At 46.2% G+C, this 115,343-nt stretch carries 92 protein-coding genes, 1 tRNA gene and 1 pseudogene (2 of these 94 running past the window's edge); 49 read left to right on the forward strand and 45 right to left on the reverse strand.

Features of this window, described 5'->3' with window-relative positions:
• A protein-coding gene (scpB, locus tag HGH91_RS13340; protein WP_168738900.1) for an SMC-Scp complex subunit ScpB crosses the window boundary here: on the forward strand, positions 1 to 92 show its end. Its footprint begins 1,201 nt before the window's first position; the window shows 92 of its 1,293 coding nt (coding positions 1,202-1,293); its start codon lies off the left edge, out of view; the stop codon is at positions 90 to 92.
• A gap of 58 nt (positions 93 to 150) precedes the next feature.
• Here scpB and HGH91_RS13345 read toward each other — a convergent pair whose 3' ends face one another.
• The 7 genes from HGH91_RS13345 to pheT form a co-directional block, all read right to left on the reverse strand.
• Positions 151 to 972 (reverse strand): purine-nucleoside phosphorylase, encoded by an 822-nt coding sequence (locus tag HGH91_RS13345; protein ID WP_168738901.1) that lies wholly within the window; start codon positions 970 to 972, stop codon positions 151 to 153.
• Positions 973 to 995: 23 nt separating this feature from the next.
• Entirely contained in the window at positions 996 to 1,784 is a 789-nt protein-coding gene (locus tag HGH91_RS13350) for an SDR family oxidoreductase (protein ID WP_168738902.1), read from the reverse strand.
• An 11-nt stretch (positions 1,785 to 1,795) separates the two neighbouring features.
• The gene (locus tag HGH91_RS13355) at positions 1,796 to 2,410 is read right to left on the reverse strand and encodes a DUF1080 domain-containing protein (protein ID WP_168738903.1); all 615 of its coding nucleotides are present in this window, start codon (positions 2,408 to 2,410) and stop codon (positions 1,796 to 1,798) included.
• A gap of 114 nt (positions 2,411 to 2,524) precedes the next feature.
• Positions 2,525 to 4,090 (reverse strand): ribonuclease Y, encoded by a 1,566-nt coding sequence (gene rny / locus HGH91_RS13360; protein WP_168738904.1) that lies wholly within the window; start codon positions 4,088 to 4,090, stop codon positions 2,525 to 2,527.
• Positions 4,091 to 4,261: 171 nt separating this feature from the next.
• On the reverse strand, positions 4,262 to 4,555 hold the full coding sequence (locus tag HGH91_RS13365; RefSeq protein WP_145664013.1) for a cell division protein ZapA: 294 nt from the start codon (positions 4,553 to 4,555) through the stop codon (positions 4,262 to 4,264).
• Positions 4,556 to 4,568: 13 nt separating this feature from the next.
• Positions 4,569 to 4,877, reverse strand: coding sequence for a hypothetical protein (locus HGH91_RS13370; protein ID WP_168738905.1), 309 nt, complete (start codon positions 4,875 to 4,877; stop codon positions 4,569 to 4,571).
• A 9-nt stretch (positions 4,878 to 4,886) separates the two neighbouring features.
• A complete protein-coding gene (pheT, locus tag HGH91_RS13375; RefSeq protein ID WP_168738906.1) occupies positions 4,887 to 7,316 on the reverse strand; it encodes a phenylalanine--tRNA ligase subunit beta in 2,430 nt (809 codons plus the stop codon).
• A gap of 534 nt (positions 7,317 to 7,850) precedes the next feature.
• Between pheT and dnaB the strand changes: the two genes are divergently transcribed.
• The 3 genes from dnaB to HGH91_RS13390 all read left to right on the forward strand — a co-directional run bounded on the left by dnaB (position 7,851) and on the right by HGH91_RS13390 (position 11,631).
• On the forward strand, positions 7,851 to 9,422 hold the full coding sequence (gene dnaB, locus HGH91_RS13380) for a replicative DNA helicase (RefSeq protein ID WP_168738907.1): 1,572 nt from the start codon (positions 7,851 to 7,853) through the stop codon (positions 9,420 to 9,422).
• Between the two features lie 149 nt (positions 9,423 to 9,571).
• Entirely contained in the window at positions 9,572 to 10,918 is a 1,347-nt protein-coding gene (locus HGH91_RS13385) for an MATE family efflux transporter (RefSeq protein WP_168738908.1), read from the forward strand.
• 8 nt (positions 10,919 to 10,926) lie between these two features.
• Complete coding sequence (locus tag HGH91_RS13390; protein WP_168738909.1) at positions 10,927 to 11,631, forward strand: 16S rRNA (uracil(1498)-N(3))-methyltransferase; 705 nt, start codon at positions 10,927 to 10,929, stop codon at positions 11,629 to 11,631.
• Between the two features lie 58 nt (positions 11,632 to 11,689).
• Here HGH91_RS13390 and HGH91_RS13395 read toward each other — a convergent pair whose 3' ends face one another.
• A complete protein-coding gene (locus tag HGH91_RS13395) occupies positions 11,690 to 12,718 on the reverse strand; it encodes a quinone-dependent dihydroorotate dehydrogenase (protein ID WP_168738910.1) in 1,029 nt (342 codons plus the stop codon).
• A gap of 190 nt (positions 12,719 to 12,908) precedes the next feature.
• Here HGH91_RS13395 and HGH91_RS13400 point away from each other — a divergent pair, with 190 nt between their 5' ends.
• From HGH91_RS13400 to HGH91_RS13465, 14 genes are all read left to right on the forward strand, one after another.
• Complete coding sequence (locus HGH91_RS13400) at positions 12,909 to 13,427, forward strand: RNA polymerase sigma-70 factor (RefSeq protein ID WP_211092279.1); 519 nt, start codon at positions 12,909 to 12,911, stop codon at positions 13,425 to 13,427.
• Positions 13,428 to 13,524: 97 nt separating this feature from the next.
• On the forward strand, positions 13,525 to 14,502 hold the full coding sequence (locus HGH91_RS13405; protein ID WP_168738912.1) for a FecR family protein: 978 nt from the start codon (positions 13,525 to 13,527) through the stop codon (positions 14,500 to 14,502).
• A 57-nt stretch (positions 14,503 to 14,559) separates the two neighbouring features.
• Positions 14,560 to 17,202 carry a TonB-dependent receptor gene (locus tag HGH91_RS13410; RefSeq protein ID WP_168738913.1) on the forward strand — a complete coding sequence of 881 codons (2,643 nt, stop codon included), beginning with the start codon at positions 14,560 to 14,562 and terminating at the stop codon, positions 17,200 to 17,202.
• Between the two features lie 4 nt (positions 17,203 to 17,206).
• Positions 17,207 to 18,067 (forward strand): DUF4249 domain-containing protein, encoded by an 861-nt coding sequence (locus HGH91_RS13415; protein WP_168738914.1) that lies wholly within the window; start codon positions 17,207 to 17,209, stop codon positions 18,065 to 18,067.
• Positions 18,068 to 18,186: 119 nt separating this feature from the next.
• Positions 18,187 to 18,741, forward strand: a complete 555-nt coding sequence (locus HGH91_RS13420; RefSeq protein ID WP_168738915.1) for an RNA polymerase sigma factor — start codon at positions 18,187 to 18,189, stop codon at positions 18,739 to 18,741.
• A gap of 90 nt (positions 18,742 to 18,831) precedes the next feature.
• Positions 18,832 to 19,782 carry a FecR family protein gene (locus HGH91_RS13425; RefSeq protein WP_168738916.1) on the forward strand — a complete coding sequence of 317 codons (951 nt, stop codon included), beginning with the start codon at positions 18,832 to 18,834 and terminating at the stop codon, positions 19,780 to 19,782.
• Positions 19,783 to 19,819: 37 nt separating this feature from the next.
• A complete protein-coding gene (locus HGH91_RS13430) occupies positions 19,820 to 23,035 on the forward strand; it encodes a TonB-dependent receptor (RefSeq protein WP_168738917.1) in 3,216 nt (1,071 codons plus the stop codon).
• A 20-nt stretch (positions 23,036 to 23,055) separates the two neighbouring features.
• Positions 23,056 to 24,648: a RagB/SusD family nutrient uptake outer membrane protein gene (locus tag HGH91_RS13435; RefSeq protein ID WP_168738918.1), complete on the forward strand. Its 1,593-nt coding sequence runs from the start codon at positions 23,056 to 23,058 to the stop codon at positions 24,646 to 24,648.
• Positions 24,649 to 24,946: 298 nt separating this feature from the next.
• On the forward strand, positions 24,947 to 25,273 hold the full coding sequence (locus tag HGH91_RS13440; protein WP_168738919.1) for a DUF6686 family protein: 327 nt from the start codon (positions 24,947 to 24,949) through the stop codon (positions 25,271 to 25,273).
• A gap of 155 nt (positions 25,274 to 25,428) precedes the next feature.
• Positions 25,429 to 26,433, forward strand: coding sequence for a glutaminase A (gene glsA / locus HGH91_RS13445; RefSeq protein ID WP_211092280.1), 1,005 nt, complete (start codon positions 25,429 to 25,431; stop codon positions 26,431 to 26,433).
• Between the two features lie 127 nt (positions 26,434 to 26,560).
• On the forward strand, positions 26,561 to 27,508 hold the full coding sequence (locus HGH91_RS13450) for a DnaJ C-terminal domain-containing protein (RefSeq protein WP_168738920.1): 948 nt from the start codon (positions 26,561 to 26,563) through the stop codon (positions 27,506 to 27,508).
• Positions 27,501 to 27,848 carry a hypothetical protein gene (locus HGH91_RS13455; protein ID WP_145664119.1) on the forward strand — a complete coding sequence of 116 codons (348 nt, stop codon included), beginning with the start codon at positions 27,501 to 27,503 and terminating at the stop codon, positions 27,846 to 27,848. Before HGH91_RS13450 ends, HGH91_RS13455 begins: the two co-directional genes overlap by 8 nt.
• Positions 27,845 to 29,266 carry a DHA2 family efflux MFS transporter permease subunit gene (locus HGH91_RS13460; protein WP_168738921.1) on the forward strand — a complete coding sequence of 474 codons (1,422 nt, stop codon included), beginning with the start codon at positions 27,845 to 27,847 and terminating at the stop codon, positions 29,264 to 29,266. Before HGH91_RS13455 ends, HGH91_RS13460 begins: the two co-directional genes overlap by 4 nt.
• Before the next feature lie 80 nt (positions 29,267 to 29,346).
• The gene (locus HGH91_RS13465; RefSeq protein ID WP_247651744.1) at positions 29,347 to 30,762 is read left to right on the forward strand and encodes a hybrid sensor histidine kinase/response regulator; all 1,416 of its coding nucleotides are present in this window, start codon (positions 29,347 to 29,349) and stop codon (positions 30,760 to 30,762) included.
• Here HGH91_RS13465 and HGH91_RS13470 read toward each other — a convergent pair.
• Positions 30,759 to 31,589 carry a S1 RNA-binding domain-containing protein gene (locus tag HGH91_RS13470; protein WP_168738923.1) on the reverse strand — a complete coding sequence of 277 codons (831 nt, stop codon included), beginning with the start codon at positions 31,587 to 31,589 and terminating at the stop codon, positions 30,759 to 30,761. The genes HGH91_RS13465 and HGH91_RS13470 overlap by 4 nt on opposite strands.
• A 145-nt stretch (positions 31,590 to 31,734) precedes the next feature.
• On the opposite strand from HGH91_RS13470, the gene HGH91_RS13475 reads away from it, so the two are divergent.
• Entirely contained in the window at positions 31,735 to 32,571 is an 837-nt protein-coding gene (locus HGH91_RS13475) for a sulfite exporter TauE/SafE family protein (RefSeq protein ID WP_168738924.1), read from the forward strand.
• Between the two features lie 3 nt (positions 32,572 to 32,574).
• Entirely contained in the window at positions 32,575 to 32,970 is a 396-nt protein-coding gene (locus tag HGH91_RS13480; RefSeq protein ID WP_145664150.1) for a DUF1634 domain-containing protein, read from the forward strand.
• A gap of 2 nt (positions 32,971 to 32,972) precedes the next feature.
• Here HGH91_RS13480 and HGH91_RS13485 read toward each other — a convergent pair whose 3' ends face one another.
• Both HGH91_RS13485 and HGH91_RS13490 read right to left on the reverse strand, forming a co-directional pair.
• Positions 32,973 to 34,334, reverse strand: a complete 1,362-nt coding sequence (locus tag HGH91_RS13485) for an alpha-L-fucosidase (RefSeq protein WP_168738925.1) — start codon at positions 34,332 to 34,334, stop codon at positions 32,973 to 32,975.
• A gap of 200 nt (positions 34,335 to 34,534) precedes the next feature.
• Positions 34,535 to 36,049, reverse strand: coding sequence for a malate:quinone oxidoreductase (locus HGH91_RS13490; RefSeq protein WP_168738926.1), 1,515 nt, complete (start codon positions 36,047 to 36,049; stop codon positions 34,535 to 34,537).
• Positions 36,050 to 36,261: 212 nt separating this feature from the next.
• Between HGH91_RS13490 and HGH91_RS13495 the strand changes: the two genes are divergently transcribed.
• From HGH91_RS13495 to HGH91_RS13515, 5 genes are all read left to right on the forward strand, one after another.
• Positions 36,262 to 37,089 carry a metallophosphoesterase family protein gene (locus HGH91_RS13495; protein ID WP_211092282.1) on the forward strand — a complete coding sequence of 276 codons (828 nt, stop codon included), beginning with the start codon at positions 36,262 to 36,264 and terminating at the stop codon, positions 37,087 to 37,089.
• Positions 37,090 to 37,127: 38 nt separating this feature from the next.
• Positions 37,128 to 37,766, forward strand: coding sequence for an SMI1/KNR4 family protein (locus HGH91_RS13500; RefSeq protein WP_168738927.1), 639 nt, complete (start codon positions 37,128 to 37,130; stop codon positions 37,764 to 37,766).
• Between the two features lie 53 nt (positions 37,767 to 37,819).
• Complete coding sequence (locus tag HGH91_RS13505; RefSeq protein ID WP_168738928.1) at positions 37,820 to 38,431, forward strand: hypothetical protein; 612 nt, start codon at positions 37,820 to 37,822, stop codon at positions 38,429 to 38,431.
• Between the two features lie 687 nt (positions 38,432 to 39,118).
• On the forward strand, positions 39,119 to 39,688 hold the full coding sequence (locus tag HGH91_RS13510; protein ID WP_168738929.1) for a hypothetical protein: 570 nt from the start codon (positions 39,119 to 39,121) through the stop codon (positions 39,686 to 39,688).
• Between the two features lie 42 nt (positions 39,689 to 39,730).
• Complete coding sequence (locus HGH91_RS13515) at positions 39,731 to 40,069, forward strand: hypothetical protein (protein ID WP_168738930.1); 339 nt, start codon at positions 39,731 to 39,733, stop codon at positions 40,067 to 40,069.
• 157 nt (positions 40,070 to 40,226) lie between these two features.
• On the opposite strand, the gene HGH91_RS13520 is transcribed toward HGH91_RS13515, so the two are convergent.
• A complete protein-coding gene (locus HGH91_RS13520; RefSeq protein WP_168738931.1) occupies positions 40,227 to 40,613 on the reverse strand; it encodes an SRPBCC domain-containing protein in 387 nt (128 codons plus the stop codon).
• Positions 40,614 to 40,671: 58 nt separating this feature from the next.
• On the opposite strand from HGH91_RS13520, the gene HGH91_RS13525 reads away from it, so the two are divergent.
• The 5 genes from HGH91_RS13525 (at position 40,672) to HGH91_RS13545 (ending at position 50,731) form a co-directional block, all read left to right on the forward strand.
• On the forward strand, positions 40,672 to 41,040 hold the full coding sequence (locus HGH91_RS13525) for a hypothetical protein (protein WP_168738932.1): 369 nt from the start codon (positions 40,672 to 40,674) through the stop codon (positions 41,038 to 41,040).
• Positions 41,041 to 41,185: 145 nt separating this feature from the next.
• Positions 41,186 to 43,570 (forward strand): ABC transporter permease, encoded by a 2,385-nt coding sequence (locus tag HGH91_RS13530; RefSeq protein WP_168738933.1) that lies wholly within the window; start codon positions 41,186 to 41,188, stop codon positions 43,568 to 43,570.
• A 72-nt stretch (positions 43,571 to 43,642) separates the two neighbouring features.
• Positions 43,643 to 46,114 carry a glycoside hydrolase family 9 protein gene (locus HGH91_RS13535; RefSeq protein ID WP_168738934.1) on the forward strand — a complete coding sequence of 824 codons (2,472 nt, stop codon included), beginning with the start codon at positions 43,643 to 43,645 and terminating at the stop codon, positions 46,112 to 46,114.
• Positions 46,115 to 46,271: 157 nt separating this feature from the next.
• A complete protein-coding gene (locus HGH91_RS13540; protein ID WP_168738935.1) occupies positions 46,272 to 49,403 on the forward strand; it encodes a SusC/RagA family TonB-linked outer membrane protein in 3,132 nt (1,043 codons plus the stop codon).
• A gap of 20 nt (positions 49,404 to 49,423) precedes the next feature.
• Positions 49,424 to 50,731, forward strand: a complete 1,308-nt coding sequence (locus tag HGH91_RS13545; protein WP_168738936.1) for a RagB/SusD family nutrient uptake outer membrane protein — start codon at positions 49,424 to 49,426, stop codon at positions 50,729 to 50,731.
• Between the two features lie 42 nt (positions 50,732 to 50,773).
• Here the strand turns inward: HGH91_RS13545 and HGH91_RS13550 are convergent, their stop codons facing one another.
• Positions 50,774 to 51,151, reverse strand: coding sequence for a hypothetical protein (locus tag HGH91_RS13550; protein WP_168738937.1), 378 nt, complete (start codon positions 51,149 to 51,151; stop codon positions 50,774 to 50,776).
• Between the two features lies 1 nt (position 51,152).
• A complete protein-coding gene (locus tag HGH91_RS13555) occupies positions 51,153 to 51,347 on the reverse strand; it encodes a hypothetical protein (RefSeq protein ID WP_168738938.1) in 195 nt (64 codons plus the stop codon).
• Positions 51,348 to 51,412: 65 nt separating this feature from the next.
• Between HGH91_RS13555 and HGH91_RS13560 the strand changes: the two genes are divergently transcribed.
• On the forward strand, positions 51,413 to 52,027 hold the full coding sequence (locus HGH91_RS13560; RefSeq protein ID WP_168738939.1) for a TetR/AcrR family transcriptional regulator: 615 nt from the start codon (positions 51,413 to 51,415) through the stop codon (positions 52,025 to 52,027).
• Between the two features lie 166 nt (positions 52,028 to 52,193).
• On the opposite strand, the gene HGH91_RS13565 is transcribed toward HGH91_RS13560, so the two are convergent.
• From HGH91_RS13565 to HGH91_RS13575, 3 genes are all read right to left on the reverse strand, one after another.
• Positions 52,194 to 54,401, reverse strand: coding sequence for a hypothetical protein (locus HGH91_RS13565; protein ID WP_168738940.1), 2,208 nt, complete (start codon positions 54,399 to 54,401; stop codon positions 52,194 to 52,196).
• A gap of 35 nt (positions 54,402 to 54,436) precedes the next feature.
• Positions 54,437 to 56,656, reverse strand: a complete 2,220-nt coding sequence (locus HGH91_RS13570) for a glycosyl hydrolase family 95 catalytic domain-containing protein (RefSeq protein ID WP_168738941.1) — start codon at positions 56,654 to 56,656, stop codon at positions 54,437 to 54,439.
• A gap of 188 nt (positions 56,657 to 56,844) precedes the next feature.
• Positions 56,845 to 57,444, reverse strand: a complete 600-nt coding sequence (locus tag HGH91_RS13575) for an RNA polymerase sigma factor (RefSeq protein ID WP_168738942.1) — start codon at positions 57,442 to 57,444, stop codon at positions 56,845 to 56,847.
• 335 nt (positions 57,445 to 57,779) lie between these two features.
• On the opposite strand from HGH91_RS13575, the gene HGH91_RS13580 reads away from it, so the two are divergent.
• The 3 genes from HGH91_RS13580 to HGH91_RS13590 all read left to right on the forward strand — a co-directional run bounded on the left by HGH91_RS13580 (position 57,780) and on the right by HGH91_RS13590 (position 64,125).
• Positions 57,780 to 58,964, forward strand: coding sequence for a FecR family protein (locus HGH91_RS13580; RefSeq protein WP_168738943.1), 1,185 nt, complete (start codon positions 57,780 to 57,782; stop codon positions 58,962 to 58,964).
• Between the two features lie 201 nt (positions 58,965 to 59,165).
• Positions 59,166 to 62,528 carry a TonB-dependent receptor gene (locus HGH91_RS13585; protein WP_168738944.1) on the forward strand — a complete coding sequence of 1,121 codons (3,363 nt, stop codon included), beginning with the start codon at positions 59,166 to 59,168 and terminating at the stop codon, positions 62,526 to 62,528.
• A gap of 19 nt (positions 62,529 to 62,547) precedes the next feature.
• A complete protein-coding gene (locus HGH91_RS13590; RefSeq protein ID WP_168738945.1) occupies positions 62,548 to 64,125 on the forward strand; it encodes a RagB/SusD family nutrient uptake outer membrane protein in 1,578 nt (525 codons plus the stop codon).
• 123 nt (positions 64,126 to 64,248) lie between these two features.
• Here HGH91_RS13590 and HGH91_RS13595 read toward each other — a convergent pair whose 3' ends face one another.
• The 4 genes from HGH91_RS13595 to HGH91_RS13610 form a co-directional block, all read right to left on the reverse strand.
• Positions 64,249 to 64,698, reverse strand: a complete 450-nt coding sequence (locus tag HGH91_RS13595) for a DUF1569 domain-containing protein (protein WP_168738946.1) — start codon at positions 64,696 to 64,698, stop codon at positions 64,249 to 64,251.
• 3 nt (positions 64,699 to 64,701) lie between these two features.
• A complete protein-coding gene (locus HGH91_RS13600; protein ID WP_168738947.1) occupies positions 64,702 to 65,115 on the reverse strand; it encodes a VOC family protein in 414 nt (137 codons plus the stop codon).
• Between the two features lie 53 nt (positions 65,116 to 65,168).
• Positions 65,169 to 65,588 (reverse strand): helix-turn-helix transcriptional regulator, encoded by a 420-nt coding sequence (locus HGH91_RS13605; protein WP_211092283.1) that lies wholly within the window; start codon positions 65,586 to 65,588, stop codon positions 65,169 to 65,171.
• A gap of 164 nt (positions 65,589 to 65,752) precedes the next feature.
• Positions 65,753 to 66,685 carry a ClpXP adapter SpxH family protein gene (locus tag HGH91_RS13610; RefSeq protein ID WP_168738948.1) on the reverse strand — a complete coding sequence of 311 codons (933 nt, stop codon included), beginning with the start codon at positions 66,683 to 66,685 and terminating at the stop codon, positions 65,753 to 65,755.
• Between the two features lie 170 nt (positions 66,686 to 66,855).
• On the opposite strand from HGH91_RS13610, the gene HGH91_RS13615 reads away from it, so the two are divergent.
• Positions 66,856 to 67,167 carry a winged helix-turn-helix transcriptional regulator gene (locus HGH91_RS13615; protein WP_168738949.1) on the forward strand — a complete coding sequence of 104 codons (312 nt, stop codon included), beginning with the start codon at positions 66,856 to 66,858 and terminating at the stop codon, positions 67,165 to 67,167.
• 421 nt (positions 67,168 to 67,588) lie between these two features.
• Here HGH91_RS13615 and tnpA read toward each other — a convergent pair.
• The 5 genes and pseudogenes from tnpA to HGH91_RS13635 form a co-directional block, all read right to left on the reverse strand.
• Positions 67,589 to 67,696, reverse strand: a pseudogene (gene tnpA / locus HGH91_RS31620) (IS66 family insertion sequence element accessory protein TnpA); the annotation flags it as partial.
• Positions 67,697 to 67,718: 22 nt separating this feature from the next.
• Entirely contained in the window at positions 67,719 to 68,627 is a 909-nt protein-coding gene (locus HGH91_RS13620; RefSeq protein ID WP_168738950.1) for a hypothetical protein, read from the reverse strand.
• A gap of 12 nt (positions 68,628 to 68,639) precedes the next feature.
• On the reverse strand, positions 68,640 to 69,758 hold the full coding sequence (locus tag HGH91_RS13625; RefSeq protein WP_168738951.1) for a DUF3696 domain-containing protein: 1,119 nt from the start codon (positions 69,756 to 69,758) through the stop codon (positions 68,640 to 68,642).
• Positions 69,755 to 70,987, reverse strand: coding sequence for a DUF262 domain-containing protein (locus tag HGH91_RS13630; protein WP_168738952.1), 1,233 nt, complete (start codon positions 70,985 to 70,987; stop codon positions 69,755 to 69,757). The genes HGH91_RS13625 and HGH91_RS13630 overlap by 4 nt, the downstream gene beginning before the upstream one ends.
• A gap of 484 nt (positions 70,988 to 71,471) precedes the next feature.
• Positions 71,472 to 71,545: transfer RNA gene (locus tag HGH91_RS13635), tRNA-Lys, on the reverse strand.
• A 162-nt stretch (positions 71,546 to 71,707) separates the two neighbouring features.
• Between HGH91_RS13635 and HGH91_RS13640 the strand changes: the two genes are divergently transcribed.
• Both HGH91_RS13640 and HGH91_RS13645 read left to right on the forward strand, forming a co-directional pair.
• Positions 71,708 to 72,886, forward strand: a complete 1,179-nt coding sequence (locus HGH91_RS13640) for an acetyl-CoA C-acyltransferase (protein ID WP_168738953.1) — start codon at positions 71,708 to 71,710, stop codon at positions 72,884 to 72,886.
• A 433-nt stretch (positions 72,887 to 73,319) separates the two neighbouring features.
• Positions 73,320 to 73,772, forward strand: a complete 453-nt coding sequence (locus HGH91_RS13645) for a hypothetical protein (protein WP_168738954.1) — start codon at positions 73,320 to 73,322, stop codon at positions 73,770 to 73,772.
• Positions 73,773 to 73,795: 23 nt separating this feature from the next.
• Here HGH91_RS13645 and HGH91_RS13650 read toward each other — a convergent pair whose 3' ends face one another.
• From HGH91_RS13650 to HGH91_RS13665, 4 genes are all read right to left on the reverse strand, one after another.
• A complete protein-coding gene (locus HGH91_RS13650) occupies positions 73,796 to 76,246 on the reverse strand; it encodes a TonB-dependent receptor (RefSeq protein WP_168738955.1) in 2,451 nt (816 codons plus the stop codon).
• 115 nt (positions 76,247 to 76,361) lie between these two features.
• The gene (locus HGH91_RS13655; RefSeq protein ID WP_168738956.1) at positions 76,362 to 76,721 is read right to left on the reverse strand and encodes a hypothetical protein; all 360 of its coding nucleotides are present in this window, start codon (positions 76,719 to 76,721) and stop codon (positions 76,362 to 76,364) included.
• A gap of 43 nt (positions 76,722 to 76,764) precedes the next feature.
• Positions 76,765 to 78,345 (reverse strand): DUF1501 domain-containing protein, encoded by a 1,581-nt coding sequence (locus HGH91_RS13660; RefSeq protein WP_168738957.1) that lies wholly within the window; start codon positions 78,343 to 78,345, stop codon positions 76,765 to 76,767.
• Between the two features lie 18 nt (positions 78,346 to 78,363).
• Positions 78,364 to 79,995, reverse strand: coding sequence for a DUF1800 family protein (locus tag HGH91_RS13665; RefSeq protein ID WP_168738958.1), 1,632 nt, complete (start codon positions 79,993 to 79,995; stop codon positions 78,364 to 78,366).
• Positions 79,996 to 80,666: 671 nt separating this feature from the next.
• Here HGH91_RS13665 and HGH91_RS13670 point away from each other — a divergent pair.
• The 6 genes from HGH91_RS13670 (at position 80,667) to HGH91_RS13695 (ending at position 89,627) form a co-directional block, all read left to right on the forward strand.
• Positions 80,667 to 80,921 (forward strand): helix-turn-helix domain-containing protein, encoded by a 255-nt coding sequence (locus HGH91_RS13670; protein WP_168738959.1) that lies wholly within the window; start codon positions 80,667 to 80,669, stop codon positions 80,919 to 80,921.
• Between the two features lie 79 nt (positions 80,922 to 81,000).
• Positions 81,001 to 81,573 (forward strand): RNA polymerase sigma factor, encoded by a 573-nt coding sequence (locus HGH91_RS13675; protein WP_168738960.1) that lies wholly within the window; start codon positions 81,001 to 81,003, stop codon positions 81,571 to 81,573.
• A gap of 166 nt (positions 81,574 to 81,739) precedes the next feature.
• Entirely contained in the window at positions 81,740 to 82,864 is a 1,125-nt protein-coding gene (locus HGH91_RS31510) for a FecR family protein (RefSeq protein WP_168738961.1), read from the forward strand.
• A 307-nt stretch (positions 82,865 to 83,171) separates the two neighbouring features.
• Complete coding sequence (locus HGH91_RS13685) at positions 83,172 to 86,495, forward strand: SusC/RagA family TonB-linked outer membrane protein (RefSeq protein ID WP_168738962.1); 3,324 nt, start codon at positions 83,172 to 83,174, stop codon at positions 86,493 to 86,495.
• Between the two features lie 11 nt (positions 86,496 to 86,506).
• The gene (locus tag HGH91_RS13690; RefSeq protein ID WP_168738963.1) at positions 86,507 to 88,081 is read left to right on the forward strand and encodes a RagB/SusD family nutrient uptake outer membrane protein; all 1,575 of its coding nucleotides are present in this window, start codon (positions 86,507 to 86,509) and stop codon (positions 88,079 to 88,081) included.
• A 37-nt stretch (positions 88,082 to 88,118) separates the two neighbouring features.
• Complete coding sequence (locus HGH91_RS13695) at positions 88,119 to 89,627, forward strand: TlpA disulfide reductase family protein (RefSeq protein WP_168738964.1); 1,509 nt, start codon at positions 88,119 to 88,121, stop codon at positions 89,625 to 89,627.
• A gap of 61 nt (positions 89,628 to 89,688) precedes the next feature.
• Here the strand turns inward: HGH91_RS13695 and HGH91_RS13700 are convergent, their stop codons facing one another.
• Entirely contained in the window at positions 89,689 to 90,150 is a 462-nt protein-coding gene (locus tag HGH91_RS13700; protein WP_168738965.1) for a DUF983 domain-containing protein, read from the reverse strand.
• Between the two features lie 30 nt (positions 90,151 to 90,180).
• Positions 90,181 to 91,959 (reverse strand): ABC transporter ATP-binding protein, encoded by a 1,779-nt coding sequence (locus HGH91_RS13705; protein WP_168738966.1) that lies wholly within the window; start codon positions 91,957 to 91,959, stop codon positions 90,181 to 90,183.
• A gap of 150 nt (positions 91,960 to 92,109) precedes the next feature.
• On the opposite strand from HGH91_RS13705, the gene HGH91_RS13710 reads away from it, so the two are divergent.
• Positions 92,110 to 94,236 (forward strand): elongation factor G, encoded by a 2,127-nt coding sequence (locus HGH91_RS13710; RefSeq protein WP_168738967.1) that lies wholly within the window; start codon positions 92,110 to 92,112, stop codon positions 94,234 to 94,236.
• A gap of 5 nt (positions 94,237 to 94,241) precedes the next feature.
• On the opposite strand, the gene HGH91_RS13715 is transcribed toward HGH91_RS13710, so the two are convergent.
• From HGH91_RS13715 to ubiE, 5 genes are all read right to left on the reverse strand, one after another.
• Positions 94,242 to 95,780 (reverse strand): YifB family Mg chelatase-like AAA ATPase, encoded by a 1,539-nt coding sequence (locus tag HGH91_RS13715; RefSeq protein ID WP_168738968.1) that lies wholly within the window; start codon positions 95,778 to 95,780, stop codon positions 94,242 to 94,244.
• A 55-nt stretch (positions 95,781 to 95,835) separates the two neighbouring features.
• Entirely contained in the window at positions 95,836 to 97,164 is a 1,329-nt protein-coding gene (locus tag HGH91_RS13720) for a MutS-related protein (protein WP_168738969.1), read from the reverse strand.
• A gap of 186 nt (positions 97,165 to 97,350) precedes the next feature.
• Positions 97,351 to 98,694, reverse strand: a complete 1,344-nt coding sequence (locus HGH91_RS13725) for a dihydroorotase (RefSeq protein WP_168738970.1) — start codon at positions 98,692 to 98,694, stop codon at positions 97,351 to 97,353.
• An 18-nt stretch (positions 98,695 to 98,712) separates the two neighbouring features.
• Positions 98,713 to 99,417, reverse strand: a complete 705-nt coding sequence (locus tag HGH91_RS13730; RefSeq protein ID WP_247651721.1) for an outer membrane beta-barrel protein — start codon at positions 99,415 to 99,417, stop codon at positions 98,713 to 98,715.
• Complete coding sequence (gene ubiE, locus HGH91_RS13735) at positions 99,390 to 100,136, reverse strand: bifunctional demethylmenaquinone methyltransferase/2-methoxy-6-polyprenyl-1,4-benzoquinol methylase UbiE (RefSeq protein ID WP_168738971.1); 747 nt, start codon at positions 100,134 to 100,136, stop codon at positions 99,390 to 99,392. The genes HGH91_RS13730 and ubiE overlap by 28 nt, the downstream gene beginning before the upstream one ends.
• An 89-nt stretch (positions 100,137 to 100,225) precedes the next feature.
• Between ubiE and yihA the strand changes: the two genes are divergently transcribed.
• From yihA to HGH91_RS13760, 5 genes are all read left to right on the forward strand, one after another.
• Positions 100,226 to 100,837 (forward strand): ribosome biogenesis GTP-binding protein YihA/YsxC, encoded by a 612-nt coding sequence (yihA, locus tag HGH91_RS13740; protein WP_145664360.1) that lies wholly within the window; start codon positions 100,226 to 100,228, stop codon positions 100,835 to 100,837.
• A 90-nt stretch (positions 100,838 to 100,927) separates the two neighbouring features.
• Positions 100,928 to 101,521 carry an RNA polymerase sigma-70 factor gene (locus tag HGH91_RS13745; protein WP_168738972.1) on the forward strand — a complete coding sequence of 198 codons (594 nt, stop codon included), beginning with the start codon at positions 100,928 to 100,930 and terminating at the stop codon, positions 101,519 to 101,521.
• Positions 101,522 to 101,592: 71 nt separating this feature from the next.
• The gene (locus tag HGH91_RS13750) at positions 101,593 to 102,579 is read left to right on the forward strand and encodes a FecR family protein (RefSeq protein ID WP_168738973.1); all 987 of its coding nucleotides are present in this window, start codon (positions 101,593 to 101,595) and stop codon (positions 102,577 to 102,579) included.
• A 30-nt stretch (positions 102,580 to 102,609) separates the two neighbouring features.
• Entirely contained in the window at positions 102,610 to 105,951 is a 3,342-nt protein-coding gene (locus HGH91_RS13755) for a SusC/RagA family TonB-linked outer membrane protein (RefSeq protein ID WP_211092284.1), read from the forward strand.
• Positions 105,952 to 105,975: 24 nt separating this feature from the next.
• A complete protein-coding gene (locus HGH91_RS13760; protein WP_168738975.1) occupies positions 105,976 to 107,538 on the forward strand; it encodes a SusD/RagB family nutrient-binding outer membrane lipoprotein in 1,563 nt (520 codons plus the stop codon).
• 465 nt (positions 107,539 to 108,003) lie between these two features.
• Here the strand turns inward: HGH91_RS13760 and HGH91_RS13765 are convergent, their stop codons facing one another.
• From HGH91_RS13765 to HGH91_RS13800, 8 genes are all read right to left on the reverse strand, one after another.
• Positions 108,004 to 108,477: a ribonuclease H-like YkuK family protein gene (locus HGH91_RS13765; RefSeq protein WP_145664379.1), complete on the reverse strand. Its 474-nt coding sequence runs from the start codon at positions 108,475 to 108,477 to the stop codon at positions 108,004 to 108,006.
• Positions 108,478 to 108,681: 204 nt separating this feature from the next.
• Positions 108,682 to 109,059 (reverse strand): CoA-binding protein, encoded by a 378-nt coding sequence (locus tag HGH91_RS13770; RefSeq protein ID WP_168738976.1) that lies wholly within the window; start codon positions 109,057 to 109,059, stop codon positions 108,682 to 108,684.
• 18 nt (positions 109,060 to 109,077) lie between these two features.
• Positions 109,078 to 110,025, reverse strand: coding sequence for a TIGR01777 family oxidoreductase (locus HGH91_RS13775; protein WP_168738977.1), 948 nt, complete (start codon positions 110,023 to 110,025; stop codon positions 109,078 to 109,080).
• A 5-nt stretch (positions 110,026 to 110,030) separates the two neighbouring features.
• The gene (locus HGH91_RS13780; RefSeq protein ID WP_168738978.1) at positions 110,031 to 110,423 is read right to left on the reverse strand and encodes a hypothetical protein; all 393 of its coding nucleotides are present in this window, start codon (positions 110,421 to 110,423) and stop codon (positions 110,031 to 110,033) included.
• A 61-nt stretch (positions 110,424 to 110,484) separates the two neighbouring features.
• Positions 110,485 to 110,991 carry a GbsR/MarR family transcriptional regulator gene (locus tag HGH91_RS13785; RefSeq protein WP_145664385.1) on the reverse strand — a complete coding sequence of 169 codons (507 nt, stop codon included), beginning with the start codon at positions 110,989 to 110,991 and terminating at the stop codon, positions 110,485 to 110,487.
• Positions 110,992 to 111,154: 163 nt separating this feature from the next.
• Positions 111,155 to 112,783: a pyruvate dehydrogenase complex dihydrolipoamide acetyltransferase gene (locus tag HGH91_RS13790; RefSeq protein WP_168738979.1), complete on the reverse strand. Its 1,629-nt coding sequence runs from the start codon at positions 112,781 to 112,783 to the stop codon at positions 111,155 to 111,157.
• A 118-nt stretch (positions 112,784 to 112,901) separates the two neighbouring features.
• Complete coding sequence (locus HGH91_RS13795; protein ID WP_168738980.1) at positions 112,902 to 114,836, reverse strand: DNA polymerase III subunit gamma/tau; 1,935 nt, start codon at positions 114,834 to 114,836, stop codon at positions 112,902 to 112,904.
• A gap of 88 nt (positions 114,837 to 114,924) precedes the next feature.
• Positions 114,925 to 115,343 carry the 3' end of a M48 family metallopeptidase gene (locus HGH91_RS13800; RefSeq protein WP_168738981.1) on the reverse strand. The gene runs 1,699 nt beyond the window's last position, so only the last 419 of its 2,118 coding nucleotides appear in the window; the start codon falls outside the window, past its right edge — the gene reads right to left on this strand; it ends in the stop codon at positions 114,925 to 114,927.

Genomic DNA, 115,343 nt, shown 5'->3' on the forward strand with positions numbered 1-115,343 from the left:
ATGATGAAGATGATGAGGAGGACGACAGTGATGAGGAAGATGACGACAACGACGATGATGAAAGTACAGATCCCGGCGACAGAAGAAAATAAGTGTAAATCATAGCAACGGCCACACCACGGAGGTGTGGCCGTTGTGTTATAGCGAAGTTTATAACCCGGCAATCACCGTAGCAAAAATCTGGCTTAGCAGTTTATCTGCTTTACCGGCTACTGCGATAATTTCTTCAATAGAAACGGGGTGCAGGTTGTCTGGATCGCATTCATCTGTAACCACCGACACTGCGGCGCAAGGCAATTGCAGCTGGTTGGCTACTATTACCTCCGGCACCGTGCTCATTCCTACCAGGTCGGCGCCGATCATGCGTAAAAAGCGATATTCCGCCCTTGTTTCAAGGTTAGGTCCCATCACGGAAACGTATACCCCTTTTTTCAGGGTAGCGCCCTGTGAAGCGGCGGCAGTCTGTATCTGGGCGCCCAGTCCCGGATGATAAGGACAGCTCATATCCGGGAAGCGGGGACCATATGCGGCGGCATTGAGGCCGCGGAGCGGGTTTTCCGGCTGCATATTGATATGGTCGTCCAGCAAAATAAGATCTCCTTTTTTAAAGACGGGATTCATGCCGCCGGCTGCATTGCTGAGCAACAGGTGCTGAACACCCAATGCTTTCATGACACGCACCGGGAAGGTGATTTGCTGCATCGTATAGCCTTCATAGTAATGAAAACGTCCCTGCATGGCAATAACGGGCGTATCGTTGATATGACCGAGTATCAGGTGTCCTTTATGTGATTCTACCGTGGATTCCGGGAAATGCGGAATTTGCTGGTAGGGAATGGAATGTGCTATTTTGATATGATTTACCAGTTCACCCAGTCCTGTTCCCAGTACTACGCCCACGCGGGGTTGCTCAAAGGAAAAGGATTGCAGATAGGCAGTAGCTGCCGCTATTTGTTGCAGTAACAAGTCCATACGTCATTAAAATTTGTTGCAAATTAATTCCCTTTACGGGCAATCATGTAAAACAAGGGTGGAAAATATCTTTTGCACCAGAGCAGTATTCTTTCTTCGCGGGCAATGAGCACTACTTTTTTCTTCCGGCGTATGGCGGTCAATATGCGCCGGGCGCATTGTTGCACAGAAATACCTTTGGCCGTAGTGGGATCCATTTTTCCATAAGGGCTGCCATCGGCGGTAATAGCGGAATAGGTAATGGGGGTGTGAATGCGTCCGGGGCAAATAATGGTGGTATATAATCCGGGGATAGGCTGTTCTGTTTGCAGGGTTTCGAAATACCCTTGCAGGGCGTGTTTGGCGGCGTTGTACCCCGAGCGCCAGGGATATCCCATCAATCCAGCCATACTGCTGATCACAATAATCTGTCCGCCGCCCTGTGCTTTGAAATGAGGCAACAAGGCTTGTGTGAGCATCACTGCGCCGAAGAAATTCACTTCCATTAATTGCCGGACGGCGGCCACGGAAGTATCTATCAGCTTGGAGCGCTGAGTAACGCCGGCATTGTTCACCAGGATATCTATTTTCCCAAAAAAGGTGAGTGTGGTTTGGGCGCCGGCTATTACTTGGGCTTCGTCTGTTACATCCATCAGGAGGATTTCACAATGGGGCGTATATACCAGGCATTCGTTCCTTACCGCTTCCAGGGCGGCCTGGTTGCGGGCGGCGAGGATAAGCCGGGCCTTTTCCCTGGCCAGCAGTAATGCCAGCTCGTGGCCTATACCCGAGCTGGCACCTGTGATCAGTATTACTTTATTGGTAAAATACATGTGAGCCGTTATCAGGATTTCAACGGAACGATCTTAATGTTTTTCCATCTCACCTTAATACCACCACCAGAGTGGATCTGTAAGGCTATCTGTCCATTGGCGGCGCCAATTTTTTCATCTTTCAGGGTAATCATTTCATGACCATTGAGCCAGGTAGTCACATTATCGCCCTGTACCCTAACTTTCATGGTATTCCATTCGCCCATTTTCAGGTATTGTTCTTTTTCCTTGTCGGGTTGTATCAGCCATCCACGGCCATAAGATTCGTAGATACCGCCTGTATGTAAGCCGGGAGGGGCTACTTCAGCCTGCCAGCCGGTAATTTTGGTGCCTTCCAGGGAGGAGTGGAAGAATACGCCGCTGTTGCCATTGGCCTCCTGTTTAAACTGTACGGTAAGCTCAAAATCTTTATATTGACCATCGGTACCCAGGTAGCCATATTCTTTATCAGGGCCGCTTTCACAGATGAGTTCTCCTTTTTCCACATACCATTTTTCAGTACCATATATTTTCCATCCGTCCAGGTTTTTTCCGTTGAATAAAGACTGTGCTTTTTGCGCAGAGGCACTACCGGCGCCCAACAGGAGGGCGGCTCCCAGTACGAATTTCAGGCAATTTTTTTTCATAACACTGTTTGAGTTTAGTGATTTAGAGGGTGAGGATGATAAAAAAAGTCCCCCCCGCTGTAGCGGGGAGGACTCCAATATAAGGTCAATTTCCTGTATTTCTATACCAGAAAATTATCTTGCTATATTCACTGCCCTTTTTTCACGGATCACCGTTACTTTAATCTGCCCTGGATACTGCATTTCTGTCTGTATCTTATTAGCAATTTCGAACGATAAACGGTCGGCATCGCCATCGGATACTTTTTCACTTTCTACAATGATACGCAGTTCTCTACCTGCCTGGATAGCATAAGCTTTTTCCACGCCATCGTGTGCGAGGGCCAGGTTTTCCAGGTCTTTGATACGTTGCAGGTAGCTCTGCATAATTTCCCGGCGTGCGCCCGGGCGTGCACCGCTGATGGCATCGCAGGCCTGAACGATCGGGGAAATCACGTATTGCATTTCCATTTCGTCGTGGTGGGCGCCGATAGCATTTACCACAGCGGCATGTTCGCCATATTTTTCAGCGAGCTTGGCGCCGAGGAGGGCGTGGCTCAGTTCTGTTTCTTCGTCAGGCACTTTACCAATATCGTGCAGTAAGCCGGCACGTTTGGCCAGTTTCGGGTTTAAGCCCAGTTCTGCTGCCATTACGGCGCAGAGGTTAGCTGTTTCCTTAGAGTGCATGAGCAGGTTTTGTCCGTAGGAAGAGCGGAAACGCATCTTACCTACCAAACGTACCAGTTCTTTATGGAGGCCATGGATACCCAGTTCTATCACGGTTCTTTCACCGATATCCATTACCTGTTCTTCCAGTTGTTTCTTGGTTTTTTCCACTACTTCCTCAATACGGGCAGGGTGAATACGTCCATCCTGTACGAGGCGTTGCAGGGACAAGCGCGCTATTTCGCGGCGGAGTGGGTCGAAAGACGACAGTACAATCGCTTCCGGGGTATCGTCTACGATCAGGTCAACACCGGTAGCCGCTTCGATGGCGCGGATGTTACGACCTTCACGGCCAATGATCTGGCCTTTGATTTCATCGCTTTCCAGGGTAAATACGGTGATGGTATTTTCGATGGTTTGCTCAGCAGCGGTACGCTGAATAGACTGTATAATGATTTTCTTGGCTTCCTTGTTGGCTTTCAGCTTGGCATCTTCAATGATTTCCTGGATATGGGACAGGGCCTGTGAACGGGCTTCTTCCTTCAGGCTTTCTACCAGCTGGTGTTTCGCCTCTTCTGCAGTTAAGCCGGCTACTTTTTCGAGGCGGCGGATATGCTCTTCCTGGTGTTTTTCGAGTTCGGTGCGCTTAATAGTTACCAGTTCCATCTGGCGGTTCAGGGTTTCCTTGATAGCGTCGTTCTCGTTGATTTGTTTCTGAACCTGCTCGTTTTTCTGGTTGAGTTGTAGTTCTTTCTGTTTGATACGATTTTCTGACTCGGCCAGTTTCTGGTTACGTTGCAGTACGTCCTTGTCGTACTCGCTCTTAAGTTGCAGGTATTTTTCTTTCGCTTCCAGTAAGCGATCTTTTTTCAGATTTTCGGCACTGACCTGTGCGTCTGCAATGATTTTTTTAGCCTGTTGCTCCGCTTCATCTATTTTATGCTGCGTATTTTTGGCAAAAATCACCTTACCCAGCGCAATCCCAATGACCAATGCCACTACTGCAGTTATTGTCGTGATAAGTGTAACATCCATATGAATTATTTATACTTGATTTATGTAGTATTCTCATACCCAACTTGCTGCTAAAACACAACAGGGGCGAGAACTGACCCGCGAAAATACAAAAAAATAGCAGTTAAAGCGTCTTTGATACGTGATAATTAGCTAATTAGCTAATTCGTTGTAAAGCAATGGGTAACGTGGTCATCCCAAGGCCTGGTTGATAATTTCTTCCAGCTTTTCCAGCTTCTCCTGTAAAAAAGGAGCCGTGCTTGCCTGGGCTTTACCGCCGCTGGTTACAGGGTGTGTAGCGTACATAATGAGGGCCATAGCAATATAGTCCTGTAGGTCTTTTCCCGCATAGGACGTCTTAAAATCGACAATTTTCTCATTCACTTCTTTCATAATACGACGTACCTCTTCCTCCTCTTCCGGCTTTATTTTAATTCGGTAAGAGCGGTCGGATACGACAATGTTTATGGGAATGAGTGTTTCCATGTATGATTTTTTATCAGCTGTTCAGTAAAGCGATACAGCGGTCAATTTCTTTGATATAATCGTTGATCTTGCCCCGGATTTCCTTTCTGAAAGCGTCATCTTCGGCTGCTATGGTGGTACCTCCCTGGGCAGTAGACGCAATTTTCATCAGTTGCAGTCTTTCTTCCAGGCTTTGTAGCGACTGTTGCTGCTGTTGCAGCGCCTGTTGCTGTACGTGAACTTCTTCTTTCAGCAATACATTCTCCGCCTGCACCTGTTGCAGTTTCTTTACCAGCAGGTGCAGCTTCTCTTCTACGCGTTGAATGTATTGCTCCAGAACCATCCGTATTACTTATTTTCTGATTTCCGCTTGTAACTGTGTTTCAAATGTTTTGATGAGTTTCTCCATTACACTGTCAATCTCTTTGTCAGTCAGCGTTTTCTGGGGGTCCAGGAAGGTAAAGCTTACGGCGTAAGACTTCTTATTGGCTCCCAGTTTTTCGCTCTCAAATACGTCGAATAGATTCACTTGTTGTAACAACCCGGACTTCACGCTACGGGCGGCCGTTTCAACGGCGGCAAATTGTACCTGTTTATCAAGCACAAGCGCCAGGTCTCTTCTGACTGCCGGGAAGCGTGGTATTTCCTTGTAAAAGTTATCACTTTTTTGCAAGAGTCCCAGTATTTTATCCCAATTGAAGGTAGCATACCATACCGGCTGGCGGATATCGAACTGCTTCAACTTCGCTGTGGCAACGCCTCCGAGGGTAACTACCACCTGGTTTTTTATCTTGATTTCCCAGGATGGTTGCATGCCTGGTTCGGCGCTTTCAGCCCAGGTAAGTTGTTTATAACCCAGTTGTTGCAGGATATTGATCACAAAACCCTTCAGGAAGTAGAAATCTACCGGGCTGGATTTGTGCATCCAGGTTTCAGCCGTCTTTTTACCGGTCAGGTACAGGACCAGGTGATTGTTTTCGCCGTAGCCTTTATCGAGTACCCGGTAAGTTTTACCGAATTCGAAGAACAACAGGTCTTCGTTTTTGCGGTTCAGGTTATGGGCAATACTTTCCAGGCCAGTTTCCAGCATAGAAGGGCGCATGATGTCCAGCTCTATAGTGAGACTGTTCATCATTTTTACCGTATGCTCCAGTACTTCCGGCGTATAGTACTTACTGTTGGTAATGGAGTTGGTGAAGATTTCGTTGAAACCGTTACCAGCGAGGTAATCGGCTATTTTTTCCTTCACCTGTTCTGCATCCGGTTGGGCGGATAAGGCGGGGGAGATGGATATTTTAGACGGAATTTCAATATTATCGAGTCCATCAATACGCATTACCTCTTCCACCAGGTCGGCCGGCAGGCTGATGTCTGGTTTGCTGAAAGGTACGGCTACCCGAAGTCCTTCTGCCGATTCGGAGAGGATATCGAAGCCCAGGCTGCGGAGGATATTTTTGATTTTATCTGCCGGGTAGTTGCTGCCACTCAGTTTGCGGATATAGCTATAAGTGGTTTCTACCTGTGTTTTTACTTTCACGGAAGGATATACATCCACGATACCGGAAGCTGCTTTACCGCCGGCCAGCTCACAAATGAGGGCTGCGGCGCGTTGCAGGGCCAATACCACATTGGAGATATCCACCCCTTTTTCAAAGCGGGAGGCTGCGTCGGTACGTAGTCCATGGCGGAAGGAAGTAGTCCGGATACCGCCGGCACTAAAAAAGGCGCTTTCCAGGAAAATGCTTTGTGTGGTATCGGATACGCCGGAATGCAGGCCGCCGAATACACCCGCAATGCACATGCCTTCACCGGCGCCATTGCAGATCATCAGGTCGGAAGCATCCAGTTTCCTTTCTTTTTCGTCCAGGGTCACGAATGGTGTGCCGGCCGGGAGGTTTTTCACCACTACCGCATTGCCTTTGATGGCAGTAGCATCGAAGGCATGCAGTGGCTGACCGGTTTCGTGCAGCACGAAGTTGGTGATATCCACAATATTGTTGATCGGGCGAACACCGATGGTACTGAGCCTGGTTTTGAGCCATTCTGGAGAAGGGCCTACCTGCACACCGGTGATGGAAATGCCGCTATAACGGGGGCACGCATCGGTATTGTCGATGGTAACGCTGATGGATAAAGGTGTTGCTGCTTCTGGCAGCGCTTTTATTTCCGGCAGCTGTACCTGGTATTTGTGGGTATGTTCTATATTATTGAGAAAGGCGCACACGTCTTTTGCCACGCCGATATGGCTCATAGCGTCCATACGGTTGGGCGTAAGGCCTATTTCATAGATGTAATCCTGTGCTGGTTTAAACACTTCGCTGGCGGGGATACCGGGTTGCAGGCCGGCGTCCAGCACCATAATGCCATCGTGACTGGTGCCCAGTCCTATTTCATCTTCGGCGCAAATCATTCCCTGGCTTTCCTCTCCACGGATTTTTGCTTTTTTCATGGTGAGGGGTTCGCCGCCAATGGGGTAAATGGTAGTGCCAATGGGGGCTACCACTACTTTTTGTCCCACCGCTACGTTGGGGGCGCCGCAAACGATGTGCAGGGGTTCCCCGTTACCGGTGTTCACGGTGGTGAGTCGCAGTTTATCCGCATTCGGGTGTTTTTCTGCGGTCAGCACTTCCCCGATCACCAATCCAGCCAGACTACCCTTTACAGCTTCGAATTTTTCCAGGCTTTCTACTTCCAGCCCTATCCTGGTTAAAATAGTAGACAGTTCCTCCGGTGTAGGCTTTACCGGTAAGTAATCACATAGCCAGTTGTATGAAATCGTCATTTATCTGCTCGGTTTATATAAGTGGCGTAAAGTTAACAACTAATGAGCAGAAAGCTGAAGGCAGAACGCAAAAAGCTATTACCGGAGAGAATTTAACGGAAATATGGGAAGGAATTGCAGCGTGCGTGGCTGGTGTAACAGCCACGCACTGTTTTTTATTACCTCTAAAACGGCCACAGCATTGAGTCTTGCCCCATGTGGAAAATCTTTTTACACAATGTGTGTGAATAATCGGACCTTCGCTTGGGAATTTCCTGTGTTTTGGTGGATAACCCAGGTGATGTCAGTGGATAACTGACATTTTGCTTGTGGATAACCTGTGTATGTGACTTAATAAATTTAATAACGAAAGGGGGGTATTATTAAAAAAAATGCCTTTACCTTAGTTCGTATGGCTGAAAAAATTTACAATTTCTTAAAGTAGCTGGAAACCCTAATGAATGCGGGAGTAATGCAGATATCAATTGTAAAAACAACAGGAAAGGCCCATTGACAGTAACCTTTTATTAACTTTTTTTAATACACTAACCATAAATGGATCTCAATCTTAAGAAGGACCGCAATGTGCGCAGAAAACCGTCCATTGATGTGTCATCCTTGGTGTATGGCAAGATACCACCACAGGCTAAAGAATTGGAAGAAGCTGTTTTGGGAGCCGTAATGCTTGAAAAGGGTGCTTTTGATACCGTTATCGAGATATTGAAAGGAGAGTGTTTTTACGTAGAAGCACACCAGATCATTTTTAGTGCGATGACCCGGCTGGCCGGTAAATCAATGCCGGTAGATATCCTCACGGTAACGGAGGAACTAAAATCAATGGGGCAGCTGGAACAGATCGGAGGACCCTTTACCGTCATGAAACTGACGAACATGGTGGTATCTTCCGCCAATATTGAGGCCCATGCCCGTATTATCCTCCAGAAATTCATTCAACGGGAACTGATCCGTATTTCCGGGGAAATCCTGACCGAGTCTTATGAAGATACGGCCGATGTATTTGACTTGTTGGACAGCGCGGAATCCAAGCTGTTTGAAGTAACCAATAACCACCTCCGTAAGAATTACGATTCCATCGACCGCGTACTGGTAAATACCATGAAGCGTATCGAGGATTTGCGTAATAAAGGAGATGATATCACCGGGGTGCCTTCAGGTTTCCCTTCACTGGACAAGGTGACGTATGGCTGGCAGTCTACGGATCTGATCATCATCGCCGCCCGTCCTTCTGTGGGTAAAACCGCCTTCGCGCTGAACCTTGCGCGTAATGCGGCTCTTCACCCCCGCTTCCCGAAAGGAGCAGCGGTATTCTCATTGGAAATGTCCTCCGGCCAGATTGTACAACGTATTCTCTCGGCCGAATCAGAAATAAAGCTGGAAAAGATTTCCCGTGGTAAACTGGAAGAATATGAGATGAAGAAGCTGATGACCCATGGTATTGAACGCCTGGCTAAAGCGCCCATCTTTATCGATGATACCCCGGCCCTCAACATCTTCGAGCTGCGCGCCAAATGCCGCAGGCTGGTACACAACCACGGCGTAGGCGTTATCATCATCGACTACCTGCAGCTGATGAGTGGTAGTGCCGATGGAAAAGGCAATAACCGTGAGCAGGAGATCAGTAAAATTTCCCGCGACCTGAAAGGGCTGGCAAAAGAACTCCAGGTACCGGTGATCGCCCTGTCGCAGTTGAGCCGTGATGTGGAAAAACGTAAAGACGGTAACAAAATGCCCCAGTTGAGTGACCTCCGTGAATCGGGAGCCATTGAACAGGATGCCGACATGGTAATGTTCCTGTACCGTCCTGAATATTATGAAATCAATACCAATGAAATGGGCGAATCCAACAAAGGAGAAACCCACGTTCGTATAGCCAAGCACCGTAATGGTCAGCTCGATACCATCAAACTGAGAGCCGTACTGGAGTTTCAGCGATTCGAAGATGATGGTAGCCTGGAAAACCCCGGCGGTGGCGGCAATCCTTTCACAGGCATCTCCCGACCCCAGCAAGGTGGCGGCGGTAACGATGAAGCGAAGCTGTACATACAGAAAGGATCCAAGATGAACGATATGGATTTTGATGAAGGATTTGAAGATGCACCCTTCTAGCAAGGAAAAGATATTGCTAAAAAGCCGGCATCTATTCGATGGCCGGCTTTTTAGCTTTTAGCCCTTAACTGCCGCAAAAGAAACATATCCCGCAGCAGGGAGTAATTGTTTGTGCACGTTAAATAATTAAAGAATAATAAGATTAACCAATGAAACAGCTGTACTTAAAATACAAAGGTCATTACAAAGACAATTTCAGTTTAGCCTATCCTGTTGTTATCTCCCAGTTAGGACATACCCTGGTAGCATTATCTGATAGTATCATTATTGGTCATACCGGCAAAGTGCCGCTGGCAGCGGTGTCGCTGGGTAATGGCCTGTTCAGCGTTTTTATGGTAGCCGGTATCGGTATGTCCTACGGACTAACGCCCCTGATAGCCCAGGAAAATGGCCGGGGCAACAAGAATGCCATCGGCCACCTGTTGAGCCATAGCCTGATCATCAATATGGTGGTGGGTGTGCTGTTATCGGCCCTTATTTACTTTGGCAGCGGCTATTTATCGCTGTTGCACCAGGAAGGCGATGTAGCAGAACAAGCCCGTCCCTTCCTACGTTTCCTGGGATTTTCCTTTATTCCGCTGATGCTGTTCCTGTCGTTTAAGCAGTTTGCAGAGGGACTTGGATTTACCCGGCAGGCGATGAACATCAGCATCATCGGTAACGTGATTAATATCCTCATTGGTATTACGCTGGTATACGGCTTGTTTGGGATGCCCCGTATGGGCGTGATAGGCGTGGGGATTGCCACTTTTACCGATCGCCTTATCATGGGAATTACCATGTCGATTTACGTACTAAGATCACCCCGGTTTAAGCCTTACCTAAAATCTTTTGGGTTTAAAAACCTGCAGGCTACTGCTATTAAGAAGATCCTGGGCATTGGTACGCCGGTAGCCCTGCAATATCTTTTTGAGGTAAGTGCCTTCAGTGGCGCCGCTGTGATGGTAGGCTGGATGGGTGCGGCTGAACTGGCTGCGCACCAGATTGCGTTGAGCCTGGCCGCTATGACTTACATGATGGCCAGCGGTATTTCTGCGGCAGCAGGGATTAAGAGTGGTAACAACTTCGGAAAGAAAGATTTCCATGAGCTCCGTTTATCGGCCATCGCCAGCTACCATATGGTGTTGGTGCTGATGGGAGCCGCCGCCTTATTGTTTACCGTAGGCAATCACCTGTTACCGTCTTTTTACATACAGGATCCGCAGGTGATCCAGATTGCCGCCAGACTGCTGATCATTGCTGCCTTCTTCCAGTTGTTTGATGGCATGCAGGTAGTGGGATTGGGTATTTTGCGGGGACTGGGCGACGTACGCATCCCTACCGTGATTACGCTGCTGGCTTACTGGGTATTGGGTATTCCGCTGGGCTACCTGTTGGGTATACACCTGGGATATGGTGTAGAAGGTGTGTGGTGGGCGCTGCTGCTGGGATTACTGGTGGCTTCTGTATTACTGTTTGCCCGCTTTCATACTAAAACGAAAAAACTTTCTGCTTAACTTCGCTTATGGATTTGCCCGTTTTTTATGCGCCGGACATACAGCCCGCCGATGCAATATATACAATGAATGAGGATACCTCTAAATACTGTATCCAGGTACTTCGCCATGAAAACGGCGATCGTGTGTTGCTGGCAGATGGCCGTGGACACAAGTTTACCGCTGAAATCACGGATGATAACCGTAAAAAGTGCGTAGTGAAAATAGTGGATCGTACCCTGGTGCCAGCCCCTGAAAGAGCACTACGTATAGCCATCTCCTTTACTAAAAATACTTCCCGGATAGAGTGGTTCCTGGAAAAGGCAACAGAAATTGGTATCCAGACAATCATTCCGTTGGTAAGTCAGCGTACGGAGAAAGAAAAAATAAAAGCGGAGCGCTTGCAGAATATCCTGGTATCGGCAATGCTGCAATCGCAACAGTTTTACTTGCCCGATTTGCAGGAGCCACAGGCATTTGACAAGGTGGTGAAACAGTATACCGATCCTCAAAGACTAATTGCGCACTGCCTGCCGGAACAAAAACAGGCGATGCAGGATATTATGCAGCCGGGTAAAGATACCCTGGTACTGATAGGGCCGGAGGGCGATTTTACACCGGATGAAATCAAGCTGGCGCTGGAAGAGGGGTTTGTGCCGGTGTCGTTGGGGAATACCCGTTTACGCACGGAAACGGCGGGGATGGTAGCGGTAACGATCATGAACCTGGCATAAAGGCCGGTAGGAAGATAGTGACGGCAGATGAAGGCATGGCCTTCATCTGCCGTTATATTTATTGTGGACGTAGTCCAGCGCAGATCTTTTTAACGATGGCAGGCCCTTCATAAACGAAGCCTGTATATACCTGCACCAGGGAGGCGCCTGCATCCAGCTTTTCCTGGGCATCTTCTGCCGTGAAAATACCGCCTACGGCGATAATAGGAATGCGGCCTTGGCTATGGGTGTGGATATAGCGGATCACTTCTGTGGCCTTGCGTTTTACCGGCAAACCGCTGAGTCCCCCGGCGCCGATGTCTTTGATTTCGGCATCTGGTGTTTTTAGTCCCGCCCGGCTGATGGTGGTGTTGGTAGCCACGATACCAGCCAGTTTCGTTTCCGTCACAATTTCGATGATATCATCCAGTTGTTCGGTAGTCAGATCAGGCGCTATTTTCAGTAAAATTGGTTTCTGCCTGGGCTTTTGTGCATTCAAAACCTGCAGGTGATACAGCAACTGTTTTAAGGGTTCTTTCTCCTGTAAGGCCCGTAGGTTGGGGGTGTTGGGAGAGCTTACGTTTACTACGAAGTAGTCGACCACTTCATAGAGGGCATGAAAGCATTTTTCATAGTCGCTGACAGCCTCTTCATTCGGAGTCACTTTATTTTTCCCGATGTTGCCACCTACGATGATATTAGATTTTTTGCGTTGCAGTCTTTTTGCAGCAGCAGCGGCGCCTTCGTTATTGAAGCCCATGCGGTTGATCAGCGCTTTATCTTCCGGCAGGCGGAATAAGCGGGGCTGTTCGTTGCCGGGTTGGGCGAGCGGTGTAACGGTCCCTATTTCTACGAATCCGAATCCGAGGCAGGCCAGCTCGTCAATGTATTTTGCATCTTTATCAAATCCGGCTGCCAGCCCTACGGGGTTGGAAAATTTCAGTCCGAACAATTCCCGTTCCAGGCCTTTGGTTTTAACGCCGCAGCAGGCATTCAATACGGTTTTGCCCAGTGGCAGGGAATATACTGTCTTAAGACCACGCATAACGCTGTGGTGAATACTTTCCGGCGGATAGCGGAAAAGGAATTTTTTGATCAGGTTGTACATTGCCGGGCAAAGATAAACAGGTTTGGGGGATTTTTACGAATTGGGAGACGCATAAAACAGCTTTTCCCCCTATGACGATCGGTTATCAAGTGGTTACCAGTGGCCATTTTACGTATTTCTACGGAAAGATATAAGAGATAGCAGGAATTAATTTAAATCAGGTAAATCATGCCTATATTTGCGGCTTATCATGCTGGAGCTGCATACATTTGAAGCATTATTTAGAGAAAACCATGCTCATTGCCTGGCCTTTGCCACTCATTATACGGGTGATCCCCATGTAGGAGAGGAAATTGTGCAACAGGTTTTCCTGCGTTTGTGGGAAAAACGGGATGCGATCACGATCACTGGCCCTGTAAAAGCATATTTGTTTTCTGCTATTCGTAATACCGCCATCAGTCAATGGCGGAAGGACGTAGTGCGTTCAGAAAAGGAGGCCGGTTATGGCCAGCAGAAAGATACCACCATGGCGGCCGGAGAGGAGGTAAAAGAGTTGGAGCGATTGTACCGCCAGGCATTGGAGCGACTGCCGGAGCGATGCAGGGAGGTATTTGTACTAAGCCGCCAGCAACATATGAAATACGCCGAGATAGCGGTGGCAATGAATATTTCAGTAAAGACAGTGGAAAACCAGATGGGAAAAGCGCTGAAAATCCTGCACCAGGAACTGAAAGAATACCTGCCGCTATTGACAGGCTTCTTATTTTAAAAATAATTGCGGACGCATAGGGGCATTGGTATTTTCCATGCGTCTTATTTTAGATAACTGCCCACGGGGGCGCTGACTGTAAAACTTACAACAACTGATGACACCATCTTATCCAGATGAGGCAATGCCTGATGAGGCGCTGTATACTTTGCTCTGCAAGTATCTGCTGCATGAAGCAGATGCGGAGGAGCGCGCCTGGGTGGAAGCATGGGTAACGGAGGATCCGGGGAATGTGGCATTACTGGGCTCTTTGAGAAAGGTGCTGGATACCGCTACATCCAATGAGCGGTTGGTGGAAGCCAAAACCAATGATGCCTGGTTGCAGCTCAGTGGCAAAATTGAAGAAAAACCGGTGCTGATAGCCGTTAAACCTGCTGCCCGTTTTACCTGGCTGAAAATAGCTGCCGTGCTATTGATAGCCCTGGGCGCTGGTTGGTGGTTCTTAATCGGTAAGCGTCCACAACAGGTATATGCAGGACCCACCAACGCTACGCTGGCAGATGGCAGTAATATCCGGTTGTCGGCTTCTTCCAGGCTGGAAGTAGCCAGGGGCTTTAACCAGCGCAACAGGAAGGTAAGTCTTACCGGTACCGCTACCTTCGACGTAAGCGGCAGCGCTGAAAATCCCTTTGTGATTACATTGGGGCATACAGATGTGAAGGTATTGGGTACCCATTTTATGATCAATTATGAACCGGGTACGGCAGTACTGAAAGTACATGTTACTACCGGTAAGGTGATGGTAATAGATCATGATAAGGCAGATAGTGTGGTATTAACAGATGGCATGTTATTGCAGAAAGATAATGCCCGCCCTGCTTTTCGTATAGCGGCCCATGTTACAGATATGACTAAAAAATCCCTGTCATTCAGGGATACACCCCTGGAAGAAGTATTACACACGATCACGGAGGTATATGATATCAAAGTGGAAGTGGTAAATATGGACCTCCTGAAATTACCTGTTCGTGCTGACTTTACCGGCGAATCAGCCGATGATGTAATCAGATCACTGGCGCTCATGTTGAGTGCCGACTATGAGAAAATAAATGATCGGCAATACAAATTAAAATAGCTCGTGTCGGCAAGCGCACAGCTTTAACTGTCTTTCACACTTTCAATTTAGCTATCTATGTCGTTAGCCGGAAAACTGCTGACGGGGATATTGATATTATTGTATGTCCCACTGAACGTTTTTGGGTGGGACTGGCAAACAAGAGTAACGGTAATTGTGAGGAACCAGCCCATTGAGGCGGTGTGTAACATACTGGAAAAAGAATATGGTATTCATTTTTCCTATAGCAGAGAACTTGTCAACTTGTCCCGGAAAGTTACGTTAACAGCCCAGCACCAGCGTCTGAAGAAGTTGCTGGAAGATTTATTTGCTCCCGATGATATACGTTTTACCCGTGTGGGTGAACAGGTAGTGCTGGTGCCTGCACAACGTACTACCCGCACCATCAGCGGCTATATCAGGGACGCCGTTAGCGGTGAAAGTCTCATTGGCGCCACCGTATATGCCCCTGCACTTAAACAGGGGACTACTACCAATCAATATGGCTTTTTTAGCTTAACCACCGTAAAGGATACCAACAGCCTTTTTATTTCTTATATCGGCTATGGGCCGCATTTACAGGCCGTAACGGCCAAAGGTGATCTGTGGCTGAATATCAGCTTACAGCCAACCGGCAGCCTGAAGGAAGTAGTGGTCAGTGCCCGGGAAAACAAGCTGCAGGAGCAAACACAAATGAGTAAAGTAAAGCTCTCTACTACCGAGCTGGATGCGATGCCCCGTTTCCTGGGGGAAGTGGATGTGATGCGCACGCTGCAGCTATTGCCAGGTGTAGGTGGAGGAATGGATGGCGCCGGTGGTTTGTATGTGCGTGGTGGCGGGCCAGATCAGAACCTGGTACTGCTGGATGGCGCACCGATATTTAACTTCTCTCATTTCTTCGGGGTTTATTCCCTCATGGATGCCAATGTGGTGAAATCTACCGACTTGTATAAAGGAGCGTTTCCCGCCCGTTACGGCGGACGTTTATCTTCCGTGGTGGATATTGCCACCAAAGAAGGCAATATGAAAGCCATACATGGCAACGCGTCTATTGGATTAATTGCCGCCAAGTTTGATATAGAAGGACCTATTGTAAAAGATAAAACGTCTTTCCTCTTATCGGCCCGCCGCTCTTATCCCGATCTGTTGCTGAATGCAGCCATACAATCGGATAATACCCTGGGGCCCAATGGCGATTTCAAGGCTTTCTTCTATGATATCAACGCCAAAGTGAATCATATCTTTTCGCGGAAAGACCGGGTATTTCTCAGTTTTTACAAAGGAGAAGACAACCTGGGGTTACAGCAAACTACCAGCGATACTTCAGCTATTTCCGGACTGCACACTTATAACGGTGTAACATCGCGCTTTAAAATGTCGTGGGGCAATACTATTGCAGCATTGCGGTGGAATCATATTTATGGGCCACGCCTGTTTTCCAATATCACGCTCAATTATTCCAGTTATACCTTTGCTACCCAATATGGGCACCGTTATGTAATGCCGGCGCTGGGAGAAACAACAGACCTGTTTGGGAAATACAGTTCCCGTATGGAAAACAGCGGAGGCCGGGTAGATTTCGACTATCGTCCCAATCCGCGTCATGCCATACGTTTCGGAGCTATTACTACCATGCATTATTTTAAGCCCGGCAATTCCTCTTTCGAAAATAAAGGCACACCGGTGCAGCCGCTGGATACGCTGAATAATTCCCTGCGGGTGGTGGGTGGCGAATTATCGCTCTATGCAGAAGATGACTGGCAGCTGAATCCCAACCTGTACGCCAACCTGGGAGTACATGCTTCTGCCTTCCTGGTAGAAGGCCGGGTTTATTCTTCCGTACAACCCCGCCTGGGGCTCCGCTATGTGCTGCCGCGCAACTGGGCCATAAAGGCGGCTTATACACATATGAACCAGTATATCCATTTATTGTCGAGCAATGGCACCACATTGCCTACCGATATCTGGGTGCCGTCTACCCAGCGGGTAGCGCCTATGTTTTCCAAGCAGGTGGCAATAGGCGTCGCTAAAACGTCGTCCAACCTGAAATATGAATTTTCACTGGAAGGCTATTTCAAATCGATGCATAATATGATTGAAAATGCGGAAAACAATAACATTACCAATACCGGCGCCACCCGCTGGGATGAAAATGTGATTGTGGGCAAGGGCTGGAGTTATGGATCGGAATTGATGTTACAAAAGAAAAAGGGGAGCACTACCGGCTGGATCGGGTACACACTTTCCTGGTCTATGCGCCGTTTTCCGGGTATTAATTACGGAGAAATTTTCCCTTTTAAATATGATCGCCGGCATGATATCGAAGTGGTGTTGATGCAGCAATTGGGTGAGCATTGGGAGTTTTCGGCCTCCTGGCACTACAATTCCGGTACGCCTATCACTGTTCCGGTATCCAGCTATGCAGGTACCGGCAACGCTTCTCCGTGGGATCCGGGTACCGGCCAGCCCGTCATAGATCGCTATGATAACTGGAACAACTATCGTGGGGCGGATGTACACCGCCTGGACGTAGGGATTACCTATAGCAAACAGAAAAAACACTGGCGTAAAAGCTGGAACCTGAGCGTATTTAATGTATACAATCGTAAGAACCCGGTTTTTTACTATATGGAGAGTGATCCGGTTACCAAGCAGCGCTACCTGACCCGGGTAACGTTGTTGCCAATACTTCCCAGTATTACTTATGCGGTTAAATTTTAAAGAGATGAATAAAGTATATTTTTTCGTAGGTGCGATACTGTTAGCTGGCTTCCTGCAAGCCTGCGAAAAGCGGGAGAACGTGACATTACTTTATGAAGGAAATAAAATAGTGGTGAATACGTTGATACAACCCGACAGCGTGATCTATACCCGTATTACACGCAGTGTTCCCAGCAATGTATTGATCGATGGTAACAATACGGATGTAAGCGGGGCCCATGTGCAGCTGTTGGAAGATGGCGTGCCGCTTGCATCGCCGGAGGTACAAATCATAAAGGGAACACCCTATTATGTATCGGGGAGCAAAGCAGTGCTGGGCAAACGGTACGAGGTACGGGTAGCGGTTCCCGGTATGCAGGCTGTAACGGCCATGGATACCCTGCCGGCGGCGCCGTTGGCAAGTGCAGCGGCAGCACAGGTCAACAGTAATCGTATCCGGTTTACCCTGAAGGATTGCCCTACCGCCAATAACTATTACCGCATAAGAATATATATTTCCAACCCTGACGGCAGCGATGGCAGTTTTGCGCAATTCCGCCTGGACCCGGCATTCAATAATAACCTGGTAGACTTTTTTACACAAGGAGCTTCCAGCAGCCTCATTATGAGCGATGAACGATTCAACGGGAAAGAAGTCAATTTTGTACTGCAAACCAATAACCCGATTGCTGCTACTACGCAGATCACTTTAGAAGTAAGTGCGCTTACTTATAATACCTACCAGTACCTGAATACGCTGACCACACAATTGAGATCAGGGGAAGCGGTAATATCCCAGCCGGTACGCGTATTTACCAACGTGGCCAATGGTTACGGTATCGTAGGTGGTATCAATACCAAAAAGATGGTATTTAAAGCAGAATAAGGAAAATTAAATTAATTAAACCCGCCGAAAGACCCTCCTATATTAATACTTCGCTATTTTTTTTCTTCCCCGTTTGTTCTTTTAAAAACCTGCTCTATTTTTAGCCCATATACTGTTATATGCCAGAAATAATGCCTGACGACCTGACTGATCGGCTACGGACAGATGATTTTAAACTGTTTGAGCTGATTTTCAATACTTACTGGGAGGAATTATACACCTATGCAGCCCGGGTAACAGGAAGTGATGCAGACGCACAGGATATTATACAAGACCTGTTTACCAGTATCTGGGAACGCCGGCACCAGCTGGAGTTGCATACCCATATCCGTTATTACCTCTTTAGCGCCGTTAGAAAACATATCCTGCGCAAATTCCGGGATGATGGGTTGAAAGAAAAACATCTCGAAAAATTTATTACCCATAGTGAGCTCCGTACGGAGCTGACACTCAATACTATTATCCACAAAGACATCATCACCCAGTTGCAGCAGGACCTGCAGCATTTGCCCGAAAAGGAACGCCAGGTATTTGAATGGTATCATTTTGATGAGCTCAGCATCCGGGAGATTGCTCTTATGCATGGCACGGCAGAACAAACGGTGCGTAACCAGCTGGGCAACGCCTATAGAAAAGCCCGCCCATTGCTGAACCGCTTGCTGATGTTCCTCTGATATCCCCCTCCATGTTACCTTAATGTTAATCCCGCTTTCCCGATAGTTAAAAAAGGACGGTTGTGCAACTTAGCTTTTAAACGCCGTACCTTGATCCGATCTAAAATAAGAGCCATCATAGATAAGTACCTGGATAACAGGGCTACACCAGCCGAAGAGCAGTTGCTCACACACTGGCTGGATGTAATATCCGCAGAGGAGACTCCATCGGACGCCCTGACACCAGGAGACAAGGAACAGCTCCGGCGTAAAATGCTGCAAACCATCCGGCAACGCACCGGGCAACCCGCACGCACCTATCCTATATGGAAACGCATGGTTGCCGCCGCCGCTATACTCCTGGTAGCTGCAATTGCCAGCTGGTGGATCATTCAACAACGTACCTCCCGACCCGTAGCCTGGCTGGAACTAAGCACGGGTATTGGCGAAATGAAAAAGCTGGTGCTGCCCGACAGCAGTACGGTATGGCTGGAAGGCAACAGCCGGTTGAAATATCCCGGGCATTTCAGGGATAAACGGGACATTGAGCTATTATATGGAGATGCTTTTTTTGATGTTTCTCCCTATCCCCAAGCACCTTTTACGGTATATGTAGATAGCCTGCAGGTGCGGGTGCTGGGCACTTTCTTTCATGTAAGAGCTTACCAGCAGCTGCCTATGGAAATAACTGTTAATAGCGGTAAGGTAAGTGTTAGCAAGCATGACCAGCTTATGGGACTGCTCACTGCCAACCAGGCTATGCGTATTAACTGGAACGACTATACGTTTTCAAGAATGGAAGTAAGCCCATTGAACATCAGCGACTGGATGCGGCGGGAAATCGTTTTTGACAACATGCCTTTAAAGTCGGTGCTACACCTGCTGGAAAATTATTACCGCGTAAAGTTTGAAATTGAGAGCGTGCCCGATATGCAGATTACAGGCTCTATGCCTGCAACGTTACAGCCGTACCAGGTATTTCATATCCTGGAAGAGCTAACAGATCACCAGGTGATAGTACAAGCCCGTGGAGGAAATAAAGTTACTGTAAGACATAAATAAATATTCCCTGAATTGATTTAATTAAAAAATCGCGGTTATGAATGTACGTAGTACTCATCTGCGTACAAGCGTATTTGGCAAACAAATATGTCTTGTACTGCTCTTGCTATCCCTATACGGAAGCATTTCAGCCCAACAAAAGTCTGCAGTAGTGCAGGAATTACATGTAAGCGCCGGACCACTGACAAGCGCCCTGGGGCTATTGCGACAACAAAGCGGCGCCAATATTATGTATGACGCTAACTTGTTGAAACTCCTGACCGTAAAGGCGCAGGACTTCCGCGGCCAGTCTGTGGAAGAAGTGTTGCGCCACCTGCTGAAAGGAAGTGGATTTTCCTTTTCCACCACAGAAGGCGTATTTATTATTAAGAAAGAGAAAGCCACCGTTCCCGTAACCGGCACTGTAACGGACGAAGAAACCGGCGCCCGCCTGCCAGGGGTAAGCGTATTGGTAAAAGGTAATACACAAGGCAGCATTACCAATGGCGATGGAGCCTTTACGCTGCAGGCCGACCCTCATGGCGATACCCTGTTATTCAGCTCCCTGGGCTACAAAGCCGGCCGCCAGGTACTCAATGGACAACAGCAGGTGACCATACGCCTGAAATCTGACGCCAGTATGCTCAACAGCGTAGTGGTAGTAGGTTATGGCCAAACCACCAAAGGTGATCTTACCGGCGCGGTATCGCATGTATCATCTGAAAACTTTAACACGGGTGTATTCAGTTCACCGGAGCAGCTGCTGCAAGGCAAGGTCCCTGGCCTGAATGTTACCCGCAGCGGCGATCCCAACGCCACGCCGGCGGTGATCCTGAGAGGCCCCTCCACTTTCCGGGAAGGCGAAGCACAGCAACCTTTTTATGTGATTGATGGCGTACCCGGCGCTAATATACAGCTGGTATCTCCCGCAGATATCCTGTCGATGGATGTATTGAAAGATGCCGCGTCTACCGCGATCTACGGCGCCCGCGCGGCCAATGGCGTAATTATGATTACCACCCGCCGCGCCAAGCAGGGACAAAGCTGGATCAGTTACAATGCCTATGCCGCATCTGAACGCATTTCCAATAAGATAGATATGCTGTCGGCCAATGAGCTGCGCCAATACCTGAAGGATAATAACAAAAGCCTCACACCGGCCTATGAAGATAATGCCAACACCGACTGGCAGAAAGAAGTAACCCGCAACGGCATGTCGCAAAGCCACAACCTTTCTTTCGGTGGCGGTAATGAAAAAACCTTGTTTGATGGAAGTATCAACTACCTGCAGAATAATGGTATTATTAAAACATCGTCACTGGAACGGCTAAACGTTAGAGCCAACCTGGAACAACGCGCTTTTAATGACGTATTGAAAATAAACCTGTCTATCAGCAATAGCTTAAGCACGCAGAACCGGGCGCCAGAACAGGTTTACCTCAACATGTTGAACTATATACCAACGGTAAATATTTTTAATCCCGATGGTACTTATAAAGAAGACCTGAGCCGCTCCCGCGGTTACCTCAATCCTGTTTCCCTGATCGATAATAACAGCGATCGTACCAAAGAAAAAATTATGCTGGGTAATGCGCGCGCTGAGTTAAAATTGTTGCCGGAGCTGCGTTATACCATGAGCCTCTCTCTGCAGGATCAGCAAATTAACCGGGATATTTATAATAACCGGGCTTCCAGTCTATCGCCCAATACGAACGGACAGGCCACCCGTAGCGCTTTTACCAATTCACGTAAAGTGCTGGAAAGCTATTTTAATTACGATAAAACGTTTGGTAAGCACGACCTGCGGCTGCTGGCGGGATATTCCTGGCAGGAAGACCGTACCGGCGACGGATTCCAGACCTCGCAACAAGGGTTTGTATCGGATGTTACCGGCGGAAATAACCTGAACCTGGGAGGCGCCAAAGATGGATATCTCCCTAACTATGGTACTACCCGGATACAAACGTTACGTTTTATTTCCTTCTATGGCAGGGTAAATTATTTATATGAAGATAAATACCTGTTGCAGGTATCTGTTAGACGGGATGGGTCTTCGGCCTTTGGTATCAACAACCGCTGGGGTACCTTCCCGGCAGTATCCGGCGCCTGGAAGATCAGCAAGGAAAAATTCATGGACAATGTACGCTGGATCGAAGAACTGAAACTACGTGCAGGCTATGGCGTTACCGGTAACTCGCTGGGCTTTGATCCGCTCATCGCCAAATTCCGTAACGATATTTTCGGTAAGTTCTATTCCGATGGCCGGATCATCAGCTCTATAGGACCGGTACAAAATGATAACCCTAACCTCAAATGGGAGCGTACCGGTATGGCTAATATAGGTATAGATCTGACCGTATGGAAAGGACGCCTGAGTGTTACCGCCGACTACTATGACAAGCGCACTACCGACCTGATTTACTCTTATGAAGTGCCTTCTCCTCCTTACTTCGTACCTAATATGTTGGCCAATGTGGGCGCTATGAGCAACAAGGGTATTGAGTTACAGGTAAACGTAGTGCCCGTGAAAACGGCTAATTTTACCTGGAACACTTCTGCCAATATCGCGCACAACAAGAACCGGGTAGTATCGCTTTCCAACGATATGTTTTCCGTGAAATATATTGAAACAGCAGACCTGGGCGGTAAAGGACAATCCGGGAATAAGTCGCAGCTGATACAGGCTGGTTACGCATTAGGCGCATTTTACCTGTGGCAGTATGAAGGGAAAGACAAAGATGGCAACTCCACTTTCCGCTCCGCCAACGGAGGTATTACCAAAGAACCCAGCTCCACCGACCGCTACTATAGCGGCGATGCACAGCCGGCTATCATTTACGGCTGGAGCAACAGTTTTACTTTCCGCCAGTTCGATGCCAGCATCTTTATACGTGGCGTGTCCGGCAATAAAATACTGAATGCTACGCTCGCCAATCTCAATAACCCTGCGGAAGCCACCGGCTATGATATGCCCCGGATAACCCTGGGAGAGGCAGTTACAGACGCCAAAGCGCCTTATATTTCTACCCGCTACCTGGAAAACGGTTCTTATCTGCGCCTCGACAACGTGACCATCGGATATACCATCCCAGTACCCGGCAAGTATGTACGCAAACTGCGTGTATACGCTACCGGTAATAACCTGGCGCTGATCACGAAGTATAAGGGTATAGACCCCGAAATCAATATGGGCGGGCTTACACCAGGTATAGATAATAATAACTTCTATCCTAAAACCCGTTCCTTCCTCTTTGGTTTGAACGCAACTTTTTAACAACGGTAAATCTGCATAACATGAAAAATATTATTATAACGGGAATGGCTATCTGTTTTACCTGCCTCACTGCTTGTACCAAGCTGGATGTAAAGGTAGAATCAGAATATACCAGCGATAACTTTCCCACTACCGCAGATGGTTTTATTGCCGCCTCCGGGCCTATGTATACGCAACTGAGTTCAAAATATGCGGTAGATTACTGGCGCCTGCAGGAGCTGTCGACCGATGAGGCTATTATCCCGGCCCGTGATGGTAACTATGAGGATGGCGGACAATACCGTTTCCTGCATAAGCATACGTGGACAAAAGATCATCCCACCGTTAAAAACGTGTGGCAGTGGGCTTTCAGCGGGGTAACTACCTGTAACCGTATCCTTACCCTTTTCCAGAAAGCGCCGGAAAGTAAAAGCAAGCAAACCAGCCTGGCGGAGGTAAGAACTATGCGGGCCTTGTATTACTTCTTCCTCATGGATCTTTTTGGTAAGGTGCCGATTATAACCTCATTCGACAATACTTCCCTGCCGGAACAATCTTCCCGGGAGGCGGTATTTACCTTTATAGAAAAGGAGTTGAAGGAATCGCTGCCATTGCTCAATACCAAGACCGGGCAGGTCACCTATTCCAAACCGGTGAAGTGGTTTGCTTTTGCGCTGCTGGAAAAAATGTACCTGAATGCGGTAGTGTATACTGGTCGTCCTATGTATACGGAAGCAGTAGCCATGGCAGACAGCGTGCTGGTGGGCGGTGCCTATACGCTGGATGATAATTTTATCAACATATTTACGCCGGATAACGGGCCACAGGTGAAAGAAACCATTTTTGCCATTCCTTATGATACCTACCAGATTAAGGGTAACCAATTCTCCCGGTTTGGATTGCATCCCGGCCTGGTAGATAAGTACTCTCTGCTTTTCCGTCCCAGTATTGCCATGAGCACTATTGCTTCTTTTTATGAGAAGTTTAATTTAACGGGAGATATCCGTAACAATACCTGGCTCGAAGGAAAGCAATTCAATAGTGATGGATCTCCCATTATGATCAGTACTACCAACAAAGGATTGGATAATAATTATGCAGGTCCTGATCCGGGAGCTAAGATCAGCTGGCAGTTGAGCTTTTCCAAAGAACTGAAACTGCGGGTAGATTCTTCTATGGACCTGGGCAACGATGAACTGGCCAAGGCTTCGGGTGTACGTGGTATTAAATTTTATCCGGATAAAAATACGGAGCCGCAGGATCGTAACTCCAATAATGATGTGCCGGTGATGCGGCTGGCAGATGTGATGCTGATGAAAGCAGAGGCGATCCTTCGCGGCGCCGCGCCCACTGCGGTAAAAGGCGAATTACAAACAGCCGATGTACTGGTGAATAAAATACGGGCCAGGGCGCATGCGCCGTTGATATCCGGTATTACCCTGGATGGTATGCTGGATGAACGTGCCCGGGAAATGGCCTGGGAAGCCTGGCGCAGGAATGACCTGATCCGTTTTAATAAGTTTGAAAGTGCCTGGGGCTTTAAAACAGATGGTAATACCTTCCACCGGGTATATCCTGTTCCTGCCAGCGAGTTGACCCTCAATCCAAAACTGGTGCAGAATACGGGCTATTAATACAATAGTTAAGTAATATATTCAGCGGCGTGTTGATATAGTTTTAGTTAAAACTATGTGAACACGCCGCTGCTGTATGCATACTTTTCCCTTTTGCGTAACTGGTTTTCCTGATCCGATCATTACGGCGGATATTCCATTCTTATTTTTGTGACATGTCAATAATACCCCGGTGTATTTAGCCATATATATAAACAGATCTATTGTTTGCGCCACCAGATCTCAGATAGTAAAGAATGATGAATGAAGTCCTGACAGCGGCCGGCTCCCGGCCGCTGAAGGCACAAACCATACGCCCATGTGTAATTACCAGACATTGTATCACGGCGCGGCGGGATATGTGATCCGCTGCCCTCATTGTAAAGGAATCCAGCTTGCTTTTGGTACTACCGCTGTTAACCTGGACACCGCAGAATTTAGTTGCTTTAAAAAGATGGTGACCCGGTTGGCGGATGATCACCATGACGCCACACTGCATGAAAAATCAATTTGTTTGCCCCTGCCGGCCGATCATGTGATGATGCTGGTTACCCCTGCTGAAATAGGCGATTTGTCGCGTATGGTGGTGGAAGTACAGGCGTTGCTGGATACCTATGAAATATTGGAAATTTCTTCTGCAGATTAAGTCAGTGTGGGTGCCGGCCTGTTCATCCATCTTTTAACCCAGGTTCCGTTTTTTATTGTTAGTATACGAGCGGGTGATGTTCGTTAAGTATGAACGCTACATTATATTTGCGTGCGCATACGTGCATGCGATCAATAGTATAAAAACGCCATCATATGAAAACGACAGTTGCATTACTCCTGGTAATGGTGTTGGGAATTACAAGTGGTTATTCCCAGAAAAGCGCTAAACCGGTTGACTACAATGTGATCATTAACGAAGCATTCCAGCTTTTCAAAAATGAAAAGGGGGGCAAAAATGCAAACTATATCCCTTTCCTCGACAAGGTAGATCCCGATATGTATGGTATTGTGCTGGTAACGAAAGAGGGACAGGTATACCAGGTGGGAGAAACCCGGTATGAATTCGGGATTGAATCGATAGAAAAAGTATTTACCCTTTGCATGGCGATGGAAATATTTGGTGATTCGGCCATCCTGGAGAAAGTAGGTGCAGCGCAAACGGGATTGCCTTTTAATTCGGTTCCTGCTATTGAGCAGGGCGGCCAGAAGCCTTCCAATCCGCTGGTAAATGCCGGCGCTATGGCTACCACCAGCTTATTGACCAGCCATTTCGGGCATGCCGAAGCCTGGGATAAAGTGAATGCTTACTTCGGCAGGTTTGCCGGAAGGCCCCTTACCGTGCTGGATGAGCTGTATAAGTCGGAAGCCACCACCAATGAGCATAACCAGGCCATTGCCATGTTGCTGAAATCGTATGGATACATGTATGATGATCCGTTATATGCCTGTGATTTTTATACCAAACAGTGTTCTTATGGTGTTACCACCCGCGACCTGGGCATTATGGCCGGTACGCTGGCCAATGGTGGTGTAAATCCTATTACCAAAGAGCGGTTGCTGAAGGAAGCGTATGTACCACGGGTGCTGGCCATTATGGGCACTACCGGGTTGTATGAAACCACCGGCGACTGGATGTATAAGGTAGGATTACCCAGCAAGAGTGGTGTTGGAGGTGGTATAATTTCGGTGGCGCCTGGCCGTTTTGCCATTGCTGTTTTTTCGCCCCGGTTGGATAAGGCGGGTAACAGTGTGCGGGCACAGGAAGCCATTAAATATATTTCGGAGAAACTGGCCGCTAATGTGTATTTAGGGAAATAGTTGTGGTAGGATAACCACTGATTGGTGAACGGTACCGGAAATTTTCCGGAGGCCGTTCACCAATTTTTTTTCGGGGTTAATTCGTAAATTCATAAAACAAGTTATCACATTAACCTGTTTTAGTGCTATGGACGTAAAGGATTACTATAAGATACTGGGCGTAGAGAAAGCGGCAACAGCTGAGCAGATAAAGAAGGCTTACCGGAGACTGGCAGTGAAATATCACCCGGATAAAAATCCGGACGATAAGGCGGCGGAAGAAAAGTTCAAAGAAATCAACGAGGCTTATGAAGTGTTGAGTGATGCAGAGAAGCGTAAAAAATATGATCAGTTCGGGGAGAACTATAAATATTACGAGCAACATGGTGGCCGGCCCGAAGATTATGACTGGTCGCAATTTGGCGGCCGCGGCCGTGGCCAGACCTACAGCAGCGGGAATATGGAAGACATATTTGGAGGGGCTGGCGGAGAGGGCTTTTCAGATTTCTTTGAGCAGCTCTTTGGCAGCAGGTTTGCGGGCGGAAGACGGGGGCAAACTTCGCAGGGACCCGGTAGGGGCCGCGATGTGCAGGCAACGATGGAGGTAACGCTGGAAGATGCTTATACAGGGGCTACCCGGCAGGTAGAGGTAAACGGCAGCCGGCTCAATATTAAACTGAAACCTGGTTTGTATGAAGGACAGGTAATCCGGCTGAAAGGCAAGGGGAGCCCGGGGCGTAAGGGGGGAGAGAACGGTGATTTACTGATCAGCATACAATTGGCGCCACATACACATTATGAACTGAAGGGACAGGATATCTATACCGATCTGGCTTTACCCTTGTACACCGCCATATTGGGAGGAAAAGTAGCTGTGAATACGCCTGGCGCAGCATTGCACATGAATATACCGGCAGGAACGGACAGTGGAAAAGTATTCCGGCTAAAAGGAAAGGGAATGCCTGCCTACGATAATAAAGGTACCGCGGGTGATTTATACATCAAAGCAATTATACATATACCAACAAATCTTTCCGACAAGGAAAAAGAACTGTTTCAGCAACTTTCACAATTAAATGAGAATGGCCATGCTTAAACTTTTTGATTACCTGGAAGAAGTGATTTCCACAGAAAGAATTTCACAGCTCAACAATCCCAAGTTGTTGTATACCGCCAGTGAAATTATGCAGGAGCTGGGCTACGGCCAGTCCGGTATGGAACAGGAACCGCTGGACAGAGCCATGCATGCGTGTGCGGCGCTGAATATCCCGGTGGACTTCAACTTCAAGAAAGTATATTGTTTTAAAGACGGTGAACTTACTACCGATTGGCAATTGTCTGAACTGGCTACCTACCTGTTTATGATTAATTGTAACCCACTGAATCCTTATGTTGCTAAAGCGCAGCTGATCTTTATGATGAAAGACCGGGTATGAGAGATATTAACCGTACCGGTATCCTGATTGTAGTGATTATGGGAACGACCATGGCCGGGATAGATTCGAGTATCGTTAATATATCCCTTCCCGTAATGAGTAAGCAGTTTAACTGTACGCTCGATGAAATTGAATGGGTGATTACGGCATACATGCTCAGCTTTTCAGTATTAATGCCATTGACCAACTGGCTGAAGAACAGGATCGGTTTTTTTAATCTTTATGTGGGGGCCGTTTCCCTTTTTACATTAGGCTCACTGATGTGTGCATTGTCAACCAGCCTCGATTCATTGCTGGTAGGCAGGGTAGTACAGGCATTGGGTGGCGGGGCTATGGCGCCCACCTCGATGGCCATTATTTCGTATATATTTCCCGCCCGGGTGCGGGGTGCCGTACTGGGCTGGTGGGGGCTCGGCAACCTGATAGGGCCCGCCATGGGACCTACCCTTGGAGGTATATTAACAGAAAAATTCGGTTGGCCTTCTATCTTCTATATTAACCTGCCCATTGGTATCATCACTGTGGCGCTGGCATACAAATACCTGGATGTATTGCGCAAGCAACCCAAATTAAGGCTTCCCTTCGATCTTACCGGCTTTGTTGCCCTTACCATCTTCCTGGTATGTTTGCAGTACGGCATTGCCAGGGCGGAAGTGGTGGGCATTACTTCTCCTGAAATACTGCTGACCCTGGGGGTGGCACTGCTGGCATTTATTTGTTTTATATGGATAGACCGGCGTAAGCGGGAGCCTATTATGGACCTGACCCTTTTCAATAACTATGCATTTGTGAGTTGTATCCTTGTCACCATTTCCCGGGCGGCGGCATTGTATGGCGGGCTGTTTTTGATGCCTTTCCTGTTGCAGGAACAAATGGGTTTTTCGGAAGGTATTTCGGGATTGCTGATATTGCCTAACTCCGTTTTTATGGCCGTGTTGATGCCTTTTGCCGGCCGTTGGTCCGATAAACATGGATCAAGGGAAATTTCCCTGCTGGGCATTTTACTATTGGCCGTATCCATGTATTTATTTGCAGAACTCGACAGGGGCAGTCATTTAACCGCAGTAATTGTTACCATGACGGTACGGGGTATCGGTATGGGGCTGCTGTTGGCGCCTTTGAACGCAGCCACACTGAGTGCCGTAAAGCCCAGTGAAGTAACCATGGCATCCTCCATCAGCACGCTGATGCAACAGGTAGGTGGGGCCATTGGCATAGCGGTGCTGGCTATTGTTACCCAGGCAGCCTACAACCGGCACGTGCTGGAAGGGTTAACAAACATGAGGGCACATCACCTGGCTTTGCGGGAGGGCTTTTATATTTCACTGATCATCTTAGCAGCCACCCTGGTACCCGCCTGGTTCCTGCCAAGGCGAAATGTGGTGCTGAAGGATACCAGTACTCATATAGATACCTGACTTTTTAGTGCATGATTATTGGTTAACATTAGAAGAACTTTTTCGGAACTATGATAACAAATGGTAAGCAGCACATTTTGATGATAGATGATGACGAAGATGACTTTTTCCTGGTAAATGCGCTACTACAGGACATCTCCCCGGATCAATATGTGCTGCAATGGGTATCATCTTATAAAGAAGCACTACTAGCCATCGAAACACGTACCCACGACCTGTACCTGGTAGACTACCGGTTGGGTGCCCATACGGGTATTGATGTGTTGCATCATTTCCGCAACCTGGGATATAAAGCCCCCGTTATCCTGTTTACCGGTAAAGGCGATTATAAAATCGATAAAGAAGCGATGCAGGCCGGTGCTTCCGACTACCTGGTAAAGAGCGAAATTACCGCAGCTTTGCTGGAGCGTGCTATCCGTTATACATTAGACAAGTTCAATCATTTGCTGGCGATTGAGAAAAGCGAAAAACGTTATTTCAGCATCTTCGAAAAATCAAACGACCTGATTATCCTGGCTGACTGCGAGCACAGGATAGTGGCCGCTAATCCCGCGGCGCTCCGGGTACTGAAATATGAAGAAGGTGAATTATATAGCAGCCGCTTACATAGCCTGTTTGCCGATGAAGGGGAGATAAAGGGTTTCCTGGACCAGCTTTGCTCCGATGATGGCGTGGTGCAGCGGGAGTACATTTTCCGCAGCAAGAACGGGCAGCAGCTTGATGTAATGATCAATGCCTCCCTGCTGGATGAAAAGAAACAGCTGTATTTATGCATCATCCAGGATATTACCGCGCGTAAACGCAAGGAGCGGGAAAAGCAGCAGCAGGAAAAATTTGCCATTACCGGCCGTATTGCCCGCCTGGTGGCCCATGAGGTGCGCAACCCGCTTACCAATATACTGCTGGCGGTTTCACAGCTGAAAACAGAACCTATTGCCGAGTCAGAAGATACACAGTTGTACCTGGATATCATGGAGCGCAACTGCCACCGGATCAATCAGCTGATCACAGAGCTGTTGCAGTCTACCCGCATGTCGGAGCTGAATATGTTGCCCATAGGGCTGAACCTACTGTTGGAAAAGGCATTGCAACTGGCCGCCGACCGCTTACAGCTGAACAATATTACGGTAGAAAAAAGTCTCTGCCAGCCGGATCATAGGATATTGGCAGATGAGGACAAAATACTTATTGCATTGCTGAATATTGTTATCAATGGTATTGAAGCGATGAAAAACGGGGAAGGGCGTTTAGGTATTCAATCCTGGGAGGATAACGACCGGATGTTTATTCGTATATCCGATAACGGTAGTGGTATTTCAGAGCAGAACCTGGCCAAGTTATTTGAGCCGTTTTTTACCAGTAAAACCAAGGGAACGGGGTTAGGGCTTACGGCAACGCAGAATATCATACTCCAGCACCAGGGTACTATTTCGGTAGACAGCACCCTGGGCGAAGGCACCCGCTTTGTGATCAGTTTCCCGATCCATCATGGTTAGTCTTCAGCTGTTTTAAAACCTGTTTGCGTAAAAACAATTTTCCGTTGTTTATACAGGTTACCGACCGTCATTTTGAATGTTTTTTTACTCATACCGAAAAAATCCTGGATCTCTTCCGGGGCCGACTTATCATGATAAGGCAGGTAACCATCATTTTCGCGGAGCAGGCGTAATATCTTTTCCCCTTCATCTTCTACTTTGCTGAACCCTGGTTTACCTACGATCACATCTATTTTATCGTCTTTTATCTGGCGTATGAAACCGGTCATTTTATCGCCGATTTCAATAGGACGGAAAATTTCGCTGTGGTGGAGGATACCGGTATGCTGGTTGTTGATGATCATCACATAGCCGATGTCGGTACGACGATAGGCGACCAGGTTTACCAGGTCTTTTTCTTTGACGGTGAGGTTTTCGTTGCTGAGAAAGCGGTCAATTTTTTCCGTAGCAGCGAGGCGACCAGTTAGTTCATCGATATATATTTTTACCAGGTATTCCTGTCCAGGTACCATGTGGGTAAGCTGCTGGGATTGGGCTACAAACAGGTCTTTCATGAGTCCCCAGTCGAGGAAGGCGCCTTGTTTGGTGGCGCTAACGGCTTTCAGGAGTACAATATCGCCGGCAACGCCGTAGGGGCGTTGGGTGGTGGCAATGAGGCGGTTTTCTGAGTCGTGGTAGAGAAACACTTCCAGTTCATCGCCGATTTTTGTTTCCCGGGGTACAAACCTGCTGGGGAGCAGGATTTCCTGGTCTATGCCCTCCAGGTATACACCAAAATCAGCTTCTTTTTTTACCCTCAGGAGATTGTATTCGCCCACCTTTATCATATAATTCGATTAATTGTCCAGGCTGCAAGTTACTTATAGATTGCCGGATTGCGAGAATCATATTCTGCTTACTTTTGTAAGTAACGGCTACTCAATAATAACTGTAATTCCATAAAAGCTGTTTCAAAAACCAACCGACCATCTTATGACGATTTTATTTTTTACCCTGATCCTGCTGTGCGGGGCCTTTTCGGCTGGCCTGCTGGGGTCGCTTACCGGTTTAGGAGGCGGCGTTGTCATTATTCCATTGCTGACGCTGGGATTCCATGTCGACATCCGTTATGCTATTGGTACCGCCCTGGTGGCCTCTATTGCCACTTCTTCCGGGTCTGCCTCTGCCTATGTGAAAGAAGGCATTACCAATATCCGGCTGGGGATGTTCCTGGAAATAGCCACTACTACCGGTGCGGTGGTGGGCGCGCTCATTGCGGTGTACATGCCTACGAATGTGGTAGCAATTATTTTCGGGCTGGTACTTATTTTTTCCTCCCTGATGTCGTTCCGTAAGAAAACGCTGTATACGGAAGACAGTGCCAAAAGCAAGCTGGCGGCCCAGTTGCGGCTCAACAATAGTTATCCTACTGCCGAAGGAGCTGTTAACTACCAGGTACATCATGTGCCCGGGGGCTATTTTATGATGACCTTTGCCGGCGTGATGTCGGGCCTGCTGGGTATTGGTTCCGGCGCCCTGAAAGTGTTGGCGATGGACAATATCATGCGTATCCCATTTAAGGTGTCTACTACCACCAGCAATTTTATGATTGGCGTAACCGCTGCCGCCAGTGCAGTCGTATACCTGCAACGGGGTTATATTTCCCCTGGCTTGTGTATGCCGGTTGTATTGGGTGTGTTGGCCGGTGCCTTTGCCGGTTCCAGGTTGCTTACCCGTGCCAATGTAAAATGGCTGCGCATCGTATTCAGCGTAGTCATTGGCTTCCTCGCTGTGCAGATGATCTATAATGGTATCACCGGAAAACTATAACATATGAAAAAATTATTTTCTACTTATTTCCGGGACAAAGATATTCAGCAGCTCATTGGCAAGCAGCTACGTCTGGGCGTGATACTCTCCAGCGCGATTGTGCTGGTGGGAGGTATTATTTACCTGGTACGGCATGGGCATGAGCAGCCCTCCTACGGCAGCTTTACCGGCGTGCGTGAAGGGCTGGACAATTTGCCCGGCATCTGGCAGGGCGTGCTGGAAAACAAGGGAATGAATATTATCCAGCTGGGAGTGGTACTGCTCATTGCTACGCCCATTATTCGTATAGCCTTTTCTGTTATCGCTTTCCTGTTAGAGAGAGATTATCTCTATGTAGTACTCACCTTAGTGGTGCTGGGCGTAATTATGTTCAGCATGAGCGGTGGCCTGGCCGGTTAGGACTATAGGCTTACCGCTACTACGGTAGTTATTTTATCGGGCGCCTGTGCAGGGAGATCAATGATGAGCTCATCTGCGCCGGCGCTGGTGGAGAGCGTTTGTCCGCCTGCCAGCAGCCTGGCATTGCGCACTTTCTCTTTAATACCGGGTACATGTAGTTTGCCGTTGGCCGGCCAGTCGAATATATGGAGATAGAGGGTGGTGCTGTTATCTTTCTTTTTCTGCGTACAGCGGCCCCAGGGCAAAGGGGGTAGCGGGCTGCCCTGTGTGCCGTAGATGGCTTCTCCGTTTACCTTCATCCACTGGCCTATGCCTTTCAATGCGGTCAGGCTTCCTTCGGGGAAGGCGCCGGTAGCATCGGGACCTACATTCAGCAGGTAGTTCCCATCTTTAGAAGCGATATCTACCAGGTTACGTATAAGCGTTTCCGTGCTTTTCCATTTGTGGTCGTAGCTTTTATAACCCCAGGTACCGTTCATGGTCATGCAGGTTTCCCAGTCGCGCCCATCCAGTTCGGCGGCAGTTGGGATTTTTTGTTCCGGTGTTTTATAGTCGCCCGGAAAATTGGGGCGTTTGAGGCGGTCGTTTGTAATGATATTAGGTTGCAGGGCTAATACCGCCTGCAGTTTTTCTGCATATTCATCCGTCATGTTGGTAGGCGTATCCCACCAGAGTACGGCAACCTCGCCATAGTTGGTGAGTAGTTCTTTTACCTGTGGCACGGCTACTTTATCGATGTAGTCCGACATGGAAGCGGTGGTTTGGGCCGGATCCCAGTGGCCGCTGTGTTCCAGCGTATAGGCGTCTATGCGGGTGGAGTCGGGATTGGGCCAGCCTTCTGTGGCTATTTTGCGGGCGGCGGCGCCACCGGGGTTGTTCCAGTCCTGCGCCTGTGAGTAATAGAAGCCGAGTTTGAGGCCATACTTCTTACAGGCGGCGGCCAGTGGTTTCAGTACATCTTTTCCGTATGGCGTGGCATCTACGATGTTCCATTTGCTGGCGTTGGATTTAAACATCGCAAATCCGTCGTGGTGTTTGGCGGTGATTACGATGTATTTCATGCCGGCGTCTTTGGCGGCTTTCACCCAGGTGTCTGCATCATACTTAGTGGGATTGAACTGGCGGGCGTATTGCTGGTAGGTAGCTACAGGGATTTTCGCGCGGTTCATAATCCATTCTCCGCCGCGGCCTACCTGTTGACCGTTGTATACTCCGCCGGGTACGGCATAGTCGCCCCAATGGATGAACATGCCGAAGCGGGCATCGCGCCACCATTGCATACGCTGATCGCGCGATGGCGTGGTTTGGGCAAATAGCTGGGTGGTGACGAATAATACGATGAATAAGTGGAATACTTTTCTCATAACTTTTGTGGATATTACTAATAATGCAAACGTTTGCATTAAACGGGTGAAAAATAAGCGCATGGCGCTTTTATCTCTCTGTAATACTAATATCCGCAAAAAAGGAAAAGAAAGCTGGATGGATTTTGCCGGAAGGTTATACTTTTTTAACAGGAGCGCCTGTCCAGCTACAGAAATGGCTGAACAGGCGCTTAGTTATATTAAGCCATTTCCATTTCGCGCAGTTCCAGCACCTGGGTGGTCCATGCCCGGAGTTCATCTACCATGGCAGGATTATTCAGGAGGGATTGACCGTAGGACGGGATCATTTTCTTCAGTTTCACCTGCCATGCTTCAGTTTCCACATCTTCCTTGAAGCAGCGTTTCAGGAGATTGAGCATGATAGATACGGCGGTAGAAGCGCCTGGGGAAGCACCCAGCAGTGCGGCGATAGAGCCATCGGCAGCACTTACCACTTCAGTACCAAATTCGAGGATGCCGCCATGTTCAGGATCTTTTTTAATCACCTGTACACGCTGACCGGCAATTTCCAGCTCCCAGTCTTCCATTTTAGCTTCGGGGAAGTATTCGCGCAGGGCTTCCAGCCTGTCTTCCGGCTTTTGTCGTACCTGGGCAATGAGGTATTTGGTGAGCGGAATATTGTCCAGGCCTGCAGATACCATCGGGCGGATATTATTGGCCTTGATGGATAATGGCAGGTCCATGAAGGAACCGTTTTTCAGGAATTTAGTGGTGAACCCGGCGTAGGGGCCAAACAGCAATGCTTTTTGTCCGTCTATCATACGGGTGTCCAGGTGGGGCACCGACATAGGAGGCGCTCCTACAGAGGCTTTCCCATATACTTTGGCACGGTGTTGTTCAATTATTTCAGGATTGTTGCAGCGCAGCCATTGTCCGCTTACCGGGAAACCGCCGAAACCTTTTCCTTCCGGGATGTCTGATTTTTCCAGTAATGGGAGGGAGCCGCCGCCGGCGCCAATAAATACGAATTTTGTTTGAATGGTTTGTTTGTCGCGGGTTTCACGGTTTTTTACCTTGATCACCCAGGAGCCATCGTCTGCTTTTTTGAGGTCGCGTACATCGTGGTTGAAGTGCATGGTAACGCCTTCGAGTTTTTCGAGGTGGTTAAACAATGCACGGCTCAATGCGCCGAAGTTAACGTCGGTACCCATTTCCATGCGGGTAGCGGCCACTTTCTGGGAGGCATCGCGGCCTTCCATTACCAGCGGGATCCAGGATTTTAGCTTTTCCTGGTCTTCCGTATATTCCATGCTTTTAAAAAGATGGCATTGCTGCAGGGCTTTGAAGCGCTTTTTGAGGTAATCCACATTGTCTTCTCCCCAAACAAAGCTCATATGGGGAATACTCTGAATAAAGTTGTGTGGATTGGAAATGATGTTGTTTTCTACGAGATAAGACCAGAACTGGCGGGATACTTCAAACTGCTCTGCAATGTTCACCGCTTTTTTAATGTCTACCGATCCATCTTGCTTTTGCGGCGTGTAATTCAACTCGCAAAATGCAGAGTGGCCTGTGCCTGCATTGTTCCATGCATCGGAACTTTCAGCTGCCGCCACATCCAGTCGTTCAAAAATTGCAATGGTTAACTCGGGTTCGAGCTCTTTGAGGAGCATTCCAAGTGTAGCGCTCATGATGCCCGCGCCGATTAAAACCACATCCGGACCTGTTCCAGCTGTACTCTTGCTTCTAAACATAACCCCATTTTTATTCGAGGTGCAAAGTTACAATCAAAACATTTATGCAGGGGGACAATTTTGGTTCTTTTAAGACACTTTAACAATTTTATTACAATTCTTTCTGAATGGATTGAAAGATTTGAATTTATTAAAGAGATATATAATTTTATCTTTTGGTTAAGCATCTGGCCGTGAAGTAATTGACTACCCGTAAATATTACTTTTATTTTATGATGAACAGACGTGCATTTCTAAAAGGCGCTTCCGCCGCCATCGTAATTTCTGCCTGCGGAAAAATAGTAAGCGCCGCCACTTCCCGGCATTTCGACAGTAAAACCGTTTTCCGCTTTGCCGTAGGCTCCGACTGGCACTATGGAGAACCGAAAACCCAGTACGACCAGTACTTCCAGGATCTGCAATCGGCCTTTAACCAATACCAGCAGGCATTTCCCTGTGAATTTTTCGTATTGAACGGCGACATTATCCACAATAACCCGGATCTGTTATTACCTGCCGCTGCCAAATTGAAAACCCTGCACCCGAAACTCTTTGTTACCCATGGTAATCACGACATGGTGTCGGCCGAAGCCTGGCAACAGGCCTGGGGGCATCCGCTCAATCACGATATCGTGATTGGCAAACAAGTGATCCTGCTGGGAGATACCGCCGATGATAAAGGCAAATACCTTTGTCCCGATGTGGAATGGTTTGCCCGTAAACTGGAACAATATAAAGCAGCTCCCAATGTTTTCATCTTCCTGCATATTACCCCGGTAAAATGGACAGACAACGGGCTGGATTGTACAGAATTTCAATCTCTGATAAAAAAATATCCTAATATAAGAGCCGTGTTCAACGGGCACGATCACGACCAGGACAGCGTAAAGATGCTGGACGGTTCCAAAATACCTTTCCTCTTCGATGGTCATGTGGGAGGTAGCTGGGGCGTAGGTTATCATGGCTTCCGTGTGGTAGAGCTGAAGAAAGATGGTAGCTTGCTTTCCTTCATCATGAACCCGTTGAAAAGACAGGACGAAAGAGTTTTTCCGAAAGTTTAGCTATTTTGCCGGTACATTCGACCGATAAACGAATAACTATGCTGGAGGAACTGGAAAAGGACTATGGGTTTACCTATCCAACGCTTTACAAACAATTATATAAAGATGGGATGCTGGACTGGGGTGAGTTTGGAGAAGGCTGGCTGGATAAGGTATATCCTTCCATCAAAACCGCGCCGCCACTGTTGCTGTATGCCAACGACCTGGAAATAATGCCGCTGACCACAGTAGATGAAGAAATGGATGGTGGCCTCCTGTTTGCCGATCCTATACACCGGTTTGTGCCATTTGCTGTCAGTGGCGCCGGCGACTGGTTTGCGTTTTATTTTAATTTACAGCAAGGCGACGACGTGCCTATCGTACAGGTATTTCACGATGCCAACGAAGCTTGTATTCTCGCTAAAAATTTACAGGACTTCATATTTCTACAAATGCTGGAAGCTGTAACAGACCTCGTTCCGGAGTATCCGTCGTTGATCGAGCACGGCAACATGAAAGAGAACTGCCACAACTTCCTGCGTACACACGCTCCCTATCTGACCCCGAAGCAGGCGAAGATTATTGCCGCCGTATACGAAACCGGCAGCTTAACCAATACCGCCCTGCATGAAATTGTAGAAACAGAAATGAGCTTTGAATGGTTGGACAGCAGCTTTCCTTACCAGGTAAGAGAATAAATTTTTTGAGAGGCTGACAATTAGTTAGCCTCTTTTTATATGAACCGATACCTATGAAAACACACCTCATTTATTTGCTCGTTGCCCTATGTGGCCTGCTGGGCAGTTGCCACACTAAATCACCTGTGAACACAGTCGCTCCCACACTCAGCGAAGGCGTAATTACACTGAAGCCAGATACTATCAGAACATTCCGGTTGCTAAATGAAGATGGCAGCCTATGGAAACAAATCGTTTTTAACGATGGCTTCTCCGATAGCCTGCTCATACCCTATGCATCAAAACCTGAAAACTGGCTGCTTGTTTTCAGATGTATCCGTAAAGAACATAACCGGTATAAAGTAATCGTGAACGAAGAAACCGGTAGTACGAAATATATCAGCAGCAACGACTCCAACTTCGTTGCCCAAAGCTGGGAGGAGAATATGCTCCAGTCTACGTTTATAGGCTTCGATATAAAGACGAACCCACTGAAGGAATCGCCCCAGGTATCGGCGGCTAACGTGCCTTATGCGCCGGATGAAGAAGAAGATGTTTTCTTTAAAGCGGTGAAGATAGAAGGCGATTGGGTGCAGGTGAAGAGTAATGACGACCAGGTGATAGGATGGATAAGATGGAAGAATGAGAAAGGGGAGATGATAGTGGATGTTTTTTATGATGCGTGAGGTGGTAACGGTAAAGCGTATAACGTCGAATAAAATCAGCTATAGAATTTCGATATTTATTTGGAGGTTGAGTTAAACTCTATTGGACAGTGGATTAAATGGCGAAGTTTAAAACAGTAAAAATAAGAGATACAAAAAAAAGAGTTGAGGCAACATTCTCAACATCGCATAGTGCAGCAAGTCGATGTTGCATCTAAAAATAAAGAGAATGATAATAAGGAATAAATTAACAATATTGGTGTGGGTAGGCTTCTTGTTATTGTTTTTGGTTTGCCCCCTTTATACATTACTTCGTATTAAGTATATTTTTCGACACAATAGTAGTCTTACTACGGGGCTTATAACAGGAACTGAAAATGGTTATAGAGGAGGACTAAAGTTTAACTATAAGTTTAGGGTAGAAGGAGTAACCTATCACGGGGAAGCTGCAGGAATTTATCTATTTTCTAATGCACGGCAAGATTTTGTCGGAAGAAACTTTCCTGTAATTTATGATCGATCAAATCCAACGACTAGCATGATGCTGATTTCTCCGCATGATTTTAAATACTGTGATATTGCTTATCCAGATAGTTTAAATTGGGTATTACCGTATATTAAGTGAATAAGTGATCTTCTTGGAGTGAAATCAAGATACTGAAGTTTTTAATTCAGCATCTTAAATCCATCACGTAGAGAATAATTATTATGAACATTCAGTTTGTTATACAAACGGTTGGCTACATGGTTGCCATTTTTAGTTTAGATGGAAAAAATATTAAAATTGGGCATAGTTCGGCATATGGAGACAATTTTCAGGAACTCCTAAATGAACTATTCCAGCTTTATAAAGCTAACAAAGAAATGGATGCAGCTATTTTTCCCTTTGAGTTTGAGGTTAAATGGTACGATGACAGGGTGAATTATTCCTGGAGGATTACATCCACGGGGTTGGGTAATGACATTGTGATAAGAATCTTAGAGTTGTCACCTGTAGATCCTGGCTATCAGCGGGAATTAATACTTCAAGCGATTGAGTTTGGCTCCCTGTTCAATAATATTTACGACTCGTTGGATTATATGTTAAAACGATTCGGGCTTATTGGATATAAGAATAGCTGGGAAGTTGGGAACTTTCCAATTAGTGAGTATTTGTTATTAAAGGCGGATATCTATTGTATAGATGTATTGAGAGCGTCTTTGGGAAGCGAAGATTGGATAAAGAAGATACCTTTCCGGAATGAATTGAATATTTTTTTATCAGATGGTATACAATAGAGAAAAGCAGACCTCTTAAATAAGTAACAATAATTTATCGCCATGGGCTCATTTAATACTTTGAAACTGAAAAATTGCGCCTGCCCGAGTTGTGGTCATCTCCAAAACTGGACTATTCAGTTTAAGTATGGTGATTGTTGGCAGCATGAATATTGCCTATTTGATGAGCTGAAATGGAACGGTAATGACATTGGAGTTCAAGCAGCATCGATTGTCTTGATTGAGGGAATTAATGAGAATACTTGTCAGAATTGTTTGATCGAAGAAGTATATGCACGTATTTTTGTTGACGATAACAAAATAGTAGCGGTATCTCTTGTGGAGAAAAATATTTTATTCCCGATGAATAGTGATGGTGACTATGTAGTAATAAATGGATGATTCTTAATTCAAATATCGATATGGATTTTCCTTTTTGCACTGTTCCTAGGATCTACTGACTTCTAATCAGTAGGTCCTGGGTTCGAGCCCCAGGGGGACAATAAAGGTCTTAGAAAATAAGCCCCGCACTGCAGGGCCTTAATATCTCCACAAAAACTCAATCCTTATAAAACTCAATCAACGACCCAAAATACTGCTCATTCCACCCCGCTACCATATCTTCATACGCTTCATCCGGAATATTCGTATGCCTCAATTCCACGTCAGTTCCTTTAGTCGACGGATGTAATTTAATCGTAACAATCGACGGGTTCTCGTCTTCCTCTTCGCCGAAATACCATTGCTGCACTATTTTCTTCCCTTCTTCAAATTCTAGGTTGCGGCCTACGATGCTTTCCTCCCAGAGTGAAAATTCGGACCCTGGTTCGGTCGACATTTCCGCTACTTCTCCGCTCCATAGCTGGATGGTGGCGGGGTTGGTGAGGGCCGCATATACTTCTTCCGGCGGGGCGGCGAGAATAAAATGTTTTTTGTAATCTTTCATACCTTCAAAGCTACTGATTTGGAGAATTATTATTTACTTTTCTGTAAAATTTGGGTGTATGCAATTTACCAAACTGATCCCGACTATTTTTTACTCCGATATGAGCGTGGGCTTACAGCTTTTTGTAGATATCCTGGGTTTTGAGCTGGCATACCGGGATGATACGGGCGATCAGCCTTTTGGTATCATCAAGCGCGATACCCTGGTGATCCACCTGGTGGAAAACAGGGAATGGGCCCAGAAAGACCGTCCACAGGTCAGGCTGGAAACAGATGATATTGAGGCGGTGTATCAGCAGGTAAAGGAGCGCCACCCGGAATGGTTGCATCCTAATGCTGATGAGGTAAGGTTACAGCCCTGGGGCGCCCTGGAATTTGCGTTGAGAGATGCGGAGGATGTGTGCGTAATTATACAGCAACCGGCGTAACGGATGTCCGTTTACGGCCATGGGTTGTTCGCTTCCGGACAAATACCCCTTAGCTTTTTACCCCAAAAATCTTTATTGTAGCTGCTTTGCAACTATGGCCGCCTTCTTGTGTCTTTAAGGCGTCAACCATCAAAATCCAGTTGCCATGGTGAAGAATTACCTGAAAATAGCTATCAGAAACCTGTTGAAAAACAAGAGTATTTCGTTTATCAATATTTTCGGTTTATCGGCCGGTATGGCGGTCACCATGCTGATTGGACTGTGGATATGGAATGAACTTTCTTTCAATAAATACCACCAACATTACGACCATATTGCCGATGTATGGCAACGCCAAACGGTCGGCGGCAATAGCGGCGCTTTTAACTCCATGCCTATCCCACTGGCAGCGGAGCTGAGAAATAGCTACCCTGGCGATTTTAAGAATGTTGCCCTGGCCTCCCATGGCACTCATACCCTGAGCGCCGGCAACCAGAAATTCACCAGCCGGGGCGTGTTCATCGAAAAAGGCGGCCCGGAACTGTTTACATTGAATATGCTGAAAGGTAATCGCAATGGGTTAAAGGAGCCTGGCTCTATATTGCTTTCGGCTTCGTTTGCCCGCTCCCTGTTCGGCGACAAAGATCCCATAGACCAGCTGGTGAAAATCGATAATAACAATAAGCTGCTTGTAAAGGTAACCGGGGTATACGAAGACTTCCCCGAAAATACGATGCTGTACGAAACAACCTACATGGTGCCCTGGGAGCTGTTTATCAATACCTGGGACTGGGTGAAGAATGCGAAGGACGACTGGGGTTTTAACGCGATGCACATCTACGTGCAGCTGTCCGACCAGGCTGATATAGACAAGGTATCTGCAAAAATCAGGGATATTAAAACCTTGCATGCCGAGAAGGAGCCGGGCGTAACCACGGAAGTCTTCCTGCACCCCATGAAGAAATGGCACCTGTATTCCGCTTTTGAAAACGGGGTAAATGTAGGCGGACAAATCCGCTACGTGAAACTCTTCGGTCTTATCGGTCTGTTTGTATTGCTGCTGGCCTGTATCAACTTCATGAACCTGAGCACTGCCCGCTCTGAAAAAAGGGCCAAGGAAGTAGGTATCCGCAAAGCCATCGGCTCTATGCGTAAGCAGCTGGTCTGGCAATTTCTCAGCGAGTCTTTGCTGGTGGCAATGCTCTCATTTGTGATTTCCTTAATGATCGTGTTGGTGGTGCTGCCCTGGTTTAACCAGGTAGCCGATAAACATATTCATATATTGTGGGATAAGCCCGGCTTCTGGCTCGTCGGTATCGGGTTTAGCCTGTTCACCGGCTTACTGGCAGGCAGCTATCCGGCGCTTTACCTCTCTTCTTTCCAACCGCTGAAAGTCTTAAAAGGCACTTTCCGGGTAGGACGTTTTGCCACAGTGCCCCGCAAGGCGCTGATCGTAGTGCAGTTTACCGTGTCGGTATTCCTGATCATCGCTACAGTAGTGGTATACAGGCAAATACAATATGCCAAGAATTTACCCGTAGGATATACCCGCGACGGCTTATTATCTATCCAGATGACCACCCCGGAAATTTACCAGAATTACCAGGTTATCCGCGATGAGTTGATGCGCTCCGGCGCTATTACAGAGCTCACTCAATCCCAGGGGCCTGTTACCGATATCTGGACAAGCTCGGGAGGCTTTGACTGGAAGGGGCGAAGGCCCGATCAGCAGCAGGGATTTGCTACCATCGGCGCCAAATTTGGCTACGGCAAAACGGTAGGATGGCAGCTCACCCAGGGGCGCGATTTCTCCCCCGATTTTCCTTCCGATTCTATGGGTATGATCCTCAATGAAGCCGCGGTCAAATATATGGGACTGGAACATCCCGTAGGTGAAATTATCCGGAAGGAGGGCAAAGAATTTCATGTGCTGGGCGTAGTGAAAAATATGATTATGACTTCTCCCTATGACCCTGTGGAACCTTCACTTTATTATTTCCTGATGGAAGGTGGAAATTTTATCAATATCCGGATTAATCCCAACATGAATGCCAGTAAGGCGTTGGCCACCATACAAGACGTGATGCAGCGTTATAATCCCGCTGCTCCCTTTGCCTATACTTTTGCCGACCAGGAATACGGCAAAAAATTCAGCGAAGAGGAAAGGATTGGGAAGCTATCTACGTTCTTCGCGTTGCTCGCCATCATGATCAGTTGCCTCGGACTATTTGGACTAGCCGCTTTCGTAGCCGAACAACGTACCAAAGAAATTGGTATCCGCAAAGTGATGGGCGCCTCCATATTCCAGCTGTGGCAGCTGTTGTCGAAAGATTTTGCGCTGCTGGTGGCCATCTCCTGTTTGATCGCCATTCCCGTGGCCTGGTATTGCCTGAACAACTGGCTCCAGCAATACCGTAATCATACCACTATCGTTTGGGAGATCTTCGCATTTACCGGCCTCGGCGCTTTAATGATAGCATTGCTGACTGTCAGTTATCAATCGGCCAAAGCGGCCATGGCTAACCCTGTAAAGAGTTTGAAGGCAGAGTAGCCGGAAATTATTTCTTCCGGTTGTCAGTTGAAAAAGGTATTTTTATTAATACCTTTTTCAACCACAATCCATATGAAGTATACCCGCCCATTTGTTTTATACCTGTTATGCTGGCTACTCTCATACAGCGATAGTCATGCGCAGTCGTGGGTACGCATCAATCAGCTGGGCTACCTGCCCGGTGGCATAAAGGTAGCGGTATGGGGAACGAAAGCCGACCAGGCCCCTCCGCAATTTCAACTCAGGGAAGCTACCACCCATAAAATTGTTTTTACCGGGAATGCCAGTGGGCCGTTTGGCGCCTATGGCCCTTTTACACAAACGTGCCGGTTGGATTTTAGCGTTTTTAAACGCCCCGGTATCTATTATCTCGAAGCTGGTACCGCCGTTTCTCCCGTTTTTCGTATAGCCGATAATGTATATGCCGGTACGGCCGATTTCCTGTTGCGTTATATGCGGCAGCAACGAAGCGGCTTCAATCCTTTCCTGAAGGACTCCTGTCATACCCACGATGGCTATACGATGTACGGCCCTATGCCGGACAGTACCCATATAGATGTGGTAGGCGGCTGGCATGATGCCAGCGACTACCTCCAGTATGTAACTACTTCGGCTAATGCCACCTATCACCTGTTGATGGCTTACCGCGATTTTCCACAGGTATTTGGAGATAAATACGCAGCCAATGGCCTCCCCGGAGCGAATCACGTGAAAGATGTGCTGGACGAGGCCCGGTGGGGACTCGACTGGCTCCTGAAAATGCATCCGCAGCAAAATTATATGTTTAACCAGGTGGCCGATGACCGTGATCACCACGGTATGCGCCTGCCTGCCGAAGATGATTTCTACGGAAAAGGCTTTGAGCGGCCGGTATATTTTTGTTCGGGAAAACCCCAGGGGCTGGGCAAATACAAGAACAAGACAACAGGCGTCGCTTCTACCGCAGGTAAGTTTTCCAGTGCCTTTTCGCTGGGATATGACCTCTTGAAAGATGCCGACCCCACCTATACCCAATTGTTGAAAACAAGGGCGTTGTCGGCCTGGCAAATGGGGCGGCAACAACCGGGAGTCTGTCAAACGGCTTCCGTGCTTTCTCCTTACATCTATGCGGAAGATAACTGGACCGACGACATGGAACTGGCGGCAGCAACCTTATACAACATCACCAGCGATACCGCCTATCAGCACGTGGCCTGGGATTATGCCCAACAGGAAAAAGTAACGCCCTGGCTGGGAGCCGATACGGCTAATCACTACCAATGGTACCCGTTTATTAACCTCGGGCATTATGCACTGGCTACTCATAGTAAAGGATCTTCCCGGCAACAGCTGATTCAATATTATAAAACCGGTATCGAAAGCGTGTGGAAACGCGCCAGGCAAAATGCTTTCTACCGGGGCATTCCATTTATCTGGTGCAGCAATAATCTTACTACCGCTTTTGCTATCCAATGCTACTGGTACCGGCAGCTCTCCGGTGATGCCGCTTTTTCAGCCCTGGAGCAGGCCAATACCGACTGGCTGCTGGGATGTAATCCCTGGGGAACCAGCATGATAGGAGGACTACCGGCCGGTGGCGATACGCCGGAAGACCCGCACTCGTCTTTTTCGGTAGTCGGTCATTACCGGGTAGATGGCGGTCTTGTGGATGGGCCTGTTTATACCAATATCTACAAAAACCTGATCGGTATCAAGCTATCGAAACCAGATGAATATGCGGCCTTCCAGAGCGACCTGGCCGTATACCACGATGATGCCGGCGATTATAGCACCAACGAACCTACTATGGACGGCACCGCTTCCCTGGTGTACCTCCTGGCCGCCAAAGCCAGCGAAGGCGCCGGAAAGCGGCAATATGACCACGGCGGCATTATACGGGGCGATAGCTCCCGGAAACAACTGGTACTCGTGTTTACCGGCGACGAATTTGCCGACGGAGGAACGGCTATACGCAACACCTTGCGCCAGCACAAAGTGCCGGGCGCTTTTTTCTTCACCGGCAAATTTTACCGGAATCCATCTACACAAATACTTATTCAACAGCTGAAAGCTGATGGACACTACCTCGGTGGTCATGGCGATCAACACCTGTTGTACTGCGACTGGCAACAACGGGATAGCTTATTGGTGACGAAAACACAGTTTGGCGACGATCTTTCCGCCAATTACGCTGCCATGAAAAAGGCAGGGATAACCAATGCTCCCTGGTTCCTGCCAGCCTTCGAATGGTATAACGATAGTATCGCCACCTGGACCTCCGAAGCGGGTTTGCAGCTGGTCAATTTTACTCCCGGTACCGGGTCTAACGCGGATTATACTTATCCAGAGATGGGGAAAAAATATCGCTCTTCTGAAGAAATTTACAAGTCGGTGTTACAGTATGAAAGTAGCCATACTGGAGGGTTAAACGGTTTTTTATTATTACTGCATATAGGGACTGATCCGCGACGGTCTGATAAATTTTACAACAAACTTCCTGCTCTCATTGTTGCATTGAAAAGCAAGGGCTATCATTTTGCCACCCTTGCTGAGGTGTTAAAATAATGACGGGGAGAAACATTGCCAGCCAGCATATTATCAACCGCGGCTAAGGTAAAGATCACTTGTTACGGAAATTGTCTTCACATCGCATCCAATTGCTTGTTATGCCCGCAATCCTGTTGTGTATATCAACCATTCATAAATCTGCTAAAACTTCTCTATGAACACGTTTCTATTGATGAAAGTGGCGAAAGGCCGGTTCCTGTTGCTGTTCCTCGCTATTAATTTCCTGGCCACTGCCGCATGGGGGCAGGTAAAAATTTCCGGCCAGGTAACAGACGATCAGCATACCCCGCTACCCGGTATCACGGTAGTAGTGAAAAATACCCAGCAGGGAGCCCAAACAAACCCTGATGGCCGGTATACCATAAATGCCAACCTGAAACCAGGTAATTACACGCTGGCGTTTTCCGGTATAGGGTTTACGCCCCGCGAAAGCGTGTTGGTCGTTGTAGAGGGCACTACGACCTATACGCAAAACATGCAGCTGGCTACTTCTGTATCCAAACTGGACGAAGTAGTAGTAACTGGTACATCTGAAGGTACTACCCGCCGCCAGTTAGGTAACTACATCAGCACGGTGAAAGCGGACGAAATCAACAAAGGTGGAACTGGAAATGTGCTGGCCGCATTACAGGGTAAAACCGCTGGCGCACAGATCTCGCAAAACTCCGGTGACCCTTCGGGAGGCATCTCTGTAAAACTACGTGGTATCAGTACCATATCAGGATCTACAGAACCACTCTACATCGTGGATGGGGTGATTATCGACAACTCTACTACCCGCGTTACCAACTCCGATCCAAACTACGGTGTTGGTTCTACAGGCGATAACTTCGTAGGTAGCGTAGGACAAAACCGTATGGCGGATATCAACCCCGCCGATATAGAAAGGATAGAAGTGCTGAACGGCGCCGCTGCAGCAGCCATCTACGGTTCCCGTGCCAATGCCGGCGTAGTGCAGATATTTACCAAAAGAGGAAGTGCCGGCGTGCCGGTGATAAATTTTTCTACCACTTTTTCCGTTAACCAGCTCCGGAAGAAACTGGATGTAAACCAGGCGCCCACTAAGTTTGGCGGATCGCCCAACGATTCTACACAGAATATCCTCACGCCGGCCGTAGTCAGCACCACGCCGGTACAACGCTACGACTACCAGGACTTTATTTTCCGCACCGGCGTAGGAACGGATAATAACATTTCTGTGGCCGGTGGTAAAGACAAAACAAAATATTATACGTCTGCCAGTTATCTCTATAACCAGGGTATTATCAGGAATACAGATTTCAGCCGGTACAGCTTCCGCGTTAATCTCGACCAGGAGATCAATGACTGGATCAGCTTCAACGCCAGCCTGAACTATGTATACAGTAAATCGAATGAAAAGCCCGATGGGAATACGTTCTATTCACCCATGAACTCTGTTACCATCATCGGCAACTACTACGATATACAAAAGCGGGATGCATTTGGTCACCTGTTGAAAGTAGGAGAAAGAGGACGGGTAAACCCTGTTTCTGTTATTGAAGATTTCAAGCAACAGCAACATGTGGGCAGGGTCATTGCCGGTGCTGGTATTAAGCTGCGGCCCATTAAGAACCTCACGGTCGACTATCGTATGGGTATCGACAACTATAACCAGGAAGGTACTACGTTTATGCCAGCCTTTGCCTACAATGTAAGCCCCGCATTCTATGGTGGAGGGCCTACGCTCGATCCGAGCCAGAATGGTTATGCCAGCGCAGGTAACAACAATTCCTTCATGATTAACCATGATGTAAATGCTACCTATAACTGGGATATCAGCGATAAACTCACCTCTGTGACCCAGCTGGGATATTCACTCCAATACCAGCGTATGCACTATACCCTGGAACAGGGAAGAGGGTTGCCTCCTTTTGTACAAACATCTGACAGGGCCACTACTATTATCCCCGGTGCAGATCAACGAACAGAGGTATCTATCTCCGGTGAGTTTATCCAGCAAAACTTTAAATACCGCAACCAGCTGTTTCTTACCGGTGCGCTCCGTTTAGATGGCTCTTCTGTTTTTGGTGTTAATGAAAGAAACCAGCTCTACTCCAAACTGAGTGGTAGCTACGTGTTGTCGGGCACCGATTATTGGGGAAAATCAGGTCTCAGTAAATGGTGGACGCTCTTTAAACTGCGTGCTGCCTATGGTGAATCCGGCAACCTGACCGGTATTCCTGCCTATGGCCGCTACAATACCTACCAGGCTACGGCGTTCATTGGTGCGTCTGCATTCCAGTCGCCCGCTACCTACACCAACCCGGATGTAAAACCTGAGCGGCAGAAGGAATTGGAATTCGGTACGGATCTGTCATTTTTAAACGATCGTATATCCTTATCCGTTAACTACTATCGTAAGAAAGTGGAAGACCTGCTGATCAGTCGTGCTATTGCACCTACCAAGGGATATTCCTTTTACCTGAGTAATGTGGGCACCCTGCAGAACAATGGGTTAGAAGTAGTATTGAACCTGGTGCCGGTAAAAGTGAAAGACTTTACCTGGAACCTGACTGCTATCTATAACCATAACCGCAATAAAGCGGTGAATATTGGCCAATCGCTGATCCTGTATAATACCGTGGGTGGTGCGCCGGTAGGCATTGCCAATGGTGAGCCTATCGGGTTTTTCTACGGTACCTTCTTTGCCCGGGATGCCAATGGCAATATCCTGAAAAATCCGGCCGGCATTCCTGTCACCGAAGCGGGTGTTCAAAATACGCCGCTAACGTATACGACCCAACGTGATCCGGCTACCGGCTTGCCTCCTGCCACGGCGGCGGCACTGAATACAAAAATTGGAGATCCTAACCCGAAGTACACAGGTACTATTACCAGCGATTTCCAGTATAAGAAATTGGGATTGCATGTACAGGTAGATGCCGTACAAGGGGTAAACGTATTTAATGCCGACTGGAGAACCCGGCAAGGGGTGGATAATGGTAAGATTGCCGAAATGGAAGACCGGGGCCAGCTGCCACGTGGCTTCATTGTCGGCAACTACAATATCCAGGAATGGAGAATAGATGATGGATCGTTCGTAAAACTGCGTGAGCTGTCATTGAGTTATAGCGTGGGCAAACTGAAAGGTATCAGCGACCTGACAGTAAGCCTGGGCGGCAGAAATTTAATCTCCTGGGATCATTACAAAGGATACGATCCGGAATTGAACGCCGCAGGACAAAGTTCTGTACTGCGTGGCATCGATTTCGGTGCGGTGCCTATTCCCCGGAGTTATAACCTGTCTGTTCGCCTTAAATTATAAATCACTTTAAAAGATCCATCATGAAACGATATGTCAAACAATGCTTGCTGGGTGTGGTAGCCATTAGTTGTATCACTGCCTGTAAGAAAGATTACCAGGACCCGTCAGGACCATCGTCAGAACAGGCTTACAGTACGCCTAACGCCTTAGCCAATGCAGCTGTAGGGCTGCAGGCCTGGTACGAAAAAGACCGGATTGGGATATTATATACCAGCGTGGCTTCCGGTAGTTTACTCACCGGGGAAACCTTTGTCACCAACCCGGGTAATACCGATGAAGCGCAAATAGGCGCCGGCGGAGTAAAGATTCTTAATACCAATGCAATTGTTACCGGGTTATGGTCGGTGAGCAATAAGATCCGTTATGAAGCCGATAGTATTATGCGCCGTACCAATGCTATCGTTTCCGATAAAGGGTATGCCAGCGGTATCATTGCTTACGCTTCTATCTTTAAAGCGCTGGCAATTGGCGTACAGGCCAGCTTTTGGGAGCAGGTGCCGGCGGGTAACAGTACACCCGGATCTACTACCAATAATGTGAACTTTATTGCCGGGCAGCAAGGCTTTGCACTGGCAGCATCTACACTGGATAATGCTATTGCTACGGTAACGGCAACGCCTATAGGTAGTAATTTCCAGGTAAATGTACCTGCCAGTGTGGATATTGTAAATACGTTGTATGCCTTGAAGGCCAGGTATGCTTTATATGCCGGCGATTATGCCGGCGCCCTAGCAGCAGCGAATAAAGTAGACCTTACGGTAAAGTCAGTATTGGGATTTAATCCCCAGGTTACCAATCCGATTTATACCCTGGTGACTGCCACCAATAATATCTACAATGTGGTAGACTCCACTATGGGGTTGCCGGTAGGCTTGCAGCCTGACCTGGCGGATAAGCGCGTACCGTTTTATATTGCTACCAGGACGATAAAACCACATTTTAATATCAATGGTTTTTTTCTGACCAATGTCACCGCGGTACCTATTTATTTGCCGGGAGAAATATTGTTGATAAAAGCAGAATGTTATGCCCGCCAGCACGACGTACTCAACGGATTGTTGCAGTTGAACAAAGTGGTGACCAAAACGCCTGCTGCCGATCCTTTTGGCGTAGGTGCTGCCCTGCCGCCAGCTGTAGCCGCTTCAGAACAAGACCTGCTCACCTTGATTTTTCAGCATCGCCGGATAGAATTGTTTATGGGCGCGCAGGAGTTGGAGGATAGCCGCCGCTTCGGCAGGCCCGTAGCTGAAAGAAAGAGGAATTACTTCCCGTATCCGTTTGTAGAGCGGAATGATAACCCCAATACCCCGCAGGATCCTGCATTTTAATAATTGTACAATGGTTGCTGCCAGCAGGCGGCAACCATTGTTTTATACTGGTTTCTTAAATAGAGGAAGATATGGATTCCCGTGGAAGTAATAGTAGAAGAAGCTACCCCCAAAATAGGCGGCCACGTCCCACCAGTCGCCGGTATAACGAGAAGAAAAATGCGGCATGATCCACTCAAACACCACCGCCGTATAACCAGCCATGAACAACAAATAGCCCAACGGATAAGTATAGTTGGCATTGCATACAATAAACCGGCGGATGAAATGAAGCGATAAGTGCGCCATGACAGGTACTGCTACCAGGTCGGTCAGATGATCATTCAATACCGGGATGGGTTGGTGCAAATGCCTGCACAGGTGAATAATACACCACGTTACCCCGTACGTGATAAATAAGGGGTCAAATAATTTTTTCATCTCACAAAACAAACATAATGGCTCCCCCCAGCAGTAATGTAACAACAAGTACCATTACGGTGAACAGGTAGAATCCACTTGTCTTCAATATTTTTACCGGTGCGCTATCGCCGGGAGCGATAGGAAATATGCTGCCTCTCAACCTTTTAAGTAAAGGCATTTCATCCTGTACCGGTTCGTTTGATTCGTTTTGCATATCTTTAAATTTAGAACAAATGTACTAATTATTTTTAAAATCAGATCAAACATCTAAATTTGGATATGGATACTAAGGAGCGCATTCTGAAAACGGCTTTGGAGTTATATAATAGCCAGGGAGTTAACACTATTACCAGCAGGCATATTGCCGCTAAAATGGGGATCAGCCCCGGCAATTTGCACTATCACTTTAAGCATACCGACGAAATTATTAAAACGCTTTACGACCGCCTGTCGGCCGATTTTGACCGGATAGTAGCCAGTGTGGAAGCGCTGGAGGAAGTAGACCTACACATGATCCGTAGTTCCGTTACTACTTCCCTGGAGCTGGGATATAAATACCGGTTTATATTTTTACATTTTGTGGAGATAGGATTGCGTATACCCGCGGTAAAGAAGGACTATGCGGCGTTGACACAAAGACGGGAGAAGGAATTCCTGTCTGTTTTTGAGAAATTGAAAGCCAATGGCGTATTCAGGGCCGATTTACCAGAAGAAGTATTGAAAGCATTTGTTACCCAGATTTTTATTGTGGGCGACTTCTGGTTATCCAACAACGAACTGACATTAAAACTAAAAGGCAGTAAAGCTATTGCGCATTACAGCGATATATTTTCCAGTATGTTTTACCCTTATTTAACGCCGGCGGCTATGCAGCTGGCAAAAGGGAACCAATAGTGGCACAGGCCACGGGCTGTTTCACGGGACCTGTACCACTATGGCGGTTATGCCAGCTATTATCTGCCTCGCCCCGCGTTCCGGGAGCAAGGGCCGGCCTTATTTTTTGGGTAATTAGCGAATTTTCTGGCGGAACATAATTGAACTACTAAGTAATCTTGGCGTACTATTTTATTTCAATCCCATCCTCACCGGTTTGCAATGAAATATTTTTATGGTGACAATTTACATTTTGTAATACTCCCTTAAAAGGACGTTTAAGAGCTGGGTCAACCAGGATCTTTGTGCCAGATATATTGGGATCGAATCCAAAGAAAGTTTGTATAACTACTTCAGCGAAAGTACCGCCCCCTGAGGTTTCCCGCATATTGCCCCAGGCTTCGGATATTCGTACCGGTGCATCCTTCCGATTATAGGTAGGTCCGTAAAATTCATGCGCCTGCGTAAATGACCCTTCCAGCGTTACCGCCGAAATGCGTCTGTAAAAGTCAAAAGCTGAACTGGCATCGCCTAATTGCCACATGGTATGCATGGTTAACGGCAACCAAACATCGTACGAACCATATGGGCCATGGTCGGCACGGTAAGTATAGGCAGCGGCACTATCGCGTAGGCTCATGGCACGCATCCAGTTATCGGTCATCAATTCTGACTTTACAAAGTTATTCATCTCCTGCTTCTGTTTTCTGGATAAGTCATTTACCAGGGCATCGCCGGCATAAGCATAATCCATACAATGCCGGATTTCAACCTTATTCCCTTTTTCGTCATATGAAAGCCAGATACCTTCTCCTTCTTTGTACAATTGCATCACGATGGGTAGTAATTTGTTAGCCTGGATTTCCATTTTTCCCGCACTGACAGGATTTCCCTTAAACCTTAGCCATCCCGCCATTTTTCGGAGCATATAAATTACTTGTGCATTCATGGCGGCTACATAGTGTGTGTAGTTCGGATCGCACTCCAGCAGGCACTCATTCCCTCCGAAATCTGTTAGCCCTGTTTTGTTTTTTGGTAATGTTTCCCAATCAACAGCAATCCGGTTTAAATGCTGAAAAACAGTTCTTCCGTCTTCCAGGGCTTCATCCAAAAAGGCGGTATCCTGTGTAACTCTTAAATAAGTGTCTGCAGTTTTAAAAAAAAGGCAGGCATTAAAGGCATAGCCAAACATCCTGTTATAATGAGTGGTATCATACCCTGAGGTTTGACGAATATCCAGCCATGCGCCATTTCGGAGATTTTGTACCAGCCAGCGTCTGAGCGTCGCTTTCATTCCCTTGGGTTCCAGTAAAGACCAGAGCGTTGGTAATACTGCCAAATCTCCGTAAAACTGTGTGCCATCATCCCTTTCCCCGTTAGTGATAAAGGATACAGGATATATTGGAAATTGTGAACGTTCAACCGATAGCAAAGTAAAAATCCCCATATAGTAATTCCTTTGCAGGGCAGCATCAGTTGTTTTCAGTACAGGTGCATGCCCGGAGTAATGTGAATTGTTGACGGTAAAGGCATCAGCCCAACGGTTTGCCCATTGAAACTTACAGTCCTCGAAGGCAGCATTAAATGCTTTCGCCCACATGTTCACGCAGCTGTCGATGTAGTGCCCTTTCGCATGATTGATATCACCCTGGATAAAACCATCGGTAGTCGTCAACTGCGTATCTTCATCTCCTGCTACAAAGCCTATAGTATAGGTTTCTCCTGGTTTTAAATCTATATGCCAATTCCAGAGTGCCACGATATATGCATCGATATCTATTTTATCGGGAGGAGACGTTGGGCGAACAACTGTAATGACACCTTTTCGCTGGAATTCGTTGGCTACTCCAATCCCATCGGGCTGTATGCTGCCAGGCACCTTCATCGTTAGTTTGAACCTCTTTGCTGTTAAAGTGGTATTGGTACATTTGACGGTTAAAAGAACACCCCTTTTCTGATGCATTAACCTGGTATCAGTTTCTACCGATAATCCATTACAATGTTCATTCCTGCGGAGGACCCGATAATTGCCCTGTTTTAATTCTTCCGATTGGTATTCGATGCCGTCAATTAGTAATTTCAACGCCGGATGCCCACGTTTCCATATACTTGGTTCACGGGGATCCGCATAGGCTGCCAGGTTGTACAACCAACCTCCCGGGTTAAAAAAATAGGACGTCAGATCTTTATCCACAATCAGCATATTATGACAATTATGCAATGAAGGTGGATTGACCGCCAATTCTTGTGGAATCCATGTTCCCGCCAGTTCATCCAATGTGGGAATCCCCAAATCATGTGCCCGCTGATCTGCCGACACACTTTGTGACTTGATTTGCAGGCTGCTCAAGACGATCGCAAGTAAACATGAAATGAAGAAAAGTGTTTTTTTCATTATATCCGGTTCATATGATGAATGATAACAGCCGTTTATTCCGGCATTATTTTTATTTTTTCGCCGGCCTCCGTTGATATGGTAAACCTGGTTCCGTTGAGCAGTTCGGCAGGTTTACCTGCCCTGAGCAACTTCACCTGTTTACTGCCCCAGGGATTCACAATAGTTAAATGCCGTCCTCTCTCACTAATGATCTCCACGTCGGAAATGTTGCCGGCTTTTCTTTTTGCTGAAACTAAAAATGCGCCATTGGCCCTCAGATTATTAAACGAGGCATCAATTTGTGGAGGAAGAGAAGGGAATAGCCGGATAACGTTGCCTACACTCATACAGAGCATTTCATCGACGGCATTGGTTACTACGCAGGAGTTTTCTACACCGTGTACATTATTGTTGATAAAGCCATTGGGGCGTGTATTGGCTACAAAATCGTGCAGCTTGCTATATATAGTGTCCGGATTATAACCAACCCGGATGGCTGCCATAAAGAAGCTACTGCTGGTATTATAATCTTTCCAACGTTTCATTTCATCGATAGTATTCCTGGATATAGACAGCAGCGCAGTGTCGCTATCCAGTGTAATGGCATTGGCCGGATAGATATGTTGGATACCTAATCCATTGTCGGGGTGCCAATCCTTACCTTTCTCTGTATAGCGAAAAACGGTTCTCCCATTCCTGGTTTGCAACGGAAATTGACTGATATGGCTCAAAATGCTTTCCCATTTTACCATTTCTTTTTCGTTGACATGTAGATAGTGGCTCAGGTCAATCATTAAATTAAAAACAGATCGAACTAAACCTAAAGACAATATGGGATTGATGTCGTGACCGGACCCCTCATGTATTGCATCGTTGTAAATTACATAACGGCCTTCTTCAAACTTTAGATAATCTTCCCAGAACTCAGCCACAGACCGTGCATAGGGATAAATTTTTTTGGCATAGCTGGTATCATAAGTACTATACCAGTATTGCCCTAAGTTAAGTAATGCGTAAGCGGCATTTGACCGTTGCTGCCAAAACATTCCGCCCTTTTCAATGCCTTCGGGATGAAGATGGGTATAAAATGTATCTACCTGCCTGGTAACTTCTACACCCAATGGCCCAATACCTACAGGATACAATATACCTCTTGTGTGTGTTACATGCTCCGCATACCATTTACCTCTTGGCATGAAGGCAAGAATGGGAGCGTCGTAGGGTAAAGCCTGCTCTAACCGGTTAGCTGCGTATAACGCGTAGAATGGCGCTTCGAAGTTGTAATTCAGGTGGTAGTCGTTGTTCCAGGCGGGAGCATCACTGGAAATCCATCCGAAAATACCAGGAGGAAAATTTACATCTCTGCTGCAGGCGCCCATTGTATACAAGCCTTGATAATAGCTCTTCATGAGTACTGAGTCGTTCAGCAATACATTGGATTGCTGCCAATATCGTTTCCACCACGCATTATGCTGTTGGAGGAACGGGGGAATGCTTTTTTGTGTAAAACCGGATATACTGTTTTTAACATACTCCAATGGGTTCTTTTGCTTGAAGTTACTCTCAACAGCTATCGCGAGGAATAGTGGCTGCCCCTTTTTTATGAGTAGCTGAGATGGTGTATCATAATTAATTGTCTTCATCGCAATAGATGCAGAAGCAGGAATATCGACATGGTCATCGAAGGAACGTGTTTGCCAAATGATGCTTTTTGACTGTCCATCGGAAAGTTTTGCCGTTTCATTTTCGGGTGCCCCAAGCTTAACTGACACCGTTCCGTTTTGTTTCAATGCATCCACTTTTATGAAAATCAGGTTTTTCGTAGCACAAACCCAGGAAGTGACTGATATGTTTTGACCAATGCGAGCAGAGGTTTCACCATTCCAGATATCCTGACTGGCTGAAAATGACTGATCACCCGTCTGCGGGCCTTTTCCGGTATTGTGAAAAATAATGTCCAGGTAGGCTACCAATCTGCTACCTGCCACATCGGCTTCTTTCTTCCCGTGTCCATATCTGGACTCCCATCTGCCAAAATCAGTTTTTGAAATATAGAATCTTAGACTGTCGTGCTGATATCCTAATGTAGCCAATAGGTCACCATTGCCCATCAGCGGTGCATCGGTTGAAAATTGCGTCGGAATATTTCGGGGAGCGCTTGTCCATATATTCTTATATGGAGGAATAAAGATCGCTTGAGAAAAGAGCTGAATAGGAAATAGAAAGCAAATAAATGCGATAACCAGCCTTTTTTGAATTAAAATTCGATTCATTTTTTCAATTTTAAAGAACAGTCAATAGGATGACCACATTTATTGTCCGCTTGGGTATGGGTAGGGGGTATAGGTTTGGATATTTTTCTTCTGATGGGATTATGTCATGAGGAGGAGCCTCGTTAAATGACAGATTTACGGCTATGGGTGGCAAAAGCGTCCACTGGTAGTGATTTTTTAGTGTAAATTCACCGGGAAAGAAAAATGTAATGAATCAGTATTGGTAAAGTGAAACGATGATATCTTAGCGCTGATTTAATAAGCCGTAACGCATACTGGATTTGTTTTTTTACCGTTTCTTCAGATATATTAAGTATTTGTGCTATTTGTCTGTGAGTCAGGTGTTCATGGCGACTCAAGTTATAGATTTCCCGCATTCTGGGAGGCATTTTTTCAATGGCGTCTACGACAGTTTGCTGTACTTCTTTAAACTGTATTTGCAATTCTCCGGCAGCGCAAATATCACTGGCCGTACTATGAACGAGCTTGCTAAGATAGTCACGTCGGGTGATATTCTTTTCAATGTAATGAATCGCCTTATAACGCGCACTGGTTTGCAGATAAGCGGCCAGCGAGCCTTCAATTTTCAGTTCTTTTCTACGATTCCATAATGAAAGAAAAACTTCCTGCACTACGTCTGCTGCTTCATCTTTCCCACGTAATGCCCTGGCAGCCGTAACAAATAATCCCTGCCAATAGCGACGATAAATCGTGCTGAATGCGTCTTCATTGTCACTGCTCATTAATTCGAGAAGCTTTTCATCAGTATACAAAGTTATTGCCGGCATAACGAGTTGTAGTAAATCATAACGTGATTTTGGATGAATAATGCGAATATAGAAAATAAATTGTCCCGTTAAGAGTAAATAAACTCATTATTTTCTTTCTGCAATGTTCATGATAAGGGATATGCTGATTTTCTTTCTGATTCATCATTCACGCAACCAGGAATCCATACAGTGCTACTTTGCATTGTTTGGTAATAGGATGAATAGTTTGATTGCATATTTTATTGATTATCTGTTGTATAAATCTTTTCTTCGCCAGGCAAAAAAAAAGCTAAGATTCCTTACCCCCTACACCTGTGCCAGCGGACAATTAAGGTATATCAATATACCAGATCATGGATATAAGACAGGCAAAAGCCATTTTGGAAAAGTATCGTACCGGGAATTGTTCTACTGAGGAAAAAGAGATGGTAGAAAAATGGTATGCCCGGCTTGTTGATACTGGAGAATGGGAATGGAGCGATGGAGAAGCAGAACAATTGGAACAGGCGATGGAAGAAAAGCTGTTGTTACAAATCAAACCAACAGAACAGCATCACTCCCGCAAATACTTTATTCAAAGGGCCTCCCGGTGGTGGGCCGCCGCTGCTATCCTGCTATTGCTGGCCGCAGTGACTCTTTTTTTCTTCTACGGCGCCAGGCATAACAATCAGCATTCCCTTTCCCAGGTGCAACGATTCAAAAACGATATTTTGCCTGCCACGCAACAGGTGGTCCTTACATTATCTGATGGAACTCAACAGGCGTTGGACGATGTTTCGAATGGTACGGTGACACACCAGGGACTGGCAGAAGCAGTAAAGAAAGACAGTTCCATGATATATAATTCCCCTGGCAATACCTCCGAGGAAGCGGTTGTTTATAATACGATTGCTACCGGGAAGGGCAGAACCTTCCATTTGCAGTTGTCAGATGGAAGTGAGGTTTGGTTGGATGCACTTTCATCTATTCGTTTTCCTACGTCATTCCCCGGCGGTGAGCGAATAGTGGAAATAACAGGTCAGGTTTATTTCGAGGTAGCTCACAACGCAAAAAAATCATTTAAAGTAAAAAGCGGGAAACAAGTGACCGAAGTACTGGGTACACATTTTAACATTAATTCATTTAATGGCGAAAAAATCCAGACTACCTTATTGGAAGGCCGCCTGAGGGTACAATCATTAGCCAGTGCCAATAGCGGGATGATGGACCCGCATGCTGTTATTATCAGCCCCGGACAGCAATCAATATTCAGTCCTGCAAACGCGCAACTTACAACACTGGAACTACAGGATACCGATGAAGTAATGGCCTGGAAGGATGGTCGATTTCGATTTGACGGCAGCAGCGTTAAAGAAATTACAGATCAATTGTCAAGATGGTACAACATTGATGTTGTATACAAGGATACAATAACTGAAACATTCGTGGCAGATATTAAAAGAGATGTCCCTATATCCAAAATGCTGAAACTTCTTGAAATGACAAAGCAAATAAAATTTGTAATTGAAGGTAATAAAGTGATCGTTATGAAATATTAATGGTTGTTGAACAAAAATGCCAGGAGTGTTGGAACCACCCCTGGCAGGTCTAATTAAATAAAACGCTTAACCGATTTATTAACCAAACACTTCAAAAGTATGCAATTAACTGCCATTTTGAGCAGAGCAAAGCATTTTTTGCTCCAGTACCCCTATACTCCAATACGAGGAACCAGGAGGGGCGCTAAAATTCAACGAATTATGAAACTAACTGCCATGTGTATTCTTGCTGCATGTCTCCACGCAGCCGCCCGTACAGAAGGCCAAACAATTACCTTATCCGTAAGAAACAAGCCGCTGGATAAAGTACTGACTGAAATTAAAAGACAAAGCAAGTTCAGTTTTGTCTACGGAAAGGAATTGGTAAGAGGGGCAGAGCCTGTAACAATTAATGTAAAAGATAATGCATTGGTGAATGTACTCGACCAGATATTTCAACATCAGAGATTGACATATAAGGTTTTCGACGATTACATTGTTCTTAGTCCAAAACCTATTGAACCCACGCCGGAATCAACAGGTACTATTCCAAATTTACCCCCACCAATAGATATCTCCGGAAAGGTGACGGATGAAAACGGGACTCCCCTGATCGGCGCTACTGTGATGATAAAAGGCACACACAACATGACTGCAACAAATGTTGACGGTACTTATGCATTGAAAAATGTCGGTGAAGACGCTACACTTGTTGTTTCATATATTGGAATGGAAACGCAGGAAATAAAGGTAAAAGGAAAAGAGCCTGTCAGCATTGTAATGAAGCAGGCAATAACACAAGGGCGGGATGTAGTAGTGGTTGGATATGGCACGCAGAAGAAGGTAAACTTGACAGGAGCGGTATCGCAGGTAACTGGATCTGTATTGAACAAGCGACCGGTAACAGATGTCTCTTCCATGCTGCAAGGTGTGCTTCCTGGTGTACAGGTGGTGCAAACAAATGGCCGTCCTTCGGACGGAAATTCATCTATTACGATTCGCGGGCTTGGCACCTTTAGCGGAGCCGGGGCCAATCCTCTTGTACTGATAGATGGCGTAGCAGGCTCCTTGTCAAATATCGACCCGAACTCAATTGAAAGTGTTTCTGTATTAAAGGATGCTGCTTCCGCTTCAATATATGGTTCAAGAGCAGCCAATGGCGTAATCCTGGTAACTACAAAGACCGGCAAAAATTCAGATGGAAAGCTACGGCTTGAGTATGCATATAATTACGGCATACATACTCCCACTAAAATGCTTGACCCGGTGACGAATTCAGCTGACTATATGAAAGCGTGGAATACAAGAATCACGAATAGCAATTATGGGGTTCCAATTCCCGGCAAACAATATACCCAGGCCGACATAGATGCCTATACCAATCCGACAGATAAAAATCTGTATCCAAGTTTCAATTGGCTGGATTTCCTGATAAAACCAGCGCCTACCCAAATGCACAACTTGTCGCTGAGTGGTGGTAAGCAAACATACTTCAATTTATCCTTAAATGCGGTGGATGAACAAGGTACATTGGCTCCCTACAGCTATAAAAAATACAGTGCCCAATTGAGCCTGGTTTCTGAAATTAGCAAGAAGTTAAAGCTGGGTGCGAATACCATTCTCAAGAACGGCAACTCCTACGGCGTAGCTAACTGGAATTCCAGCAACCTGGACCCCACCAACTATTTCTTATGCATATTGGCCCAACCTCCCACGCTTAAGCCAACAGTCGCAGATGGCAGCGGCCTTTACTCCTGGAGAGCTTACCCGTTCGAGGAAAATAACTGGAACCCTTACTTTACCTGGAAAGAAGTACCAGGCAGCAATATTAACTATGTAGCCAACCAGCAGATCTGGGCAGACTTTGAAATCATAGATGGACTGCACTGGTATACAAAATTTGCTGCAAATTATTCTATTGAAAAAGACAAGGGCTTCGTTGCATTTCAGGATCAATATGAACACCTGTATCGTGACGTGTCTGTTTTGGGTTATGGTAATAATTCCTTTTTGCAACAAGATACCTATGACGAATTATACAAAAATTTCTTCACGTATCTAACTTATGAAAAGGCGATTAAATCGCATCGCTTTAATCTCATGTTGGGCTATAGTAATGAGAACGACCAGGTCTCCAATATGTCAGCATACCGGGGCGAGTACAAAACGAATTTAACGCCTGAGTTAAATGCCGGTGCTGAAGGAGGACAAACAAATGGCGGTACCAGCGCCCAATGGGCCATACAATCTGTTTTTGGGAGATTGAACTACAGGTTGAAAGACAAGTATCTGCTGGAGCTAAATGTACGTGCCGACGGAACTTCCAGGTTGGCTGCCGGAAATCGGTGGGGAGTATTCCCGTCTGTATCAGCTGGCTGGGTTTTCACTAATGAAGCATTTATTGCGAATGCAATACCATGGCTATCCAGCGGTAAAGTTAGAGGCTCCTGGGGAGTACTTGGCAATCAGAATATAGGCAACTACCCCTACCAGGCATTATTGTCATTCACAGGTACATACCCTTTTGATAACGCCAGTCTATCGCAAGGGGTAGCGCAAACGGCTTTAAATAATCCAAACATTAAGTGGGAAACCACTACAAGCTCCAATATTGGAGCAGATCTTTTATTATTCAATAAACTGGCGTTAACCGTAGAAGTGTACAAGAAATATACTACAGACATTTTACGTACCGCACAGGTAAACGACCTGGTTGGGCTAACTGCTCCTGTGGTTAACAGCGGCGCGATGCAGAACACGGGCGTCGAATTCGACCTAAAGTACAATGACAATATAAAATCCGGAATCTTAAATGGACTGAAATGGGGCGCCGGTCTGAATTTCACACATAACAACAATAAGCTGGTGAAATTCGGGGCCGATCAGATTAACTCAAGAACCATCTACAGAGAAGGACTTCCATGGAACACATTCTATTTGCTGCAGGCTGATGGGATCTTTCAATCCAAAGAAGAAATAGCTGCATCACCTAAACAATTTGGTGAAAATACGCAACCAGGTACGTTAAAGTATAAAGATGTGAGCGGACCTAACGGAAAGCCAGACGGCGTGATAGATAACTATGACAGGATACCTATGACAAAAGGCGTATTCCCAGCTTTGATTTATGGATTCAATTTAAATGCGGAATGGAAAGGATTCGACCTGTTTGGATTTTTCCAGGGTGTTGCCGGATCAAAGGTATATGTAACCGGTTGGGGAGTACAGCCGTTTGTGCAGGGAAGTGCCCCGACCAAGAAGCAGTATACCGAAGCCTGGACACCGGAAAACCACTCTACTACCATGGTACAACTGGGTGATCCTATTTCATATAACCACCCGTCCACTTATCTTTTGAGAGATAATTCCTACCTGCGACTGAAAACATTACAGGTTGGATATAGCTTGCCATACGCAACGATTAAGCAATTGTATCTCAAAAATCTAAGGGTATACTTTGCCGGAGATAATTTGATAACTTTTACCAAGTATGAGGGACTTGACCCCGAACGGTCAGGCAACGGCAGTTTCGTTAATTATCCTCAGAGTAAGGTCTTTTCATTCGGTGTTAAGGCTACCTTCTAATGTATAAAATCTATTAGTTATGAAATCCGCTTTTCACAATATCAATATATTATTAATGGCATTGGTGCTTTTAACTGCCTGTTCCAAAGGGTTTTTAGAAAGGAACCCTACAGATATGTTAAATGCAACCACCTATTATACCTCCAAATCTTCCGTTGATGCTGCATTGACCAGCTGTTATGCAACATTGCAGAATCCCATGTTTACTGCTTCCAGTCCTTACTATGATTGTATGGCGGACAACGGCTATAACTATAACAACACCTACGGTACCACCACCCTGTCGAGAGGCCCGATTGTTCCAACGTCGGGAGGCTATATTGACAACGTGTATTCCACATCATATGCCAGTATCGCACGGTATAACATCTTCCTGAAAACCTTATCAGGCTATTCATTCAAAGATCTTTCTGCTGCCGATAAATTAAAGTATGAAGCAGAGGCAAGGCTGATGAGGGCCATGAAATATTTTGATCTATATAGATTTTATGGAGAAGTACCGTTAGTACTGGAACCACTTTCAGTGGAAAATCAGCATCAATCCAAATCAACTGCTGTAGCGGTACAAACACAGATAATTGTTGATATTGATTTCGCAATATCAAACTTGCCCAATGTATCTTACGCCGCCAATAAAGGCCATCTTGCGAAGGCTGCAGCGCAGGTATTGAAATCGAGGGTACTATTATTTGATGCCTATAATGCAGATGGAACTTCCAGGAAGGATATAATGGCAAACGTAAAAACAATTACAGGGGACATTATGGCCTCGTCATTCTATTCTATCTCCCCGAGTTTCAGGGGATTGTTTTGCGAGGATATCGGAAAGCAGGAAGGTAATACTGAGTTTATTTTTTCTGTGAAATTTTTAGCGCCTAATAATCCTACTGCTACTCAATTTATAGGTGTTGCGGCAGAATACATTTTTGATGCAAGCTCGCCGGGAGGAGCATTACTTCCACTGAAAAATTTCGCAAATGAATTTGAATTTAAGGATGGAAGCAGTTTTTCTACCAGCAACCCCCTGTATAATCCGAATAATGTTTATCAGAATAGGGACCCAAGAATGTCGAAGACATTGTTCTCCGATTCTGTAACATTTGAAAATGGGTTTACTGCCCGTATTCTTCCTTCGCCAACAGGATATAGTTATTACAAGCATGTGGAAGGAACAGACGCCCAGAATATATATGCAAATAAAAATGGCAGTGACTGGCCGGCTATGCGCTATGCAGAAGTGTTGTTGATGTATGCGGAGGCCACAAACGAGGTAGACGGACCGAGTGCAGGTGTTTATGGTGCGGTTAACCAAATTAGGACCCGGGCGGATATTAATATGCCACCTTTACCGGCCGGGCTTACTCAAGCCCAAATGAGAGACAGAATCCGGCATGAGAGAAGAATTGAACTAGCCTTTGAGGGTTTCAGGTATGACGATATTAAACGTTGGAAACTGGGCGTACAGTTGTTAAACATACCTGCTTCGGAAGCTATTATTAATAAAACATTTGTACAGAAAAATTACCGCTTGCCTCTGCCGCAGAGCCAGATAGATATTGATAAAGGCGTGCTCGTTCAGAACCCAGATTATCAATAGGCTGGCCTTGATCTATTGAGTAGATAATTATTTGAAATAACCCCAATTTTTCAATGATGCCTTTTCCGATGATGACAATTAAATTGTTGAAATCGGGAAGGCATCATTGTTCCTGCTTTCTGTTCACGCAACAAATTGTTTTAAATGATAGTCGCAATGTTTGTAAATAAATTGCCCTAGCTGTTCTCTTGTCAATTTACCAAAAAACCAATGTGTAAATTCCGTTCTATTAAATGTATCATAGCGTTCAATCAACAATTTCCATTTTAATTTTTCACCCTCCAGATCGGTGATGTTTTCAGTTACCTTAAACGGCGGAGGAGTGGGCGAATTTTTTCTGATGTTGGAATGTTCATCTTTTAAAATTGCTTTAATGGCTATTTTGCCAAAAATGCGTCCCATCAATGACCGGCTGATTTTTATATTGCCATAATAATATTCTTCACAGCGGGCGCAATGTCTTACCATTTGAGCAACGGTCATTTTGCCCCACAGCGGGGTGTTGTTTTTGGTAAGGGAATCAATTCTCCGGACTACCTCCAGTCTTGTTTCCTTGTCAAATATTGATTTCATACACTAGGAATTTATTTGTGCCAGTGAAAACCAGTTTCCGGAATCATCTAAGAAGAGTGCCTCATAGCCGTAAAATTCTTTTGTAGGGGGCTTTTTGAAAACAACGCCTTTACTTTTTAACTCTTCGTAAGTAGCTAGGAGATCTTTACAGGTAAATACAGCTGCGCCGAAGGTACCTTTCCTGATAAGCGAAGTCATCGTTTGCACAGTCTCTTTGTCGAACATGGACCCTTCGATGATAAGAAAAAGTGTAATTTCTAACTCTGGTTGCTCGGGTGGCGTTACGGTCAGCCATCTTGCATCCTTGCCCATGGGGACATCCGTATGCACTTTAAATCCAAGCTTATTTACATAGAAATCATATGCACTGTCCTGGTTGAGAACATAGACGCTGGTGTGCGTAATTCTTGTAATCATATTTTTTTATGTAAAAATGCTAAATCTGGATCCTTTCCACCTCTTCAAAATTGCTATTCTTTCCAGCCGTGAGTTTCGGCAAAACAATTTGGAATAAACCGCAATGGATACTTATTCATCTCATTTTTCCTGGTTGTTTCGCTTTTCTGAAAATGGGAAGGTGACTGCCCGGTTATCTTTTTAAACATACCGGCAAATGAGGTAGGACTCTCCAGGCCCACCATTAGTCCTGTTGCTAAAACGGAGTGTCCTTCTCTTAGTAATTCTTTTGCTTTTTCGATTCGCAGATGAATCAGATAGTTTTTGGGGGTCAGGCTGTAAATAGATTTGAACAGCCTGATAAAATGAAATTTTGAAAAATTTGCCTGGTCGGCAATATCATCAAGGTCGATGCTGTCAGCGTAAAACTTATCGATAAAAAGTTTAGCGCTTACAATCCGCTTGTATAAATATATCTTTTCATACTGCTCCAAGATAGACTGTTTAGGGGGTGATGGCTACCTGGCGATAGTGCTGTAGCATACGCAGTTACTAAATTAAGAAAAAGGAGCATATAAATAGCTGGCAAAAAAGGCAGACAAGCCAGTAACGACTTGTCTGCTTTTTAGGTGAGTTTATTAGTATAGAACGCTGAATATCAGCGATTCATATCTTTCACGCTCTTCACTTTCCAAAGTGAGCCATTTTTGGTTGTACACTTCTCCAACATTCCTTCCGCACTTAAGTTATTCAAAACCTGCTCGCTTTCGCTTCTTGGTGTTCCTGTTAGCTCCGAAAACTCCTTTGCTGTTAACGTATGATATATTGTGAACAAGGCAGACCAATTTTTGTCGTAGTTGTTTTTTGTGATGCTTGGGGAAAGTTTTAAAACAGCAGCCTCAAAGGTAATATAGGGCTTAGCTCCATAAACAAACTCAGACCTGCCTGTTGTGTCGGCAAAAAACATGGTAGGGAAGCCGCGGACCCCTAATTTCTTGGCTAAACTCAAATCTTCGTTAAAAAGTTCCCTGGCTTTACCATCGTAATCCTGTTTGAATTGCAGGATATCCAATCCCACATTTGCAGCAGCAGATTCCAGATGTTCCCATTTAGTAATGTTCTTTTTTTGCAGGAAAACCATCTCTCTTATTTCACGAAGAAATAGGATGGCTTTTTCTTTATCCTGCATTTGAGCTGCTTTAAAAGCAATAGAGGGCGGGTAGGAAGAAGCCAATGGGTCTTCCAGCCAAACATCGCCATCAATAGGCATATCGTAATGTGCGCTCACTTCATCCCAGTGGTGAGCTACGTCGGAAGGCTTACTGATTCCACCGCTGTTATAACTCCAGTCGGGCAACAAGCCACCCATTCGGTATTCTATTTCAATGCTACCACCATATTCCAGCTTCAGCTTCCGCAATTGTGGTTCAATACCCCAGCAGGAAGAGCAAATTGGATCAGTATAGTAAATAATAGTGATGGGCTTTTTGCCTGACTTTATATTGTTCGTGTCTGCCGGATTTCCCTGGTTCATCGGCATTTCGCAAATGCCACTTTCCGGATTGCATAATAAAGGATTGTTATTTTCCATTTTATTTTTTGTTTGGGCCTGGCAATCAGCGCTGCCAGGTAGTATGATTAATAGTATGACAGAGAAGATTGACCTCATTTTCTAAATAGTTGTAACGGGAATGCCGTGATAGATTTATTTTTACACAAATTTCGACCGATTGATTTTCTCCTGCAATAAGTCAGTTTTTTATGACCACTAAGAAAAATGTAAAGGATAATGAAACCTGCCCTGCCCAGGTGCTTTTGAAGCAATTGTCGGGTAAATGGAAACCGGAAATATTTCGTTTAGCAATGGACGGGGCTTTGCGGTTTAACAGTTTGCTTCGGCAAATGGAGGGGGCTAACAAGCAAACGTTATCTATGGCATTGAGAGAACTAGAGGAAGCCGGCCTGTTACAAAAAGTTGTTATCAAAGAAAAGCCGCTGCATATAGAATACTATCTTACCGAAAATGGAAAATCATTAATTCCCATTTTAAAACAAATGGAAAATTTGGGATAGGAATGAGTTAATGATAGGGCAGAAAATAGGAAAAGCCTTTTTCAAATGCCCACCAGCTGGGTATCATGTGACTGGGTTGGCGGCAAGCGTGGGTATCCGCGTTTTGTCATGCATTGCCGTCTATTGTCATATTTCCTCAAGAATACGAAAAACGTAGCAGATCATCCCATTAATAAAATGCAAGACCTGCTCCCTCGCAGATTTTAAAAATAGCTTCCTTCGAACTTTACAAATATTACTTCGTTCCGTCGAGACGTACTTCGCCGGAGGGATACGACTGCAGAGGATAATGAAAGTATGTCTATAATAATGATTTCACCTTTGATTGATAAAGGATAAAATTCCAAGAGCCTTAGCATGGTCCCATTTGGATCCAAGATTTCCAAATGTACTACTGCCGGACTCACAGCAGGGAGAACAATTAGAGTGAAACCTGCAATGTATCTTTGGGACCTGCTATTCTGTCAATCCAGTAGGGAAACGAATGATAGCCTATACTAGCCTGATCACAATACCGCTTTTTACTGACCTTACTTTGCTGCTATCCAGTCTTAATTTTTCATTCTATATTCTAATATAGATATTATTCTCAGGGGTATTTCATTTTCAGCAATGGTATCCCGCGTATGGGGTCTGACTCCTGGTTGAACTAAGTGGTAACCATGATATTGACATTGAAAACCTTCGTCTTCATATCTGATGTAAGCTGAATTTGCCGGGTCAAAATTAATTAAGTAACGGTGCTTGTGTTGATCTCCGATTGCGCTTTGTAATAGACTTTCGGCATTTATTTTTCCAATGTTCCCTCCAATTAATGGTGATTTCCCCGGTATATATCTGGCATGGCCTTCTATATGACGATTGTCATTATGATTATATATCCTTTTTATCCTTTGGGTTTCAAAGTAGATTTCCAATTCTTTAAAATTCGTAACAACACTGATGTTTATTAGGTCCGTTTTAATATCCTTTGAAACTCGAATTACAGGAATAGGATTACGGCTGGTGGAACCAAGAATATCCAAAAACAAGCATCTTTCGGATACTGGGTCAATAATTGCAACTGTTTTCTCTGTGATTTCTTTCAGAACTGGAGCTGGGCTTTCTTCGAAGTTCCTGCTATGGGGATTGAATTCTTTATAATAAGGCCATTTTTCTTCATTTTGCTCGTGGAGAGGGCCATCCTCCCAGTTTTTTGCATTAGCTTCAAAAAGTAGATATTGAATAGCTTCCTTCATCTCATAGGCCCCAGTGTAGCACACGAGGTCGAGAATTGTTTCAAGGCAATTTAAAAAATCTTGTTTATTTGACTCCTCAAAATATAGCTTAACTCCATGTTCACAATCAGCCCGATCAAGGATGATTTGCAACATCAATGTAAATTCTCTACCTTCTTGTGGACTGGCAATATGTCTCTCTAAATCAATCGGGAATTTAATGTAAATGTGGAATCTTCTCATCACGATAAGTTACTAAATTAAGGCCCTTATGTCTTTACCTATCTGATCAAAAAAGCTGGAAGGACGATTTTGTAATTTGCCTCCTGCATCAACTATTACTTCTGTGGATACCGTTGCATGTTCAGTTTCATCACGATCAAAAGAGTAAATTTTTAGATTTTTTTTATCAATTCCGAATTGGCTTTTCTCATATTTCTTGCATTGAACGAGAATGCCATTTATTATATGGTCCGAATGAGTTTCAACAATAATCTGAACGCCAGCTTGCCCGGCGAGACACATAAGTTCTGCTAATTTGGACTGCCCATAAGGATGAAGATGTGCTTCTGGATTTTCAATTAATAAAAGTGAGCCAGGTGTGGCGGAAAGAATTGCTACAATTATAGGAAGTGAATAGGATAATCCAAATCCAACATTTTCAGAGGAGAATTCTTCAGTCTCACCAAAATTTGAATTAATAAAGCTGTACTTTATTTCGTATCCTCCTCCAACATCTTTAGGTTTAATATTAACGCCTTTACTAATTTCTCTTTCCCATGCAGTTGTCTGACTTAGTAAGTAAGTATCAGGTTCTGATGGATGTAATAAGTTATCATTTACTTTTGTTACTTTTCCAAAAGTATATAAATATTGCGCTGTTAATTCTCCCTTACCTTTCTTAATAGATAATTGTCGCTGTATCTGTACTTCATAATCATCATTTTCATAATCAGCGGATCGCGCGGCACTAATATATTGAAAGTCATTGGTGAAAAGCGATAGCGTATTATAGCCGTCACTATCATTTATATCATTCAACCGCGTCAAAAAAGACGAGTCTTTAGATGTATCAAAAGCCCACGAGTATTCCTGGTCATTATCTCCCAGAATAATTGATATTTCATCTCCTCTTACTTTATCTACATATAAATATAAGGCATCTTTGGTTTTGCCAATAAAACATAGAGGTGAATTGAGGTCTAGGATCTCGTTGAGTTTATTCTTTAAATTCGTTTGCCTTAATAGCAAAAGAGCTTGTATTAGTGAAGATTTTCCAACACCATTTTGCCCACAAAGAACGGTTAGATGTCCCAATGCAATGGAAGTATCTTTGTGGGACTTGAAATTTTTAATTCGCAGTTTCTCTATCATGGATATAGTGTTTCTTTAACTATTCGTTCAATATCTTTAAAGCGTTGTTCAACATTTTCCTTTTGTGCAGTGCCTTGGGTAATTGAACGCCAGAATTTCCCATCAGCCTCATTCTGCAGTTTTATTAGCTTGTCTTTAAAAATTTCCTTTCTTTGAATTAATAAGGATGCTTCCGATATTGAAACTTTGGCCAAACTTACACTTAATACCTCAAATAGGGCTTTATTTATCGGCTTTCTATCATCATCTTTGTTTAATCTTTTTCGAAAGGCATCATTACCAAATATACTGTAGGCAGTATTCATTGCCCGCGCAAAATCTTCCTTAACCTTTAAAATATCATCATTGGATAAACTCTTCGACTTAGCCATTCCACTATTTAAGAATGTGTCTAAATCTGGTTGATATGACTTGTAATCTATCAGGTAAAAAGCAAGGAAACGAGTAGCGAAATCCCGATCTTCCATTCTGTCAGACTTTATTCGTTTGTCTGTCGCAAAAGCAAATGCAAGCCCCTCTTCAGTGGCTCTTAGTATCGTCATTGTGTCATCATGATTCTTACGCTGTTTATAGCCGCCATCCGGCATTTTTACGTCTTGCCATCTTACCAGGTCCGCGACCAGTTCAGCAGGTCTTCCTTGATTTATTGCATGCCTTATTTCCTGTGGAGTGAGTACTAACCCTCCCTGGTTAATTCTTTTGAAAATGTTGTATTTTACCTGATGTGGTGTACCCTTCTCTATTAAATAAACTGTTATAGGGAACGTTCTTATACGTCGTTGTAAAGTCAGAGGTAATTCATCATATTTACAACTATTAAACTCCTTTAAAAATTCTAAATCTATAAGCTCAAACTTCTTCTCAAGAACAAACTCTTTTACAGTGCTAATACGCTGCAGACCATCAACAACCTCTAAATCATTCTCTTCTTTCTCATAAAAATAAAATGATGGAATAGGCAATTTTAGTAAAAGTGATTCTATAAATCTGCTTTTCTTCTTAGTATCCCATAACCCTGGCAGCCTTTGGAATTCGGTATCTAGGTCAATAATGTTTTCTAAGATGTCATCCAATATTTGCCCAATGGTAAAAGGTCTCGAATTTACTTTTATTGTATTAGGGTCAAAGGGAACTTTAATAGTCACTTCATCATTGCCTATTTCCTGCTCAACTTCATTACTTCCATTCTCAAATCGATTACTACTAAATAAATCATCTGCTTGAGCCATATATAATCTTTTAAATAGACTAGTTCTAATAAAATAAGTGCAACGAAAATTTAATATTCAATACAAATCTAGGATTTTCTGAAAAAAGGTATTCCAGGATATCCCAACTCTGTGTGGTAAAGCGCTTCAAAACCAGTTAATCGAATATACATTTAAAACCATACTATATCTAATTTAATAAAAGGCATGAAAATCATTTATTTAAGTAGGTTATACTAAGTTATTGCGCATGAAATATTTGAAGGAAGATGAAGAGGTTTTACTGACATGGAATGTTACTGATCCATAGACGTCTTCTGTGAGAGATTGGATTGAGGATCTGTGCAAAGGCAGGTGTTACAAATTAACCAGCGACGTAATAAATTGTCCCCAAAGCGCATTTTCAATGAGCATAAATATGATATCAATTTATAAATCGATATCGTTATGATTAATACATTTAAACAGTAAAGCCCGCGACTAGCGCGAGCTTCATTGTTTCCTGTGACCCCCCTGGGGCTCGAACCCAGGACCTACTGATTAAGAGTCAGTAGCTCTAACCAACTGAGCTAGGGAGTCAGCTTTCCCGTTCTTTTGTTAAAAACGAGAGTGCAAATTTAACGCATCTTTTCTGAATATTCATGTACTTAATTTAATTAAATTTGGTAAAAAGGCTGAAATGTGGATAAATACCCATTATGTTGATAATCTAACCGTTAGCTCATTATAAAATTATTTTTCATGCAGGAAGCGTACATAGTAGCCGGATACCGCACCGCGGTGGGCAAATCTAAAAGAGGGGGTTTTCGTTTTTACAGACCGGATGATCTGGCGGTTGACGTAATTACCGGGTTGCTGAAATCCTTGCCACAACTGGATCCCAAGCGGGTCGACGACCTGATTGTAGGTAATGCGGTACCGGAAGCGGAGCAGGGATTGCAGATCGGGCGCATGATTTCAGTAAGAGCGTTAGGCATTGATGTGCCAGGCATGACAGTGAATCGCTATTGTGCTTCCGGCCTGGAAACAATCGCAATTGCTACCGCTAAAATACAGTCCGGTATGGCCGATTGTATCATTGCCGGCGGCACAGAGAGTATGAGCCTGGTGCCCGTAGCCGGTTGGAAAACTGTACCTAACTATACCGTGGCCAGTACTAACCCTGATTATTATATTGGCATGGGACTCACCGCTGAAGCAGTGGCTTCTGAGTTTAAAGTAAGCCGCCAGGACCAGGATGAGTTCTCATTTAAATCACATCAGAAAGCATTAAACGCTATTCAGAACGGCTATTTCAAGCCAGGAATTTTACCTATTGCTGTAGAAGAAGTATATGTGGATGAGAAAGGAAAAAAACAAAAACGCACTTATACAGTAGATACCGATGAAGGCCCTCGCGCCGATACTTCTATGGATGCACTGGGTAAGTTGAAGCCCGTATTTGCTGCCGGAGGCTCTGTTACCGCTGGTAACTCGTCGCAAACGTCCGACGGCGCTGCCTTCGTAGTGGTGATGAGCGAACGCATGGTCAACGAGTTGGGATTAAAGCCTATTGGCCGTTTGGTAGGATGTGTGTCTGCCGGCGTACACCCACGTATTATGGGCATCGGCCCTGTGGCTGCTATTCCTAAGGTATTGCAGCGTACAGGAAAAACTTTACAGGATATCGACCTGGTAGAACTCAACGAGGCATTCGCTTCTCAGTCTATCGCCGTTATCCGGGAACTGGGCCTCAATCCCGACATCGTGAATATCAATGGAGGCGCTATTGCACTGGGGCATCCCCTGGGTTGTACCGGCGCTAAACTCACGGTACAGCTGCTCGGCGACCTGAAGCGACTGAATAAAAAATACGGTATTGTGACTGCCTGCGTAGGCGGTGGACAAGGCATTGCCGGTATCATCGAAAATATTAGCTAATTATAAAGGTCAACCTGGCGTTAAAAAGTATGGGGCTGTGAAAACAGCCCCTTTCTTTTTCAACCAAAATCTGAACCAATGGTGGTCAGAAAAATTTTAAAACAAAAACCAAATTTTTTTGAAAACTGAGGGAAACTGTTTTTCCTCCGGGCAGGACGCTTGCTTCACACTTACATAACGAGGCCTCTAAACTACAAAATCTCTTATTATTTCAACTAAATATTTATATCAGTGGTAAATAGATATTGCAAAAACGATTTTATTTATCAAGCCCGCCTGGCCTGACTCGCACCTGGTTTGCCTTTCTTCTTATGTATTTTATTATATTGTAATATTATTTAAATAAACAATATATAAATAGCCGGTATATTAAGCTGCCTATACCCATAGATCCATAAAAAATCAATAGCTTTATCTTTTCAAATAATTAATTGTGCAAAGATCCTTACTACTGATACCTATTTTCTTATTCGCCTGCCGGCAAATAGCTACCAAGGAAGAGGCCACTACTGGTCAACAACCGGCAACTACTGCCCAAACAACACCCAAACCGGTGGCTTTTAAACTGATAAGCGGAAACACCAACAGCGATACCGCGGTATTTGAACAGGCTGGCATCACCGCCGGGATTACCAATACAGGCAACGGGATGCAAACCATACATATTACACAACAAGGAAAACGACTCATCAACTATATGCGGGCCATCGACTCCGCTACTACAGCGTTGCCAACACCCATGCTCGTTATAACGGGAACGGATACCCTGGTCACCTTTAATATGCAACAAGACAATAGCTTCTCTTTCAAAATAAAAAATAACAGGGGAGTCTATATGAAATCAACTCACCAGGCCGACAGCATAAAAAAAGCCCCCCGCTTTTAGCGGGGAGCTTTCTAAAAAACAGCTTATTTAAAATTGATTGGGATAGCCAGCTTCACACTGTAATTCCTCCCTACATTAAATACCCCCGCTCTACCGGTAACTTCATTTACAGGTGCATATTTCAACCTGCTCAAATGGCTCTGGTAGGCCACATCCGTAATGTTGTTCACCGCAAAGTGAAGGGAGAATAATGTTCTATTTTTCTTATTCACAAAATCAGATCCCAAACCAGCATTAAACAACGTATAACCTGAAGTGGGCGTTTCTGTTGCATAAGCGGTAAACACATCGTTCTGTGCAAAATTCAAATCCATCTGTACACCTACATAAGCGTTCTGCAACGGACTCTTACCTACTTTCTTAAACTTGCCCTTTAACTCAGATAACCAACGCGCCGGTGGAATATTGGGCAGATATTTCGTAGAGTCGGTGCTGTTAGCGGTAGTAGCCCGCACATAAGAAAACGTATTTTCAAAATGCAGCCAGTCAATCGGATGCGGATGTATGTCCAGCATAATTTCACCGCCATACAGGTTGGCATTGGTTTGCTGGTATTGGAACGCCGCAAAGCCCTCCTCGTTATCATGCACCGGGATAGAATCGGTACCCGCCGCATTAAACAGTTTACGGGAGAAAATAAAGTTATTGATATGATTATAAAATACGCTCGCCGTTAAAGACAAATGCTGGGTATTGAAATCGATGCCCGCATCCACCTGCGTGCTTACCTCCGGTTTCAGCTGCTGATTGCCATATTCGTATTTGATAGTGCCCTCATGTACGCCATTAGCCGACAACTCCGCAATATTCGGCGCCCGGAAACCACGTGCTGCATTCAGTTTCAACACCACGCGATCGCTGGCTTCATAACTCAGCCCCACACTACCAGACACATTGGAGAAATTACGATTGAATGCATCAAATTTACTATCTCCACTGGAAGCCGGTTTGCCGTCTGTTCCCAGGAACAGGGCTTTGGCGTTAATGGAGCGGTTATCAAACCGTAGCCCGCCACTCAGCGTCAGTTTGTTGAATGTTTTGCTGGTAACAGCAAACGCACCAATGTCAAACAGGTCGTACGCCGGTATCAGGAACTCTTCTCCTTTGTTCTTGTTGGTTTGCTGCATACCATTTACTCCTACTGTGGTTTGCCACCCGTTCATCTCCGGTAGATAATACTTAGCGCCATAGTTGAAGGTTTGCAGGTACAGGTAAAGGCCCGGCGTATTCGGTTGCAGTATATCGCCATATTCGCGGCGCTGGTTCAGCTGGTAACCCAATGTCAGCCCCAAACGGCCACCATTATTAAGATACAGGTTGTTGTCCCATACTATTTTCTGGTGGTTGATTTGCTGCTTGGGCACTGTCATACTATACGACCGGTGATCGTTGTCCGTAACAGGTCCTTCTTCGGCGGAACCGTTAATATTTACAGGTTTCACAAAACTACCGGTGCTGTCGCGATCTCCCTCTACCAGCCCCAGGTGCTGATTGAAGGAAGAAAAAGTCAGATGGGAGTATCCCCACTGCTTATTAATTCCCAGCGTAGCGCCATAGTTGGTATTGTTGAAGCGGGAGTTGAATACATACCCGTCATATTTATTCTGGTAGTCGTGCGCCTGCTTTTGCGTAATATAAGCGCCCCAGCTAATGCCGTTGTTATTACCGGCTATATCGGCGTGGTAGGCCATCAGGCCATTGTTGGTCTGATAGTTGGCTTCCAGGTTGCCTCTTATCTGCCCTAATGGTAACGGCGCCGGGGGAACGATGTTGACGACCCCTGCCAACGCATCTGAGCCATATACCAGCGAAGCAGGACCTTTCAACACTTCTATCCGGCTCACATTGTAATCATCAATCTCAATTCCATGCTCATCGCCCCATTGCTGGCCCTCCTGGCGGATACCATCGCCCACTACTACCACCCGGTTGTAACCTAACCCACGAATAAAAGGTTTGGATATAGCCGGACCGGTAGACAATTGCGTTACCCCAGGTACCTTAGCAATGGCATCAATAATATTGGTGGAGATGTTGTCATCGAGGTAGTCCCGGCGGATCACACTGATAGGCGTAGGTGTTTTCTTCGCTGAAGTAGCAAGGTTGGCCCCTGTGACCACAATCTCATTCTTTTCTATCAAGGTTTCTGTCAGCACAAAATCTTTGTTGGTAGCGCCGGAAATGGCCACCAGTTCTGTATAAGCGGCATAGCCGACGTAATGTACATCCACTACATATTTTCCTTTAGGAAGATTTTTGATCACATAATTACCCTGGGCATCCGCAGCCGCACCCACACGCAGGTCGGGCAGGTAAACAGTGGCTCCCGGCAAGGGCGTATGGGTTAACTTATCCACCACTTTACCGGCTAAAGAATTAGAATATCCTTCTTCAGGGTTTACACCGGCATAGGCAGCTGGCAACGCCAGCACTATACCCAGGAGTCCGAGTATAAATACACGCAAATAATGCATAGTTGAAAAATATAGAGCTGATTGCTAATAAGAAATAACTAACGCAGCACAATGGTGCACGTTATCATGACATTTATGCTGTTTAAAGCATGCCTAAAGTGTGTTTAAAGCATGTTTAAAGCATAGCAACGGCCGGAGGCGCCCTGGGAGTGAGATTGTAATAGGTAGCATGCGTGGTTTCCGGTATTGAAAGCGGGTAAAAAATCCAGTTTACCTGCCACACCGGCGCTATATAATAAGTAACAAACGGCTCGTACGGTTCTATACCTATCTGCAGAAAATCACAGTGACGGTGCTGCTCCGAAATGGTAAGCCCGTCATGCTGATGTACAGCGTCTACCGTGTCGTGGTGACCGGTAAATTCATGTATAAACTCCCGGGGGATAGTATTTAAAGTAAATACTCCCAGGAGAAGGATCGCTAGTATTTTATGTAGATAGCGCTTGTACACGAAGGCAAAGGTAGCAAAAACCATTTATTTGCAACGCTGTTGCACGATTATTAATCTAATTATAAGGTCAGTTTACCTTCAGCATAGGCCGTACCTGCTGTACAGGGCCGTTTTGGAACCGGGCATAATAAATGCCGCTGGGCAGGGACTGGGCATCAAAAGTAAACGTGTAAGTACCCGGTGTATGCACTTTATTCACAGGTACACTGATCAGCCGGCCTGTAGTATCAAATACCTGGATCATAGTGTTGCCACTGCCGGTGATATAGGTAATGGTGGTAAAATTATTAAAAGGGTTGGGTGAATTGGTGATCAGCTTCTTATCGGTATTCAGATCTGGTAAGCCGGTAATGGTACCACAGGCTACCCCGCTGATCAGTGGCAGGCGCTGGTAATCCTTTTGCAGGATGTTCTGCAAGGTGGTTTGATCCACGCAGAACCACTGCTCCAGGATAGAGGCGTAGATAGACCTGAAGTCATACTGCATGGGGATATTGTCAATCACCGTAGTGGTATCTGGTAAAGCCGGCGAATTACCCAGCACGCCCTGGTTAACATAATCTCCGAAAATAATCATAGGCGCAGCAGCACCGTGATCGGTACCCATACTGTAGTTGGATTTAATACGGCGTCCAAATTCAGAAAAGGTCATGCCCACTACGCGGCGGGAAGCATGCAGGCCTTTCAGGTCGTCCATAAAGGCTTTAATGGCATCCGACAAGCCGCCCAACAGGTTCGCATGGCCTCCCTTGCTGGTATCGCCGCCTTCTGTTTGGTTGGCATGGGTGTCAAAGCCGCCAATGCTCACCATATACAGCCTGGTTTTCAGTCCGCCGGCAATCAGCCGGGCAACGATCTTCAGCTGTTCTGCCAGGCCATTATTGGCCGGATAAGCGCCCTGGGTGGTCACTTTCTTGGCTGCAGCCAGAATTGATTGCTCATAGCTGTTGGTTTGCTTCGCAATCAGGCGGATATATTGCAATTCCTTTCCCCACTTGGTATTGGGAACGGGATCTGTGACACCGTCTATCAGGTTGTAGAAGTCGGTAGCACTGGTAATGGCAATACCCATACTGGCGCCGGCGCCCTGGAAAGCGGGCGACACGATAGAACCAATTTGTATGGCCAGCGGATCGGGGTTATCTGCGTTGGGATAACCATCCGGGAAACCAGGATACTGTGTATCGAGATAGCGGCCACCCCAGCCGGTAGTCAATATCTCATTGGAATCGGAACCGGTTAACCATATATCAGTAGCACGGAAATGGGAATAGTTGGGAGAAGGATAACCCACACTTTGCACAATGCTTACCTTTCCTTCATTGTACAGTTGTTGAATGCCGGTCATTGCCGGGTGCAGGCCGGATTTCAGGTAACTGTCCAGGCGAAGCACCTTACCTTCCTGGATGGCGATATTAGTACGCGCCGCCTGGTATTTGCCATACACGTCGAGCGGAATGACCATATTCAAACCATCGTTGCCACCGGTCATCTGGATCATTACCAGTACGTGATCGTTATCTTTTGCACCTGTACTCAATGCGGTGAGCATAGGAGATGAGGCAAAGGCTTTAATGGAAAAACCATTGATCAGGGTAGGCAGGATAGCAGCTGGCGCTGTATATTTGAGGAAGTCTCTTCTTTTCATAAAAAGGTTTTTCAGCTATCAGGATAATTGATATTCCGACAGGTCCATAATGTATTTATACAGCGCCTGGAGGCGTCCTTGCACGTTGTCTTTTGCGGTAGCATCTCCGGGGTTGGCGATATAGGCGTTCCATGCCTGGGTCCAGTAATAGTTACTGTCCGGGCTTTGACCAAAGAGTAGTATCGTATTCTTCAAAAAATCTTTCACTTTATCGGAAACGCCTACACGATACAGCAGGTCCAGCGAGTCGCTGATCAGGGCCACCGGATCCTCCGGATGCGGCAGCCTCGCGGCAAAGGCCAGGGTATCTATGCGTAATCCGCCCACGCCGCCACTGCTCACTAATCCATCGCTCAGGCGGTTGCGTTTGGGCAAGGTATCAGTATTGATCCAGAGTTCATGAAAGGCTGGCTCCTGGTAGTAAGCTTCCCATCCGGCTACCAGCGGGGGATCTCCAAAGTTTTGCAGCATAGCGGCAGCCCTGTCGTGTATAAAGGCCCAGGCCTTGTATTGCGACGTATAGTCGCTCGGGATAGCAATCCCATATTCCCGGCAAATGCCTGCACAGAAATCGGCCGGACTCTTAATAAGGCAGGCCATATTAGCCGGATCAAAGAAATGCTCACTGGTAAAGAGTGCATTCAGCGTTACTTTGATATCGTAAAGACTGCTGCGGAGGATATCTGCCAATGGCGCAATCACATTGGTTTCTGTGGCCTGATCTATATCGTAGTATACAAAGAACCGGTAAAGCTTGCGGCAAATAAATTTCGCTACTTCCGGTTGCAAAAAAATAATGTTGAGTAAATCATCCACCTCTGTAGCGCCATCAGGGCCTGTTTTTCCGGAGATGACTTTATTGGAATAAAAGCTGGAAAACTGTTTATTGGTGATATCGTGTTGGGTGGTATCAAACAGGCTCACAATATTGGTTCTATCTACCCGGAACCCGGTGAGTACGCGGGCAGTCGCTCTCACATCATCTTCCGTATAATGAGAATCCGGACCTTTACCTACCGTGAAAAGCTCATGTAATTCCCGGGCATAGTTTTCATCGGCGGCGCCTTTTGAATTGAGATACCCGTTGAGATATACCAGCATGGCCGGATCCAGGGTAATAGCTTTGGTAAGCGCTTTAAAATTACCTAATCCATGTTTGCGTAACGTGAGATTGTATTGGTAAGTAAAGCGGCTATCATTCACCATGCTTGTTTCCGTTACAAAATGATTATGCCAGAACAGCACCATCTTTTCGTGTATGCTGGCGGGTTGGTTAATCATCTGACCTGTCCACCACGCTTTATAGGAAGCTATTCTTTTCCTTTCCAGCATTTCATCTCCCATGGCGGCTCTTACCCAGGTAGCGCCGGGTGCTACACCGGTATCGTCTACCCCATAGTTATTCACCGGAGGGGCAGGATCTGCCTGTGGGGTAAGCAACGTATCAACGGCCTGCTGCATAGACAGGTTTTTGAAAGTGTTGATATTGTCGGGGGAAACGCCGAAGAGGGTACGTTTCAATAAATGTATCTGCTGTAAAGGTCCCCAGGCGCCAGTATAAGGCGCAAGGCCAGTTCTGGTACGGGCAAATGAGGTAACGTTCCGCACAGCGCGGTCAGGAGATAAGGTTAGGAATTGTCTGCGATCCATAAAACGATATGGTTGATGGCCAGGCGACCGATTATGGATCCAAATTAGTAAAAAGTTTAATCTAATTAAAGAGAATGCAGGATTATATTATTCGTAATTCTCATTTTGATAGTTTATGAAAAGAAATGATACTTGGGTTATCATTTTGTTTAAATCGTATATTGTTAATATACAACTATTTACGAAAAGATTTTTTGGCTTCGCAATGAAAAAATACCTACATTTGAAAATGTCTGCGGGTAGTCGTACCCGTAGACAAAAAACACCAGGTAGGCTGCCGCCACTTTCCACAGATAGGCAGCCCCTGGTTTATTTGAATCTTAACAGAAACAAATGAGATATAATAATTTGTCGGCCCCAATGCCGTCCACGAACCTTCGCAAGTATATTTCAGGCAGTCAACTTTATCTGCCTGATCATAATTGTTACCTTTCTCATAGTCCATAGTATATCAACCGTGATACGTAAAAGGTCATGTTGATCTTCCACCTCTCAATATTTTACCGGTATCTCACCGGTACAGGAAATCTATTTTTATCTCGATAATCCTGTTTACAAAAATCTATCTCGGTAATCAATTTGAATATGTATAACTAATTGATTGTTAACATGTAAATATACTACAAAATTAATAACGTTATACATTTTTGTAAATTTTTAACCCACAAAAAATGCATACATCAGAAATCCTGGAAATAATCAGAACAACACACGAATTATCAAAACAAGAAATGAGTAATCTGCTGGGCATTCCGGGTAAACGATATGCCCGCTACGAAAGCGGAGTATTAATACCCGACGACTTTTTTTATGAACGAATGGAAACACTATATGGTATCGACATGCGGCAATCCAACATTGTTTTCACGCACCCCGAAAAGCTGAAACCTGCTGTATATGAGCAATTGCGCCAGTTGTTATTGTAACGCAGGCACGCAAAAAAATGAGGCCGGTAGCTTTTACCGGCCTTATTTTTTAAATTAGCAGCAGACTAACGGAGGAATATTGGACAGCAACAGGTTTCATATTGACACAGCAACACTTGTTAATATAGCAGAAGGCAGCGAAGAAGCATTCAGGCACTTGTTCTTTGCGGTGCTTCCATGGCTGAATCCCTATGTGAGGAAAGTAATAAGGGACCCCGATAGCGTAGAGGAAGTGATACAGGAAACATTCATCCGTATCTGGATCAGCCGGGATAAATTACCTGGTATCGAAAACCTACGGGCCTGGATCCTGCGCGTGGCCAGCAACGAGTGCTTTACCTGGTTTCATAAACAGGCCACCGCCCGTATGACAACAGCTCTCCCTGAGTCTTTCCCAGAAGCTACTGTTAACGAGGTAGAAGAATTAGTAGCCAGCAGGGAAACGCTTCATCTCATCAAAAAAGCAGTAGACCAGCTGCCTCCCCAGCGCCGCAAAATATACCTCATGAGCCGGGAACAGGGCCTCAAAACGCAGGAAATAGCAGATCAATTACAGCTATCACAGAGCTATGTGAAAAATACACTGAGTGCAGCCCTCAGTAATATCAGGGAGTTTCTGCTGGCTGCCGGCAAGTCGATCCCATTCCTGTAATCGTAGTCGTTAAAAAAAATTTTTGCCCGGATAGGTACCATTTTCCTTTTTTCCATTCTTACTTATATAGCGCTGCCTGCAGCGTACCTGTAATGCTAACGACTACGTTTGAAAACCATATATGCAAGAGCGAATATTCTTTTTGATAAAAAAGAGTCAGGATACTGTGCTCACAGCGGACGAAGAGAAAGAACTGCATGCGTTCTTTTTAAATGAAGCCAACCGTGAAGCCTTTAACCAGGAAATGCAGAAAAATGCGGATGCCTTAACCGGGGAATGGGTGGATAAGGAACAGTGGGAACCGGTATTACAACAGGTATTGAATGCCGATGGTCGCACCACCGGCAAAGTAATACCCCTGGATCCTGCCCGGAGAAAGCATGTCCGCAATTGGTGGAAGTATGCGGCCGCTGCAGCGGTAGTGGCAGTTGCAGCAGGCGTGTGGCTGAACAAACATCCGTCAACACCGCCAGTAAAGCCTGTTGTGGCCTCGGCCACTGCGCCTGCCGCCAACAAATCCATCCTGCGCATGGGCAATGGAAAAACAATCGTGCTTTCCGATGCCGGCAACGGAGTAGTATCCCAACACGGCAACATGAGCATTGTGAAGCTGGATAGCGGGCTGCTGGCCTTCAGAGGAACAGAAAATAGCGGGGAAGCTACCCTCAATACATTGGTCACACCAAAAGGGGGACAATACAGCATTATTCTCCCCGATGGAAGTAAGGTATGGATAAACGCCGCAAGCGAATTGACTTTCCCCTCTTCCTTCAACAGCCGGGAAAGAACAGTAACGCTTTCTGGTGAAGCCTATTTTGAGGTAACAGGTACGGCCGATCATCCATTTGTTGTAAACACCAGGAATCAGCGGGTACAGGTATTGGGCACCAGCTTCAACATTAGCGGCTATGCAGATGAACCGATGATCAGTACCACACTGATTACGGGAAAAGTGAAAGTAAGTGCGGGTAATAAATCAGCTGTACTGCTGCCAGGTCAGCAATTGCAGCATAACAGCAACAGCTGGCAGGTACTGCAAAATGCCGATACCGACGCAGCCATGGCCTGGAAGAACGGTTACTTCTCCTTTAATAAAGCAGATATCAGCACCGTCATGAGGGAGCTTGAAAGATGGTATGATATAAATACGATCAATGAAATAAAAACCAATTCACATCAGTTCGTAGGAGAAATACCGAAGAGCGTAACGCTGAAGGAAGCTATGGAGATTTTAAAACGCAGTGGAATAAACTACACCATCAAGGGCAGAACAGTAATTATCACAGACTAGGGAAATTACCAGCCAATACACAACGATACTGTTACAACCAATGCTAAATCGTACACCAGCCATAATAAATCAACCAAAAACCAACCATTCAGTATCATGAAAAAAAACAGCACTTAAACAACAACGCAACACCTAAAACGCAAAAACAGAAGCGGTTGCAACGCTTCTGTTTGTTTATTCGGGTTCGTCGATAACCATCCGACCAAGAACGCTTATCTCTTCACCCTAACAAGACAAATTTATGCAATTAACAAATTGCTACCGGCATTTTTTTGCCCGTTCCCTACTTAAAAAAACGATGCTCATTATGAAGATCAATTTCTTCCTGATCCTGGTAATGTGTTTGCATGTGAGCGCTAAAAGTCTGTCACAGGATATTTCCATATCCGCTAAAGAGGCACCCCTGGAACAGGTGCTCGCCAACATCAAAAAGCAAAGCAATTACCATTTCTTTTACGATGCACAACAGCTGAAAGCCGCACTGCCGGTAACTTCCAGGTTGCAGAAAACATCACTGAAAAAAGCGATGGAATCCGTAATGGAAGGACAGCCACTTACCTGGTATATCGATGATGAACACAAATTGGTGACTATCGGGTATCCACCCGCCAACACCGTTTTTGCAGTGCCTCTTGTAAATGGTGGCATCAACGGGGTGGTAACAGATGAAAAGGGGAAACCCGTACCTGGGGCTACTGTTAGCATTAAGCCTTTCAATAAAGGGATGGCTACCAATGAAGAAGGCAAATTCAGCTTTCAGAACCTGCCATCCGGAGAGTACCAGGTAACGGTCACCTTTATAGGTTATGGTACTTATCAACACAACGTGCGTGTTAGCAATCGTGTGGAAACAATCAGCGTGTCGTTGAAGCCAGCCCTTACAGAACTTAACGCCTCTGTTATCATTGGCTATGGTACTACCACGCAGCGGGTGAAAACAGAATCCATGGCCACGCTGAAGTCGGACGAACTCACGCAGAACCATGCCAGTGCATCCGTTTCAGATATGCTGGTGGGCCGTTTGCCAGGTCTCTATTCTCTGAAATCCGGCGGTGCCCCTGGCTCCGGTAGCAACCTGTTTGTACGTGGACTTAGCACCTTTAATAACTCTACGCCCCTGATCGTGATTGATGGCATACCGGACAGAAGATTGGACGATTTGAATGCAAATGACATCGAAACCATCTCCGTGCTGAAAGATGCATCTGCCATATCGGTATATGGAGCACGCGCAGCAAATGGCGTAATATTGGTTACCACCAAAAAAGGGAGCCTGGGTAAATCAACGATCACATTCACTGCCAATGCCATCAACCAGCGCCCCACCCAGTATTACAAACAAATGAATTCGTATGATTATGCCAACCTGTATAATGAGGCACTGAAGAATGAAAATGTTTTTAATCCTGGCCAGGGGATGGGATTCTCTGATGAGATGCTGCAGAAGTATAAGGATGGAACTGATCCCGATCAATATCCAAATACAAACTGGGTAGATGAGATTCTGGCAAAGTCCCTCTGGCAGCAGAACTACAACCTGGCTATCTCCGGAGGCGCTGAAAAGATCCGCTATTATCTCTCTGGAGGCTATACAAAAAATAATGGCCTGGTGAACGTAGAAGGTTACAAACGCTACAATCTGCGCAGCAACCTGGATGCAAACATCACACGCGATCTGAAGGTATCCCTGAACGTCAGTGGTTCATTCAGTAATACCGATGGAGAGGCGGTGTATAGTACGGAGTATGTTATTGATAATCTTTATGGTACGCCACCCACCCGCGTAAACAGGTATTCCAACGGCTTATATGCTTATGTACCGGAGCAACGCGGCAATGCCTACCTGCAATCAATCGGGCAATCGGGCTATTGGTTTACCAATACCAATATCTTCAACTCCGTGGTTACACTACAGTACGACCTGCCTTTTATCAAAGGACTATCCCTGAAAGGAAATGCGGCTTATGATAAACTGTATACTTTCGGTAAACGTTTTGCCACACCATTTGATATGTACGCTATCAGTTCCTCCGGCAGCTATACCAAGGTAGCAGCTTATCCAACAGAACCTTACCTAAGAGAGTACTTCACACAAACCCAGGGCGTTACGCTGGAAGGTGGCTTGCAGTACGATAACAGGTTCGGCAAGCATAATGTATCGGGTACGCTGTTGTATACCCAAACAAATGGGAAGTCTGATAACTTCAATACCCAGCGGAATGGATTTGTTTCTTCCAGTTTGTCAGAACTGAATCTCGGCGACCCCACAAGGGTAAGCAATGCTGGTTCTGCTACACAGAATGCCAGGAGAGGCCTGGTAGGAAGGGTGAATTATAATTTCGATTCCCGCTACCTGTTTCAATTCAACTTCCGCTACGATGGCTCTGATATCTTTCCTCCGGATCATCGCTTCGGATTCTTCCCCTCTTTTTCCGCCGGCTGGGTAATGTCGGATGAACCATTTATGCAGGGAATTGCCGACAAGATCGATTTTCTTAAACTACGCGCTTCATGGGGCCAACTGGGTAATGACCGGGTAAGTCCATATCAATTCCTCACTACCTATAACCTGGGAAATATGCCTGGTTATTCGCTGGGAGGGGCTTCTCCGGTATATTATCAGACACTCAGCCCCAGTGTATTGCCCAACCCGGTATTTACCTGGGAACGCGCCAATATTTCCAATGTAGGCCTGGAAATGCATATTAAGCGCGACCTGCTGACCATAGAAGCGGATTACTTCTACAAACGCACCAAAGATATCCTTGCGCCACCCGCAGCACAGGTGCCCTCCGTAATCGGTATCGGTCTACCCTCCACCAACGATGGTATTGTAGACACCAGGGGAATAGAGCTAAACCTGACGCACACGATGCATTTCGGCAAATTCAGCTACTATGTATCACCAAACATAACATTCGCAAAAAACAGAGTTATCCACTATCCTGAATCACAAAGTATTCCCGACTGGCAAAAGGTAAGTGGAAAATCTATCGGCTATTTCTATAATACGGTAGGCCAGAATAACCTGGGATATTTGTCCGACGGACTTTACCAATCGAACGATGAAGTAACTAAAGGACCTACGCCACTATACCCGGATACAAAGGCGGGAGATATACGCTACAAGGATGTGGATGGTGATGGTAAGATCACGGCGGCCGACCAGGTGCTGATCGGCGCCGGGCTTTTCCCGAAAATTCAGTACGGTATTCGTTTCGGCGCAAAGTATAGTGGACTGGAACTAAATGTACTCCTTCAGGGAGCAGGGGATGTGAAAGGATATGCCTATATCAGTTTGCCCGCTACAACAGCCAAACTTGACAGATGGACGCCTGAAAATCCAGGTGCATCCTGGCCCCGCTTGTGGTATAACAACCAGAACAACCAGGAAACTTCTGATTACTGGCTGCGCAATACGGCATATCTGCGCGTAAAGAATATAGAATTAGCTTATTCACTGCCACAAAGTATGCTGAAGCCTGTTCACGCCAATGCGCTAAGAATCTTCCTGACAGCCAACAACGTATACACCTTCACCCACTTCAAACTATTTGATCCGGAAAGTGCAGGACAGGTACGGGATCCACTGATGAAGTCATATACAGCGGGTATTTCTTTGCAATTCTAATCTGAACCGACATGAAAAAAATTATTGCCTATATAACGGGAACGCTTATACTGGGATCTGTTGCCTGCAACAAAGATGCTTTGAACAAAGGGCCACTAAATCTCTATAGCGATAGTAACATCTGGAAAGACAGTGCCCTCATCAGCCGGGTAGTGCTGGAATCATATGATGGTATTCATAGTATTTACGACGACGCCGGAAACTGGATGCCCATGGACATTACAGACGAAGGCAAGTCGGCCAGGTCCTTCCTGCAGTCCAACCTTATCAACACAGGGCAATACTCCCCGTCTACAGGTATTTATACCGATGTGTGGAGTAATACTTATGCAATGATAAGGAATTGTAATAACGTGCTGGCACACCTGCCAGACATGCCGCTCAGCGAAGCTGGTAAACAACAGATCAAAGGCGAAATGCTTTTCCTGCGTGCCTTGCACTATATGGATCTCTACTCCATTTTTGGCCGCTTTCCAATGGTGACCAAAGTATTGTCACTGAATGATGATCTTACTGCGCCGAGAGGTACGGATGATGATTGCGTAAAGCTGATGCTGGACGATCTGGATCAGGCAGCGGCATTATTACCTGCTGCTTACCCCAAAACAGCAGCAGGCCGCGCCACAAAATACGCCGCATTGGGAATGAAATGCCGGCTGCTGCTGAATAGAAAGGACTACCAGGCCGCTGCTGCCGCAGCAAAAGAGGTGATAGATAAAGGCGGTTACACACTGTTCCCCGATTATGAAGCGATGTTTTACCCGGAAAATGACGATAACCAGGAGGTGATCTTCAACAAGGAATTTGCCGGTGATTTGAGTGGACAGGTACATGCACTGGACTTGTACGACAACTCGGCTTTCTTTACAGGGTTTAGCAGCCTGGTGGATTGTCCCACCCAGAATATGGTAGATCAGTACCTGATGAAAGATGGCTTGCCCTGGAATCAGTCGCCTAAATTTGATCCTGCACACCCGTATGCTAATAGGGACCCTCGCTTTCATGCCAGCATCATTTACGATGGTACCGACTGGATCAATCAAACCATGGACCTGAAACTGGGATCAAAGTATAACCCTTCTACTTATAGCACAGCCATTACTGGTTATATGTTGCGGAAATTTCTTAATCCGAAGTACATCTTCAATGGTACCAACGGTAATTACCAAAATTGCATTATGCTGCGTTTAGGAGAAATATATCTCAACTACGCCGAATGTCAACTAAAACTCGGTAACGCGGAAGAAGCCCGTACATATATCAATCTGCTGCGTCAGCGTGCAGGCATGCCCGTGGTACCAGCCGGACAGCTCAATTGGGATACCTACGTACGTGAACGTACGGTGGAACTGGCTTTTGAAGGTCAGCGTTTTAACGACATCCGCCGCTGGGGCACAGGCGCTACTATGATAGGCGCAGCTATTACGGCGGTACAGATCAGCGAAACGAATGGCGTAAGAAGCTATAAAACAGTTCCCCTGGAACAACGCTACTGGCACGACAAAATGTATTATTTCCCGATCCCGCAAGCCCAGCTGCAAAAATACCCGGCTGGTAAAGTGCCCGAACAAAACCCGGGCTGGTAATCGGCTTTAAAAAATATTCATCCTAAAAAAATCAATCATGAAACTTTATTCCAGAAATACTGCTATGGCCATGGCATGGATGGCTATTCCATGCATCGCTGCCGCACAGCAGATTAACCAAAAGAAAGTGGATAGCCTCGTAGCAGTAATCAGTAAACAGCCTGATAATATTGCTGCAATAGATGAATTTAATACCTCACTGGGTCGTGATACCACTATCCGGCTGAGTCATTATAAAACCTGGATGAAAAAGTATCCTAAGTCCGCTGGCATCTACTACGGTATTGGTACGTTATACACCCACCAGGAAAGCCCGGCTGCACGTCCCTATTTGTTAAAGGCAGTATCCATCAATCCTAAATTATCAGCCGCTTATGCTGAACTGGCCATTGATGCAGAAAGATGGGGAGAGTTCGATCAATCAGCCGAATTTCAGCGGAAAGCTTATGAAACCAGCCCGGATAGCCCGGATTACCTGTTTAGCTACATGTACAATTTTGAAACTAAGGATCCGGCCAAGTATGAGGCGCTGTTGAAAGAATTGAGAACCAAATTCCCTGAGAGTGACCGGGGGGCACAGGCGCTTTACTGGAAAGCTTTACGCACGGTAAATCGTGATCAAAAGCTGGCCATCTACGAAGATATGCGGCAGCATTATCCGATCGGTAAGTCATCCTGGGGAACCTACGGCATGAATGACTACTTTGATGCCCTGCTGGCAGATGACCCGGGAAAAGCGGCGGTGCTGGCGGGAGAGCTGGCTGCCACACCCGGCATTGAAGCATCCACAAAGGAAGAATTTATAAAGAATAAATTAATGGCTGAACAGCTGATGAAGGTCGACGAATTGCTGAAAGCTGGCAATACTGAAGCAGCAACAACGCTACTAAAGGATGTAAAAGCCAAACGCTGGGGAGTAACCATCAGTATTGTAGCATTAGCCAAAGCCAGGGTAGCGGCGGCTGTAAGTCCGCAGCAAGGGTATGATACGCTGATGAAGTACTACCTCAAAGAACCTGCGCGTGCCATGAAAGAGCCTTTGTACAGCTACGGGCGCCAGGCTGGCAAAACGAACGAAGCTATCGAAAATGACATCAAATCCAGGTTGCTGAATAGCTCCAAACCTGCTATTTTCTCCTTCGATGCCTATATGGAACCGGGTAAGAAAACCATGCAGAGTTATAAAGGTAAAGTGGTGCTGCTTACCTTCTGGTTCCCGGGTTGCGGACCATGCCGGGGCGAATTTCCACACTTCGAAGAGGTACTGAAACATTTCGATAGGAACAATGTTAACTATGTAGGGGTAAATATCATGGCAGAACAGGATGAATATGTCATTCCGTTTGTAAAATCCAGCAAGTACACTTTTACACCGTTGAAAGACAAGGAGGCCAATCGTACGAATCTGCCGGTAAGAGGGGCGCCCAGCAACTTCTTAATAGATCAGGAAGGAAGGATTATATTCTCCGGTTTTATGATTCAAACCCCGGAAGCACAGCTGATGCTGCAGGATATGATTAACCTGTTATTAGATAAAAAAGCATAAGTAGTCATCAACAAACGAAAAATAAAAAAGGAGCCAACGTCAATTGGCTCCTTTTGATATTTTAATGATGATGGTGATCAGCATGATCGTGATGATGGTCATCCGGCTTTAACTGCGCCGTGCTGTCATCATAATATACAAAGAAGTATAAATAAATGGCCCTCGATAATCGCATCAGCCAGGGCTGGATAAGCACCAGCAATACGCCATTTACACCCAGCCAGATAAAAATACTGTTATCCCTCCAGGTAAGACCGAAGAAAAGCCAAAACCAGATTAAGTTAAACACGCTGAATGCCACCGATAATGCGTAGCTCACATAGCCTGTACCAAACCAGAAACCTGTTTCCAACTCATACTTCTGTCCACATACCGGGCAGTTATCGTACATGTTAAAGATCTTCGAAAACTTAAAGTGAAAGGGATTCTGATCTCTGAACATATGTCCTTTCCTGCATCTGGGGCACTTCATGGTCAGCATGCTGACAAAATAGTTGGGCCGCCCGGGCTGTTGTGTACTCATACCGCAAAAATAACCATTTATTTTAAACTGTTATACTGCAGCGGTTTTACGTTCGCCGATCTGTTGCCTCCACATGGCGTAATACAGGCCCTTTTCTGCTACCAGGTCCTCATGCTTACCCGATTCTACGATCTGGCCTTTTTCCAGTACATAAATGCGGTCCGCATGCATGATGGTACTCAAACGGTGCGCAATCATCACTGTTATATGTTGTTTGCTGGCGGTGATCTCCCTCACCGTAGTCGTAATTTCTTCTTCTGTAATGGAATCCAGCGCGGAGGTAGCCTCGTCAAATACCATCAGCCGCGGGTTGCGCAGCAACGCCCTGGCAATGGATAAACGCTGTTTCTCTCCACCGGAAATTTTAATACCACCTTCCCCGATCACTGTTTCCAGGCCCTTGTCGGCCCTTGCCAGCAACGAATAACAGGAAGCCTTGTCCAGTGCTTCCATCACTGCCGCATCGCTGGCTCCCGGGTTTACAAATAACAGGTTTTCTTTGATGGTGCCGGCAAATAACTGCGTATCCTGGGTTACAAACCCTACCTGGTGACGCAGGTCTTCCATGTCCACCTCATTGGCATCTATGCCATTGTAGTAAATATGTCCTTCATTAGGTTTGTACAACCCTACCAACAGCTTTACCAGCGTGGTTTTACCCGATCCGGAAGGCCCTACAAAGGCAATGGTTTCCCCTACTTTTACAGAGAAATTTACATGATCCAACGCTTTGGAAGCAGCGGTAAGATGTTTAAACCCTACCTGCTTAAAGTGCAGTTCATCAATACCATTCACGGTAATCGGATTGGCAGGCATTTCTTCTACCGGCGTATTTAAAATACTTTCAAAGTTCAGCAGCGATACCTGCGCCTCCCGGTAGTTGAGAATGATATTGCCCAACTCCTGTAATGGCCCGAAAATAAAGAAGGAATAAAGCTGCAAGGTCATCAGCTGACCAATACTTACGGTGTCGCGGTAAATGTAAAACAACAGCAAAAACAAAATGGAGGAACGCATCAGGTTCACAAAAGTACCCTGTACAAAGCTGATACTGCGAATACTCCGCACTTTTTTTAATTCCAGCATCAGGATTTTCAGGGTAGTAGAATTTAAACGCCTGATTTCCTGCTGGGTGAGTCCCAAACTCTTTACCAGCTCTATATTACGGAGCGATTCAGTAGTAGAACCCGCCAGTGCGGTAGTTTCTTTTACAATGGTTTTCTGGATCACCTTAATTTTCCTGCTCAATACACTCATCAACACGGTCAGTAAAATACAGCCGGTGAGGTATACAAAGGGGAGCGTCCAGTGCACCGCTGTAGCATACACCATCACAAACAGAACACCAATCAGCGATACAAAGAGCACGTTTACAAAAGCAGTGATAAACTTTTCGCAGTCTATCCGTACTTTTTGCAAAATAGCCAGTGTTTCCCCGCTGCGCTGGTCTTCAAATTGCTGGTACGGCAACCGGAGTGAGTGCCTCAACCCGTCGGTATATACCTGCGCACCAAATTTTTGCACAATTACATTCACAAAATAATCCTGGAATGCTTTGGCAATCCTGGATACCATGGCTACGCCAATGGCTGCTGATACCAGGAGTAATACGCCCCATAAATAGTCGTTTTCAGGCCTGAAAATACTTCCTCCCTTTACGGTTACCTTGGGATGAGAAGCAAACCTGTCGATAATCCACCCAAAAATCATGGGGTCCATCAGTGAGAAAAGTTGGTTAATACTGGCTAAAGCCATGGCTAATACGACCAACCATTTATATCTCTTTAAATAATGCAATAATAGTTTCATATGTCCAATTTCCTGAGCTGCAAAGGTACTGCATGTTGTCACATATGTGCGGAAAGTTGTGTGCGTTTTTGGTCAAAAAATGTTAACTTAATAGTAAGTTCTTTTCTACAGGCATTGGCGGTTATTTTTTACCTGAATAAATCTCCACATATGAAAGCGTATGATGAAAAACATATCAAAAACATCGTACTGTTAGGTGCACCCAAAAGCGGCAAAACAACCCTCGCTGAAACCATGTTATTCGAAGCCGGCATCATCAGTAAACGCGGTAGTATTGAAGAAAATAATACTATCTCCGACTACCACGAGATAGAGCATGAACGCGGTAACTCCGTATATGCCACCCTGTTACACACGGAATGGAAAGATTATAAGATCAACATTATGGATACCCCTGGCCTGGAAGACTTCATTGGAGAAGTGATTGCCGCCATCCGGGTATCCGATACCGCCGTGCTGCTGCTCAATGCCCAATATGGCGTGGAAGTAGGTACCGAAATGGTATGGGACTATGTGGATAAGTACCGTAAACCCACGATTATCGCGGTCAACCAGCTCGACGCTGAACTGGCCAATTTTAATAAAGCCGTAGAAGACGCTGTACAGGCATTTGGATCGTCCGTTACCGTTATGCAATACCCGGTAAACCAGGGCCCTGGCTTCAATGCCATTATCGATCTCCTGAAAATGACCATGTACCGCTTTCCCGAAAATGGAGGTAAACCCGAAAAGCTCCCCATCCCCGACAGCGAAAAAGAACGCGCCGAAAAAATGCACAACGAACTGGTGGAAAAAGCAGCGGAAAATGATGATACCCTTATGGAACAATATTTTGAGAAAGGCAATCTGGATGAAGATGAACTTCGCAAAGGCCTCAAAATAGGCATGCTCCGCCACCAGGTGTTTCCCCTGTTTTGCCTGTCGGCAAAGAAAAACATGGGCAGTGGCCGCCTGATGGGCTTCATCGACAATGTAGCCCCCTCCGCCATGGAAATGCCCGACGAGGTGACCACCGATGGCAAAGCCGTTCCCTGCGATCCTGCCCGCCCTACCGCCTTATTCGTATTCAAAACACTTCAGGAGCCTCACATTGGGAGGCTCACTTATTTTAAGGTAATGTCGGGAGAAGTAAAAAGTGGTATGGAGCTGATCAACGAACAAGGCAACACCACAGAGCGTATCAGCCAGCTCTTTATTGCCGACGGTAAAAACCGCAACAATATTGAACGGCTGCAGGCGGGCGACATTGGTTGCACCCTTAAAATGAAAAATACCCTGACCAATCATACCCTGGCGGAAAAGAGTTTCGGGGGCCAGATAGTTCCTATCGACTTCCCAGCGCCTAAGGTACGGGTAGCCATCGAGGCGCAGAATAAAGCCGACGATGAAAAGCTCAGCGAAGTGCTGGCCGAAATTCATATGGAAGACCCCACCCTGGTAGTAGAATTCAACCGGGAACTGAAACAGGTGATCCTTCACGGTCAGGGCGAACTGCACCTGCTCGTTACCAAATGGCGGCTGGAAAACATTTATAAAATGCCGGTAGTTTTCCACGCAGCCAAAATCCCGTACCGCGAAACCATCCAGAAGCCGGCACAGGCCTCCTATCGCCATAAAAAACAATCCGGCGGCGCCGGCCAATTCGGGGAAGTATTCCTTAAAATTGAACCCTGGTACGAAGGAATGCCTCCCTATAAAGAACATTCCGTACGGGAAACGGAAGAAATAGCCCTTTCCTGGGGAGGAAAACTGGTATTCAACAACTGCATCGTAGGAGGCGCCATCGACAGCCGCTTCCTACCCTCCATCCTGAAAGGCGTCATGGAAAAAATGCAGGAAGGACCGCTAACAGGGTCCTATGTTCGCGATATACGGGTAAGCGTATACGATGGTAAAATGCACCCGGTAGACAGCAACGATATTTCCTTCAAAATAGCCGGCATGATGGCCTTCCGCGAAGCCTTCCACCATGCCGCCCCCCAGCTGCTGGAGCCGGTATTTGAACTCGAAGCTACCGCCCCTGATGTAATGATGGGCGATATTATGAGCGAACTGCAAAGCCATCGCAGCATCATAACAGGCATGGATACACTGAATGGATACCAGGTCATTAAAGCCCGTACGCCACAGGCCGAAATAGATAAGCTGTTTGCCGCCCTGCGCAATGTTACACAAGGCAAGGCAAAGCTCCGGTCACACTTCGCAGAATATGCCCCCGTACCGGCTGAATTACAGAAAAAACTGAGCGAAAACTATAAGGAAGAACTGAATATTTAGCCCCGTTAGTTACCCCATCCTTCCCGGTCAAGGCTCCTGAACTGTATCGCTTCCGCCATATGCGCCGGCGTTACACTGTTGCTGCCTTCCAGGTCGGCAATCGTTCTGCTCACTTTCAGTATCCGGTCGTAAGCCCGTGCCGACAGCTTCAGTTGCTGCATAGCCCGCCCCAGCTGCTCCCGGCATTGCTCGCTGATCACACATACATCCGACAGCAACGAACTATGCATCTGGGCATTGCAATACACGCCTTCATAAGCGGCAAATCGCGCTGCCTGGACGGCTCTCGCGGCAATTACACGGTCACGTATATACGTACTTTTCTCTGCCCGGTGCGTGGAACTCAGGTCCGCAAATTTTACCGGCGTTACTTCTACATGCAAATCTATACGATCCAGCAAAGGTCCCGATACCTTATTCAGGTAGTCCTGTACCTGCCCCGATGCGCAACTGCACTCTTTTTCAGGATGATTGAAATAACCGCAGGGGCAGGGATTCATGGAAGCAATCAGCATAAAGCTGGCGGGGAAATCAATGGCAGTACGTGCCCGGGAAATGGTTACCCTTCTTTCTTCCACGGGCTGCCGCAGCACTTCCAGCACTTTGCGCTTAAACTCCGGTAATTCATCCAGGAATAATACGCCGTTATGCGCCAGCGAAATTTCTCCGGGCTGGGGGATGCTGCCCCCGCCTACCAGCGCTGCATCGCTGATGGTATGGTGCGGCGACCGGAACGGGCGATGTATAATAAGCCCCGTATGCGCCGGCAGCTTTCCCGCTACAGAATGGATTTTAGTGGTTTCGAGTGCTTCCTGTAAGGTCAGCGGCGGAAGAATGGTAGGCAATCGTTTGGCCAGCATGGTTTTGCCGGCGCCCGGAGGGCCTATCAATATAGCATTATGCCCGCCGGCAGCGGCTATTTCCAATGCCCGTTTAATAGATTGCTGCCCTTTTACATCGCAGAAATCTACCTCGAAAACATCCTGGCTCCGGTAAAAATCATCTTGCTCAGGTAATACCGGCGATAGGCTTCCAGGTGTGGTGAGTAGCTGTATGGCTTCTGCAATGTGCGAAATACCATATATCTGTAGCCCACGTACCATGGCGGCTTCCCGGGCATTCTGCCGGGGGAGTATGCAGCCCTGGAAACCATCCTGCTGCGCCTGTATCGCCATCGGCAACGCGCCTTTGATAGGCTGGATGGTGCCATCGAGCGATAACTCGCCCATCATCAGGAACCGGTCCAGCTGTTCGGCAGGTAACTGCCCCGAAGCGGCCATAATGCCGGCCGCAATGGGCAAATCGTAGGCGGCGCCGGCCTTGCGGATATCTGCCGGCGCCATATTCACTACCGTGCGGGTACGGGGCATACGTAGCCCCATACACTGAATGGTCGACTCAATACGCCGCTCACTCTCTTTAACGGCATTATCCGGTAGCCCAACGATAAATAATTTATTTCCCTGTGAGGATACATTTACCTCTATGGTAATGGTGATGGCATTCACTCCCTGAATGGCGCTGCCAAAGGTTTTAACAATCATATGGATATTGGGTTAACAATGATTGCGAATATACAACTTTGGCAGCAACGGAAGCTTAACGGATTTGCGTCAGCAGCTCCAGTACTTTCTCTCTCTTCAGAATCAGGTAGCCGATCTTCTCTTTGGCAATACCATCTTTCAGCTGGTAAGTAAAATGCAGGTCATCATCAATAACGGTAGATTCAAAATACTTAAACTGGATACGCTGCTCCGATTGCAGGTCTTCTGCTATTTCGTACAGATGGGTGGATAAAATAAAAAGACAGTTCGTGCTCTGTAATAATCCCCGGATAACGGCCAGGGAACAGTTCCGGGCATCTTCTACGTTGGTGCCTTTAAACATCTCATCAATTAATACCAGCCAGTTCTTTCCGTTGCTGATCTGCAGAATAGTATTTTTGATGCGCTGTACTTCGCTGTAGAAATAGCTCTCGCCCTTGAAAATATTATCTTGTACCTGTATGTTGCTGAAGATGCCGTGGAAGAAACTAAGCTCCATCTGCTGCGCCGGAACGCCCATCCCGATATGCGCCAGGAACACAGCTACCCCTACAGCCTTGATAAACGTGGTTTTACCAGCCATATTGGCGCCCGTCAGGAACATAAAATGCGAGGCTTCATCCAGCTGCACATCATAGGCTACCGGCTCATGTAAAATAATGTGATAGAGCTGCCTGGCTTTGATCACCGGGCGGCTGCTGGCCGAAAAACGGGGGAATTCCAATTTATAGTGCCGGATGGCCTTGGCCATGGCGTAAAAAGCATCGAGTTGCTGGTAGAGGGTCACCAGCTCCAGGATCACTTTTTTATGCCGTTTCCGGATATAATTATCATAACGGAGTATGCCGATAAAATTCAGGGTACCTTCTTCATCTGCTTTCAGGATTTCGTAAAAATCTTTTTTGCTCAACAGGTGCTGCGCCCTGTCCAGCAAGGTTTTTAAGATTTTAGGGGTATCATCGGCATTGAATACATTGATGAAGGAACGGAATCCTTTCAGCAGGTTTACCAGTTGGGTAAATGAAAATTTGATAAAGCCAAAGTCAGGTGCATACAGGGTTTTGTTGATCACCGCCTGTATATATAATCCCAATCCTTCGGTATTGGAAATAGGTTCAATCTGGGCTTCCATATAGTTTTCCACCACTACTACGGTACCATTGGAGATAATGGAAGGCCAGCTATTTTCCTTTTCCAGGATGTATTGCAGTGCCCTTTGCCTGTTTTCAATCGACTGGATGTCTTGTAGTGGGTTGCTGAACAGCTGCCGCAGGTACTCGCGGCCACCGGAAGTAGTGGTAAAATCGAGCCGGTGGAACAGGGAAAATTCTTCGTCGCGATTAAAAATAGACAGGTCGTAATAGGAGGTTTTGTCCAGTTGCATGCAGCATCGTTTTAGTGAATATACGGTGGAAGATGCAAGGATAGAAAAATTCCATAACAAAGAAAAGCAGAAAGCATAAAGCGGAAAGCAAAAAGCTATTGAAGCGGATAATCATGGGTTTTAATACCCGCTGATATCATTCGCTTCAATAGCTTTTTGCTTTCCGCTTTATGCTTTACGCTCTTATCAGCGGCTGAACGCCAGCCGTTGACCCAGTATATTTTCGTTGAAAACACCGTTAGCATAAGCCAGGTGACCGTTTACAAAGGTATGGGTGATCGCAGCCGGGAAGGTATGTCCTTCAAATGGGCTCCAGGCGCATTTGTAGAAGATATTCTCTTTATTAACGCTGGTTTGGCCCTGCAGATCTACGATAACGCAGTCAGCAAAATACCCTTCTCTCAAAAACCCTCTTTCTTTTACCTGGAAGCAGATGGCAGGTGCATGGCTCATTTTCTCCACCACTTTTTCTATGCTGATATCTCCCTGCCGGGCGTGTTCGAGCATGAGCAGCAGGCTGTGTTGTACCAGTGGTACGCCAGAGGGGGCCTGCAGGTAGGGCTGTTGCTTTTCTTCCCAGGTATGCGGGGCGTGGTCGGTGGCAATAATATCCAGCCGGTCGTCCAGGAGTGCCTGCCAGAGCGCGGTTTTATTTTCCGGTGCTTTGATGGCGGGATTGCATTTGATCAGGTTGCCGTATTGGGCGTAATCATCTGCGGTGAAATGGAGGTGATGTACACATACTTCTGCGGTAATCCTCTTTTCGGCCAGGGGCAGCATGTTACCGAATAATTGCAGCTCCCGGGCGGTGGAGATATGCAGAATATGCAGGCGGGCATCGTGTTTCTGTGCAAACTGGATGGCCACGAGCGATGATTCGAAACAGGCCTCCACGTTACGGATCAGCGGGTGGTCGGCAGCCGTGAGCTGGTCGCCTTTTTCCCGCTGGAAAGCTTCCATATTGGCACGGATGATTTTTTCATCTTCGCAGTGGGTAGCAATCAGCAATTCACTGTTGGAAAAAACGGTTTCCAGTGTGAGGTAGTTATCCACCAGCATATTGCCGGTAGAGGATCCCATGAATATTTTGACCCCGCAAACGCTGTCTTTTTTGGCGTTTGTTTTCAGGATTTCTTCTACGTTATCATTGGCAGCCCCCATAAAAAAGGAGTAGTTAGCCAGTGAATGTTGTTGGGCAATGGTGTATTTATCTTCCAGCAGTTCCTGTGTAAGGGCGGCTGGCTTGGTATTGGGCATCTCCATGAAGCTGGTGGTGCCACCGGCTACGGCGGCGCGGGCTTCGGTATAAATGGTGGCTTTTTGTGTTAAGCCGGGTTCACGGAAGTGTACCTGGTCGTCTATAACACCCGGCAACAGGTGTTTTCCTTCTCCGTTAATTTCTGTGTATTGGCCGCTGACGGTGATGTTGGGCGCAATTTTTTCAATGCGGCTGTTCTTGATCCATACATCCTGTACCGTGGTGCGTCCTTCGTTAACCACGGCGATATTCCTGATGAGGTAGTTTTGCATGCCGCAAAGGTAGAAAAATTATCCTTCAAGATGTATGGAAAACACGATCATGCGGGATTGCAGCTTGTCTATTACGTTGGAGTAGCGCAGGTTAGGGTCTTTCACATGTACATTGCCAAAACCATTGCTGATTTTAAATTCAGGGGCAAATATGAAGCTTTCGAAGTAGAACTCAAACCCGGCGCCTACTTCGTAACCGTAGTCGCTTTTCTTCACTTTTACCAGGTCTTCCGCCCGGCGTAAACGGGCATTGGAGGCCAGGTCGTAGTCATATTTAAGGCCGGCAATGGTATATACACGCATATTGCCGATACGGTCGGATTTAAACTTAATTTGTAATGGAAAGCTCAGCAGGATGGATTCTATCTTCTTTTCGGTGTCCTGTGACTTGGGATAGCTTTCGCGGTAGTACAGGTTTTTGGAGGCAAAGATCAGCTGCGGGTTAAAGCGCAGGTCAAAATGCTCACTGAGCCTGGCATTGGCCAACAACCCCAGGTTGAATCCCATTGTTTTCATGGGTTCAGCTACCATGATAGAGTCGGTGGCTAAGAAAGCAGGGGAGTGCTCCAGCTTGTAAGCCGACTGGTTGGCAGCCAGCGTAATGCCAAAGTAATAGGGTTTTGCATCGTGTTCCAACATATTCAGATTGGTTTGCTGCGCTTTTGCAGGCAGCATCCCGATCAGGAAGATGAATATCAGCGCGTAGCGCAGTAGATAGAACATATGCCGAATGTAAGCGTTTTGCATGTAACGGCCTGAAAACGGGTATTGGTTAATATGGTTCGCATTGCTTCACCCTGCGGAAACGCTTTCACAGATTCTGGCAGATAACTGTAAGCCGCCTGGCTCTTGGCTATCCATTTCCCGATCAGGGGAGTAACATAGCGAAAATACGAATTATATAATTGTTTAATGGGAAAAACTGTAGGATTCGAAAATTCCAGGATCACCAATCTACCCCCCGGCTTCAATACACGGTACATTTCCGACAACCCCTTTTCCAGGTGCTCAAAATTACGTACACCGAAAGCCACAGTTATCGCATCAAACGTCTGGTCAGGAAAACTTATTGTCTCACTGTCGCCGCTTTGCAGGGTAATTTTGTCGCTAAGACCCAATTTGTCTATTTTTTCCCGTCCATGTGCCAGCATGCCCTCAGAAATATCAATCCCCACAATTTTTTCCGGATGCAGGTGCTTTTCGGCCATAATGGCAAAGTCGCCGGTACCGGTAGCCACGTCCAGCATCAATTTGGGCTGAATAGCCTTCAGGTAGCGAAGCGCCTTCTTCCGCCAGATAATGTCGATTCCGAGCGACATAAAGTGGTTGAGAAAGTCATAGCGATAAGCAATATCATCAAACATAGTCGCTATCTGCTCCTTCTTGCTTAATTTTGACCCTTCAAAGGGAACGATCTTCTGAACATTTGCATTTTCTGACATAGTGCGCAAAGTTAAAGAAATGTGGTCATGTGACAGTATACAAATACAGAGATCCGGCAATTTTTAATGCAACAAAGCAATTTACCACTATGGTTATTAAGTCAGCAGAATATCTTATCAGCAGCCCCGATTGGGAAAAATGCCCCACTCCAACCTGGCCCGAATACGCATTCATCGGCCGGTCTAATGTTGGTAAGTCTTCTTTGATTAATGTATTGGCCAACAATGAAAAATTAGCCAAAACTTCCGGTACACCCGGTAAAACACAGATGATTAACCATTTTATCATCAATAAATCATGGTACCTGGTGGATCTTCCGGGCTATGGCTTCGCTAAAAGAAGTATGTCGCAACGCCGCCAATGGCAGCAAATGATCGAAAACTACCTGCGCAAACGACCTAACCTGGTCAGCGTTTTCGTACTGATAGACAGCCGCCATGCTCCCCAGAAAATCGATATCGACTTCATCAACCAGCTGGGCGAATGGAATATCCCCTTCAGCCTCGTGTTTACCAAAGCCGATAAAAGCACCCAGGCGGAAGTAAGCCGTAACGTGAAAGCATTCCTCCAGAAAATGAGGGAAACCTGGCAATTCCTCCCTCCCAACTTTGTCACCTCCACGGTGAAGAAAACAGGAAGAGATGCGATCCTTACCTATATCGATGAACTAAATGCCCAGTTCCGGGCCATTGCAGGCTAACAATACATTTTCCCCCTCTCTCCAATATTTATTTATATTTGATCTTGTCTTGCTAATATTGACACTTTATTTATCCAAATACTTGTTGGCATGTCTGATACTACAGATGAAATACTGTGTAAAGGAATACTGGAGAGAGATCAGGAAGCCTTCCGGGCATTGTATGAAAAATACCGGGATACCATTTATAGCTATACCCTCAAACTGTGCGGACTGCCAGAAGTGGCGTCAGATGCCGTACAGGAGGTATTTATGAAGATCTGGATAAAACACGATCACCTGGATCCCGGCTTATCGCTGAAAGCCTACCTTTTTACTACCGCCCGCAATTATATATTCGACTACCTGCGCAAAGCTGTACATGACCAGCATTTCCGGGAACACTTTTTACAACTGTATACGGAAGATACCGGGGGCGCTATGGACGACCTCCTGTACACCCGCCAGCTCGAGGCCATCAAAATGAAAGCCATTTCCTGCCTGCCCACCCAACGCCAGCTGATTTTCAGGATGAGCAAAGTACAGGGACTCACCAACCAGGAAATTGCCGACCAACTGGGCATTTCCATCAACACCGTCAGAGACCAGCTCGTAAAAGCTTCCCGCTTCGTACGGCATTACCTGTACCAGCATGCCGATATCTCTATATTACTGGCCATCTTTTGTCACATCTACCCACACTAAAAAAAAAATTTTTTTACCGGATCGTCTTTGGGGATTTCCCAATCGTATTAATAGCATGTCAACGAGGAACAATGGAGGAGCATAAGGACAGTATTAAATCCCTGTTTAAAAAAATGGTGGAAGGGAAAAGTACGCCAGCAGAGCGTTTGCAATTGCTAACGTGGCTGGAAAACAACCCTTCAGCAGAAGAATTCCCTGCTGTGGAAGACCTGCCGGACGCGGGAAATAAACTGCTGATGCCTGCCAGCGAGGCCGACAGGGTATGGCACAACATCCTGCGGCAAACGGATCCAACACCCGTTGTTCCGCTGTGGAAGCGAAGTGGATTAAAGATAGCCGCAGCCCTGGTGCCCGTGATCGGTATCGCGTCCCTGGTACTGTTTTTTTATAACAGGAGAGACCAGCAACAATATTTTGTCAACAATACACACTACGTACAAACGATTCAACTGAAAGACGGATCTACCATCCAGCTCAAACAACATAGCCGGGTAACAGTAGCTTTCACACACGGCTATGCCGGAAAACGCGAGGTATGGCTGCAGGGAGAAGCCTTTTTCAACGTACAGCAACAGGCCGCGCATCCATTTACCGTACACGCTTCCAATGGAGTAGATATACAAGTACTGGGCACCGCTTTCAACGTAAATACGGAAGAAACCCATACCGCCGTGGTATTGAATGCAGGGAGTGTAAGCGTAAAAGCCGCGAAGGCACACAAACCAGTAGCCCTGCAACTGAAACCCGGCGAAATGGCCAGTTTCGATGCCAACACCCGGGTACTTTCGGCCGAGAAAGTAGATACACTGTTTCACACCTCGTGGAAGTACAACCTGATGGCGTTTAAAAACGAATCACTGAAGCAGGTAATGCATCAATTAGGTGAACAATATGGATACCACGTAGCATTTGAAAACGCTATCCAGGAAAACCTGTTATTTACCGGTTATCTGCCCACAGATAACCTACGGCAGGCCATCCTCACCATTGAACAGTCCTTTAATTTAAAAATCGATTTGCAACAAAAGAGTATTTACATCAAGAACAAAAGCTTTTAAAAAAGACAACCAAAATTAGTTATGAAAAGAATGCGTTCAATCAGTTACCCACTGATAATGGTGACTGCTATGTCGTGCTGCCTGCAATGGTCAACAGCACAGATAGCAAAAGCAGCTGTCCACGACACCACCCCGGCAACCCGGCCACTGATTACTGTAATCAATGAACTGGAAGCAAAATTCGATGTGCGCTTTAGCTACAATGCCACCCTGCTCAGGGATAAAAACGTTGTAATGCAGAGCATTAGCAGCTTTCAGGCCGATAATATTGAAGAAAGCCTGAATAAATATATAGCGCCACTCGGCCTTGTCTGCAAAAAAATAAATGGTAAACTATATGTCCTGAAAGCAGAAGTGGCCGGTGATACCAAAATAATCACTACCGATGTAGCAGACGTAATACAGCAACAGGTAACCAAAGGCACTGTAAGAGATTCGCTCGGCAATGCCTTACCCGGTGTAGCAGTACAAGTGAAGGGAAGCAGTAAAGGAGCCGTCACCGACAAAGAAGGTCGCTTTGCTATCGACAATGTAAAGGAGGGCGATGTACTGGTGTTTAGTCTCATGGGATATACGCCTAAAGAATATATCGTAAGAGGCTCCCAGGCCGTGAACATGGTACTCAACGACCAGGCCATCAACATCGACCAGGTAGTAGTAACGGCCCTCGGTATCAAACGCCAGGAGAAAGCCCTGGGATATGCGGTACAAAAAGTGAAAGGCGATGCTATCCAAACTGTAAAAGGCGTGGATATGGCTACCTCCCTCACCGGGCAGGTATCCGGCCTCGTTATTAAAAACTCTACTGAATTCTTCGCCAAACCAAAGGTGGAACTAAGGGGAGAAGATGCCCTGCTGGTAATAGATGGCGTGCCCTATGCCAACATGACCCTCCGAGATGTGCCCGCCGATGATATCGAAAGCCTCGATGTACTCAAAGGCCCCACTGCCTCTGCATTGTACGGCTCCCGCGCTACCGGCGGCGTACTCCTGATCACTACCAAAAAAGGATCCGGTACCGGGTTAACGGTGAATGTGAACAGTACCACCATGTTGCAAAGCGGCTTCCTGGCCATCCCTAAAACCCAGTCCTCTTATGGCCGCGGTCAGAACGGAAAAATTGATAACGACTATGTATGGGGACCCCGGCTCGACGCGGGTAATACCGCGAGGGACTGGAATCCACAAACCAAACAATTTGAGGACAACCGGCCATTGAATGCCATCGGTAAAAACAACCTGAAGAATTTCATGGAGCTGGGACTCATCACCAACAACAACATCAACGTGGCACAGAGCGGAAAGTACGGTAGCTTCCGCGCTTCCCTCAATCACATCTACAACAAAGGCCAGTTTCCCAACGCCAAAATGAATATGTACAACTTCACCCTCGGCGGTGAACTGAAGGCCACAGAAAAATTTACCCTCGAAGGCCACATGGGCGTAAGTAAACGCATGTCGCCACAAATCTGGGGCTCAGGTTATGGCAACCAGGGATATATTTACCAGCTCACCATGTGGACGGGCGCAGAATACGATATACGCCAGTACCGGGACTACTGGAAGGTGCCTAACAAAACCCAGAACTGGATGTATACCAACTGGTACGACAACCCCTACCTGATTGCCTACGAGAAACTCGATGCTATCCAGCAAAATACCACGAATGCGAGCCTCACAGGTAATTATAAATTTAACTCAGATCTCAGCCTCCTGGTGCGTATCGGCTATGATGTATACAGTAATAAAGAAACAAAAACCAACCCTACTGCCAACATTTATTCTACCCGCGGCGGATGGAATGCAAAAGGATTGTACAACATCAATAATACATGGGGATGGAGTATCAACAACGATGCGATATTGAGCTACAGCAAAAAACTGGGCGACTGGAACGTAGAAGGTATGGCCGGTGGAACAATCTACTACTTTGTAAATGAAGGGTTAATAGCTACCACCAAAAACGGGCTGGTATCACCTACCTATTTTTCACTGAACGGATCTGTAGAAGCACCAACGTTTAGCCCGTCTTACAAAAGCAAACAGGTAAACAGCTTATTTGGCCGGGCTGCCATTAGCTGGAGAAACATTGTGTTCCTGGACGCTACCGGGCGTAACGACTGGAACTCTACCCAGCCAAAAGCAAGCCGCTCCTATTTTTATCCCTCTATTGGTTCCAGCGTAGTGTTGTCTGAAATATTTAAGATGCCCGCCTTCACTGATATGTGGAAGATACGTGGTTCATGGGCTACCTTTAAAACGCCTGCCGATATTTATGATATCAACCGCCTGTATAGCACTACTACAGGCGCCTGGAACGGTGCCAACTCTGCCAGCTATTCCAGCAAATTACAGGGCGCCAGCATACTACCCAGCTCTTTCCGTACCTGGGAAATCGGTACCGCTGCCTACCTGTTTAAGAAACGCCTGAATGTAGACGTAGCCTACTTTAATAAATACTATTATAACCAACAGAAATTTGTCCCTGTTTCCAGCTCATCAGGATTCGACAACACCCTCATCAATACAGGTGAAACATACGTGAGAAAGGGGATAGAGGTAACCCTCAGTGGTACAGTCATCCAGAAAAAAGCCTTCCAATGGGTATCTACTGTTAACTGGTCAAACCAACACCGTTATTATGTAAACCTGGACGATGTATATTCTCCTAAAAAGCCATGGGTAAATAAAAACGCCCGCCTGGATGCATTCACCGATTACTATTGGCTGAGAGATCCGAATGGCAACATTATACATAGCAATGGTATGCCGGTGGAAAGCGATTACGAACAGGTGTTTGGCTATACGGATCCAAAATTCAGCTTCGGTTTTATCAATACTTTCCAGATCCGCCACTTCACCATAGGACTCAATATCGACGGGCGTATCGGCGGCCTGATGTACAACTATGTATACGATAAAATGTGGGACTCCGGTACCAACCCTGAATCTGATAACCAATACCGCTACGATGAAGTAGTAAATGGCTTAACCAATTATGTGGGTAAAGGCGTGAAAGTAGTGTCAGGTACGGTTGCCTACGACAACTTCGGCCATATCACCAGCGATACCCGTCAGTATGCAGAAAACGATACCAAAGTATCTTACCAGGATTATGCGCAGAATTTCAGGGGAGGAGACAGAGGCATCCAGAAGAAATCATTCGTTAAAATCCGTGAGCTGTCTGTAGGATACCGTTTCCCGGCAGCTACCCTGGCCAGAACTGGTATTAAGAATGCGTCTGTATCCTTAATTGCCCAGAACCTGTTCCTCTTTACCAAATTCAAATTCTCAGATCCCGATGTAGATGATGAAAACCTGAACTCGCCTTCACAGCGTATGATAGGTGTCAATTTTAAAGTAGGGTTCTAATCTTTTACTGTCAAAGCAATGCTCATGAAAAATTATTCACTGAAAAATATATTAGCAGTACCCCTGGGAGCAATAACGCTGCTGGCTGGCTGTTCCAAATTCGATAAAATCAATACTGATCCTAACCAAACTTCACAGGTAACTTCGGGCATGCTGGCTACGGGCATGATCCTGAACATTACCCGGAGCAGCATCAGTTCCACCAAGGGATTCATGCAGCCCTATCTGCTGGGCAAATACCTCACCTGGGGAGAAGGCCAGGAGAGTTTCCAATACAATAAATTCGGAAGAGCCAATTTCGATCGCCTCCTGCAACTGCGTAATATCCCGCCCATGCTCGCCTACGCAGAAGACGACGGGCTGAGAAAATCCTACAGTGGCCTGGGACATTTTATCAGGGCCTGGCAGTTTTTCCAAACCACCATGCAGGTAGGGGATATTCCTTATTCCCAGGCAGGGAAGGGCGAATCGTCCAATATTATTCAACCGGCTTATGATACGCAGAAAGAGGTGTTCCTGGGCATATTAAATGAACTGGATAGTGCCAATATCTTATTGGCACAGGGGAAGAAGTTTGCCGGCGATCCCATTTACGCGGGGGAAGTCGACAACTGGCGCCGGCTCGCTAATAGCTTCCAGTTGCATGTGCTCATGAACCTGTATAGGAAAACAAATGATCCGGATTTAAAGGTAATAGCGCGGTTTAACGACATCGTGGCCAACCGGCCGTTAATGCGCTCATACGCCGATAATTTTGCCCTTACCTATACAGCGGCCGCAGGTCAGAACTACCCCTGGTCAGACGTACCCGCCGGTTCTGGTAACTCCTTTGTAAAATCAAATTACACAATGCTTTCTGCTACGTTAATAGATCCGCTGAAAGCCATGAAGGACCGCCGTTTATTCTATTATGCCAAACCTTCCCCGGTAAAAATTGCCGCAGGTAAATTGATGACCGACTGGGATGCGTATGTGGGAGCAGAACCTTCCAACGCCTTCCCGGTGCTGCAAACCATGCGTGTGGGTAAAGACTATTCAGACCTGAACAACCGGTATGTAAACCTGGTGAATGCAGAGCCGGTAAGTCTTTTCAGTTACGCTGAATTGCAGTTTGTGCTGGCAGAAGCTGCGTTGCGCGGCTGGATTTCCACTGCCCCGGCACAAACCTACTATGCAGCTGGCATTACCAGCGCAATGAAATTTACTGCTGCTTATACGCCCGACCTGGAAGATTATCATCATAACATGAAAATAGATGATAATTATATCCAGACTTATATAACAACCGTAGCGCTGACAGGTAGTGGGGATACGCAACTTCAGCAGATTATCCTGCAAAAATACCTGGCCGGCTTCCTCCAGGGAAGTAATTATAATGCCTGGTATGAGCATAGACGCACTGGTTATCCTGTATTTATCCTGAATGCAACTACCAACCTGAATACCCCTACCACCCAGTTCCCGGTAAGGTGGTTATATCCGGCCAACGAGCTGAGTTTCAACAACGCCAATATGGATGCTGCTGTTCAGCGGCAGTTCGGTGGAAGTGATAATGTGAATAGCGTGATGTGGCTGCTGAAAGATTAATAAATGTGCTTTAAAACGCATAAAGGGCCCCGCGTTGTAACGCGGAGCCCTTTATGCGTTTTAAAGAGTATTTGCTTACTCTCTTTTATAAGTCAGTGTCATACCATCCACCATATCATCGGTGAATATGAGTGCTGGTGGTTTTGCTCTCCTCCGGATATACCACCTTCAGCCTTGATAAGCAACCATTTTCCTTTCACGCCTTCCGGCGACGTAGATTTTTTGTTGCAGGCTATGGCAAGAAGACATAGCAGTACGGGGAGGAAGTAATATTTATTTTTTATACAGGGAAATTGACGATAAATAATGGTTGATAGCAACTATTGGATCGTTTGTAAAGCGTGGAAAGGGGCGGAAATGTTACAGCTTTTGGGGAAGGATGTAAGCTGATAGGGGGAGAAAAAGCCACTTGACGTGGTAACACGTCATTCATCATATTTGAGAGAGGTACAAAAACAGGCTGCCTTAGTTCACTATCTTATTGGCGCAGCTGCTGCTGGCAAAGGCTTCCGGTTTTGCTTTAAAAGCGAAGCCCATACCCAGGATATAGCCCATTGCTTCCCGTAAAGCCAGGTTGCTTTTGAACTGAGGATTGGTATTGATATCAGCATGTACTTCCATGTCTACGTCATATTCTGTAAACAGGTCGCACAACTCATACGCAATTTCAATACTCTTGGCTACTTCCACCAGCATGCGTTCTTTGATAGAATAGCGGTCCTTTGTTTTTTCATTGTGGATAAACATAAATCCGCCGTGACCTTCTCTCAGGAAAACGATCACCGTAGCGAATTCTGTATCCAGTCCTTTTACCTGGGAATCAGTACCAATGCACACTTTCAGACGAAACCCCTTGGCAGTTTCGCGAACAATGGCTTGCCTTACTTCTTCCTTGACCGGAAGGTGGATAACCTCTCCATTAAATCTTCTCCATTGCATAAATGTATAGTTAAAGGGTGAACATGCAACTTGGGTAATGCTTATAATGCCTGCCTGATGAAGTAATGCCATGCGCTAATGGGGTCAAACAATATGGGATGCGTTCATTGGGGGGATAAAAGCAGTAGATACGAATATACGAAAAAGCTGTCAGCATTAACTAACAGCCGGTATTAAAAAAAGAAGAAGATTGGGGAGATGAAATTAAAATTGTCCGGTACTTAGTAAGACCAGTGTACACGCTTCCACAGGTTCTATCTGATGTTCCCTGGCAATGTCCGCCAGTTCTGCGTTTTCGGCGCCTGGGTTAAAAATAATGCGCCGGGGATGCAGCTGCAGGATATAATCATAATATTCCCGTTGAATGGTAGGATTCAGGTACAAAGTAACTGTATCTACCTGTTCCAGCGCCGGGTGGGCCGTAATAACCGGGATATCGCCTATCTGGGCAGCGCGGTTCCCGATAGCCACTACCGGGTGCCCCTTGGCAGTAAGCCGGTTAACCGCCATGTTACTATATCTTTCCGGGTTGGGCGAGGCGCCCAGTACTACCGTAAATTTTTTATCATTGTTGGTGTCCATACAGCTAATGTACGTATTTCAGTACAAGTGGTAAGCGCTCCGGGGCAAATGGGCCAGGATATCTTCACAGGCGGATTTTACCTCTGGAAAAGCAAATACAAATCCCTCCTGCAAAGCCCGGCTGGGTAGCACCCACCTGCTTTTGAGTAATAATTCCGTTTCCGTACCTATCAATGCTGCGCCTATTTTCAGCAAAGGAGCTGGCGCCGGTAATCCAAACGGGTGCGAAGCCGCTTCCCGCAATGTTTTCATAAATATCCGGTTGGTAACAGGAAAAGGCGCCGTACCGTTATACACGCCCTCACTATGATCATTTTCGTATAGCCACGCTATCATCCGGCATACATCGGTAATATGGATCCAGGTGTACATCTGCCTGCCGCTGCCCTGGTAGCCACCCAGCCCGAATTTTACCAGCCGGAGATAGGGCTGCATAACGCCGCCGTTTTCCCAGCCCAGGGTAATGCCTATACGAAGAACGATTTTTCGTGTATGCGGCAGCGTAATATCGTTAAACGCCTGTTCCCATTGTTTGCATACCTGTACGGAGAAATCATTCGCTATCTCCCCGTTAAATTCATCCATGGGCCGGTCCTCCGCGTGCCGGTAAATGGTAGCGCTGCTGGCATTGATCCATACGGCAGGAGGATTTTTTAGTGTCCGGATGGCCGCTCCCAGCGCCCGCGTAGCATTTACCCGGCTCTCCAGGATGATGCGTTTATTAGTGGTATTATACCGGCAGTTGACACTTTTTCCTGTGAGATTAATAAGCAGGTCGGCGTTTTCCAGTGCTTCACACCATGTGCCAGGGTTTTTAGCATCCCATTGCACATAACTGATACGGCCAGTTGCCGGGCGTACCCCTCGGGTAAGAATAATAATGTCATTATGTTTTCCAAAACAGGCGGCCAGGCTTTTACCAATGAAGCCAGTACCTGCCGCAATAACAATACGCTTATTTTCCATGATGTTTATTTTAGGGGTAGTTGCTCCGGCACAAATATTCTCCGGATGTTCAGAACAGTTATCAGGGTAATTAACAACGGCACTAGTACTTCGCCGGTGAGCAGGATAAAGAAGATAATGGCATAAAAGAAGCCGGGAAATGCGTCACAATTCATGCCCGCCACTGTTAACAGTAACAAGCAGCTATAGCCAATGAATGCCCAATGGAAAAAGTGCAGGACATAGTTGGTGGGCCATTTTTTTTCATGCACAATGCTGATAACGGCGCTCAATAGCTGCCAGGCAACGAGCGCATAAAGTACCGGCAGGAAAAGATCGGTATCTATGAAAAACAGGCATACCCCCACGGCATAAAGTAAGCCCTGAAGAGTACCATTTATAATAATGAAAGGTTTCATTTTTATTTTTTTTGTTAATTCGGAATTTTCAGAAAAAATTGAAATATTGCCACAAAAAAAATTACTTGATGAGTTTCAACAAGCTGCTGTAGAACCAGCTTTCTTCCGATTTGATAAACGCGCTAATGGTTTTATCGGTTTGCTGGGCAAACTTGGTAATATTGGAGATAGAGTCTTTGAAGGCTTTCATTTCCTTGTCTTTGGGGTCGCCTTCGGCCTGCTGCAGCTGTTGCAGCACTTTCATGATGGGATCCAGCTCGCGTTTCTTTCTTTCGCGGGCAATATAAGTGGCCACTTTCCAGATGTCTTTTTCTGCTACAAAATACTCCTTCCTTTCACCGGGAATAAGGATGCGCTCTACCAGGCCCCAGTTAATCAGCTCCCGGACGTTCATATTGGTATTACCCCTGGAAATATTGAGTTGCTCCATGATATCGTCTGCACTCAACGGATCCGGCATAATCAGTAATAACGCGTGAATCTGCGCCATGGTGCGGTTAATGCCCCATTGTGCGCCTAAAGACCCCCAGGTTTGAATAAACTGCGCTTTTGCTTCCGGTAAGTTCATGAAGGTGTTGTTTTTATAGCGGTTGACAATTTATAAAGCCAAATGTATGTCATGTTTTTGAACTTTCAAAAGATATTGAAACATTTTTACGCGCCAATGACGGGCGAAGGAATAAAAAAGGCGGAGCACATGCTCCGCCTTCCTGTATAGCTTATTATTTCGATTATACCAGCATCGTTACCGGGTTTTCCAGGAAACCTTTCAGGGTAGCCAGGAAACGGGCGCCCACGGCTCCATCCACACTTCTGTGGTCGCAGCTCATGGTCAGCTTCATGATATTGGCAGTTTTGATCTGTCCTTTTTCCACAACAGCAGTTTCCTTGATACCACCTACTGCCAGGATCGCTGAATCCGGCGGATTGATGATCGCAGTGAATTCGTCGATACCCAGCATACCCAGGTTGGAGATGCTGAAAGTATTACCACTGAATTCCTGTGGTTGTAATTTTTTGTTCTTGGCTTTGTCGTACAGGCTCTTTGCCTCGGTAGCAATCTGGCTCAGTGTTTTCTGATCAGCAAAGCGGATTACCGGAACAATCAGACCATCTTCAATCGCTACGGCAGAACCGATGTGAATATGCTGGTTCTGACGGATATAATCACCCATCCAGCTGCTGTTTACATCCGGATGCTGACGCAGTGCCATGGCAGATGCCTTGATCACCATGTCATTGAAGGAAATCTTAACAGGGGAAATTTCGTTGATCGCTTTACGCGCGTCCATGGCTTTATCCATGTTTACGTCTATCTTCAGATAGAAGTGAGGAGCGCTGAACTTGCTCTCGCTGAGGCGTCTGGCAATTACCTGGCGCATTTTGGTCAGCGGAACATCGGTGAAACCTTCCTGGCCGGCAGGTACAAAGGCCGGAGCTGCAGGGGCAGCAGTAGCTTGGGCTGCAGGAGCCGCTTTCGCCGCAGGAACAAAGTTATCCACATCTTTTTTTACAATACGGCCACCATCACCGCTACCAGGTACCTGGTTGATATCGATACCTTTTTCCTCTGCCAGCTTTTTAGCCAGTGGAGAAGCTTTCACACGACCGTCGGTATTATTGGCAGCAACGACAGGAGCAGCCTGTGGTGCAGGTGTCGCGGTGGTACCATTCTGGGCAGCGGGAGCAGCAGCGGCAACCGGAGCGCCACTTTCAGCCGCCAGGATCGCATCCACATTGGTTCCAGCCTTGCCTACAATGGCGATAATGCCGTTAACTTTGGCAGCATCCCCTTCTTTAACACCAATATATAATAAAGTACCGTCGGCATAACCGATAACTTCCATGGTAGCCTTGTCGGTTTCCACTTCTGCCAGTACATCATCACTTTTTACTACATCGCCTACTTTCTTGTTCCAGGCAACTATTTTACCTTCTGTCATGGTATCGCTCAACAGCGGCATACGGATAACAGTGGCATTTTTCAGTGCTTCTTTCAACGCAGCATCATCAGCTGGTGCAGCAGCAGCGGGAGCAGCCTGTGGTGCAGGTGCCGCGGCAGCCGGCGCAGGAGCAGCAGTCGCTTCTTTTTTATCCTCCAGCAGAGAACTATAGTCTTCTCCCGGTTTACCTACAATAGCAATAATTCCGTTAACTTTAGCTGCCTTCCCTTTCTCTACACCAATGTACAGGAGGGTTCCTTCTACATAACCCATCACCTCCATCGTTGCTTTATCCGTTTCCACTTCAGCTATAACATCGTCTGCCTTTACTGTATCGCCCACCTTTTTATGCCATTCCGCAATCACCCCTTCCGTCATCGTATCACTCAAAAGGGGCATTCTGATAACTTCTGCCATAGTGTTTTATTCAAAATTTTGTTCAAACCTACATGTTTTTGCGCAAAAACGCAAAGAAGGAAGTGTAAACTGTTTAAAAATGTCTATCTATCGTTAATATTTAATTATATGCATTTGCCTAGAAATCCAGCTCCATATTAAGTCTGTCTTTTAGCTCTTTTACAATCGGGTATTTTTCAGCCATCTGCTGAAATTGCTCCCGGCTGGAAAGCGGAGCCGGACCAATATCCTGTACCTGCTGGCTCTCGTCCAGCTGCAGGGTAAGCACAATGGCCGGGTTGTTAAATTTCTTTTTCAGGAATTCCGCGATCACCAGCTTCTCCTCTTCCATAAACCTGAACTGCACGATATTCCGGCTTACAATCCCTACTTCCGCAGTACCCAGCAACTTGAGCTGGGCCAGGACCAGGTTACTTACCACCGTCATTTTATTGGCCTGGCGGTATTGATCAATAAATTCTTCCCAGTATACATGGATAGCCCCCATGGTCAATGGGGTAGACTGTACCTGCGTATTCCCCTGTTGTTTGGCTGCCATCGCCTCTTTCATTGCTGCCAGTCCTGTTAATTTACTGGAGGCCGCTGCTGGTGCAGTATTTTCAACCGGTTTAGCCACTGGGGCTGCTACGGGAGGTGTAGTTACGGGTGTGGTTGCCACAGGAGCAGCTGTTGCGATCGGCGTCGCTACCGGGGTAGGTGTGGGAGCCGGCGAAGGAGTAGGTATAGCCGTAGGCGCTGCTGCGGATGGAGCCGGGTTAACCGGTGTCGGTATAGCCACTGGTGGAGCCGTTGTCACAGGCGCCGCCGGGATACTCGCTACGGTAGCCGGTTTTTCCGTTACTGTTTTGGCAGTGACCGGCTGGGCGCCAGGCGCCCGCAATTTCTGCGGCGCAGTACCATCAGGGACTAGTTTTTTTTTTGCTACCTCTCCGGTAGCATCGTCGCTCACCAGGGTAACGGCCTGCTGCAGGTAACACAGCTTAATCAATGCCATTTCCACATGTAAACGCTTATTACGCGCCATCCGGTAGTTGATCTCCGTATCGTTGAGCAGGTGCAGCGCAGTAATCAGGTAAGCGGGACTCAGTTGACCGGAAAGCTGTTTATAACGGTCTTTCAGGTTGCCGGATACTTCCACCAGGTGAAGTGCCTTTTCATCTTTGCAGAGCAGCAGGTTGCGTAAAAATTCTGCCCACCCGTTCAGGAAATTATCTCCCTCAAATCCTTTCTGCAAAATTTCATCATATATTAATAAGGCATTGGCAATATCCTGTTGTAAAACAGCGCCCATTACCCGGAAAAAATAATCGTAGTCCAGTATATTCAGGTGCTCCAGCGTATTCTGGTAAGTCAGATGCCCGCTGGTGAAGCTCACAATCTTATCCAACGTACTCAATGAGTCACGCATACAGCCGTCCGTTTTCTGCGCTACTAAATGCAGGGCATCGGTATCTGCCTGGATATGCTCTTTGGTACAGATCTCCTGCAGGTGGTCTACGGTATCCTGTATGGTAATACGCTTGAAATCGAAGATCTGGCATCGGCTCAGGATCGTAGGGAGGATCTTGTGCTTTTCGGTGGTTGCCAGGATAAATATAGCATAGGAAGGCGGCTCCTCCAGCGTTTTCAGGAACGCATTGAATGCGGAGGAACTGAGCATGTGTACCTCATCTATGATATAGATCTTGTATTTCCCGGCCTGCGGCGCAAAACGTACCTGCTCTACCAGTGTACGGATATCGTCTACCGAGTTGTTGGAAGCAGCATCCAGCTCGTGGATATTGAAGGAACTCCCTTCGTTGAACGACTTACAGGAATGACATTCGTTACAGGCTTCTCCATCCGGCTGCAGGTTTTCGCAGTTAATAGTCTTCGCCAGGATACGCGCACAGGTAGTTTTCCCAACTCCCCTGGGTCCGCAAAACAAGAAGGCGTGCGCCAGCTGATTATTGCGAATGGCATTTTTGAGTGTGGTGGTAATATGTGCTTGTCCTACAACAGTTGAAAAGTTCTGTGGACGGTACTTACGGGCTGAAACGATAAAATTCTCCATATGACTGCTACGCGTTCGCGAGCGCCGAAAATACGCACAAATTCAGTAAGAGAAAAATGCACAGCAGCAACGGCGCTTCCAGGGCAACCTATTCCCCCGGTATTAAAGTTAAAATGAATTCCAAATATGACTTTTTTAATAATATGATTCCGTTGTTATAATACTCCATCATCTCGGAACTTACTTCGTGCAACTCCTGCATGGCAGCATAATCGGGAATCATATCTTCTATAAAGTTACAGTCCTGCTGCCGGAGCTTCCTGAGCTTTTCCTCCATACCTTCCGGGAATGTGCTATACAACGCCGATTGACGGATGTTTTCCGTCAGGAGCCGGAAACTCCAGCATTCGGCCGACAATTCCTGGTAGAGAGGGGGAAGTGAGGCCAGGTCCTGCTCCTGGCTGTTAAACAACTGGCTGATGCAATGTATAATACGGAATACCTGGTCATTTAATTGATGACCCATCTGTTGATAACCCAGTACTTCCCGGTATTTTTCGAGCAAAA

Origin of the sequence: Chitinophaga eiseniae, from assembly GCF_012641265.1 — a bacterium.
Lineage (GTDB): Bacteria > Bacteroidota > Bacteroidia > Chitinophagales > Chitinophagaceae > Chitinophaga > Chitinophaga eiseniae_A.

Bases quoted from the DNA above. Each gene is read 5' to 3' on its own strand.
- HGH91_RS13630 (WP_168738952.1), bottom strand. From the start codon at position 70,987: ATGGCTCAAGCAGATGATTTATTTAGTAGTAATCGATTTGAGAATGGA.
- HGH91_RS13780 (WP_168738978.1), bottom strand. From the start codon at position 110,423: ATGAAACCTTTCATTATTATAAATGGTACTCTTCAGGGCTTACTTTAT.
- yihA (WP_145664360.1), top strand. From the start codon at position 100,226: ATGGTTATTAAGTCAGCAGAATATCTTATCAGCAGCCCCGATTGGGAA.
- HGH91_RS13720 (WP_168738969.1), bottom strand. From the start codon at position 97,164: ATGCAACTGGACAAAACCTCCTATTACGACCTGTCTATTTTTAATCGC.
- HGH91_RS13765 (WP_145664379.1), bottom strand. From the start codon at position 108,477: ATGCAATGGAGAAGATTTAATGGAGAGGTTATCCACCTTCCGGTCAAG.
- HGH91_RS13580 (WP_168738943.1), top strand. From the start codon at position 57,780: ATGGATATAAGACAGGCAAAAGCCATTTTGGAAAAGTATCGTACCGGG.
- HGH91_RS13620 (WP_168738950.1), bottom strand. From the start codon at position 68,627: ATGAGAAGATTCCACATTTACATTAAATTCCCGATTGATTTAGAGAGA.
- HGH91_RS13395 (WP_168738910.1), bottom strand. From the start codon at position 12,718: ATGTACAACCTGATCAAAAAATTCCTTTTCCGCTATCCGCCGGAAAGT.
- HGH91_RS13460 (WP_168738921.1), top strand. From the start codon at position 27,845: ATGAGAGATATTAACCGTACCGGTATCCTGATTGTAGTGATTATGGGA.
- HGH91_RS13470 (WP_168738923.1), bottom strand. From the start codon at position 31,589: ATGATAAAGGTGGGCGAATACAATCTCCTGAGGGTAAAAAAAGAAGCT.
- HGH91_RS13785 (WP_145664385.1), bottom strand. From the start codon at position 110,991: ATGAACTTACCGGAAGCAAAAGCGCAGTTTATTCAAACCTGGGGGTCT.
- HGH91_RS13485 (WP_168738925.1), bottom strand. From the start codon at position 34,334: ATGAGAAAAGTATTCCACTTATTCATCGTATTATTCGTCACCACCCAG.
- HGH91_RS13615 (WP_168738949.1), top strand. From the start codon at position 66,856: ATGACCACTAAGAAAAATGTAAAGGATAATGAAACCTGCCCTGCCCAG.
- HGH91_RS13355 (WP_168738903.1), bottom strand. From the start codon at position 2,410: ATGAAAAAAAATTGCCTGAAATTCGTACTGGGAGCCGCCCTCCTGTTG.
- HGH91_RS13430 (WP_168738917.1), top strand. From the start codon at position 19,820: ATGAATGTACGTAGTACTCATCTGCGTACAAGCGTATTTGGCAAACAA.
- ubiE (WP_168738971.1), bottom strand. From the start codon at position 100,136: ATGTCAGAAAATGCAAATGTTCAGAAGATCGTTCCCTTTGAAGGGTCA.
- HGH91_RS13640 (WP_168738953.1), top strand. From the start codon at position 71,708: ATGCAGGAAGCGTACATAGTAGCCGGATACCGCACCGCGGTGGGCAAA.
- HGH91_RS13535 (WP_168738934.1), top strand. From the start codon at position 43,643: ATGAAGTATACCCGCCCATTTGTTTTATACCTGTTATGCTGGCTACTC.
- HGH91_RS13600 (WP_168738947.1), bottom strand. From the start codon at position 65,115: ATGATTACAAGAATTACGCACACCAGCGTCTATGTTCTCAACCAGGAC.
- HGH91_RS13495 (WP_211092282.1), top strand. From the start codon at position 36,262: ATGATGAACAGACGTGCATTTCTAAAAGGCGCTTCCGCCGCCATCGTA.
- HGH91_RS13455 (WP_145664119.1), top strand. From the start codon at position 27,501: ATGCTTAAACTTTTTGATTACCTGGAAGAAGTGATTTCCACAGAAAGA.
- HGH91_RS13625 (WP_168738951.1), bottom strand. From the start codon at position 69,758: ATGATAGAGAAACTGCGAATTAAAAATTTCAAGTCCCACAAAGATACT.
- HGH91_RS13515 (WP_168738930.1), top strand. From the start codon at position 39,731: ATGGGCTCATTTAATACTTTGAAACTGAAAAATTGCGCCTGCCCGAGT.
- HGH91_RS13585 (WP_168738944.1), top strand. From the start codon at position 59,166: ATGAAACTAACTGCCATGTGTATTCTTGCTGCATGTCTCCACGCAGCC.
- HGH91_RS13565 (WP_168738940.1), bottom strand. From the start codon at position 54,401: ATGAAAAAAACACTTTTCTTCATTTCATGTTTACTTGCGATCGTCTTG.
- HGH91_RS13400 (WP_211092279.1), top strand. From the start codon at position 12,909: ATGCTGGAGCTGCATACATTTGAAGCATTATTTAGAGAAAACCATGCT.
- HGH91_RS13570 (WP_168738941.1), bottom strand. From the start codon at position 56,656: ATGAATCGAATTTTAATTCAAAAAAGGCTGGTTATCGCATTTATTTGC.
- HGH91_RS13490 (WP_168738926.1), bottom strand. From the start codon at position 36,049: ATGTTTAGAAGCAAGAGTACAGCTGGAACAGGTCCGGATGTGGTTTTA.
- HGH91_RS13545 (WP_168738936.1), top strand. From the start codon at position 49,424: ATGAAACGATATGTCAAACAATGCTTGCTGGGTGTGGTAGCCATTAGT.
- HGH91_RS13700 (WP_168738965.1), bottom strand. From the start codon at position 90,150: ATGAGTACACAACAGCCCGGGCGGCCCAACTATTTTGTCAGCATGCTG.
- HGH91_RS13550 (WP_168738937.1), bottom strand. From the start codon at position 51,151: ATGAAAAAATTATTTGACCCCTTATTTATCACGTACGGGGTAACGTGG.
- HGH91_RS13745 (WP_168738972.1), top strand. From the start codon at position 100,928: ATGTCTGATACTACAGATGAAATACTGTGTAAAGGAATACTGGAGAGA.
- HGH91_RS13480 (WP_145664150.1), top strand. From the start codon at position 32,575: ATGAAAAAATTATTTTCTACTTATTTCCGGGACAAAGATATTCAGCAG.
- HGH91_RS13795 (WP_168738980.1), bottom strand. From the start codon at position 114,836: ATGGAGAATTTTATCGTTTCAGCCCGTAAGTACCGTCCACAGAACTTT.
- HGH91_RS13370 (WP_168738905.1), bottom strand. From the start codon at position 4,877: ATGGTTCTGGAGCAATACATTCAACGCGTAGAAGAGAAGCTGCACCTG.
- HGH91_RS13610 (WP_168738948.1), bottom strand. From the start codon at position 66,685: ATGGAAAATAACAATCCTTTATTATGCAATCCGGAAAGTGGCATTTGC.
- HGH91_RS13690 (WP_168738963.1), top strand. From the start codon at position 86,507: ATGAAAAAAATTATTGCCTATATAACGGGAACGCTTATACTGGGATCT.
- HGH91_RS13440 (WP_168738919.1), top strand. From the start codon at position 24,947: ATGTGTAATTACCAGACATTGTATCACGGCGCGGCGGGATATGTGATC.
- HGH91_RS13665 (WP_168738958.1), bottom strand. From the start codon at position 79,995: ATGGATCGCAGACAATTCCTAACCTTATCTCCTGACCGCGCTGTGCGG.
- HGH91_RS13350 (WP_168738902.1), bottom strand. From the start codon at position 1,784: ATGTATTTTACCAATAAAGTAATACTGATCACAGGTGCCAGCTCGGGT.
- HGH91_RS13705 (WP_168738966.1), bottom strand. From the start codon at position 91,959: ATGAAACTATTATTGCATTATTTAAAGAGATATAAATGGTTGGTCGTA.
- HGH91_RS13595 (WP_168738946.1), bottom strand. From the start codon at position 64,698: ATGAAATCAATATTTGACAAGGAAACAAGACTGGAGGTAGTCCGGAGA.
- HGH91_RS13560 (WP_168738939.1), top strand. From the start codon at position 51,413: ATGGATACTAAGGAGCGCATTCTGAAAACGGCTTTGGAGTTATATAAT.
- HGH91_RS13730 (WP_247651721.1), bottom strand. From the start codon at position 99,417: ATGTTCTATCTACTGCGCTACGCGCTGATATTCATCTTCCTGATCGGG.
- HGH91_RS13505 (WP_168738928.1), top strand. From the start codon at position 37,820: ATGAAAACACACCTCATTTATTTGCTCGTTGCCCTATGTGGCCTGCTG.
- HGH91_RS13650 (WP_168738955.1), bottom strand. From the start codon at position 76,246: ATGCATTATTTGCGTGTATTTATACTCGGACTCCTGGGTATAGTGCTG.
- HGH91_RS13465 (WP_247651744.1), top strand. From the start codon at position 29,347: ATGATAGATGATGACGAAGATGACTTTTTCCTGGTAAATGCGCTACTA.
- HGH91_RS13555 (WP_168738938.1), bottom strand. From the start codon at position 51,347: ATGCAAAACGAATCAAACGAACCGGTACAGGATGAAATGCCTTTACTT.
- HGH91_RS13530 (WP_168738933.1), top strand. From the start codon at position 41,186: ATGGTGAAGAATTACCTGAAAATAGCTATCAGAAACCTGTTGAAAAAC.
- HGH91_RS13420 (WP_168738915.1), top strand. From the start codon at position 18,187: ATGCCAGAAATAATGCCTGACGACCTGACTGATCGGCTACGGACAGAT.
- HGH91_RS13510 (WP_168738929.1), top strand. From the start codon at position 39,119: ATGAACATTCAGTTTGTTATACAAACGGTTGGCTACATGGTTGCCATT.
- HGH91_RS13760 (WP_168738975.1), top strand. From the start codon at position 105,976: ATGAAAAATTATTCACTGAAAAATATATTAGCAGTACCCCTGGGAGCA.
- HGH91_RS13750 (WP_168738973.1), top strand. From the start codon at position 101,593: ATGGAGGAGCATAAGGACAGTATTAAATCCCTGTTTAAAAAAATGGTG.
- HGH91_RS13790 (WP_168738979.1), bottom strand. From the start codon at position 112,783: ATGGCAGAAGTTATCAGAATGCCCCTTTTGAGTGATACGATGACGGAA.
- HGH91_RS13655 (WP_168738956.1), bottom strand. From the start codon at position 76,721: ATGGTTTTTGCTACCTTTGCCTTCGTGTACAAGCGCTATCTACATAAA.
- HGH91_RS13685 (WP_168738962.1), top strand. From the start codon at position 83,172: ATGAAGATCAATTTCTTCCTGATCCTGGTAATGTGTTTGCATGTGAGC.
- HGH91_RS13710 (WP_168738967.1), top strand. From the start codon at position 92,110: ATGAAAGCGTATGATGAAAAACATATCAAAAACATCGTACTGTTAGGT.
- HGH91_RS13365 (WP_145664013.1), bottom strand. From the start codon at position 4,555: ATGGAAACACTCATTCCCATAAACATTGTCGTATCCGACCGCTCTTAC.
- HGH91_RS13775 (WP_168738977.1), bottom strand. From the start codon at position 110,025: ATGGAAAATAAGCGTATTGTTATTGCGGCAGGTACTGGCTTCATTGGT.
- HGH91_RS13575 (WP_168738942.1), bottom strand. From the start codon at position 57,444: ATGCCGGCAATAACTTTGTATACTGATGAAAAGCTTCTCGAATTAATG.
- HGH91_RS13590 (WP_168738945.1), top strand. From the start codon at position 62,548: ATGAAATCCGCTTTTCACAATATCAATATATTATTAATGGCATTGGTG.
- HGH91_RS13525 (WP_168738932.1), top strand. From the start codon at position 40,672: ATGCAATTTACCAAACTGATCCCGACTATTTTTTACTCCGATATGAGC.
- HGH91_RS13390 (WP_168738909.1), top strand. From the start codon at position 10,927: ATGGATTTGCCCGTTTTTTATGCGCCGGACATACAGCCCGCCGATGCA.
- HGH91_RS13725 (WP_168738970.1), bottom strand. From the start codon at position 98,694: ATGCAAAACTACCTCATCAGGAATATCGCCGTGGTTAACGAAGGACGC.
- HGH91_RS13475 (WP_168738924.1), top strand. From the start codon at position 31,735: ATGACGATTTTATTTTTTACCCTGATCCTGCTGTGCGGGGCCTTTTCG.
- HGH91_RS13435 (WP_168738918.1), top strand. From the start codon at position 23,056: ATGAAAAATATTATTATAACGGGAATGGCTATCTGTTTTACCTGCCTC.
- HGH91_RS13540 (WP_168738935.1), top strand. From the start codon at position 46,272: ATGAACACGTTTCTATTGATGAAAGTGGCGAAAGGCCGGTTCCTGTTG.
- glsA (WP_211092280.1), top strand. From the start codon at position 25,429: ATGAAAACGACAGTTGCATTACTCCTGGTAATGGTGTTGGGAATTACA.
- rny (WP_168738904.1), bottom strand. From the start codon at position 4,090: ATGGATGTTACACTTATCACGACAATAACTGCAGTAGTGGCATTGGTC.
- HGH91_RS13450 (WP_168738920.1), top strand. From the start codon at position 26,561: ATGGACGTAAAGGATTACTATAAGATACTGGGCGTAGAGAAAGCGGCA.
- dnaB (WP_168738907.1), top strand. From the start codon at position 7,851: ATGGATCTCAATCTTAAGAAGGACCGCAATGTGCGCAGAAAACCGTCC.
- HGH91_RS13405 (WP_168738912.1), top strand. From the start codon at position 13,525: ATGACACCATCTTATCCAGATGAGGCAATGCCTGATGAGGCGCTGTAT.
- HGH91_RS13385 (WP_168738908.1), top strand. From the start codon at position 9,572: ATGAAACAGCTGTACTTAAAATACAAAGGTCATTACAAAGACAATTTC.
- HGH91_RS13670 (WP_168738959.1), top strand. From the start codon at position 80,667: ATGCATACATCAGAAATCCTGGAAATAATCAGAACAACACACGAATTA.
- pheT (WP_168738906.1), bottom strand. From the start codon at position 7,316: ATGACGATTTCATACAACTGGCTATGTGATTACTTACCGGTAAAGCCT.
- HGH91_RS13695 (WP_168738964.1), top strand. From the start codon at position 88,119: ATGAAACTTTATTCCAGAAATACTGCTATGGCCATGGCATGGATGGCT.
- HGH91_RS13410 (WP_168738913.1), top strand. From the start codon at position 14,560: ATGTCGTTAGCCGGAAAACTGCTGACGGGGATATTGATATTATTGTAT.
- HGH91_RS13415 (WP_168738914.1), top strand. From the start codon at position 17,207: ATGAATAAAGTATATTTTTTCGTAGGTGCGATACTGTTAGCTGGCTTC.
- HGH91_RS13770 (WP_168738976.1), bottom strand. From the start codon at position 109,059: ATGGACACCAACAATGATAAAAAATTTACGGTAGTACTGGGCGCCTCG.
- HGH91_RS13660 (WP_168738957.1), bottom strand. From the start codon at position 78,345: ATGAAAAGAAGAGACTTCCTCAAATATACAGCGCCAGCTGCTATCCTG.
- HGH91_RS13500 (WP_168738927.1), top strand. From the start codon at position 37,128: ATGCTGGAGGAACTGGAAAAGGACTATGGGTTTACCTATCCAACGCTT.
- HGH91_RS13755 (WP_211092284.1), top strand. From the start codon at position 102,610: ATGCGTTCAATCAGTTACCCACTGATAATGGTGACTGCTATGTCGTGC.
- HGH91_RS13715 (WP_168738968.1), bottom strand. From the start codon at position 95,780: ATGATTGTTAAAACCTTTGGCAGCGCCATTCAGGGAGTGAATGCCATC.
- HGH91_RS13345 (WP_168738901.1), bottom strand. From the start codon at position 972: ATGGACTTGTTACTGCAACAAATAGCGGCAGCTACTGCCTATCTGCAA.
- HGH91_RS13520 (WP_168738931.1), bottom strand. From the start codon at position 40,613: ATGAAAGATTACAAAAAACATTTTATTCTCGCCGCCCCGCCGGAAGAA.